The organism is Bradyrhizobium sp. USDA 4354, assembly GCF_054060315.1.
Genome location: NZ_JBSSDC010000001.1, coordinates 5231707 through 5343243, shown reverse-complemented (window position 1 = coordinate 5343243; position 111537 = coordinate 5231707). Strand labels below are relative to the sequence as shown.

Annotated in this window: 108 protein-coding genes, 3 pseudogenes and 1 riboswitch (1 of these 112 only partly in view); of the genes and pseudogenes, 38 read left to right on the top strand and 73 right to left on the bottom strand. The window is 64.3% G+C overall.

What is annotated here, in order from left to right:
• Positions 1-147 precede the first annotated feature (147 nt).
• Positions 148-366 carry a hypothetical protein gene (locus ACVIIV_RS24760; RefSeq protein WP_456746472.1) on the bottom strand — a complete coding sequence of 73 codons (219 nt, stop codon included), beginning with the start codon at positions 364-366 and terminating at the stop codon, positions 148-150.
• A gap of 326 nt (positions 367-692) precedes the next feature.
• Entirely contained in the window at positions 693-977 is a 285-nt protein-coding gene (locus ACVIIV_RS24755) for a hypothetical protein (protein ID WP_456746471.1), read from the bottom strand.
• 190 nt (positions 978-1167) lie between these two features.
• Here ACVIIV_RS24755 and ACVIIV_RS24750 point away from each other — a divergent pair, with 190 nt between their 5' ends.
• The 3 genes from ACVIIV_RS24750 (at position 1168) to ACVIIV_RS24740 (ending at position 2824) form a co-directional block, all read left to right on the top strand.
• Complete coding sequence (locus tag ACVIIV_RS24750; protein ID WP_456746470.1) at positions 1168-1755, top strand: formyltransferase family protein; 588 nt, start codon at positions 1168-1170, stop codon at positions 1753-1755.
• A 228-nt stretch (positions 1756-1983) separates the two neighbouring features.
• Entirely contained in the window at positions 1984-2334 is a 351-nt protein-coding gene (locus ACVIIV_RS24745) for a hypothetical protein (protein ID WP_456746469.1), read from the top strand.
• Positions 2279-2824, top strand: a complete 546-nt coding sequence (locus ACVIIV_RS24740) for a hypothetical protein (protein ID WP_456746468.1) — start codon at positions 2279-2281, stop codon at positions 2822-2824. The genes ACVIIV_RS24745 and ACVIIV_RS24740 overlap by 56 nt, the downstream gene beginning before the upstream one ends.
• A gap of 51 nt (positions 2825-2875) precedes the next feature.
• On the opposite strand, the gene ACVIIV_RS24735 is transcribed toward ACVIIV_RS24740, so the two are convergent.
• The gene (locus ACVIIV_RS24735; RefSeq protein WP_456746467.1) at positions 2876-3274 is read right to left on the bottom strand and encodes a RidA family protein; all 399 of its coding nucleotides are present in this window, start codon (positions 3272-3274) and stop codon (positions 2876-2878) included.
• A gap of 146 nt (positions 3275-3420) precedes the next feature.
• Here ACVIIV_RS24735 and ACVIIV_RS24730 point away from each other — a divergent pair, with 146 nt between their 5' ends.
• A complete protein-coding gene (locus ACVIIV_RS24730) occupies positions 3421-4296 on the top strand; it encodes a DMT family transporter (protein ID WP_456748815.1) in 876 nt (291 codons plus the stop codon).
• A 200-nt stretch (positions 4297-4496) separates the two neighbouring features.
• Entirely contained in the window at positions 4497-5927 is a 1431-nt protein-coding gene (locus ACVIIV_RS24725; RefSeq protein ID WP_456746466.1) for a caspase family protein, read from the top strand.
• Positions 5928-6101: 174 nt separating this feature from the next.
• Here ACVIIV_RS24725 and ACVIIV_RS24720 read toward each other — a convergent pair whose 3' ends face one another.
• Positions 6102-6341: a BrnA antitoxin family protein gene (locus tag ACVIIV_RS24720; protein WP_456746465.1), complete on the bottom strand. Its 240-nt coding sequence runs from the start codon at positions 6339-6341 to the stop codon at positions 6102-6104.
• Positions 6342-6344: 3 nt separating this feature from the next.
• Positions 6345-7322 (bottom strand): cysteine synthase A, encoded by a 978-nt coding sequence (gene cysK / locus ACVIIV_RS24715; protein ID WP_456746464.1) that lies wholly within the window; start codon positions 7320-7322, stop codon positions 6345-6347.
• A 222-nt stretch (positions 7323-7544) separates the two neighbouring features.
• On the opposite strand from cysK, the gene ACVIIV_RS24710 reads away from it, so the two are divergent.
• Positions 7545-7763 (top strand): hypothetical protein, encoded by a 219-nt coding sequence (locus tag ACVIIV_RS24710; protein ID WP_027575364.1) that lies wholly within the window; start codon positions 7545-7547, stop codon positions 7761-7763.
• A gap of 1 nt (position 7764) precedes the next feature.
• On the opposite strand, the gene tgt is transcribed toward ACVIIV_RS24710, so the two are convergent.
• Entirely contained in the window at positions 7765-8910 is a 1146-nt protein-coding gene (gene tgt, locus ACVIIV_RS24705; RefSeq protein WP_456746463.1) for a tRNA guanosine(34) transglycosylase Tgt, read from the bottom strand.
• A 193-nt stretch (positions 8911-9103) separates the two neighbouring features.
• Between tgt and ACVIIV_RS24700 the strand changes: the two genes are divergently transcribed.
• The 4 genes from ACVIIV_RS24700 (at position 9104) to ACVIIV_RS24685 (ending at position 13333) form a co-directional block, all read left to right on the top strand.
• The gene (locus tag ACVIIV_RS24700) at positions 9104-10312 is read left to right on the top strand and encodes a patatin-like phospholipase family protein (RefSeq protein ID WP_456746462.1); all 1209 of its coding nucleotides are present in this window, start codon (positions 9104-9106) and stop codon (positions 10310-10312) included.
• Positions 10313-10445: 133 nt separating this feature from the next.
• The gene (locus ACVIIV_RS24695) at positions 10446-11192 is read left to right on the top strand and encodes a TetR/AcrR family transcriptional regulator (protein ID WP_100230641.1); all 747 of its coding nucleotides are present in this window, start codon (positions 10446-10448) and stop codon (positions 11190-11192) included.
• Between the two features lie 251 nt (positions 11193-11443).
• Positions 11444-12046: a PepSY domain-containing protein gene (locus ACVIIV_RS24690; protein WP_456746461.1), complete on the top strand. Its 603-nt coding sequence runs from the start codon at positions 11444-11446 to the stop codon at positions 12044-12046.
• Positions 12047-12295: 249 nt separating this feature from the next.
• Positions 12296-13333, top strand: coding sequence for an aspartate-semialdehyde dehydrogenase (locus ACVIIV_RS24685; RefSeq protein WP_456746460.1), 1038 nt, complete (start codon positions 12296-12298; stop codon positions 13331-13333).
• A 153-nt stretch (positions 13334-13486) separates the two neighbouring features.
• On the opposite strand, the gene ACVIIV_RS24680 is transcribed toward ACVIIV_RS24685, so the two are convergent.
• The 8 genes from ACVIIV_RS24680 to ACVIIV_RS24645 all read right to left on the bottom strand — a co-directional run bounded on the left by ACVIIV_RS24680 (position 13487) and on the right by ACVIIV_RS24645 (position 17573).
• Positions 13487-13801 (bottom strand): PIN domain-containing protein, encoded by a 315-nt coding sequence (locus ACVIIV_RS24680; protein WP_456748814.1) that lies wholly within the window; start codon positions 13799-13801, stop codon positions 13487-13489.
• A 78-nt stretch (positions 13802-13879) separates the two neighbouring features.
• A complete protein-coding gene (locus tag ACVIIV_RS24675) occupies positions 13880-14158 on the bottom strand; it encodes a type II toxin-antitoxin system VapB family antitoxin (protein WP_456746459.1) in 279 nt (92 codons plus the stop codon).
• Between the two features lie 20 nt (positions 14159-14178).
• Positions 14179-15252 carry a tRNA preQ1(34) S-adenosylmethionine ribosyltransferase-isomerase QueA gene (gene queA / locus ACVIIV_RS24670; protein ID WP_456748813.1) on the bottom strand — a complete coding sequence of 358 codons (1074 nt, stop codon included), beginning with the start codon at positions 15250-15252 and terminating at the stop codon, positions 14179-14181.
• Positions 15253-15395: 143 nt separating this feature from the next.
• A complete protein-coding gene (locus tag ACVIIV_RS24665) occupies positions 15396-15860 on the bottom strand; it encodes a peptidylprolyl isomerase (RefSeq protein ID WP_122403170.1) in 465 nt (154 codons plus the stop codon).
• Positions 15857-16267, bottom strand: coding sequence for a hypothetical protein (locus ACVIIV_RS24660; protein WP_456746458.1), 411 nt, complete (start codon positions 16265-16267; stop codon positions 15857-15859). The genes ACVIIV_RS24665 and ACVIIV_RS24660 overlap by 4 nt, the downstream gene beginning before the upstream one ends.
• A 9-nt stretch (positions 16268-16276) precedes the next feature.
• Complete coding sequence (locus ACVIIV_RS24655) at positions 16277-16840, bottom strand: peptidylprolyl isomerase (RefSeq protein ID WP_456746457.1); 564 nt, start codon at positions 16838-16840, stop codon at positions 16277-16279.
• Between the two features lie 37 nt (positions 16841-16877).
• Entirely contained in the window at positions 16878-17375 is a 498-nt protein-coding gene (gene coaD, locus ACVIIV_RS24650; RefSeq protein WP_456746456.1) for a pantetheine-phosphate adenylyltransferase, read from the bottom strand.
• Positions 17376-17384: 9 nt separating this feature from the next.
• The gene (locus ACVIIV_RS24645) at positions 17385-17573 is read right to left on the bottom strand and encodes a hypothetical protein (RefSeq protein ID WP_456746455.1); all 189 of its coding nucleotides are present in this window, start codon (positions 17571-17573) and stop codon (positions 17385-17387) included.
• A gap of 71 nt (positions 17574-17644) precedes the next feature.
• Between ACVIIV_RS24645 and ACVIIV_RS24640 the strand changes: the two genes are divergently transcribed.
• Positions 17645-17902, top strand: coding sequence for a hypothetical protein (locus ACVIIV_RS24640; protein WP_456746454.1), 258 nt, complete (start codon positions 17645-17647; stop codon positions 17900-17902).
• Positions 17903-17984: 82 nt separating this feature from the next.
• On the opposite strand, the gene gyrA is transcribed toward ACVIIV_RS24640, so the two are convergent.
• On the bottom strand, positions 17985-20717 hold the full coding sequence (gene gyrA / locus ACVIIV_RS24635) for a DNA gyrase subunit A (RefSeq protein WP_456746453.1): 2733 nt from the start codon (positions 20715-20717) through the stop codon (positions 17985-17987).
• A gap of 492 nt (positions 20718-21209) precedes the next feature.
• Positions 21210-21704: a single-stranded DNA-binding protein gene (locus ACVIIV_RS24630; protein WP_027575349.1), complete on the bottom strand. Its 495-nt coding sequence runs from the start codon at positions 21702-21704 to the stop codon at positions 21210-21212.
• 441 nt (positions 21705-22145) lie between these two features.
• Between ACVIIV_RS24630 and ACVIIV_RS24625 the strand changes: the two genes are divergently transcribed.
• The 5 genes from ACVIIV_RS24625 to ACVIIV_RS24605 all read left to right on the top strand — a co-directional run bounded on the left by ACVIIV_RS24625 (position 22146) and on the right by ACVIIV_RS24605 (position 28394).
• Positions 22146-22913, top strand: a complete 768-nt coding sequence (locus ACVIIV_RS24625; RefSeq protein WP_456746452.1) for an outer membrane protein — start codon at positions 22146-22148, stop codon at positions 22911-22913.
• A 239-nt stretch (positions 22914-23152) separates the two neighbouring features.
• On the top strand, positions 23153-23821 hold the full coding sequence (locus tag ACVIIV_RS24620; RefSeq protein WP_456746451.1) for an outer membrane protein: 669 nt from the start codon (positions 23153-23155) through the stop codon (positions 23819-23821).
• Positions 23822-24032: 211 nt separating this feature from the next.
• Positions 24033-24779 carry an outer membrane protein gene (locus tag ACVIIV_RS24615; RefSeq protein ID WP_456746450.1) on the top strand — a complete coding sequence of 249 codons (747 nt, stop codon included), beginning with the start codon at positions 24033-24035 and terminating at the stop codon, positions 24777-24779.
• Between the two features lie 275 nt (positions 24780-25054).
• Positions 25055-28027, top strand: a complete 2973-nt coding sequence (gene uvrA / locus ACVIIV_RS24610) for an excinuclease ABC subunit UvrA (RefSeq protein ID WP_456746449.1) — start codon at positions 25055-25057, stop codon at positions 28025-28027.
• 37 nt (positions 28028-28064) lie between these two features.
• A complete protein-coding gene (locus ACVIIV_RS24605) occupies positions 28065-28394 on the top strand; it encodes a hypothetical protein (RefSeq protein WP_456746448.1) in 330 nt (109 codons plus the stop codon).
• A 79-nt stretch (positions 28395-28473) separates the two neighbouring features.
• Here ACVIIV_RS24605 and ACVIIV_RS24600 read toward each other — a convergent pair whose 3' ends face one another.
• Together ACVIIV_RS24600 and ACVIIV_RS24595 are read right to left on the bottom strand one after the other, a co-directional pair.
• Complete coding sequence (locus tag ACVIIV_RS24600; protein WP_456746447.1) at positions 28474-28611, bottom strand: DUF5615 family PIN-like protein; 138 nt, start codon at positions 28609-28611, stop codon at positions 28474-28476.
• A 114-nt stretch (positions 28612-28725) separates the two neighbouring features.
• Positions 28726-28953, bottom strand: coding sequence for a DUF433 domain-containing protein (locus ACVIIV_RS24595; RefSeq protein ID WP_456746446.1), 228 nt, complete (start codon positions 28951-28953; stop codon positions 28726-28728).
• A 92-nt stretch (positions 28954-29045) separates the two neighbouring features.
• On the opposite strand from ACVIIV_RS24595, the gene ACVIIV_RS24590 reads away from it, so the two are divergent.
• Positions 29046-29705: an HAD-IA family hydrolase gene (locus tag ACVIIV_RS24590; RefSeq protein ID WP_456746445.1), complete on the top strand. Its 660-nt coding sequence runs from the start codon at positions 29046-29048 to the stop codon at positions 29703-29705.
• Positions 29706-29898: 193 nt separating this feature from the next.
• Here ACVIIV_RS24590 and ACVIIV_RS24585 read toward each other — a convergent pair whose 3' ends face one another.
• The gene (locus tag ACVIIV_RS24585; protein WP_456746444.1) at positions 29899-30543 is read right to left on the bottom strand and encodes a TetR/AcrR family transcriptional regulator; all 645 of its coding nucleotides are present in this window, start codon (positions 30541-30543) and stop codon (positions 29899-29901) included.
• Between the two features lie 206 nt (positions 30544-30749).
• Here ACVIIV_RS24585 and ACVIIV_RS24580 point away from each other — a divergent pair, with 206 nt between their 5' ends.
• Together ACVIIV_RS24580 and ACVIIV_RS24575 are read left to right on the top strand one after the other, a co-directional pair.
• Complete coding sequence (locus tag ACVIIV_RS24580; protein ID WP_456746443.1) at positions 30750-31757, top strand: alpha/beta hydrolase family protein; 1008 nt, start codon at positions 30750-30752, stop codon at positions 31755-31757.
• A gap of 29 nt (positions 31758-31786) precedes the next feature.
• The gene (locus ACVIIV_RS24575; protein WP_456746442.1) at positions 31787-32632 is read left to right on the top strand and encodes a DUF3313 domain-containing protein; all 846 of its coding nucleotides are present in this window, start codon (positions 31787-31789) and stop codon (positions 32630-32632) included.
• A gap of 72 nt (positions 32633-32704) precedes the next feature.
• Here the strand turns inward: ACVIIV_RS24575 and ACVIIV_RS24570 are convergent, their stop codons facing one another.
• The 6 genes from ACVIIV_RS24570 to ACVIIV_RS24545 all read right to left on the bottom strand — a co-directional run bounded on the left by ACVIIV_RS24570 (position 32705) and on the right by ACVIIV_RS24545 (position 39257).
• A complete protein-coding gene (locus ACVIIV_RS24570) occupies positions 32705-33658 on the bottom strand; it encodes a YVTN family beta-propeller repeat protein (protein ID WP_456746441.1) in 954 nt (317 codons plus the stop codon).
• Positions 33659-33660: 2 nt separating this feature from the next.
• A complete protein-coding gene (locus ACVIIV_RS24565; protein WP_456746440.1) occupies positions 33661-34224 on the bottom strand; it encodes an SRPBCC family protein in 564 nt (187 codons plus the stop codon).
• 1050 nt (positions 34225-35274) lie between these two features.
• Complete coding sequence (locus tag ACVIIV_RS24560; protein ID WP_456746439.1) at positions 35275-36072, bottom strand: AAA family ATPase; 798 nt, start codon at positions 36070-36072, stop codon at positions 35275-35277.
• Positions 36073-36176: 104 nt separating this feature from the next.
• On the bottom strand, positions 36177-37037 hold the full coding sequence (locus ACVIIV_RS24555) for a PCC domain-containing protein (RefSeq protein WP_456746438.1): 861 nt from the start codon (positions 37035-37037) through the stop codon (positions 36177-36179).
• Between the two features lie 9 nt (positions 37038-37046).
• On the bottom strand, positions 37047-38654 hold the full coding sequence (locus tag ACVIIV_RS24550; RefSeq protein ID WP_456746437.1) for an acyl-CoA synthetase: 1608 nt from the start codon (positions 38652-38654) through the stop codon (positions 37047-37049).
• A 105-nt stretch (positions 38655-38759) separates the two neighbouring features.
• Complete coding sequence (locus ACVIIV_RS24545) at positions 38760-39257, bottom strand: hypothetical protein (RefSeq protein ID WP_456746436.1); 498 nt, start codon at positions 39255-39257, stop codon at positions 38760-38762.
• Between the two features lie 541 nt (positions 39258-39798).
• On the opposite strand from ACVIIV_RS24545, the gene ACVIIV_RS24540 reads away from it, so the two are divergent.
• Positions 39799-40074, top strand: coding sequence for a GNAT family N-acetyltransferase (locus ACVIIV_RS24540; protein WP_456746435.1), 276 nt, complete (start codon positions 39799-39801; stop codon positions 40072-40074).
• Between the two features lie 47 nt (positions 40075-40121).
• Here the strand turns inward: ACVIIV_RS24540 and ACVIIV_RS24535 are convergent, their stop codons facing one another.
• Complete coding sequence (locus ACVIIV_RS24535; protein WP_456746434.1) at positions 40122-40517, bottom strand: SPW repeat protein; 396 nt, start codon at positions 40515-40517, stop codon at positions 40122-40124.
• A 323-nt stretch (positions 40518-40840) separates the two neighbouring features.
• On the opposite strand from ACVIIV_RS24535, the gene ACVIIV_RS24530 reads away from it, so the two are divergent.
• A complete protein-coding gene (locus ACVIIV_RS24530) occupies positions 40841-41116 on the top strand; it encodes a GNAT family N-acetyltransferase (RefSeq protein ID WP_456746433.1) in 276 nt (91 codons plus the stop codon).
• A 52-nt stretch (positions 41117-41168) separates the two neighbouring features.
• On the opposite strand, the gene ACVIIV_RS24525 is transcribed toward ACVIIV_RS24530, so the two are convergent.
• Complete coding sequence (locus tag ACVIIV_RS24525; protein ID WP_456746432.1) at positions 41169-41567, bottom strand: DUF3597 domain-containing protein; 399 nt, start codon at positions 41565-41567, stop codon at positions 41169-41171.
• Positions 41568-41902: 335 nt separating this feature from the next.
• Between ACVIIV_RS24525 and ACVIIV_RS24520 the strand changes: the two genes are divergently transcribed.
• The 8 genes from ACVIIV_RS24520 to ACVIIV_RS24485 all read left to right on the top strand — a co-directional run bounded on the left by ACVIIV_RS24520 (position 41903) and on the right by ACVIIV_RS24485 (position 51921).
• Positions 41903-42811 carry a DUF2189 domain-containing protein gene (locus ACVIIV_RS24520; protein ID WP_456746431.1) on the top strand — a complete coding sequence of 303 codons (909 nt, stop codon included), beginning with the start codon at positions 41903-41905 and terminating at the stop codon, positions 42809-42811.
• A gap of 130 nt (positions 42812-42941) precedes the next feature.
• The gene (locus tag ACVIIV_RS24515; protein WP_456746430.1) at positions 42942-43766 is read left to right on the top strand and encodes a lytic murein transglycosylase; all 825 of its coding nucleotides are present in this window, start codon (positions 42942-42944) and stop codon (positions 43764-43766) included.
• A gap of 493 nt (positions 43767-44259) precedes the next feature.
• The gene (locus tag ACVIIV_RS24510; RefSeq protein WP_007590701.1) at positions 44260-44412 is read left to right on the top strand and encodes a DUF1127 domain-containing protein; all 153 of its coding nucleotides are present in this window, start codon (positions 44260-44262) and stop codon (positions 44410-44412) included.
• A gap of 125 nt (positions 44413-44537) precedes the next feature.
• Positions 44538-45965, top strand: a complete 1428-nt coding sequence (trmFO, locus tag ACVIIV_RS24505; RefSeq protein WP_456746429.1) for a methylenetetrahydrofolate--tRNA-(uracil(54)-C(5))-methyltransferase (FADH(2)-oxidizing) TrmFO — start codon at positions 44538-44540, stop codon at positions 45963-45965.
• A 7-nt stretch (positions 45966-45972) separates the two neighbouring features.
• Positions 45973-47067 (top strand): AMP-binding enzyme, encoded by a 1095-nt coding sequence (locus ACVIIV_RS24500; protein ID WP_456746428.1) that lies wholly within the window; start codon positions 45973-45975, stop codon positions 47065-47067.
• A 95-nt stretch (positions 47068-47162) separates the two neighbouring features.
• The gene (locus tag ACVIIV_RS24495; protein ID WP_456748812.1) at positions 47163-47729 is read left to right on the top strand and encodes a CAP domain-containing protein; all 567 of its coding nucleotides are present in this window, start codon (positions 47163-47165) and stop codon (positions 47727-47729) included.
• A gap of 590 nt (positions 47730-48319) precedes the next feature.
• Positions 48320-51535, top strand: coding sequence for a GAF domain-containing protein (locus ACVIIV_RS24490; RefSeq protein WP_456748811.1), 3216 nt, complete (start codon positions 48320-48322; stop codon positions 51533-51535).
• Entirely contained in the window at positions 51532-51921 is a 390-nt protein-coding gene (locus ACVIIV_RS24485; protein ID WP_456746427.1) for a response regulator, read from the top strand. The genes ACVIIV_RS24490 and ACVIIV_RS24485 overlap by 4 nt, the downstream gene beginning before the upstream one ends.
• A 40-nt stretch (positions 51922-51961) precedes the next feature.
• Here ACVIIV_RS24485 and ACVIIV_RS24480 read toward each other — a convergent pair whose 3' ends face one another.
• Positions 51962-52435 carry a VOC family protein gene (locus tag ACVIIV_RS24480; RefSeq protein WP_456746426.1) on the bottom strand — a complete coding sequence of 158 codons (474 nt, stop codon included), beginning with the start codon at positions 52433-52435 and terminating at the stop codon, positions 51962-51964.
• Between the two features lie 153 nt (positions 52436-52588).
• Between ACVIIV_RS24480 and ACVIIV_RS24475 the strand changes: the two genes are divergently transcribed.
• A complete protein-coding gene (locus ACVIIV_RS24475; protein ID WP_456746425.1) occupies positions 52589-53767 on the top strand; it encodes an aminotransferase class V-fold PLP-dependent enzyme in 1179 nt (392 codons plus the stop codon).
• 12 nt (positions 53768-53779) lie between these two features.
• Here ACVIIV_RS24475 and ACVIIV_RS24470 read toward each other — a convergent pair whose 3' ends face one another.
• Genes ACVIIV_RS24470 through yajC form a run of 6 tightly spaced genes read right to left on the bottom strand, consistent with a single transcriptional unit; the run spans position 53780 to position 59418 of the window.
• Entirely contained in the window at positions 53780-55021 is a 1242-nt protein-coding gene (locus ACVIIV_RS24470) for a threonine ammonia-lyase (protein WP_456746424.1), read from the bottom strand.
• 45 nt (positions 55022-55066) lie between these two features.
• Positions 55067-55930, bottom strand: a complete 864-nt coding sequence (locus tag ACVIIV_RS24465; RefSeq protein WP_456746423.1) for a phytoene/squalene synthase family protein — start codon at positions 55928-55930, stop codon at positions 55067-55069.
• Complete coding sequence (locus ACVIIV_RS24460; RefSeq protein WP_061881784.1) at positions 55927-56310, bottom strand: Mth938-like domain-containing protein; 384 nt, start codon at positions 56308-56310, stop codon at positions 55927-55929. The genes ACVIIV_RS24465 and ACVIIV_RS24460 overlap by 4 nt, the downstream gene beginning before the upstream one ends.
• A gap of 60 nt (positions 56311-56370) precedes the next feature.
• Complete coding sequence (gene secF / locus ACVIIV_RS24455) at positions 56371-57390, bottom strand: protein translocase subunit SecF (protein ID WP_456746422.1); 1020 nt, start codon at positions 57388-57390, stop codon at positions 56371-56373.
• A 10-nt stretch (positions 57391-57400) separates the two neighbouring features.
• Positions 57401-59002 (bottom strand): protein translocase subunit SecD, encoded by a 1602-nt coding sequence (gene secD / locus ACVIIV_RS24450; protein ID WP_456746421.1) that lies wholly within the window; start codon positions 59000-59002, stop codon positions 57401-57403.
• A gap of 47 nt (positions 59003-59049) precedes the next feature.
• Positions 59050-59418, bottom strand: a complete 369-nt coding sequence (gene yajC / locus ACVIIV_RS24445) for a preprotein translocase subunit YajC (protein WP_027576227.1) — start codon at positions 59416-59418, stop codon at positions 59050-59052.
• A 182-nt stretch (positions 59419-59600) separates the two neighbouring features.
• On the opposite strand from yajC, the gene ACVIIV_RS24440 reads away from it, so the two are divergent.
• On the top strand, positions 59601-60593 hold the full coding sequence (locus tag ACVIIV_RS24440; protein ID WP_456746420.1) for an ATP-binding protein: 993 nt from the start codon (positions 59601-59603) through the stop codon (positions 60591-60593).
• A gap of 182 nt (positions 60594-60775) precedes the next feature.
• On the opposite strand, the gene ACVIIV_RS24435 is transcribed toward ACVIIV_RS24440, so the two are convergent.
• Positions 60776-62152 (bottom strand): peptidoglycan DD-metalloendopeptidase family protein, encoded by a 1377-nt coding sequence (locus tag ACVIIV_RS24435; protein ID WP_456746419.1) that lies wholly within the window; start codon positions 62150-62152, stop codon positions 60776-60778.
• Between the two features lie 109 nt (positions 62153-62261).
• Positions 62262-62912: a protein-L-isoaspartate(D-aspartate) O-methyltransferase gene (locus tag ACVIIV_RS24430; RefSeq protein ID WP_456746418.1), complete on the bottom strand. Its 651-nt coding sequence runs from the start codon at positions 62910-62912 to the stop codon at positions 62262-62264.
• A 230-nt stretch (positions 62913-63142) separates the two neighbouring features.
• Here ACVIIV_RS24430 and ACVIIV_RS24425 point away from each other — a divergent pair, with 230 nt between their 5' ends.
• Positions 63143-63514, top strand: coding sequence for a response regulator (locus ACVIIV_RS24425; protein ID WP_100230808.1), 372 nt, complete (start codon positions 63143-63145; stop codon positions 63512-63514).
• A 2-nt stretch (positions 63515-63516) separates the two neighbouring features.
• Here ACVIIV_RS24425 and surE read toward each other — a convergent pair whose 3' ends face one another.
• The 12 genes from surE to ACVIIV_RS24365 all read right to left on the bottom strand — a co-directional run bounded on the left by surE (position 63517) and on the right by ACVIIV_RS24365 (position 75729).
• Entirely contained in the window at positions 63517-64284 is a 768-nt protein-coding gene (gene surE, locus ACVIIV_RS24420; protein WP_456746417.1) for a 5'/3'-nucleotidase SurE, read from the bottom strand.
• 202 nt (positions 64285-64486) lie between these two features.
• The gene (locus ACVIIV_RS24415) at positions 64487-64849 is read right to left on the bottom strand and encodes a hypothetical protein (protein ID WP_456746416.1); all 363 of its coding nucleotides are present in this window, start codon (positions 64847-64849) and stop codon (positions 64487-64489) included.
• Between the two features lie 119 nt (positions 64850-64968).
• Positions 64969-66300, bottom strand: a complete 1332-nt coding sequence (serS, locus tag ACVIIV_RS24410) for a serine--tRNA ligase (protein WP_456746415.1) — start codon at positions 66298-66300, stop codon at positions 64969-64971.
• Between the two features lie 212 nt (positions 66301-66512).
• On the bottom strand, positions 66513-67325 hold the full coding sequence (gene tatC, locus ACVIIV_RS24405) for a twin-arginine translocase subunit TatC (RefSeq protein WP_456746414.1): 813 nt from the start codon (positions 67323-67325) through the stop codon (positions 66513-66515).
• Positions 67322-67816: a Sec-independent protein translocase protein TatB gene (gene tatB / locus ACVIIV_RS24400; protein WP_456746413.1), complete on the bottom strand. Its 495-nt coding sequence runs from the start codon at positions 67814-67816 to the stop codon at positions 67322-67324. Before tatB ends, tatC begins: the two co-directional genes overlap by 4 nt.
• Before the next feature lie 87 nt (positions 67817-67903).
• A complete protein-coding gene (locus ACVIIV_RS24395; RefSeq protein WP_008547211.1) occupies positions 67904-68140 on the bottom strand; it encodes a twin-arginine translocase TatA/TatE family subunit in 237 nt (78 codons plus the stop codon).
• A gap of 165 nt (positions 68141-68305) precedes the next feature.
• Positions 68306-69070 (bottom strand): SMC-Scp complex subunit ScpB, encoded by a 765-nt coding sequence (gene scpB, locus ACVIIV_RS24390; protein ID WP_456746412.1) that lies wholly within the window; start codon positions 69068-69070, stop codon positions 68306-68308.
• A 21-nt stretch (positions 69071-69091) separates the two neighbouring features.
• Positions 69092-69931: a segregation and condensation protein A gene (locus ACVIIV_RS24385; protein ID WP_028179491.1), complete on the bottom strand. Its 840-nt coding sequence runs from the start codon at positions 69929-69931 to the stop codon at positions 69092-69094.
• On the bottom strand, positions 69928-70956 hold the full coding sequence (nagZ, locus tag ACVIIV_RS24380; RefSeq protein ID WP_456746411.1) for a beta-N-acetylhexosaminidase: 1029 nt from the start codon (positions 70954-70956) through the stop codon (positions 69928-69930). Before nagZ ends, ACVIIV_RS24385 begins: the two co-directional genes overlap by 4 nt.
• Before the next feature lie 46 nt (positions 70957-71002).
• Complete coding sequence (locus ACVIIV_RS24375; protein ID WP_456746410.1) at positions 71003-72580, bottom strand: SPOR domain-containing protein; 1578 nt, start codon at positions 72578-72580, stop codon at positions 71003-71005.
• A gap of 140 nt (positions 72581-72720) precedes the next feature.
• Positions 72721-74511 (bottom strand): arginine--tRNA ligase, encoded by a 1791-nt coding sequence (gene argS, locus ACVIIV_RS24370; RefSeq protein WP_456746409.1) that lies wholly within the window; start codon positions 74509-74511, stop codon positions 72721-72723.
• 9 nt (positions 74512-74520) lie between these two features.
• Positions 74521-75729, bottom strand: coding sequence for a deoxyguanosinetriphosphate triphosphohydrolase (locus ACVIIV_RS24365; protein ID WP_456746408.1), 1209 nt, complete (start codon positions 75727-75729; stop codon positions 74521-74523).
• Positions 75730-75839: 110 nt separating this feature from the next.
• On the opposite strand from ACVIIV_RS24365, the gene erpA reads away from it, so the two are divergent.
• Positions 75840-76169 (top strand): iron-sulfur cluster insertion protein ErpA, encoded by a 330-nt coding sequence (gene erpA, locus ACVIIV_RS24360; RefSeq protein WP_456746407.1) that lies wholly within the window; start codon positions 75840-75842, stop codon positions 76167-76169.
• 4 nt (positions 76170-76173) lie between these two features.
• Here erpA and ACVIIV_RS24355 read toward each other — a convergent pair whose 3' ends face one another.
• Positions 76174-78504, bottom strand: coding sequence for an ATP-binding protein (locus ACVIIV_RS24355; protein ID WP_456746406.1), 2331 nt, complete (start codon positions 78502-78504; stop codon positions 76174-76176).
• Positions 78505-78638: 134 nt separating this feature from the next.
• On the opposite strand from ACVIIV_RS24355, the gene xth reads away from it, so the two are divergent.
• A complete protein-coding gene (gene xth / locus ACVIIV_RS24350) occupies positions 78639-79436 on the top strand; it encodes an exodeoxyribonuclease III (RefSeq protein WP_456746405.1) in 798 nt (265 codons plus the stop codon).
• 15 nt (positions 79437-79451) lie between these two features.
• Here the strand turns inward: xth and ACVIIV_RS24345 are convergent, their stop codons facing one another.
• From ACVIIV_RS24345 to ACVIIV_RS24315, 7 genes and pseudogenes are all read right to left on the bottom strand, one after another.
• Positions 79452-80279, bottom strand: coding sequence for a tetratricopeptide repeat protein (locus ACVIIV_RS24345; protein WP_456746404.1), 828 nt, complete (start codon positions 80277-80279; stop codon positions 79452-79454).
• The gene (gene ilvD / locus ACVIIV_RS24340) at positions 80266-81987 is read right to left on the bottom strand and encodes a dihydroxy-acid dehydratase (protein WP_456746403.1); all 1722 of its coding nucleotides are present in this window, start codon (positions 81985-81987) and stop codon (positions 80266-80268) included. Before ilvD ends, ACVIIV_RS24345 begins: the two co-directional genes overlap by 14 nt.
• Before the next feature lie 1583 nt (positions 81988-83570).
• Positions 83571-84146 (bottom strand): hypothetical protein, encoded by a 576-nt coding sequence (locus tag ACVIIV_RS24335; protein WP_456746402.1) that lies wholly within the window; start codon positions 84144-84146, stop codon positions 83571-83573.
• Between the two features lie 73 nt (positions 84147-84219).
• Positions 84220-86453 (bottom strand): annotated as a pseudogene (locus ACVIIV_RS24330) (TonB-dependent receptor).
• A gap of 114 nt (positions 86454-86567) precedes the next feature.
• Positions 86568-86781, bottom strand: a riboswitch (cobalamin riboswitch).
• 103 nt (positions 86782-86884) lie between these two features.
• Positions 86885-87142 carry a hypothetical protein gene (locus ACVIIV_RS24325; protein ID WP_456746401.1) on the bottom strand — a complete coding sequence of 86 codons (258 nt, stop codon included), beginning with the start codon at positions 87140-87142 and terminating at the stop codon, positions 86885-86887.
• A 568-nt stretch (positions 87143-87710) separates the two neighbouring features.
• A complete protein-coding gene (locus ACVIIV_RS24320; RefSeq protein WP_167406608.1) occupies positions 87711-87887 on the bottom strand; it encodes a hypothetical protein in 177 nt (58 codons plus the stop codon).
• A gap of 123 nt (positions 87888-88010) precedes the next feature.
• Positions 88011-89747, bottom strand: coding sequence for an adenylate/guanylate cyclase domain-containing protein (locus ACVIIV_RS24315; RefSeq protein WP_456746400.1), 1737 nt, complete (start codon positions 89745-89747; stop codon positions 88011-88013).
• A 316-nt stretch (positions 89748-90063) separates the two neighbouring features.
• Between ACVIIV_RS24315 and ACVIIV_RS24310 the strand changes: the two genes are divergently transcribed.
• On the top strand, positions 90064-92253 hold the full coding sequence (locus tag ACVIIV_RS24310) for a lytic transglycosylase domain-containing protein (protein ID WP_456746399.1): 2190 nt from the start codon (positions 90064-90066) through the stop codon (positions 92251-92253).
• Between the two features lie 75 nt (positions 92254-92328).
• Here ACVIIV_RS24310 and ACVIIV_RS24305 read toward each other — a convergent pair whose 3' ends face one another.
• The 3 genes from ACVIIV_RS24305 to ACVIIV_RS24295 form a co-directional block, all read right to left on the bottom strand.
• Positions 92329-92691 (bottom strand): hypothetical protein, encoded by a 363-nt coding sequence (locus tag ACVIIV_RS24305; RefSeq protein WP_456746398.1) that lies wholly within the window; start codon positions 92689-92691, stop codon positions 92329-92331.
• Positions 92688-92876, bottom strand: coding sequence for a hypothetical protein (locus ACVIIV_RS24300; RefSeq protein WP_407119207.1), 189 nt, complete (start codon positions 92874-92876; stop codon positions 92688-92690). Before ACVIIV_RS24300 ends, ACVIIV_RS24305 begins: the two co-directional genes overlap by 4 nt.
• A gap of 443 nt (positions 92877-93319) precedes the next feature.
• Positions 93320-93529 (bottom strand): hypothetical protein, encoded by a 210-nt coding sequence (locus tag ACVIIV_RS24295; RefSeq protein WP_456746397.1) that lies wholly within the window; start codon positions 93527-93529, stop codon positions 93320-93322.
• 500 nt (positions 93530-94029) lie between these two features.
• On the opposite strand from ACVIIV_RS24295, the gene ACVIIV_RS24290 reads away from it, so the two are divergent.
• The 3 genes from ACVIIV_RS24290 (at position 94030) to ACVIIV_RS24280 (ending at position 97165) form a co-directional block, all read left to right on the top strand.
• Positions 94030-96015, top strand: a complete 1986-nt coding sequence (locus tag ACVIIV_RS24290) for a PAS domain-containing sensor histidine kinase (RefSeq protein WP_456746396.1) — start codon at positions 94030-94032, stop codon at positions 96013-96015.
• Complete coding sequence (locus ACVIIV_RS24285; RefSeq protein WP_456746395.1) at positions 96012-96683, top strand: response regulator transcription factor; 672 nt, start codon at positions 96012-96014, stop codon at positions 96681-96683. Before ACVIIV_RS24290 ends, ACVIIV_RS24285 begins: the two co-directional genes overlap by 4 nt.
• A 95-nt stretch (positions 96684-96778) precedes the next feature.
• Entirely contained in the window at positions 96779-97165 is a 387-nt protein-coding gene (locus ACVIIV_RS24280; RefSeq protein ID WP_456746394.1) for a response regulator transcription factor, read from the top strand.
• 149 nt (positions 97166-97314) lie between these two features.
• Here ACVIIV_RS24280 and ACVIIV_RS24275 read toward each other — a convergent pair whose 3' ends face one another.
• The 14 genes and pseudogenes from ACVIIV_RS24275 to ACVIIV_RS24210 all read right to left on the bottom strand — a co-directional run.
• Positions 97315-98286, bottom strand: a complete 972-nt coding sequence (locus ACVIIV_RS24275) for a tripartite tricarboxylate transporter substrate binding protein BugD (RefSeq protein WP_456746393.1) — start codon at positions 98284-98286, stop codon at positions 97315-97317.
• 173 nt (positions 98287-98459) lie between these two features.
• Positions 98460-99701 carry a threonine synthase gene (locus ACVIIV_RS24270; RefSeq protein WP_456746392.1) on the bottom strand — a complete coding sequence of 414 codons (1242 nt, stop codon included), beginning with the start codon at positions 99699-99701 and terminating at the stop codon, positions 98460-98462.
• 128 nt (positions 99702-99829) lie between these two features.
• Positions 99830-101252 (bottom strand): annotated as a pseudogene (gene lpdA, locus ACVIIV_RS24265) (dihydrolipoyl dehydrogenase).
• A gap of 17 nt (positions 101253-101269) precedes the next feature.
• Positions 101270-101503 (bottom strand): hypothetical protein, encoded by a 234-nt coding sequence (locus ACVIIV_RS24260; protein ID WP_456746391.1) that lies wholly within the window; start codon positions 101501-101503, stop codon positions 101270-101272.
• 22 nt (positions 101504-101525) lie between these two features.
• The gene (locus ACVIIV_RS24255; RefSeq protein ID WP_456746390.1) at positions 101526-102881 is read right to left on the bottom strand and encodes a pyruvate dehydrogenase complex dihydrolipoamide acetyltransferase; all 1356 of its coding nucleotides are present in this window, start codon (positions 102879-102881) and stop codon (positions 101526-101528) included.
• Between the two features lie 62 nt (positions 102882-102943).
• Positions 102944-103396 (bottom strand): nucleoside deaminase, encoded by a 453-nt coding sequence (locus tag ACVIIV_RS24250; protein ID WP_456746389.1) that lies wholly within the window; start codon positions 103394-103396, stop codon positions 102944-102946.
• Positions 103397-103398: 2 nt separating this feature from the next.
• Positions 103399-103701 (bottom strand): DUF5076 domain-containing protein, encoded by a 303-nt coding sequence (locus ACVIIV_RS24245; RefSeq protein ID WP_008547332.1) that lies wholly within the window; start codon positions 103699-103701, stop codon positions 103399-103401.
• Between the two features lie 3 nt (positions 103702-103704).
• Positions 103705-105087, bottom strand: a complete 1383-nt coding sequence (locus ACVIIV_RS24240; protein ID WP_456746388.1) for a pyruvate dehydrogenase complex E1 component subunit beta — start codon at positions 105085-105087, stop codon at positions 103705-103707.
• A 28-nt stretch (positions 105088-105115) separates the two neighbouring features.
• Positions 105116-106138, bottom strand: a complete 1023-nt coding sequence (pdhA, locus tag ACVIIV_RS24235; protein ID WP_456746387.1) for a pyruvate dehydrogenase (acetyl-transferring) E1 component subunit alpha — start codon at positions 106136-106138, stop codon at positions 105116-105118.
• Between the two features lie 268 nt (positions 106139-106406).
• Positions 106407-107924: an aldehyde dehydrogenase gene (adh, locus tag ACVIIV_RS24230; RefSeq protein ID WP_456746386.1), complete on the bottom strand. Its 1518-nt coding sequence runs from the start codon at positions 107922-107924 to the stop codon at positions 106407-106409.
• A 347-nt stretch (positions 107925-108271) separates the two neighbouring features.
• Positions 108272-109232, bottom strand: a pseudogene (locus ACVIIV_RS24225) (GAF domain-containing protein).
• A 215-nt stretch (positions 109233-109447) separates the two neighbouring features.
• Positions 109448-109765 (bottom strand): FtsB family cell division protein, encoded by a 318-nt coding sequence (locus tag ACVIIV_RS24220; RefSeq protein ID WP_008567889.1) that lies wholly within the window; start codon positions 109763-109765, stop codon positions 109448-109450.
• A 161-nt stretch (positions 109766-109926) separates the two neighbouring features.
• Entirely contained in the window at positions 109927-110478 is a 552-nt protein-coding gene (locus tag ACVIIV_RS24215; RefSeq protein WP_456746385.1) for an NADPH-dependent FMN reductase, read from the bottom strand.
• 207 nt (positions 110479-110685) lie between these two features.
• Positions 110686-111537, bottom strand: partial view of an MBL fold metallo-hydrolase gene (locus ACVIIV_RS24210; protein ID WP_456746384.1) — the 3' portion only. 147 nt of this gene lie beyond the right edge of the window; only the last 852 of its 999 coding nucleotides appear in the window; its start codon lies off the right edge, out of view; it ends in the stop codon at positions 110686-110688.

Below are 111537 nucleotides of genomic sequence, written 5' to 3'. Positions count from 1 at the left end.
GGGACAAGCCTATCAGGATTCCCGTCCCACGAAACGACCTGACGATTGAGACACGGCCGGCCTGAACCGTGCATGAACCGGGCTCGGACTGCGACGATGCGTCGGCCCCAAGTCCCGCGCAAAAGTCCCGCGCAACGACTCAGACCTCTAGATCGCCGTGGAATTCTCCGCCTTGAGCCGGCTGAGCCCCGCCTCGATGATCGCGATCTCCTCGTCGATCTGGCCGATCGGCAGGCTGAAATCATAGCCGGACCTGCTCTTCAGATCGACCGCGAGCCGCTGCCTGTGCATCATCAGCTCGTCGAGTCCACGGCGGTTCTTCAGACGCACATAGGCGTCGACGATCTGCTCGATTGCACTCGGCATGAAATCTGTCCCGGCGAAAAGGCCCGGCAGCGCGCCCAGGCCGGCGGACGTTTTCGTGTCGCGGTACGCAATACAAATCCGCGACGGAGTCGTCGATACGCCAAGCTGGTTGAGATCGTGTTACCGCCGGATGATTCGTGATGCATGGCATGAAAAGGCCGCCGGCGATCACGCCAGCGGCCAAAGCCGGGTTCGAAAACGGATGCGGGTTGAAATGTCGCCAGCCCCGGTGGGCAGACGCTATCAGCCGATCAGGGATACCTCTATTACAAACGCAACACAGGAACCGCTTATCGGCCGCTTGCCGTCCGACCGTGGCGCCAACGCTAGTCGATGACGCAAAAATAGGTGCGCGGCAATCGGCGATAGGCGCGGTAGCGGTAATACGGCCGGTAGGCGTAGCCGCGATAGAGCGCCGGCGGCTCCTCGCCGTAATAGGCGCGATGATAGAAATTGATCACCGGCCCCTGGGCGCAACGATAGGTGTCCCAGGTCGGCCCCACCAGCGGCGCGACCCCGGTCTCGGGCGGGACTGCTGGGTACGGGCCACCAGCATGGGCCGAAGTGGCCGCCATCAGTGTCGCGAAAACGAAAAACCGCACGCTGCGCATGCGCCCGCTCCCGAGCCGGTACGATGCCCGCATGGAAGCACCAGAGCGATCGACTGCGCAATCCCGCAGTTCATCGCAGCCGGCGCCCGGCGCATTGTTGATAACCCGCGCAAACGCCGCGCGGATGGTGACAGGGCGTACGGACGTGTTATCGGGGGGATGACGCAGTTGCGAGACGGATCGGACACCCATGCGCATTACCCTCGTCGGCTCCCGCCATTTCGGCGTGACCACCCTGAACATGCTGCGGGAGCACGGCGTCCCCGTCGTCCGCGTCGTGGTGGCCGATGCCGAGGATCGCCTCGCTGCGACCGCCAAGGCCGCTGGCATCGAGGTGGTGGTCCAGGCCAATCCAAAACTGGTGGTGGCGTCCGAGGTTGCCCCCGATACCGATCTGATCATCACGGCGCACAGCCACGCCCGCATCGGCAGGGACGCGCTCGCCTCCACCAAGTTCGGCGGGATCGGCTATCACCCCTCGCTGCTGCCGCGCCATCGCGGCAAGGCCGCGGTGGAATGGACCATCAAGGAAGGCGATCCGATCGCCGGCGGCACGATCTACCATCTCGCCGACCGCATGGACGCCGGCGCGATCGCCGCCCAGGACTGGTGCTTCGTCAAGAAGGGCGAGACAGCACGGGAGCTTTGGGAGCGCGCGCTGGCGCCGCTCGGGCTCAAGCTGCTGGCGGACGTGATCGACTACGTGAAGGTCCACAAGGCGCTGCCCGCCAAAACTCAGGACGAGCAGTTCGCGACCTCCGCGCCAAGCCTTTCCTGAGTCGGCCTTTCCTGAGCCAAGCCTTTTCTGAGCCGAGCCTTTCCTGAGTCGCCCTGACGTTTACCCTTAACGTGAAGGGGCCTTGATTCCGCTTCGAAAATTGGAGCCAAAAGCGCAAATAAACCATTGTTTCCACAGGAACAATTTTCGCTTTGGCATTGCAACAAATTTCCGTCACATTTCGTCCGAATAAGTGACAGCATATCAGACACATTCAAGGACGAATTCATGCGTTTTGGTCGCATTGCGGCGTTCTGTGCCGCCTCAGTTTTCGCCGGCACCCTCGCCGCCCCCGCCTTTGCCCAGAGCCCCTATGACGGCAACTGGCACGTCACCATCGTGACCAAGAGCGGTTCGTGCGAACCGACCGCGAGCTCGATGCTGACGGTTGCCGACGGCAAGATCACCGCGCCCGGCGCTAACGTTTCCGGCACCATCGGTAGCGGGGGACTTGTGAAAGTTTCGATCAATGGTGCATATGCCAACGGTCAACTCAACGGCAACGCCGGATCGGGGAAGTGGAATGGAGCATCTGCAGGCATACCGTGCAGCGGGCGGTGGGAAGCATCGCGCCAATAAACCAATCAAGGCTCGCGCCCCAGGCCGGCGGCTGCTGATGGCGGCCGCCGTTTTGTTTGCGGCGGGCCTCGCCAACTCTGAAAGCAAGGCCCAGGCCGGCCCGTTCGCCCCGATGGCGGGAAGCTGGAGTGGCGGCGGCACTGTCACGCTGGATGACGGCTCGACCGAACGCATCCGCTGCCGGGCCAAATACGCCCCGATCGGCCCCATGATGGAGATGTCGCTGACCTGTGCCAGCGACGCCTACAAGTTCAATCTCGCCGCCAGCGTGAAAGCCGAGGGTAGCGCCGTCACCGGCAGCTGGTCCGAGGCCAGCCGTAACATCTCCGGCTCGCTCCAGGGCCGCGGCAGTGGTGGAAACTTCGAGGTGGTCGTCTCTGCTGCCGGCTTCAACGCCAACCTCGCGCTACGGACGAGTGGCAACAAACAGACCGTCGCGATCCGTGCGGACAGCCAGTTCCGCGGCGCCAACATCTCGATGTCGAAGTAAGACACCAGGGTGACACGACAATCGATCCGGCGACGTCGCCGGATCGATTTTTCATGCGCCCGGCACGAACGCGGTGACCTCGATCTCGACCTTGGCCCGCTCATCCACGAGGCCGCCGATATAGAGCAGCGTCGAGGGCGGGAAATTGCGTCCGAGCGTTTCCTTCCAGGCCGCGCCAATGCCGGCACCGGCCGCTTCATATTCGCTGCGGCTCGTCAGGTACCAGGTCAGGCGGACGATGTGCTCGGGGCCGGCGCCGGCCTCGTCCAGGAGCTTGATGATCCGCTTCAGCGCGGTGGCGACCTGCGCGGCCATGTCGGGCGCGTAATTGCCGGCCTCGTCGCCGCCGGTTTGGCCGGCCAGAACCACCCAGCGGCCCGGGCCCTCGACCACGACGCCATGGGAAAAGCCGCGCGGTTTTTTCCACTCGGCCGGCTGCAAGATATGCATGAGCGAAGCTCTCCCGATCTCGTTGTTTGGAGATGCCTAGCACGACACCCTGCATCGCTGCATCCGCAGATTTGACCGTTGCAAACGCCGGCGATGTCGCCGATACCGACGGTCCCTTCGGATTTCACCCCTCCCCGTCCGCCGCAATGAGCACGACACCGTCCAAAACGATGGCTGCCCTGTGGATGGCCGGCTGGCTGTCACTGATGCTGGTCATGGCGGTTGCCGGGCGTGAGACCACGCGCGAGCTGAATGTTTTTCAGATCATGGAAGTGAGGTCGCTGGTCGGCTTCCTGTTGCTCTCGCCGATCATCTACCGTGCCGGCGGCTTGAAGATGGTCAAGACATCGCGCCTGCCGCAGCATGTCGGGCGCAATTTGGTGCACTATATTGCCCAGCTCGGCTGGTTCTTCGCCCTGACGCTGATCCCGATCGGTCAAGTCGTGGCGATCGAGTTCACAATGCCGATCTGGACGGCCATCCTCGCGGCGAGCTTCCTGTCCGAGCGGATGACTCCATGGAAGATCGCCGCCATCGTGCTCGGACTCGTCGGGGTGATCGTCATCGTCCGACCGGCGACCGGGGAGGTCAATCCGGGCCAGCTCATCGCGCTCGGGGCCGCCATGGGATTTGGCGTCTCGATGGCGCTGGTCAAATCGCTGACCCGCACTGAGAGCGCGCTCTCGATCCTGTTCTGGATGCTGGTGGTGCAGTCGGTCGCAGGCTTCGTTCCGACGCTCTTCGTCTGGACCTGGCCATCGCTCTATGTCTGGGCCTGGGTCGCCGTGATCGCCGTCTGCGGCACATTCTCACACTATTGCCTCGCCAGCGCGATGCGCTACGCCGACGCGACGATCGTGGTTCCGATGGACTTCCTGCGGGTTCCACTGACCGCGACTGCCGGCTGGCTGCTGTATTCCGAGCGGCTCGACGCCTGGACGGTGCTCGGCGCGGTGCTGATCCTTTGCGGCAATCTCCTCAATTTGAAACCAGCTTCGCCCGTTCCCGCCCGCGCGCAGTGAACCTCGCGCCGCCTCGGGCGACAAAACCAAGTGGCCGTGTGATTTGGATCACGTTGGAGAGGCTCTCCATCGTGCACATTCGGCCACACAGCAGCGGGTTGACGCAACGGACTGCCGTTTTGGTGGCGCGAAGTCGGGCACTTCGTGTAGGTTCGTTGCCAATTTGTTGCTGCCTGCAATTCGATTCTGGGGATTTCAGAATGCGCTATCTCACCCTCCTCGCTTCGCTGATGTGCATGGCGCTGTCGATCAGTGCCGCCAAGGCTGACCGCCGCGTCGCCTTTGTCGTGGGCAACGGCTCCTACAAGAACGTCGCGCAATTGCCGAACCCGCCGATCGACGCCAAGGCGATGGCGGCCACGCTGCGCAATGTCGGCTTCGAGGTGATCGAAGGCTCCAATCTCAGCCGCGACCAGATGACGGAGAAGCTGCTGGACTTCGGCCGCAAGGCGCAGGGCTCCGATATCGCGCTGTTCTACTATGCCGGCCACGGCATCGCCGTCAGCGGTACCAACTATCTGCTGCCCGTCGACGCCGACATCAAGTCGGAGATGGACGTCAAGCTGGGGGCCGCCATCAACATCGACCTGACGCTCGAGCAGACCATGGGCGATGCCAAGGTCAAGCTCGTCTTCCTCGATGCCTGCCGTGACAATCCGTTCGCCGCCAAGATCAAGTCGAACTCGGCGACCCGCAGCGTCAACGTCCAGAGCGGTCTCGCCGAGATGAAGTCCGGCGAAGGCACGCTGATCGCGTTCGCCACCGGGCCTGGCCAGACCGCGCTCGACGGCCAGGAGGGCAACAACAGCCCGTTCACCCGCGCACTGATCGACAACATCACCAAGCCCGGCGTCGAGATCCAGCAGGCGATGACCTCGGTCCGCGCCCAAGTCAATGAAGAGACGCGCAAAGGCCAGTTGCCATGGGGCCACACCAACCTGACGGGCTCCGTCTATCTCAATCAGGCCCCGACCTCCCACGTCGCCAACGCCGCCCCGACCGCTTCCGGCATCGTGCCGGCGGCGACCGGGAGCTCGGACGGTGTCGAGCTCGAATACTGGCGCTCGGTGAAGGAGTCCAACAAGCCGGAGGAGCTCAACGCCTATCTCTCCGCCTATCCGAACGGTCAGTTCAAGGCGCTGGCGCTGGCACGCCTCGCGGCGATCAAGAGCGGCCCCTCGACCGCGACCCGCACGCTCAATGCCGGCGTCGATCCCGCGACCTTCACCGACGAGGCCACCCAGCTCACCGAGGACCAGATCGGCCTCGACAAGACCGGGCGTCGCGACGTGCAGCGCCGCCTCACCGGCCTCGGCTTCGACACCAAGCAGACCGGCGTGTTCAGCGACGAGACCCGCGTGGTGATCAAGCGCTGGCAGGCCGCGCGCGGCTATCCGTCATCTGGCTACCTCAATAAGCACCAGCACAAGGCCCTGCTCTCGGAGATCGTGGCAGCCCCGGCAACTGCCAGCGACGGCAGCCAGAAGGCCCCCCGCCGTGCCGCCAGTGCCCCCGCACCCAGCAGTGCGCCGGCTCCGGCTCCCCAGCGCAGCAACCCCGGCGATGCTGCCGGTGCGGCCTTCGTCGGCGGTGTCGTCGGCGGCATGATGGGCGGCATGTTCCGCCGCTGAAACGCGATGCGGATCTCAGATGACAAAAGCCCGGCCCGCGCCGGGCTTTTTCGTTGGTGCGACCGAGTCGCAGCATACTCCGTCATTGCGAGGAGCCCTTGCGACGAAGCAATCCAGGCTGCCACCGCGGAAAGATTCTAGATTGCTTCGCTACGCTCGCAATGACGAGCTCGCCTACTTCCCCGCGGCTTTCCGCAGCGCCTCGTTGATGCGGTCCTGCCAGCCGGGACCGCCCTCCTGGAAGAATTCCAGCACATCCTGGTCGATGCGGAGCGTGACCTGCTCCTTGATGCCGGGAACGGCGTTCTGTTTGGGTGGCGTCGCGGCAACCTTCGCCGTCACCTTCTTGAATGCCGCCTCGGCCTCCGTTCTGGCATCGCCAAGCGTCCGCGGCCGCCTCGGTTGATCCGCCATGTCCTAGATTCCTTCGAACAGAGCCGTCGAAAGATACCGCTCTGAGAAGGACGGTACGATCGCCAGGATGGTCTTTCCCGCAGCTTCGGGGCGTTTGCCGATTTGCAGCGCGGCCGCGATCGCCGCGCCCGAGGAGATGCCGCCCGGAATGCCCTCATGCCGCGCCAGCGCGCGCGCGGTCTCGATCGCCGTCGTCGAGTTGATCTTCACGATCTCGTCGATCACGGAGCGGTCGAGGATGTCAGGGACGAAGCCGGCGCCGATGCCCTGGATCTTGTGCGGGGTATGCTGCCCCCCCGACAGCACCGGGCTCTCCTCCGGTTCGACCGCCACCACGCGCAGCGAGGTCTTGCGCGGCTTGAGCACCTGGCCGACGCCGGTGATCGTGCCGCCGGTGCCGACGCCGGCCACGAAGAAATCGATGTTGCCGCCGGTGTCGTTCCAGATCTCCTCGGCGGTGGTGCGGCGGTGCACCTCGGGATTGGCGAGGTTCTTGAACTGCTGCGGCATCACCGAGTTCGGCGTCGTCTTCAACAGCTCCTCGGCGGCAGCAATCGCGCCCTTCATGCCCTGGGCTGCCGGCGTCAGCACCAGCTCGGCGCCGAGGAAGGCCAGCATCTTGCGCCGCTCGATCGACATCGACTCCGGCATCACCAGCTTGAGCCGGTAGCCGCGCGAAGCCGCCACGAAGGCGAGCGCAATGCCGGTGTTGCCGGAGGTCGGCTCGATCAGCACGGTGTCGGGCTTGACGACGCCCGCCTTTTCCATGGCGATGATCATGGCCGCGCCGATGCGGTCCTTCACGCTTGCGGCAGGATTGAAATATTCAAGTTTTGCCAAAATGGTCGCGTTCACCTCGTGCATGCCGGGCAGCCGGCGGAGGCGCACGACAGGCGTGTTGCCGAAGGCATCGACGATCGAGTCGTAGATCCGGCCGCGGCCGGGTTGGTGCGCTGCACCCGTGGTGGACGATGCGTCCATGATGAACTCCCTGTGGCAATCTGCACTTTTGTCGCGACCATTCTCGCAGTTACAGACAGCTTGCGGCGACACACAAGCGACAATGCGGCACATGTTAAATACGCTGCATCGCAAAATCACGTGAGCGGCAAATATCAGAAAACCAACGCATTTGTGTTGCGACCTCGTCAACTGATTCTGCTTATGTTAGACTTACGTCTTAAAAGCAGGGAGGTCACCACGATGTCAGCAGTTGCTGAAGTGATGTCGACCGTCGCGACCAACCGCGATCCGCGTTGCAGCGAATTGCCCACCTGCCCTGTCTGCGCCGACTCCATGGTCGCCGCCGAAGCATCCGCCTACGTGTCGGACCACATGATCAGCTATCTCTGGACCTGCGACAATTGCGGCTACGGCTTCGTGACCAAGCACGCCGTCAAGCATCGCTTCACCTGCAACTGATCTAGCGTGGGGCGATGTCGCCCCTCGCCCAGTCCTCGCGCGTGCGCTGATAGAATTCGTCGAACTTTCCGTGTGCGATCGCGTCCCTGATGCCCTGCATCAGGAACTGGTAGTAGGCGACATTGATTTCGGACAGCAGCATCGCCCCCAGCGTCTCGCCCGCCTTGACGAGATGGTGCAGATAGGCGCGCGCGCAGTTGCGTGCCGACGGCCACGAGCTCTCCTCATCGAGCGGACGCGGATCGTCGGCGTGGCGCGCGTTGCGCAAATTCACCTGACCGAAGCGCGTGAACGCGACGCCGTGCCGGCCATTGCGGGTCGGCATCACGCAATCGAACATGTCGATGCCGCGCTTCACCGCTTCGAGGATGTCGTCCGGCGTGCCGACGCCCATGAGGTAGCGCGGCCGCTCTCGCGGCAGCAATGGCGCGGTCTCATCGATCATCGCCAGCATCACCGCCTGCGGCTCGCCGACGGCAAGCCCACCGATCGCATAGCCGTGGAAGCCGATCGCAACCAAGCCTTGCGCACTCGCATGACGAAGCTGCGGCACGTCGCCGCCCTGCACGATGCCGAACAGCATGTATCCGTCCGGGGCGCTCTCGAAGGCGCGCTTGCTTCTCTCGCCCCAGCGCAGCGACAATTGCATCGCGCGTTCGATGTCGGCCCGCTCGGCGGGCAGCCGCACGCATTCGTCCATCTGCATGGCGATGTCGGAGCCGAGCAGGCGCTGCACCTCGATCGAGCGCTCCGGCGACAGCTCGACCTTGGCGCCGTCGATGTGCGAGCGAAACGTGACGGCGTTCTCGCTGACTTTGCGCAGATCCGACAGCGACATCACCTGGAAGCCACCGGAATCCGTCAGCATCGGTCCGTTCCACCCGGTGAACCGCTGCAGGCCGCCGAGCGCCGCGATCCGCTCGGCGCTCGGACGCAGCATCAGGTGGTAGGTGTTGCCAAGCACGATGTCGGCGCCTGCATCGCGCACCTCGCGCCAGTGCATGCCCTTCATGGCTCCGGCGGTGCCGACCGGCATGAAGACCGGCGTCCGCACCACGCCGTGCGGCGTGGTCAGCCGTCCGGTGCGCGCGGCCCCATCGGTGGCGAGCAACTCAAAGTGATTGGGAAGGTCATTGTCGGAATTCATGGCGGTGCTTATTGCGTGTCGGAGCAGGCCGATCAACCCGCCAGGCCGCGCTCCGGCCCGTTTGTGCTTCAGACCGGGACACCAACCAGCGCGAGGATTGGTGCCAGCCTACTCTTGCCAAACAAAACGATACAGTGTAGTTTTATCTTGGGGGCTGGACGAGATGCCGCGGCGACTTTGCCGGCGGCGGTAGATGCGTGATCGCCAGCCACCGACAATGCCGCACCCTTCGTGTTCGACCGACGCATCCGTCTCCTCGCGTGACCGGATCAGGCAGAGAGGTGTCGGCCTGATCGAATTGCTGGTCCTGATGGGCAGCCTGGCGCTCGGCGCCTGCACCTCCCTGCCGCGCACACCCTACACGGCTGCTGAAGCCAATGCCTCGCGCGTGCTGGATATCGACGGCCTCCGGCGCTACGCCGACGAGCCGGTCACGAAGTTCAGCTTCGAGAAGGACACCAGCACCGCGACGAAAACCTATCTGGCGCTCTCCGGCGGCGGTGCCGACGGCGCCTACGGTGTCGGCGTGCTCAACGGCTGGACCGCGGCCAGAACCCGCCCCACCTTCTCGGTCGTCTCGGGCGTCAGCACCGGCGGTCTGATCGCGCCCTTTGCGTTTCTCGGCTCGCAATATGACGACACGCTGAAGGAGGTCTACACCAGCGGCATCGCGGAGAGCCTCCTGAACGATCCCAGCATCATGCGCGTGCTGTTCGGATCCGGCCTGTTCGGCAACACGCGGCTGCGCGAGCTGGTCGCACGCTATGTCGGTCCGGAGATCATGGCGCAGGTCGCGCGCGAGCACGCCAAAGGCCGGAAGCTGCTGGTGGTGACGACCGATCTCGACACCCAGCGCACCGCGATCTGGGACATGGGCAAGATCGCCGCGGTCGGAACGCCCGGGGCCCTAAAACTGTTTCGCGACGTGATGGCGGCCTCCGCCAGCATTCCGCTGGTGTTTCCGCCGATCATGATCGACGCCGAAGGCCAGGGCCGCAAATTTCAGGAGATGCATGTCGACGGCGGCGTGACGGCCCCGGTGCTGACTTTGCCGGAAGCCCTGTTGTTCCAGAGCGGCCGCCTGCCCGGCAGTGCGAAGATGGACATCTACATCCTCGTCAACAAGAAGATCGAACGCAACTTCGAGCTCGTCTCCAACGGCACGATCGACGTTGCCTCACGGAGCCTGTCGGCGATCACCCAATCGCAGACCCGTTCGATCATCTTCTCGACTTACGACTTCGCCAAGCGCAACCGGCTCGGCTTCCACCTCTCCTACATCGCGCGCGATTACCCTGCCCCGCCCTCGGAAGGGTTCGATACCGCCTATATGCGGGCGCTGTATCAGTACGGATACGAGAAGGCCGCATCCGGGCAGGCCTGGACCTCGACGCTCCCGTGAGCCGGCGCGACGGAACGAGGCCGTATCGAGACCGTTGACGATACGGCCAATTCGGCCAGATTCGCGATGACGCCCCGGTTGCTGCGCGTTATAGAGCAAGACGACCGTCAGAAACGCGCAGGAATCATTGGGCATGGGATTGACTGCGACCAGGACAAGACCGGCAGCGCCACGGCGCGAGGTGCCGAAATCGCGCGGCGGCCGGCCGACGAAGTCAGCCGCGATCGAGCGCGATCAGCGGCTGATCGAGGTCGCCACCCGCCTGTTCCTGGATCGCGGCTTCGATGCGACCTCACTCGACGCGGTCGCGGAAGCGGCCCGAGTGAGCAAGCCCACGGTCTATTCCCGCTATGGCGACAAGCGCGGTCTGTTTGCGGCCGTGCTGAGGCGCGAGATCGCGCGCTGGCTTGCGCCGCTCTCCGCCGCGGCGGAGACGCAGCTCTCCAGCGCCTCGAACATCTCGGTCGAGCAGCGGCTGGTCGAGATCGGACGCGAGATGCTGACATTCACCTGCGGTCCCGACGCCGTCGCCTTCAGCCGCATGATGACGTCGCAGGCCATCAACTTCCCCGACGTCGCCAAGCTCGGCAAGGAGGAAGGCTGGCTCAAGGCCGTCGCCACCACCGCGCGCTTCTTCGACCATCTGGTGGCGCAAGGTGCGCTCGACGTCGAAGACACCACCATTGCAGCCGAGGTGTTTCTCGACGTCGTCGTCGGTCACACCCACCGCATGGCGACGTTCGGAACGGCGCTGGAGCTGAAGGCCGCGGAAAAGCGCATGCGCGCGGCGATCAAGCTGTTCCTGGCCGGCGCGCTGGGGCCTGCCGACCGCGTCCAGGACGCCCCCAAGGTCACGCCTCGGCGCCGCTCCTCCCGCTGACAATTCCGTGAGCTCGCGAACTTTCCCCAGGGTGGACGGCGCGGCCTCATTGACCAAAATAAAACGATACGGTATGGTTTAGTTATAAGTCGGTACGGGTCGCTTTTTCACCAGCCCCAAAGAGGTCCGGACCGCTTCGATCGTCACGGCGGGTCCAGCCCGCCGCGGCGCTCCGCGGCCGGCCGATGCCCAAGGCCGGCCGCGAATTCTTTACGATCATCCGGCACACTCGCTGGCCGAGGGTTTCGAGCATGACGACAGCCAAACGATGGACCTCGCAACTGCTTGCGATCGCGTTGCCCGCACTGCTCATCGCCGCGCCGGCACGGGCAATCGTGACCGCGGGCACGCCGACCGCGCTTCACAGCGACACAGATGGTGATGCTGAAGCGGAGCGCCAGGCGGTCAGCCGCGAGATCGAACGATTCCGCAGTTCCTCGATCACGATCAGCCAGGCCATGGCGATCGCGGAAGCCCGCCATGCCGGCGCCACGACGGCGGATGTGAGCTTCGACGGCGCCGCGGGCGTGCCGGTCTACCGGGTCAAGACCCTGCACAACGACCGCATCTGGCGCCACACCATCAACGCTTCGACCGGCGAGCTGGTCGGCGGCGAAGCCGCCCTGCCCCTCACTGAGCTCGACCATGAGGACCGCAGCAACCTCGCTGCGTTAGGTGCGATCAGGCACCGCCTCGCCGATGCCGTACGGGTCGCCGAGCGCGCAGCCTCGGGCAAGGCCATCAGCGGCGGGCTGGTCCGCGAACGCGGCCGGCTCAATTTTGCGATCGTCGTGATCAGCGGCGACGACCTCAAGGAGGTCATCTTGGAGCCGCCGGGCGCCAAGACGAAATAGCGACCGCCAGATAGCGGCGGCCCCGCTCCCCGGCATCGACCGGGGCGAAAAGCCATTGACGGCCGCAAGACTCTCCCGCATAAGTCGCCGCCATGTTCACGACCACCAAACGCACGACCAAAACCACCACGGCCTCAGGGGCCCGGGGAGGCGTGCGCGCGTAGGTCGTCGACTTAAACGCATCAGCTCTACGGCAAGCCCCGCCCTCGATGGTCCGGGGCTTTTTTTGTTGTCTGAATTCTCAATGCAATGGAGGACAAAGTGAGTAACGATCCCGTCGTCGCGATTGTCGGCGTCACCGGTGCGGTCGGCGCCGAATTCATCGCCACCATGGACAAGCGTGGTTTCCGCGTCGGCAAGCTCAAGGCGCTGGCCAGCGCCCGCTCGGCCGGCAAGACGGTGTCGTTCCGCGGGCAAAGCGTCGTCATCGAGGAATTGACCGAGCGCGCCTTCGAGGGCGTCGACATCGCGCTGTTCTCCGCCGGCGGCAGCATCTCCAGGAAGTTCGCTCCGATCGCGGTCAAGGCCGGCGCCGTCGTGGTCGACAACTCCTCGGCCTTCCGCATGGACCCGAACGTGCCGCTGGTGATCCCGGAGATCAACGCGAACCGCATCCGCGACCACAAGGGCATCATCGCCAACCCGAACTGCGCCGCGATCACCGCGCTGGTGCCGCTCTGGCCGATCCACCAGAAGAACCGCATCAAGCGCGTGATCATCTCGACCTACCAGGCCGCCTCCGGCGCCGGCGCCGCCGCGATGGAGGAGCTCGTCGAGTCCACCCGCGCCAATCTCAACGGGCAGGTCTATACGCCCAGGGTGATGCCGCACCCCTACGCCTTCAACCTCTTCAACCACAACACGGCAATCGATCCCGAGACCGGCTACAACGACGAAGAGACCAAGGTCATCAAGGAGACCCGCAAGATCTTCGAGGACGACGCCATCGCCGTCGGCGTCACCTGCGTGCGCGTGCCGGTGCTGCGCGCCCATTGCGAGGCCATCACCTTCGAATGCGAGAAGCCGATCACCGAGGACCAGGTCCGTGCCATCATGGCCCAGGCGCCCGGCGTGAAGGTGATCGACGACCGCGCCAAGAACTACTTCCCGATGCCGATCGACGCCTCGGGCCAGGACGACGTCCTGGTCGGCCGCATCCGCAAGGATCTCAGCGACGCTAGCGGGCATTCGATCTCGATGTTCGTGGCCGCCGATCAGCTGCTCAAGGGTGCGGCGCTGAATGCGGTGCAGATCGCCGAACTCTTGCCGCAGCGCGTGATGGCGTAACAGCGAGATGTGTAGGGTGGGCAAAGGCGCGCAAGCGCCGTGCCCACCATTCCCTCCCGCATTCAAGAAAGACGGCGGGCATGCTTCCGCCTTCGCTCGTCGAGCTACGGCGGACAAGTCGCTTTGTCCACCTTACGGCGGCTTACCGCGCAGTCAGGTCAACGCCGCCACGATATCCGTCTTGGCGAAATCGGCTCCTTTGAAGAGCAGCGGTTCCGAACGCAGTTTGGCAAGAGCGTAGACCGTACAATCGACGATGTTGAGTTGTGCCGAATGTCCTCCACCCTTGCCAAACCGTTGAAACGCTTCGAACGCAGCTTTGGCCATCTCGGCGTCGAACGGCACGACGACAATTCCGGCGGTCTCCAGTAACTCGTCGAAAAACGCCACAGCTGCTGCCCCGAAGCGAGGAGAGAACGATCTTGGCTTCCAGGACCGCGACTGCCGACATCGACAGGGTGTCAGCATCCAGCATGGCCGTCCGGTAGCGTTGCCCATCCGGCTCATTGGTTACTGTCGCGATGATCGCAGACGTATCCAGTACCTTCAGGACGGTAGCCCGAAACGGTCGTAGCCCAGAATTTCGTCAGCAGATCGGGAATCCAGAACGGGCAAGCTAGCGGTCCGCTCGAAGAACGACGTCAAGGCGGCCCTTCTATCGGCGACCGGCGAGCCGACACGAGACAAGCGCTCCTCAATGGCGCGCTCCAGCGCCGTCTCGATGTCTTCCCCCGTCAGGCGGGCGAGGCGCTGGGCAAGCTCATCGACTTTCGCGGAACGGATGTTCATCGGCCACTCGATCCATACCAACGGCGTGAACAGCATAGCACACGAACGCCGCCGGGTCACTCCCGCGCCCGAAACAACAGGCACGCATCGCCATACGAATAGAACCGGTACCCGCTCGCGATCGCATGCGCGTAGGCCTGCTTCATCGTCTCCAGTCCCGAGAAGGCCGACACCAGCATGAACAGCGTCGACCTCGGCAAATGGAAATTGGTCATCAGGACATCGACGGCGCGGAAGCGATAGCCCGGGGTGATGAAGATCGAGGTCTCGGCCGCGAACGGCTGGATCGTGCCGTCTTCGCTCGCCGCGCTTTCCAGCAGCCGCAGTGACGTCGTGCCGACCGCGACGATGCGGCCGCCGTTCTTCCGCGCCGTGTTGAGCCGCTCCGCCGTCTCAGCCGAGATCGTGCCCCACTCGGCATGCATCTTGTGGCCCTCGGTGTCGTCGACCTTGACAGGCAGGAACGTCCCTGCCCCGACATGCAGGGTGATGCGGTTGAGGCCGACGTCGCGCGCGCGCAGCGCCTGCTCCAGTGCGGGCGTGAAATGCAGGCCTGCAGTGGGAGCCGCGACTGCACCTTCGTTGGCCGCGAACATGGTCTGGTAGTCCGCAAAATCCTGATCGTCAGGCGTGCGCTTGGAGGCGATGTAGGGCGGCAGCGGCGGGCTGCCGAGATCGGCGATGGCCTGGTCGAGCGCCGGGCCGTGGAACGAGAACGAGAGCGTCACCTCACCTTCCGTCCCCTTGGCCTCGACCTCGGCGTCGAGATGGCCGAGCAGGCAGACCTTGCCCTCATTGCCGAAGCGGATGCGGTCGCCGGCTGTGAGCTTCTTCGCCGGCTTCACAAGCGCCTGCCAGCGCGAGCCGTCGAGCCGCTTGATCAGCGTCGCCTCGATCTTCGGCTCGGTCTCGCGGCCGATGCGGCGGCCCCTCAGCTGCGCCGCGATCACCTTGGTATCGTTGACGACGAGCTGGTCGCCAGGCTTCAGCCATTGCGGCAGGTCGGAAACGACCTGGTCGCGCAGCATGCCGTCTTCCACGACCAGCATCCGCGCAGAGTCGCGCGGGCTCGCCGGGCGCAAGGCGACGCGCTCGGCGGGCAGGTCGAAATCGAAGAGATCGGTGCGCATGTCTGGCTCGGCGCCGCACAGTCCGACCCTCATGGTGAGGAGGCGCATGGCGCCGTCTCGAACCATGAAGGCCGAGCTGCAGCAGCGGGGCCTTCATCCTTCGAGACGCGCGTTCCGCGCTCCTCAGGATGAGGGGCAGCTGCCTACTCCTTGTCCGCTGCCATCCGCGCCTTGACGATCTTGTCCGGATTCATCACAGGCTCGCCGCGCTTGATCTTGTCGACGTTCTCCATGCCTTCGGTGACCTTGCCCCAGACCGTGTATTGGTTGTCGAGGAAGCGGGCGTCGTCGAAGCAGATGAAAAACTGGCTGTCGCCTGAATCGGGATTGGCGGCGCGGGCCATCGAGGCGGTGCCGCGCACATGCGGCTCCTTGTTGAACTCGGCCTTGAGCTTCTTGCCGGAGCCGCCGGTGCCGGTGCCGTGCGGGCAGCCGGTCTGCGCCATGAAACCCTCGATCACGCGGTGGAATACGATGCCGTCGTAGAAGCCCTCGCGCACCAGCTCCTTGATGCGCGCGACGTGGTTCGGCGCGAGATCGGGCCGCATCTCAATGGTGACGGGGCCCTGCGTGGTCTCGAGGATCAGGGTGTTTTCGGTGACGCTCATACTCGTCTCTCTTGCGTTGGGGGTGAAGTCTTCCGGTTGCGGAACTGGATCGCGAATGGACGCCCCGCAGCTGCGCCGGCCATTGCATCGGTAAATGGCACCGGCGTGCAGCGTTGCAACGCCTCCATCACCGCGATCCGGTATTGCAGCCGGTCATTGTCGGAGGCCTCCGCGGATTCATAGGTAATCCTTGGATGGCCCAGAATGTTTCCGGCCCGGTTAAAGCTCACGACGACGGTGATGTCGAGGGGGCGGGCCTTGGCGGGCGGCGGCGGTCTCCAGCAGGTACGCAAATGCCGGAAGATGTCCTGGATGGTGTTGACCTGTGCGTCCTCGGCCTTCGCGCCTGAGACACCGAGCAGCAGCACCGCGACAGCGAGCAGAAGCCTGTTGCCGCAGCGCGCCATCGCGTTGTCCTACTTGATGTCGGATGCGACCTGCACCTTCACCATCTTGTCGGGATCGGTGACGGAGCCGCCGGGCGAGCCGGCAGGCGCCTTCTTCAGCTTGTCGACGACGTCCATGCCCTGCACGACCTCGCCGATCACCGTGTACTGGCCATCGAGGCTGCCGCCGTCGGCGAACATGATGAAGAACTGCGAGTTGGCGCTGTCGACGCTGTCGCCGCGCCGGGCCATGCCGACGATGCCGCGGGCAAAATGCACCTTGGAGAATTCCTGCTTCAGGTTCGGATATTTCGAGCCGCCGGTGCCGTTGCCGTTCTGGCCGTCACCCGTCTGCGCCATGAAGCCGTCCATCACGCGGTGGAACGGCACGTTATTGTAGAAGCCCTCGCGCGCCAACTGCTTGATGCGCTCGGCATGCTGCGGCGCGATGTCGGTCCGGAGCTTGATGACGATGCGGCCCTTGGTGCTGTCGATGACGATGGCGTTGGCCTTGTCGAGGTTTGCCGGCAATTGCTGCGCCACCGCCGGCACCGCGAACAGAAGCGCGGCAAGAACTGCGAGAATTCGGATCATGACAACTCCGGTCGGGATTAAGAAAGGAAGCGGGCCGTTATCCCGTGAATTTGGCCTTGAGCTGTGCCGCGACCTGCGGCGGGACAAAGGCCGAGACATCCCCGCCCATGCCGGCGATCTGGCGCACCAAAGTGGCGGTGATCGGGCGGACCATGGGAGAGGCCGGCAGGAAGACCGTATGCACCTCGGGCGCCATGGCCTCGTTCATGCCGGCGAGTTGCATCTCGTAATCGAGGTCGCTGCCGTCGCGCAGCCCCCGGATCATGATGGTCGCACCGTGCTTGCGCGCCGCGGTCACCGACAGATCGTCAAACGTCGTCGCCTCGAGCACGCAGCCGGCCTGGGCCGCGATCGGACCGCAGACGTCATGGAGCATCTCCAGCCGCTCCTCGGTGGAGAACAGCGGCTTCTTGCCGGGGTGCACGCCGATCGCGACCACGAGCCTGTCGCACAGCGAGACGCTGTGCCGGACCACGTCCAGATGGCCGTTGGTGATGGGGTCGAAGGAACCTGGGTAGAAGGCAATGCGCGACATGGCTCCGTCCTACCGCGCCCGGCCCGGCCCGGCAAGCCGGGCAGGTTCCTTGTCCGTTTCCGGACGCTTCACCCGGAAAATGCCGCGCCGGACGTCGGCAATGGCCGTTTTGTTTCGTCCTCGGGGCAGCCACGAAACAAAACGGAGCACGAACGAAACCATTTCCCGCATCGGCGAAGACGTCCGGAAACTGGCCATGGTTACTAGTCCAGCCAACGAATGACGGGCCGCTCACGAGGCGCAGGCGGCCGCATCACAGGGGACTGTCAATGATCAAGACTCTTTCAGCGATCGCTCTGTCTGCGTGTGTTGCCGCAGCCCTCACCCTTCTGCCCGGCTTTGCTCCGACCGTCGAAGCCAGCGTGCCGCAGCCGCTCGCCAAAAGCGACCGGCTCGATATCCGCAGCATCGGAAAGGACTGCTCACAGCAGGCCTGGCCAAACTTCGAGGCTTCGTGCCTGCGTCGCGCCGGCACCAAGGCCAATGTCCGCGAGGCGCGCCTCGTCACCGCGGACCGCACCCCGTAGCCGGGCTCAGGCCATTTCGTGTCAGCTAAGCGGTTCGTAGCCCGGATCGAGCCCAGCGCAATTCGGGCTACCGGACTACACGCTACTCCCCATTCGCGCCGTTCCCGCTCTCTGCTTCCTCCGTGATGTGCTCGACCGAGACGACGTGCTCGTCCTCGGCAGTATCGAACACGATCACGCCCTGGGTCGAGCGGCCGGCGATGCGGATGCCTTCGACCGGGCAGCGGATCAGCTGGCCCTTGTCGGTGACCAGCATGATTTGGTCGGCCTCCTCCACGGGGAAGGACGCCACGAGGTTGCCGTTGCGGCTGTTGACGCTCATGGCGACGATGCCTTTGCCGCCGCGGCCGGTGGTGCGGTACTCGTAGGACGAGGTCCGCTTGCCGTATCCGTTGACGGAGACCGTCAGCACGACCTGCTCCTGCGCCGACATCTCGACATAGCGCTCCTGCGCGAGCTGGAAGCTGCCTGAGGTCTCCTCGGCCTCGGCATCCGCTGGTGCCTCTTCCGTGGCGGTCTCGCCGGCAACCGCGCGGCGCATCTTTAAGTAAGCCGAGCGCTCGTCCGAGGTGGTCTCGACGTGGCGCAGGATCGCCAGCGAAATCACCTTGTCACCCTCGCCGAGCGCGATGCCGCGCACACCCATCGAGGTGCGCCCGGTGAACACGCGCACGTCGGTGACCGGGAAGCGGATGCACTGGCCGCCGGCCGCGGTCAGCAGCACGTCGTCGCGCTCGGTGCAGATCTGCACGTCGACGATCGCCTCGTTGTCGTCGAGCTTCATGGCGATGATGCCGGAGCGGCGCACGTCGACGAAGTCGGACAGCTTGTTGCGCCGGACGTTGCCGCCCGTGGTCGCGAACATCACGTCGAGCTGGCCCCAGGTCGATTCATCCTCAGGCAGCGGCATGATGGTGGTGATGCGCTCGCCCTGCTCCAGCGGCAGGATGTTGATCATGGCTTTGCCGCGTGCGTTCGGCGCGGCCATCGGCAGCCGCCAGACCTTTTCCTTGTAGACCTGGCCGCGCGAGGAGAAGAACAGCACCGGGGTATGCGTGGAGGCCACGAACAGCCGGCTGACGAAATCCTCGTCGCGGGTCTGCATGCCGGCGCGGCCCTTGCCGCCGCGGCGCTGGGCGCGATAGGCCGACAGCGGCACGCGCTTGACGTAACCGGCGTGGGACACGGTGACGACCATGTCCTCGCGCTGGATCAGGTCCTCGTCCTCGACCTCGCCCTCCTGCTCCATGATCACGGTGCGGCGCGGAGTGGCGAACTCGGCCTTCACCTCGGCGAGCTCGGTCTTGATGATGTCGAGAATCCGGGCACGCGAGCGCAGGATGTCGAGATAATCACTGATCTCACCGGCGAGCTTGGACAGCTCCTCGCCGATCTCGTCGCGGCCGAGCGCGGTGAGGCGCGCCAGGCGTAGCTCCAGGATCGCCCTCGCCTGCTCCAGCGACAGGCGGATCGTGCCGTCTTCGTTGATGCGGTGGCGGGGATCGTCGATCAGCGTGATGATGTCCTCGACGTCGCGCGCGGCCCAGTCGCGCGTCATCAGGGTCTCGCGTGCGGCGGCCGGCGTCGGCGAGTGCCGGATCACCTTGATGATCTCGTCGATGTTTGCGACCGCGATGGCCAGGCCGACCTGCTCGTGCGCGCGCTCGCGCGCCTTGCGCAGCTTGTACTTGGTGCGGCGGGTGACGACCTGCTCGCGGAAGCCGACGAAGATCGTCAGCATGTCCTTCAGGTTCATGGTCTGCGGCCGGCCGGAATCGAGCGCGACGGCGTTGACGCCGAAGCTCGTCTGCAGCGGCGTGAACTTGTAGAGCTGGTTCAGGACGACGTCAGGCACGGCATCGCGCTTGAGTTCGACGACGACGCGGTAGCCGTCGCGATCGGACTCGTCACGCAGGTCGGAGATGCCCTCGATCTTCTTTTCCTTGTAGAGCTCGGCGATGCGCTCGACCATCGTCGCCTTGTTCACCTGATAGGGGATCTCGGTGATGACGATCGCCTCGCGCTCCTTGCGGATCGTTTCGAAGGTGACCTTGCCGCGCATCACGATGGAGCCGCGGCCGAGATGATAGGCGCTGCGGATGCCCTGGCGTCCGAGGATGATGCCGCCGGTCGGGAAATCCGGGCCCGGAATGATGGCGTTCAGCTCGTCGATCGTCAGCGCCGGATTGTCGATCAGCGCGGCGCAGGCATCGATCACCTCGCCGAGATTGTGCGGCGGGATGTTGGTGGCCATGCCGACCGCGATGCCGCCGGCGCCGTTGACCAGGAGGTTCGGGAACCGCGCGGGCAGCACCACAGGCTCCCTTTCGGAGCCGTCGTAATTGTCCTGGAAGTCGACCGTGTCGTCGTCGATGTCCTCGAGCAGCTTCAGCGCGATCTTGGTCAGGCGCGACTCGGTGTAGCGCATCGCCGCCGGGGGATCGCCGTCGACCGAGCCGAAATTGCCCTGTCCGTCGATCAAGGGCGCGCGCATCGAGAAGTCCTGCGCCATGCGCACTAGGGCGTCGTAGATCGCCTGGTCGCCATGGGGGTGGTACTTACCCATGACCTCGCCGACGGCACCGGCGGACTTCTTGTGCTTCTTGTCCGGGGTGTCGCCGCGATTGTTCATCGCGAACAGGATACGGCGGTGGACCGGCTTCAACCCGTCGCGCGCATCGGGCAGCGCACGCGCCACGATCACGCTCATGGCGTAATCGAGGTAAGACTTCTTCATCTCCTCGTAGATCGAGACGGGGCGAATGTCCGAGGGTTGCGCCGGCTGGTCGCCGGGCTTGTTGTCGTCGTCAGCCAAGGGGAAATCCGGTGAGGTTTTATCTGGGAATCATATAGCGCATCGGGGGGCGGATAACCACCCTTGCAGCCCCCTCGAAAAGCGCTTTTTCCGCTTATTTTTCCAATAACTTAAGGCGCCAGAGCAGCGCCCTGGACACCGCCGGAATCGGCCCCTCCGGAATCACCCGCAACGCCGGCCTGATCACGCGGGAAGCGGCTCCTGTCAGCCGACTTCGCGTGGCGCAATATGGACCTCAGCCCAAACTTGAAGCGGGCCCGGAAAATCCGACCCCCCCCGCCAATTGGCAGGATTTGCTGACTAGACCGGAAACCGATCACGTGTCCCGGACGCGGTGCGGCGTGCAACGCTGCTCCGCCGAGCCGGGACCCAGGAAGCCACACCGCTGCAACGTGGGCCCCGGCTCTGCAGCGCATCGCCGCACCGGACGATGCTCCGCATCGCCTGGGGAGCGCTGCGCTGCGTCCGGGGCACGTTGACCTTCGTGCCCGCTCAGAACGGGATATCGTCGTCCATGTCGCTGTTGCGGCCACCGCCGGCGGCCACGGGGCGGCGCGGTGCGCTGCTGACGGGACCGGAGGAGCCGAAATCGCCGCCCGGCTCGTCGCCGAAGCTGCCGCCTCCTCCGCCGCCACCGCGGCCGTCGAGCATGGTCAGAGTCGAGTTGAAGCCCTGGAGCACGACCTCGGTCGAATACTTCTCGACGCCGCTCTGGTCGGTCCATTTGCGCGTCTGCAGCGCACCCTCGATGTAAACCTTCGCGCCCTTCTTCAAGTACTGTTCGGCGACCTTGCAGAGCCCTTCATTGAAGATCACGACGCGGTGCCACTCGGTTTTTTCCTTGCGCTCGCCGGTGTTCTTGTCGCGCCAGGTCTCCGAGGTGGCGATGCTCAAATTCGCAATCGGCCGCCCGTCCTGGGTGCGGCGGATTTCAGGATCCTTGCCGAGATTTCCAACCAGAATGACCTTGTTGACGCTTCCCGCCATCGCCGCTCTCCACTCCGAATGCCACTGAATTTCAAAAGGGCGAACCCGCTGCCCGCGTTCCTCTGCGCCTTGTCGAGGCGACCCTATACGCTTGCGGGCACCGATCAGCCCGCCACCCCCGAGGTTATCCCCACATATAGCATCACCCTCGGCTTTGTTCCAGATTTGTTCTTCGCAGCGACACGCCAAAAACATTCGGCCGCACGCCGGTGGAAAAGACGGCCCCTCGGATGGAACCTTTTCGGGTTCCCGCGAACGACGAAAAACACTTAACATTCATCAAGTTGCTGCCACCTCTGTCGGTCGCCGAGTGTGGCATTTCGGAGACGGACTCTGCCCTTTCCTTAGGCTACGATTGCCTCGGAATTAGTTCATATGGGCGTCGCGCCTGATCAGCCGCTTCGGGCACTTCGAAAAGCGGGCGAAACTGGGGAGACTGCAATGAATAAGATTCTGTTTAGTGCAATCAGTGCAATGGCGTTGGGCCTGGCGGCTCCGGCAAGCGCGGCGGATCTCGCTGCGCGTCCTTACACCAAGGCTCCGGCGCCGATGGTCGCCGCCATCTACGACTGGAGCGGCTTCTACATCGGCATCAACGGCGGCGGCGGCACGAGCCACAAGTGCTGGGACTTCGATGCTGGCGGCGGCGTCCTGGTCGGTGAAGGCTGCCACAACGCGACGGGCGGCACGGTCGGTGGCCAGGTCGGCTATCGCTGGCAGTCGGCGAACTGGGTGTTCGGCCTCGAAGGCCAGGGCAACTGGGCGGACTTTTCCGGCGACAACATCAGCCCGCTGACCGGCCTACGCGATCGCTCGAAGATCAACGCTTTCGGCTTGTTGACCGGCCAGGTTGGCTACGCCTGGAACAACGTGCTGCTCTACGTGAAAGGCGGCGGCGCCGTCGTCGGTGATCGCTATCGGAGCTACGATCTGGCGACAGGCCTCGAATTCGATCGGGCCAACGAGACCCGTTGGGGTGCCACGGTCGGTGCGGGCATCGAATTCGGGTTCGCGCCGAACTGGTCGGTCGGCTTCGAGTACGATCATATCTTCCTCGGCGACCGCACGATCAACTTCACCGGATCGGGCAATTTCGGCATCGCCCCGCTCGGTGTTGTCACGCGTTCCGAGCGCATCAGCCAAGACGTCGATATCGGCCTCATCCGCGTGAACTATCGCTGGGGCGGCCCGATGATCGCGAGGTACTGATATCTCGCTGATATCCTTCGAAAATCAAAGGCCGGCCTAGCGCCGGCCTTTTTGTTTGGGCGCAAATTCGCTGGGGAATAATAAGTCAGCAACCATCACCTTTTGCGGCTGTTGTGGCTTTTCAGTGACACAACTTGCGGCTTTGGTGGTGTAAATGCAGCGTCAGTTGGGCCGTTGAGTCCGCTGCCCTTCCGTCACGGAAGGCAACAACAGAAACTGGGACTGGGATTAAGTTGAAAATGAAGAAGGTTTTGTTGGCTTCGGCCTGTTTGTTTGCTCTTGCGGCTCCCGCGTCGGCTGCTGATCTCGCGGCCCGCCCCTACACCAAGGCTCCTGTGGCTGTTGCCTCGGTCTACAACTGGACCGGCTTCTACCTCGGTATCGTCGGGGGTGGTGCTTGGCAGGACGCCTCCGACATCAAGATGAAGGGTGGTTTCGTCGGCGGCACCGCCGGCTACAACTGGCAGACCGGCAACGTCGTGTTCGGTATCGAGGCCGACGGTGCTTGGGCTGACGCCAGCGACACGGTCACCATTCTCGGCGTCTCCGTGAAGTCGAAGACCGACGCGATGGGTACCGTGCGCGGTCGCATCGGCTACGCCGTCAACAACGTCCTGTTCTACGGCACCGGCGGTTACGCTTGGGTCGACAACAAGATCACCGCCACCCTGGGCGCCGTCTCGATCTCCGATACCAAGTGGCACTCCGGCTGGACAGTTGGCGCCGGCGTCGAGGCGTTCTTCGCTCCGCAGTGGTCGGTCAAGGGCGAATACCTCTATCGCAGCCTCGGCGGCGAAACCTACTTCTCGGGTATCGGCGCTCCTCTCACGACCGGCACGCTCGAGTACCACACCGTGCAGGTCGGCGTGAACTATCACTTCGGCGCCCCGGTCGTCGCGAAGTACTGATCGCTACCGACGTTACACCGTCACGAAAGGCCGGCCTCGCGCCGGCCTTTTTGTTTTGGCTCGCCGGCCAACGTTTTCGGTGAGATGTGGCTGCCGGGTGACACAACCTTTGGCTTTATTGGTGTAAGGCAATGACATTACTTGGGTCATAGGTCCGCTGCTCTTCCGCTCTCCGGAAGACCAGAATGAGAAACGGAAGTGGGGAATGGATATGAAGAAGCTTTTGCTGGCTTCGGCCAGCTTGTTCGCACTCAGCGCGTTGGCACCGGCCTCGGCGGCCGATTTGGCGGCCCGCCCCTACACCAAGGCTCCGGTGGCGCCGATCGCAGTGTACAACTGGAGCGGTTTCTACCTCGGCATCAACGGCGGCGGTGCATCGAGCCGCAACTGCTGGGATGTTAACAATATCCTCGGCATTCCGGGTCCGGACACGGCTGAAGGCTGTCACAATGCGACCGGCGGCGTCGTCGGTGGCCAGGTCGGTTATCGTTGGCAGTCGGCGAACTGGGTCTTCGGTCTCGAAGCCCAAGGCGACTGGGCTAACCTGAAGGGCTCGAATACGAGCTTGTTTCTTGCGCCGCTGGTCAACCAGACCCGGATCGATGCGCTTGGCTTGTTCACCGGCCAGGTCGGCTATGCCTGGAACAACGTGCTCTGGTACGTGAAGGGTGGCGCGGCCGTGACGCACGCCAAATACGACGGTCTGGTGGGGGGCGTCGTCTTCGATAGCGCAACTGAGACGCGCTGGGGTGGCGCGGTCGGCACCGGCATCGAATTCGGCTTCGCACCGAACTGGTCCGTGGCGATCGAATACGACCATCTGTTCATGGGCAAGCGCAACAACTCGTTCACGATTCTCGGCGTCAACGACCGTATCGACCGTATCAAGCAGGACGTCGACATGGGCACCGTCCGCCTCAACTACACGTTCGGAGGCCCGGTCGTCGCGAAGTACTGATCTTCGCTGCCGACGTCACGTCGTCACGAAAGGCCGGCTTCGCGCCGGCCTTTTTGTCTTGGCGGACGCTTCGCGCTCGGTTCCGCACCGCCCCTGCTGCCAGATGCCGCCACCGCGCCAACATTCCGTTGACGATGCGCAACTCCCACTGGAAATCCTTCGCCGTTCTTCCTACGTTCGCTGCCATACCATTGGCGCCGATCCCGGTTCCGGGCGAAGCGCGCCTTTTGCATTGGCGCGATCGCGCGTCTTTGGATTCCTTGAGGACCAGCGGGATGGACGAAGTGATCAGGGCGAAGCGCCAACAACAGAACGCGGGCTCCAGCCTGCGCGCAATTACGATCCGTGGCGCGCGCGAGCACAACCTCAAGAACATCGACGTCGAGATCCCCCGCGACAAGCTGGTGGTGTTCACCGGCCTCTCCGGTTCCGGCAAATCCTCGCTCGCCTTCGACACCATCTATGCCGAGGGCCAGCGCCGCTACGTCGAATCGCTGTCGGCCTATGCGCGCCAGTTCCTCGAGATGATGCAGAAGCCTGACGTCGACCAGATCGACGGCTTGTCGCCGGCGATCTCGATCGAGCAGAAGACGACGTCGAAGAACCCGCGCTCCACCGTCGGCACCGTCACCGAGATCTACGACTACATGCGCCTGCTCTGGGCTCGCGTCGGCGTGCCCTATTCGCCGGCCACGGGCCTGCCGATCGAGAGCCAGACCGTGTCGCAGATGGTCGACCGTGTGCTGGCGCTCCCCGAAGGCACCCGCCTCTATCTGCTCGCGCCGGTCGTTCGCGGCCGCAAGGGCGAGTACAGGAAAGAGCTCGCCGAATGGCTCAAGAAGGGTTTTCAGCGCGTCAAGATCGACGGCACGTTCTACGAGCTTGCGGAAGCTCCGACGCTGGACAAGAAGTTCCCGCACGACATCGACGTCGTGGTCGACCGCATCGTGGTCCGCACCGACATCGGCCAGCGCCTCGCCGAGAGCTTTGAGACCGCGCTGAAGCTCGCTGAAGGCCTCGCCGTCGTCGAGTTCGCCGACGCGCCGGCGGCGCCCGTCGAGGAAAAGAAGAAGACCGCCAAGATCCACGACAAGAGCGGGCCCGAGCGCATCCTGTTCTCGGAGAAGTTCGCCTGCCCCGTGTCCGGCTTCACCATCCCCGAGATCGAGCCGCGCCTGTTCTCGTTCAACAATCCCTATGGCGCCTGCCCGGCCTGCGGCGGCCTCGGCGTCGAGCAGCATGTCGACGAAGACCTCGTCATCCCCGAGAAGGATCTGACGCTACGCAAGGGCGCGATCGCGCCCTGGGCCAAATCGTCATCGCCCTATTACGTGCAGACGCTGACCGCGCTCGGCAAGCACTACAAGTTCACGCTCGACACCAAGTGGAAGGACCTGCCGAAGAAGACGCAGAATGCACTTCTCTACGGCTCCGGCGAGGACGAGATCAAGTTCTCCTACGAGGACGGGGTGCGCTCCTACGACACCAAGAAACCGTTCGAGGGCGTCATCACCAACATCAACCGCCGCTACCGCGAGACGGAGAGCGAGTGGGCCCGCGAGGAGCTGGCGAAATATTTCCACGACGTGCCCTGCGAGGGTTGCCGCGGCTTTCGCCTCAAGCCCGAGGCGCTCTGCGTCAAGGTCGGGGCTAAGCATATCGGCGAGATCTCGGAGCTGTCGGTCAAGAAGGCCGGCGAGTGGTTCGAGACCGTGCCCGAGGCGCTGAACAAGCAGCAGAACGAGATCGCCGGCCGCATCCTGAAAGAGATCCGGGAGCGCCTCACCTTCCTGCTCGACGTCGGCCTCAACTATCTCACGCTGTCCCGCTCCTCCGGCACGCTGTCCGGCGGCGAGAGCCAGCGCATCCGCCTGGCCTCGCAGATCGGCTCGGGCCTGACGGGCGTGCTCTATGTGCTGGACGAGCCCTCGATCGGCCTGCACCAGCGCGACAACGCCCGCCTGCTCGATACGCTGAAGCGGCTGCGCGACCTCGGCAACACCGTGGTCGTGGTCGAGCATGACGAGGACGCCATCCGCCTTGCCGACTACGTGCTCGACATCGGTCCGGGCGCCGGCATGCATGGCGGCAACATCGTCGCCGAGGGCACGCCCGCCGAGATCATGCGCAACCCGAAATCGCTGACGGGCAAGTACCTCACCGGCGAGCTCGAGGTCGAGGTGCCGGAGCGGCGTCCGCCGAACCATCGCCGCACCATCAAGGTGGTGAACGCGCGCGGCAATAACCTCAAGAACGTCACGGCGGAGATTCCGCTCGGCCTGTTCACCTGCGTCACCGGCGTCTCCGGCGGCGGCAAGTCGACGCTTTTGATCGACACGCTCTACCGCGCCATCGCCCGCAAGCTAAACAACGCCAGCGAAGGCGCCGCGCCGCACGACCGTATCGAGGGCCTCGAGCACATCGACAAGATCATCGACATCGACCAGTCGCCGATCGGCCGCACCCCGCGCTCGAATCCTGCGACCTACACCGGCGCCTTCACGCCGATCCGCGAATGGTTCGCCGGCCTGCCGGAAGCGAAAGCACGTGGCTACGAGCCCGGCCGCTTCTCCTTCAACGTCAAGGGCGGCCGCTGCGAGGCCTGCCAGGGCGACGGCGTCATCAAGATCGAGATGCACTTCCTGCCCGACGTCTACGTCACCTGCGACGTCTGCAAGGGCAAGCGCTACAACCGCGAGACGCTGGAGGTCCTGTTCAAGGGCAAGAGCATCGCCGACGTGCTCGACATGACCGTCGAGGAAGCCGCCGAGTTCTTCAAGGCGGTGCCGCGCGTGCGCGAGACCTTCCAGACCCTGCACCGCGTGGGCCTCGATTACATCCATGTCGGCCAGCAGGCGACGACCCTGTCAGGCGGCGAAGCCCAGCGCGTCAAACTTGCAAAAGAGCTGTCCAAGCGCGCCACCGGCCGCACGCTCTACATCCTGGACGAGCCCACCACCGGCCTGCACTTCCACGACGTCAAGAAGCTGCTGGAAGTGCTGCACGAGCTGGTCGCGCAGGGCAACACGGTCGTCGTCATCGAGCACAATCTCGAAGTCATCAAGACCGCCGACTGGGTCATCGACCTCGGCCCCGAGGGCGGCGACGGCGGCGGCGAGATCGTCGCCTGGGGCCCGCCGGAGGACATCGCGAAAGCGCCGCGGAGCTATACGGGCAAGTTTCTGGAGCCGGTTCTGAAGAAGGCACGGAAGCCGAAGCGGCGGAGCACGAGCGAGGCGGCGGAGTAGCGTCGGTTGCCTTGAGCGGCCGGAAGGAGTGATCTCCATGGCGAGCCGAACCTATACGCTATTTCGGAACGCCATCCTCGCCGAACAACAGGTGACTTGCGTCTACGAGGGCCGCCATCGCGAGCTCTGCCCGCATATCATCGGCACCAGCAAGTCCGGCGAGGAGGCCGTGCTAGCCTGGCAACTTGCCGGCGAGAGCAGCGGATCGCTGCCGCAATGGCGCTGCCTGAAGCTGGCAAATGTCAGAGGTGCCCGGGCGCGGGACGGCCGCTGGCATGAAGGTGGCTCGCATCGAACAACTCAGACTTGCGTCAGCAACATTGATCTCGACATCAACGTTGACGTCCGCGGGTTGCGGTCCCGCTAGCTGCCGACGAATTCAATCACCGCCTCGCCCCGCGCGACGGCTTCGGCAATTTGCGGCATGGCGCCTAGAAACTGGCGGATCAGCGCGCGATTGTCGATGTGCCCACGCGCACCCACAGCACAATCGGTCCCTGTCTCTTTGCAACGCGGAGAAGCGAAAAGTCGCGATCCTTGGTGACGAGAACGGCCGATCGAGAAATGGCTTCGTTCCAGATCACCCGCCGATCGCGTTTGCCATCCCGAACTCGGCCACATGAGCCGCGTCGTATCCAACTCGACGCATGGCTTCGGCTGGTGCCGGAGGAAGCTGAGCGTCGATCAAGTATGGCAAGCTATTTGGCCGCTATGATCGGGTGGTCGACCTGACGGGCGGCATAGGCAAGCACCGCGTCGATGTCGGCCTCTTCCAGATATGGATAATCTTCGAGGATCCTCTCCCGCGACTGTCCCGCGGACGGTAGGCCCAGGACGTCAGCAACTGTGATGCGCAGATCACGAACACACGGGCGTCCATGCATACGCTGCGGATCGACCGTAATCCTTGCCAGTAGCTCCGACATCTGTCACCTCTGGATGCTAATATCTCCGAACGCATCTGTCAGCGCGTCGTCGGCTGGACCCGATGCGCAGGTCCGCCCGGTACCCCTCCCACATGCCCTACGCCCTCGCCATCTTCGACCTCGACGGCACCCTCGCCGACAGCTTCCCGTGGTTCCTGCGCACCATCAACGATGTCGCCGATCGCTTCAGTTTTCGCCGCGTCGCGCATGAGGAGATCGAGGGGCTGCGGCATGCGTCGAGCCGCGAGATCCTCGCCCGGCTCGAGGTGCCCTTGTGGAAGCTGCCGGCGATCGCGCGGCATGCGCGGCGGTTGAAGGCGGAGGCAGCTAGCGAGATTTCGCTGTTCGCCGGCGTCGAGGCCATGCTGCGAACGCTGGCTGAGAACGGCGTGCAGCTCGCGCTGGTAACGTCCGACAGCGAGGTCAATGCACGCGAGAAGCTCGGCGAGTCCGCCGCACTGTTTTCGCATTTCGATTGCTCTGCATCACTGTTCGGCAAGGCCGCAAAATTCCGCCGGGTCATCCGCCGCGCCCGCGTCGAGCCGGTCCAGGTGATTTCGATCGGCGACGAGGTGCGTGATCTCGAGGCGGCGCGGGCCGTGGGGATCGCCTGCGCCGCGGTGTGCTGGGGCTACGCGGCGCCGGCGGCGCTGCGGGCGCATAAGCCGGACCATGTGTTTGAGCGGATGGATGAGATTGTTTCGACGCTGTGTCCCGGTGCCGTAGCCAGGAGAGCGACACGTCCGCCGTAGCTCAAAGAGCGAAGGCGGAAGCGACATCCGGGAACGTCGGTGGATGAGGACGGCTTGTCCCGCATGTCGCGGAGCCTGTCATCGGGTGGCGCTTTGCGCCGACCCAGTGGCTCATGCGGGCTACGCGCTGCCGCGCGGCGGTTCGTGCTTCTCCAGCGACAGCGCGATCCGGGCCACTCGGCCCGGCGCTGACTCACTCGCCGGAGCGGCCGGCAGCCTTGCGCGGGGGCGCCCCTCCGATTTCCTGGTCCAAGCACGCAAAAGCCTCTCTCACGTGGATGGCCAAGGGTCGCTTGCCCTGGTCGCGATTCCAATTGTCGATCGCGAGACGCAGTGCTCCGACCGACATCATGGCGACCATGCGCAGCGCAGCCTGCCGGTGGGGCTGCGGCCACATCTGGCAGAGCGCCTCGAATACGGCTTCTTCCTTCTCCACATATTTTGCCTGCTGTCGAACGCGAAGCGACTCGTTCGCAGACATCAGGCGCTCGATCACCTTGGTTTGCTTGTAATCGACCTGAAAGCGGGCTGTCAGCTCCAACAAGGCGTTCTTCACGGCGTCGAGGGGCGACTGCTTGGTCGTTTGCTCCAGCACGGCGGCCCGCAAAGTCTCGCTGAAACCACCATCCTGCCACGCCAGGAGGATCTCTTCCTTGGACTTGAAATAGTAGAAGAACGTCCGTCGCGAGATCCCCGCCGCCTCCGCGATCGCGTCGAGCGTTGTGGCCTCGTAGCCCTTGGTCAGAAACAATTTCAGGCCTTGCTCGGCGATCCGATGCAGCGTTTCGCGCCGCTTCCGTTCGCGCAGGCCTTCCTCCTTTCGGGACGAGCTTTTCATGGCCTGTTCTGCCATGAAATCGACCAGCTTGCAAAATTACACTAAGTGCAATATAAAATTACACTCGGTGCGACTTTATCCCAGGTGCATTCATGGTGAACAGGTTGGGCGGCGACACTTCCTCTTGTCATGTTCAATCTGCCCACACGAGTGGCGCCGGCGACGCAATCGGGCCGGAAAACATGACGCGACGGCGCCTCGGTGCCATGCTGCTCGCGGTCGCGGTCACAGCCGCACTCGCCGCACATCCAGCGCAAGCGCAGTCCGCTCCTCCCGCTTTCATCGACTTCGACTGGGTCGATCCCGCGCGTTCGCGGCCTATTCCGGCGCGCTTGCACTGGCCCACGGATGTTGCGCCAGGATCGCGCGTACCGCTTATCGTGTTCTCCCATGGCCTCGGTGGCTCTCGCAGGGGCTACAGCTATCTGGGGCGATATTGGTCGGCCCGTGGCATTGCCAGCTTGCATGTTCAGCATACGGGCAGCGATTCGTCGCTCTGGGCGGGCAATCCCCTCGCCGTCGTGGACCGCTTGCAGCGAGCGGCTCATGAGAGCGAGGCGTTGGCGCGAGCCTGGGACCTGCACTTCGCCCTCGATCGTATGCTGTCGAGCCCCTATGGCGCCCAGGTCGACCGCCGTCGCATCGTAGCGGCCGGGCATTCATATGGGGCGAACACGGCGCTTCTTGCAGTTGGCGCCCGGGTGATGCGCGAAGGGAGATGGGTCGAGGCTCGCGACCCGCGCTTTGCGGCCGCGATCGTCATCTCGGCCCCACCGTTCTATGGCGAGTCCGATCTTGCCTCGGTGCTGAGCAAGATTGCGGTGCCAAACCTGCACGTGACGGCGACGAACGACGTCATCCAAATCCCCGGATACTACTCGCCCGCTGCCGACCGACTAGAGGTCTTCAACGCCATTGCCACACCGCGCAAGCTGCTTGCCGTGTTCGAAGGCGGCTCGCACAGCATCTTCACCGATCGCTCCTTCACGGGTGGTCCGGCACTAAACCCGAAAGTGAAGGCCGCGACGGCGGAGCTCACTCTGGCCTTTCTCGACCTGGTCTTCGATGGCAACGGGGCAACGCTGGCGCGCTGGAACGCCACGTGGCAGCCGATGCTGGCATCGGCGCCGGCGGCCGCACCTTCTCCCCTGCCCGTCGCGCATTCCCAGCGCATGGTCCAAGGAGCGGCGATCGGTCTCGTCCCCTCGCCATGAGATGGTTTGTCATAGCGGTCTTGAGCTTGATGGCCGCTGGTTGCGCGACCGCCCCGCTGGAACGGGCCGGGTCGCTGGCCTCCTACGACAATCTCACGCCGTCCGATGGTCTTCTGACCAAGTCGCAGCTTCGGATCAGCAAGGCTGATGTTCTCGCTGCGAAGACCGCTCGCATCGAGCCGACCGCATTCACGGCAGGCGCGGCAAGCCAGCCGTTCTCGCAGCAGCAGCGCAGGCTGATCAAGAATGCAGTCAATAGAGCGATGTGTTTTGCGCTAAGCGAGCGCTTCCGGATCGTAGCCCCCACGGAAACCGCGGACTTGAATGTTCGCGCAGTCATCACCCACATTGCGCCGACCGATGCGGCGGCAGCCGGCGTCTCCAAGGTCGCGAGCGTTGTACCGTCCATCGTTGCTCCCGGTGTGCCCATCCCTGTACCGCGGCTTCCGATCGGACTGGGGAGCCTGTCCGTAGAGGCCGAAGCCCGTGACCGCAGCGGCAATCAAAAAGCTGCCATGATCTGGGCGCGCGGAGCCAATTCCTTCACCAGCGCTGCGCGCGCATCGAGCGACGGGGATGCCTATGATCTTGCCGGCGCTTTCGGAGACGATTTCGGCAAGATGCTTGTTACCGCCGAGAGCCCGTTCGGGAAGGTCTCGGCGCCGCCATCCATCGGCAGGCTGCAGGCCTCTCTCGGTGGCGCGCCCAAGGAGGCGATCTGCGAAACGTTTGGGCGAGCGCCGGGACTGATTGGAATGGCCGGAGAGAGGATTGGGCTGCCGCCGGATTGGACCGACCGGGGTGCGCCGGCGAACGCAGTCTCGGAAGCGGCGGCTACCGATCAGGCCGGCCCCCCGCAAACTGATCAGCGCTGACGGGCGTTACTGAATGAGCGATCGGCAGCAGCTTCATGCAGCGTCGTTTGGAAAGCCGCGGGTTTTCACGAACTACTCCGTCCTGCGCAAGAACACCCCGAACGCCCGCGGGCCCTCGCCGGTCTTGATCTCGCCGATCACCTTCAGCTCCGCCGCATCGATGATGCTTAGCGTGTTGCTCTCCCAGCACGCGACGATCACGCGCTTGCCGTCGGCGGTCGCCGCGATGCCTTCGGGATAATCGCCGACATTGATGCGCTTGATCGGCTTCAGGCTCGCAAGATCGAACACGCTGACGGTGCCGCCATACTGGTCGGTGACGAAGCCGCGCCCCTGTGTCAGCGCCACCGCATAGGGGCGCATCCCGACCGGTACGCGGCCGATCTCTTTGCCTTCCGCGATGTCGATCACGGAGACGTCGTCGGAGCCGACATTGGCGGTGTAGGCACGCCTGCCATCGGCGTCGATGGTGACGCCGAACGGACGCGTGCCAACCTTGATCATTGTCTTGCGCTGGCGCGTCGCGGTGTCCACCACCGAGACGCTGTCGTCGTCACGGTCCGCCGACAGCAGCAGCCTGCCATCCGGCGTGACGGCCAGGCCCGACGGCGAGGCGCCGACCGCGATGCTGGCGGTGACGCTGCGGCTCGCCGCGTCGATCACACGCACCGCGGCGGCATACCAGTCGGCGACATAGACCGTCTTGCCATCGGGCGCCACCGCAATGCCGAGCGGCCCGCCGCCGACCTCGATGCGGCCGGCGATCTGCCGCGCTGCGGCGTCCACCACGGTCACCGCCTTGGCGTCGGGGCTCGTCACATAGGCAAAGCGGCCGTCCGCGCTGACGGCGACGCCGGCCGGCTTGCCGCCGATCGGAATGGTCGCAACCCCGCGCGCTGTGGCGAGGTCCACGACCATCACATCATCGCTGAGCTGGTCGGTGACAAACGCCTCTTCGGCGGACGCGCTGCCAAGGCTGAGATGGCAAAGGCTGGCGGCGAGCGCCGCCAGGACCAGCGCTCGCACGATCAGCTGCCGCTCTCGATCTTCTTCTTGAGCGCCTCGAGCCCGGTCTTGTACAGCCCGCTCACCGCCTTCACCGCGGCCTCGTCGCTCAGCTCCGGCGGCGGATCGTTGTTGGGATAGCCGCGATAGAACGCGCCGGCCCATTCCAGCTTCGCCTTGCCGTCCGGCGCAGGCGAAACCGTCAAGGTCGAGGAATAATTGGTCACCGGCAGCACCTTCACGTCGACCTTGGTGATGCGATACGAATAGCTCTGCATGTCGGGCTCGTATTTGTAGAGCTCCTCCTCGACCGTCGCGCCGCCTGTCAGGGTCAGCGTCCGCGTTGCGCCGATCTCGTTGCCCTTTTGGCCTTCGGTCTTGGTGACGGGCGGGAGCCAGCTCATGTCCTGGAAGCTGGAGATCGCGGCCCAGACCTTGGCCGGCGGCGCGCTGATCTCGATCGATTCCCGGACCTTCTGCCGGGTCGGCCCATGGGCCCGGACCGGCTCGAAAGCCGCCGCCAGAGCCATTCCCACAACCGCCAGCGCCGCCACCCCGGCGATCGCCGTTCCCGTCGTCATCCTCATGTCGTTTCCTCGTTCCTCAATCTGCGCGACTTTGGGCGCGCTGAGGTCATCGTAGCGCATTTTTGGACCATGGGGAGACCTGTTCGTGGCACGGCTGTGGCGGGGCCGTTGCAGGTCATTCACACCATCCCTTGCGTTGCCCGACGGGCAAGACACGCGAGATCGCGGTCAACATAGCGCAGCCAAAATAATTCGCTTTACTAGAATTCGGAATTATCGCATGTTTCGGCCACCCCAACCCGGGCCGAGGGGCGCGTCGCGATCGTCACGAACGCGGGATGGGACGTGGTGGACGCAGGCAGCGTCGCGCGCAGGTGGTTTGCAGGGCGGGTCACTCCGTGAGGAGGCGACGCGCGCACACGACGGGCGCAGCCTGCGTACGGCAAAATCGTGTGGTCCTGGCGCCCGGGGTCTGTGCGCCAAGGCTTGCGGTGATGCGTCGTGCCCGACCGGGTGCGCGCATCAGCCATCCGCAAGGCGACGGGGGCAATAGTGCATCGCTCCCCGGGGAGAGCACGACATAAGCCGTAAAACCACTGCGCAGGGAAGGCCGGATGTTTGGTTTCACCTGTATGCCGCTGTGCAGCTTTTCTAAAGCACACGCTTCGCACAGTGGACCGCGGGTGCCAGCCGGCACCCGGCCTTCCCTGCGCCCTCGGCACTTTTGAGGGCGGCAACTGCCGCAAAGCTCGGGCACGACGTGCCGCGAGAAGGTGAAGCTGTGCGTATGAAGCGGGTAGCAATGCGAGATAAATTCGGGCTCTCGTGCCCCGGACGCAGCGCAGCGCTCTCAAGGCGATGCGAAGCATCGTCCGGGAGCGGTGCGCGGCTGAGCCGGGGCCCATGCAGCAGCAAAATGTGCGGCTTCTGTTGGGTCCCGGCTCTGCGCCGCAACGCTCACGCGTTGCAGCTTGTCCGGGACACGACAGGTGAGCGCGATGTTGCCCTCCACTCCGTCATTGCGAGCGTAGCGAAGCAATCCAGACTGTCGCCGTGGAAAAGATTCTGGATTGCTTCGCTACGCTCGCAATGACGAGGAAGTGCCATTACCTACTCCCCCAGCGTCGCCTCCACGAAGCCGCGCGGATCATCACAAAACTCGCGCATCACCCGGTAATGATCGGTCTGCTCCACCGTAACAGGCTCAAGGCCGTATTTCCCGAGCCGCAGCAGCTGCGCATTCGGATAGGCCATCAGCAACGGCGCGTGGGTCGCCATGATCACTTGGCAATTACCGGAGAGATCCATGCGATGCAGGAGCTTGAGGAAGTCCATCTGCCGTGCCGGCGACAGCGCGGATTCGGGCTCATCGAAGATGTAAATGCCTTGCTTCTGGCAGCGCTCCTCGAAGAAAACCAGAAAGCCCTCGCCGTGGGAAAAGGAGAGATAGTCCGGCGCTTCCTGAACGCTCGCACCAAACACGCCTTCCATGGCGTGCGCAGCATCCACGGCCGAGCGGTCCAGATAGCGCGCGATGGAAAAGAATGTCTCGGCACGAAAGAACCAGCCGTCGGTCACCTTTGGCACCCAGGCAGCCCGCAATGCAGAGGACAGTTCATCGCCGCTGATCTCGATGCCGCCGCCGTCGATCTCCTGAAAACCTTTGCGGCCGCCAGTGCTGGCAAAACCGGCCAGCCCCGCGATACCCTCGAGAATCGTCGACTTGCCGGTCCCGTTCTCGCCGACAATGATCGTGACCGCGGCGTCGAAGCTCTGGTCGAACTCATCCCTGAACGCGGGAAGACAGAACGGATAAGCCTCCCAGTCCTCGACGCACGAGCGATCGAGCCAGACGCGCCTGAGATAAGGCGCACGCAACGTGGTCTTACGGCGTCGTGTCCGGCCCATGGTCTAGCCTGCCCCGCTCTGTCTCCAAATCCGCCATAGAACATATCCGGAACGTACACCGGATGGAAGTGTCATTCAAACGACGTCGCAGCCCCGGTGGAGCCCTAATCCACCACCTCCAGCATCAGCTCCATGGTCATCAGCACGGGATTGTCGCCGCGGATCAAGCGTCCTTCGGCAACGCCACCGGTATAGTCGATCAGGGCAACATCGAGTGCAGCTTCCAGCGCGCCGGAAGTGCCGGGCGCGATCGTCCCTGCCGTTACCGCGAGCTCGGTCGCGAACGGCTCGATGACGCCGCCATGGGTGAAGCGCGCGCCGATCGTCGAGCCGACGCCGCCGTGAATTTTTGCGCGGGCAATTCCATGCGCGCGACAAAACGCTTCGAGGCATTCGGAAAAATCCTGGTTCGGCCGCAGCCGCAACGCGAAGGCGCGGCTCGTCGTGCGCGCGCCGGTGCGCGCGGCCGCCACCGGCCCGAACAGCTTGAAATTGGTCTCGCCATCGGGCTCGGCGGTGAACATCGCACCATCGACGCCGAACGCCTCGACCTCGAACGGTTCGGCGACGATGGTCTCATCCGGCAGCATGTGGCCGCCGCTCGTCTTGCCGTCGGCCTCGGTCCAGAGCCCGTGGCAATGAAAGAATGGCGCGTCGTCGCGCATGCCGAGCGTCATGCTGCCGAGCCTCAAGCGCGTCACGCCGCTGGGCCGGTAAGTGTCGCTGTAGAACGCCGCGTTCTCGCCGGTCTTCGACAGTGCCGGCATGACATAGGCGAACGGCCCGAGCGCGCCGCGGCGAAAATTCAGCACGCCGCCGGCAAAACCTTCCGCGGCAAAGCCGCGCCGCGCAGCTTCCAGCAGCGGCAGACCGGCTTGAAGCGTGAAGGCGAAAGCGCGTCCCCTCGCCTCCACCCATTGAATGCGTTCTGGGACTGGCGCGCCCGGCTGCTTGATGCTCCGCATCTCGTACGCTCAGCCCGCCTGCTTCTTATCGAGATCGAGCAACCCGCGCGCTTCCAGCTCATCACGCACCATGCGCTTCGGCACCTTGCCGTAGCCGGACTTCGGCAGCGCCTCCCAGAAGAAGAAGCGCTTCGGCATCTTGTAGCGCGGCACTTTTGGCGACAGGAACGCCGCCATCTCGGCTTCGCTCACCGGCTTCGCGCCTTCGCGGGCGACGCAGACGGCGACGCCGACCTCACCCCAGGTCGCATCGGGCACGCCGAGCACCGCGACCTCGCCGATCGCGGGATGGGTCAGGATCTTCTCCTCGATCTCGCGCGGATAGATGTTGGAGCCACCGGAGATGTACATGTCCGAGGCGCGCCCGGTGATGTAGACGAAGCCCTCCTCATCCATGTGGCCGAGATCGCCGGTGCGGAACCAGCCGTTGCGGAACGCCTTCGCATTGGCCTCGGGATTATCGTAATAGCCGGCGAACACGGCTGGCCCGATCACGCAGATCTCGCCGCTCTGGTTGGCTTTGAGCTCGCGGCCCTCGTCGTCCTGGATCGAGACCTGCATGCCGGTGCGCTCGAAGCCGCAGGTGCCGATCTTCGCATGCGGGCCGTCCTCGGGATCGTGCAGCGCCGCCGGCAGCACGGTGATGTTGCCGGTGACCTCGCCAAGGCCAAAATACTGCACGATCACGTTGCCGAGCTTCTTCAGCGCGGCCTTCTGGTCCTCGCGATACATCGGCGCGCCGGCATAGATGACCTGGCGCAGCGAGGAGTGATCGTATTTATCGGCAGCGGGGTGCTCGACCATCATCTTCAGGATCGTCGGCACCGTGAAGAGGTTGCTGACGCGATGCGCCTCGATCAGACGAAACGCCTCGTTGATGTCGAATTTCTCGGTCGGCAGCAGCACGGTGCGCGCGCCGCGCGCGGTCTGCATCAGCTGATGCACGCCGGCGCCATGCGACAATGGTGCCACCACCAGCGAGGCATCCTGCTCGGTCGTGCCGGGGGTCAGATCGGCGAGATGATTGGTGACGACGAATCCCATCTGGCCGTGGGTCAGCACCGCCGCCTTGGAGCGGCCGGTGGTGCCGGAGGTGAAGAAGAACCAGCAGGGATCGTCGTGCTCGACGGCGACATTCTCCACGGCAGCGCCGGCATGCGAGGCGATGGCGTCAGCCACCGAGCGCTCGCCGAACGCGGCCTTGCCTTCGATGCTCCAGATGAATTCCAGTGCGCCGCCCTTTACCGCCGCGGCGTGCTCGGGAAAATCCACATGGCACAGGAACGCCTTGGCGCCGGAGGCTTGCGCGAGATAGCTGACCTCGTCCGGCATCAGGCGGAAATTGGTGGGGACCCAGACCGCGCCCAGCCGGAACGCGGCGAACATCGAAACGAACATCTCATCGCCATTCTTGGAATGGACGAGAATGCGGTCGCCCTTCGCAATGCCGCGCGCGGCGAGCGCCGCGGCCAGCGCCGAGACCTGCGCATCGACCTCGCGCCACGTCCAGGACTTGTCACCCCAGACGAAGCCGGGGCGCGCTCCATGCCGCCGCGCATTCTGGGTCAGCATATAAGCGAGATTCATGACGCGGCGGGACATGCGCAGGGGCTGCATCGGGCTTCCTCTTCGACGACGGGCGGCACGCGAGCCGCCCGCTCATTGCAGCCCATTTATCGCCAACGCCGGCACCCCTGCAAGGCCAGCTGCCGCGGACCTGCCCTACGGCTGCTTGAACGCAAACGGCGCCGCCGTGATGGCCTTCGTCTTCCAGCAGGCTTGCGGACCAAAGCCGCCGCAGAAGCTGCCGTGCAGATCGAAGCGGACGGTGCGCGCGGCGCCGCGCTTCACCGGCGGGGCCATGATCTTGTAGCGGAGGACATAGCCGTCAAACACCTCGCGCACGCTGCCATCCGGCAGCGTCACCAGGATCTTCAGGACGCAGCCGCCGGTTCCGCAATAGGTCGTCTCGCGATCGCCGCATTTGGTGTCCTGGAAATCGACGATGTAGTCCTCGCGACCATCGCCGGTCAGATCGATCTTGCGCACGGTGTTTGGCGCGAAGGTCACCTCGCCACCCTCCTGGCTATCGCATTCCTCATTGGCGTAGCGCACCGCCTTCTGCACGCCGGGTGGATAGTTGGCCGAATTGAATGGTTTTGCGTCGTCGGCACGCGCGCCGGTCACGAGCAAGGTGAGCAAGAGGATCAGATATCGCATTGGCGTTGGTCGCAACCACAATCGCAATCGTTCAGGGAATTTTAAACATGATCGGCGCAACCTCGCTCAGTTCTCGCGTACAGAGTGCCGCATCATGGTCAAAGCGCCCGCCCTCCTCCTGTTGTCGCTGGCGCTCGCCGGATGTGCCATGGCGCCACAGACGCATCTGGCTTCCGATCCCGCCTTCAAGCCTGCGCGCTATTGCCTGGGATGGCGCCGGCGAGGATCCCAATCGGCCGCACGCTGCCTCACAACCAACACGGACCGCTGCCCGCTCCGAGCGCAGCAGATCGCAAGCCGGGCTTCAGCCCTCTTCCAAGGAATGGTGGCAGGCGCAGGACGACACCGAGGCCGAACAGGACGCCAGGGTCAACCGCTCCCTGGTCATCTGCCAGGGCTGCCTCCGCCCGCAGCCTCAGGCCGAAGATTCCAGGCTCGCCAAAGCGACCGATTAAACCGGGCGGCCTCAGATCAGAAACCCACCGACCGGACCGTGCGTTAGAACCTCCTGTGCAAGGCTGGCAGCTGCAGGGGCGACAATATGAGCGACGTCATCAACAACAGAGCCCATCATCGCTACGAACTTGCGGTGGAAGGTCATCTTGCGACCGAGCATTACAAGCTCGAGGGCAACGTGATCACCTTCGAGCATACGGACGTGCCGAAGGAGCTTGGCGGCAAGGGCATCGGCTCGAAGCTGGTGCAAGGCGCGCTCGACCAAGTCCGCGCCGACGGATTGAAGCTGATCCCGCAATGCCCCTTCGTGAAGGCGTGGATCGACAAGCACCCGGACTATGCGGATCTCGTGACACGATGAATGGACGGGCCCGCCCGTGGCCAGCGGGCCTGTCGATATCTACCGGCCTATTGTCCGTGCTTGAGCAGGTCCTGATCATTCATATCCCAGTCCTGCCACAGCTGGAGTATGCCGAGCAGCACCACCACCGCACCGAGGCCCGTGTGATAGATGCGGAGAAAGCCCTCACCGGAATAGCCGATCGCGTATGGCGAGGCGATGAGCCACAGCCCGACCAGGATCGTCGTCACCTCTTGCCAGCGCTGCAAGGCGACATATTCGAGCTGGCTGAGGCCAAACACGATCAGACCGATCGCGACCGTGTTCAGGATGGCCGTCTGGTGTCCGGAGATCCCCTGATCCTGGAATGGAAACCACGGCGAAGCCACGATCACCGCGCCAAGCAGCATCCCGCACCAGTCTTCCCACGTTCGATGAGTATTCAAGAAACCAGAGTCCGACATCGTACCCTCCTCCTACAAGAGAGGCATACGTCTGCGGCTGGCGATCATGACACTCCGAATGTCTAGCGACCCTGCCGGCCGCATTCGGGCGTATGTCCTCTCTAGGACGTGGGAACCCAAGCTCGGCTTGCAAGAGCGGTATCGAGGATTCTTTGCGGTCGCCGCACCATGCTCGCAAAGCGCGATGTCCATACTGCACTGCGGTGACAGCGGCACGCATTTGCATATATCTCCTCTGCGCCAATCTCCCTTGATCTCACCTTGGCAAGAGCCGAGTCAGCCTCCTAGATCGGGAGGCAATCTGCATTTCGGAAGGATCCCGCATGGCGGTTTCGGTACGCGACAACAAGGATAGGAGCCGCTTCGAGCTCGATGTCGGCAGCGACATCGCTTTCGCTAATTACCGGCTGACGCCGTCCGCCGTGATCATCACCCACACGGAGACACCGCGCGCCCTGCGCGGCCGCGGCATCGGCTCCGAGCTGGTCAAGGGCGCCCTGGACCTGATCCGGCGCGACGGCAGGAAGGTGATCGCTGGCTGCGGCTTCGTCGCCGACTATCTCGACAGGCACCCGGAGGAAGCGGATTTGGTCGCCTGATAGGAAAAGGGCCCGCGAGACCGCGGGCCCCTGCGGCACGACCCAGGGCGGATCAGTGCTTGATCTCCGGCGGCAGCTTGCCGCCGTTGGCGGCGAGCTTGGACATCACCTGCTTGTGCAGCCAGACATTCATGCTGGCCGAGTCGTTCATGTCGCCGCTGTAGCCCAGCTCCTTGGCGAGATCCTTGCGCGCAGCAAGGCTGGAATCGATGTCGAGCGCCTTCATGAGGTCGACGATCGAGGTACGCCATTCCAGCTTCTCGCCCTTATGTGCGGCTGCCGCCTTGTCGACGATCGCCGCCACGTCGACCGCGGCCATGGGCGTAGCGGCCGGCGCCGAAGCGCCTGGCGACCCTGCGGGCGCGCCGGGCGAAGTCGCGCCACCGGCGGGCGCGGCGGAGGCCGGCTGGCTGCCGAAGATCGCGCTCATGATTTTCCCGAAAATGCTCATGTCTGCTCCCCGAAAAGGAATCCGTTGGAAGGGCCTTGAGTGTCACTTATAGACGAAGTTACTGCGTCGCGCCCGCGAAGTTCGCGAACGACCAGCAGCATCAGCTTATCTGAGGCGAAATGACGACAGAATGACGTCGTTGTGGTTGCGCCGCGGCATCGAATTTCACCAACGGGTAAGGGACAGGACTCGGACTCGGGAGTATGCTTGCCATTCAGCTCGCGATGCCATCCGGAATTCGCCTCTGGTCGGGATAGCGAGATTTCAGAGAATGGCGGCCGCTTGCGCCGTTTGCTGGCGCCGGACTCGGCCGCCTGGCAAGGGAGCTAGCGACCATGGCCACACTCTACCAGGGCAATGTCCCCACGATGGCCCAGCCCTCGGATGCGGCTGGACCGGTGATCCGAACCATCCAATTGTCCGATCTGCACGACGCGCTCAGGCGCGGCTGGGAAGACTTCAAGGCCGTTCCGAGCCACGCCATCATCCTTTGCGTGATCTACCCGGTGCTCGGCCTCGTGCTCGCCCGCGTGGTAATGGGCTATTCGGTGCTGCCGCTGTTGTTTCCGCTGGCTGCCGGCTTCGCGCTGATCGGGCCCTTCGCAGCGCTCGGGCTCTATGAGCTCTCCAGCCGGCGCGAGCGCTATGAACCGGCCAGCGCCTGGGATGCCATGGAGGTGCTGCGCTCGCCTTCGTTCGGTGCGATGCTCGGCCTCGGCACGTTGCTGCTCGCCTTGTTCGTCACTTGGGTTGCGACCGCGCAGGCGATCTATATCGCGGCGTTCGGTTACGAGGGCGTCACCGGATTCTCGGACTTCATGATGCGCGTGCTCACGACGCAGCAAGGCTGGTGGTTGATCGTGGTCGGCTGCGGCACCGGCTTCCTGTTCGCACTCGCCGCGCTTTGCATCAGCGTCGTGTCGTTCCCCTTGATGCTCGACCGTCATGCCGGCGCGTTCGAGTCGATGGTGACTTCGCTGCGCGTTGTCGCAAGAAATCCAGTGCCGATGGCGGCCTGGGGCCTGACCGTGGCGATACTGCTCGCGCTCGGCACGATACCGGCCTTCCTCGGCCTCGCCGTGGTGATCCCCCTGCTTGGGCACGCCACGTGGCACCTCTACCGCAAGGTGATCATGTCGGAGCCCGGGGCACGTCCGGTGCCGCCTCCGCCGCATCGTCCGCGCAAGCCGGCCGCCGACTTCCCGGCCAACCTCTTCCCTTGGCGAAACCGGACGGACGTCTGACGATATCGTGACATGCGATCCTGCCCTGGCCCGGGCAGGATCGCGACCTGTTGCGCGCCTTGCTTTGGCCGCGGTTCCGACCGAGATTGCCCCCGCCGGTCAGATCGCTTCACGGAATTCATTTACCCGAATGACCCCGACGATTTCTCGTCTCGCTCTCGCAGCCTTCGCCCTCTCCGTGTCAATCCTGTCCGCCCAGCCAGCGCTTGCCGCGGCTGCCTGCGGCTCGGGCAATTTCGACGCCTGGCTTGCGGATTTCAGAACCGACGCCGCGGCGAAAGGCATCTCGCAGCAGGCCATCGCTGCCGGGCTTGCCGGCGTGACGCTCGATCAGAGCGTGCTCAACCGCGACCGCTCGCAAAAGGTCTTCAGCCAGACCTTCGAGGAGTTTTCCGGCCGCATGGTGCCGCCACGCATGCAGCGCGGCTCCAACATGATGAAGCAATACGGCTCCGTGCTGTCGCGCATCGAGCAGGCCTATGGCGTGCCCGGCGAGGTCTTGGTCGCGATCTGGGGTCTGGAGACCGATTTCGGCGTCAACACCGGCAAGTTCGCAACGATCCGCTCGCTGGCAACGCTTGCTTACGACTGCCGCCGCTCCGAGCAGTTTCGCGCCGAGCTGTTGGATGCGCTGCGCATCGTCCAGCGCGGCGATCTTGCGCCTGCCGACATGAAAGGCGCCTGGGCCGGCGAACTCGGCCAGACTCAGTTCATGCCGTCGTCCTGGATGAAATACGCCGTCGATTTCGACGGCAATGGCAAGCGCGATCTCCTGCATAACGCGCCCGACGTGCTCGCCTCCACGGCCAACTATCTCGCCGGCTATGGCTGGCAGCGAGGCAAGGATTGGCAGCCAGGCGGTCCGAATTTTACGGTGCTCCAGCAGTGGAACAGGAGCGAGGTCTATTCCAAGACCGTCGCCTATTTTGCCGCTCAGCTGGCTCGCGCCCCCTAGGCCCGCTGGGCGGATCACCCGGCAACCAGCCTCTCCGGAGGCGGTGACGTAACTGTCTATGTAGCTCGCTGCGATTGGGCTGACTGACCGTCAAAGGTCACGCCAGACATGAGCGGCCACTTTTGCTTAAGACTGAATATTTATTCATTTATAGGATTCCTCTCCCCATGCGAATCACGCAGGCAAGACTTGAGTTTAGATGCTGATAGATCCCATGTCGGATGCACCCATCGGCAATATATCTCGATGGTGATCGACACCGCTCGATTTGAGTTAACACCGTGATTCCACGGATCTTTATCCGCTGGATCCGCCGGATTTGCCCACACATCGAGACCGACTGCCAAAGGGTTAAGCGTGTCTTACCTATGCTATGCACTCAGCGCCTAGCTGCATCGCAACATAGGAACTTTCGCAGTGCACCACTCTCACCTATATTCACTTCAACGATGAGGCCCGGGCAAGGGCTGAATCGAACTACAGGAGACTACCAATGCTGCTCTCGCTCATCCGCATGATCCAGGCCTTCCGGGACTATCAGCGCAATGTTGCCGAGCTGTCCCAGCTCAGCGATCGCGAACTGGCCGACATCGGCCTCGATCGCTCGGACATCCCGCGCGTTGCCGCCGGCCAGTACCAGGGCTGATACCGTTCAGCCCTCCACCGGACGAACCGATAGCGCCCGCCTTGTGCGGGCGTTGTCGTATCTGATGGCAGAAAACTCGATCTCGGCGATTCCACTCTCCGCCGAAAAGCGCTACCTGTCCGCCCATGACAGGACCCCAATCCAACATCGTGCACGTGATCGGCGCCGGCCTCGCCGGTTCCGAAGCCGCCTGGCAGGTCGCAAAAGCCGGCGTGCCCGTGGTGCTGCATGAGATGCGGCCGAACCGCATGACTGAGGCGCACCGCACCGACGGGCTCGCCGAGCTCGTCTGCTCGAATTCGTTCCGCTCGGACGACGCCGCCAACAATGCCGTCGGCCTCTTGCACGCGGAGATGCGCCGGCTCGACTCGCTGATCATGCGCGCGGCCGATGCCAACCAGGTGCCCGCCGGCGGCGCACTCGCAGTCGACCGCGACGGCTTCTCTGCGGCCGTCACCAAGGCGCTGAATGACCATCCCCTGATCGAGATCGCACGTGGCGAGGTCGACGGCCTTCCGCCCGCGGACTGGAGCAACGTGATCGTTGCAACCGGCCCCCTCACCTCTGCGCCGCTTGCTGACGCCATCCGCGAATTGACCGACGAGAACGCGCTCTCCTTCTTCGACGCGATCGCGCCGATCGTGCATCGCGAGTCCATCGACATGTCGGTGGCCTGGTTCCAATCGCGCTACGACAAGGTCGGTCCCGGCGGCAACGGCGCCGACTACATCAACTGCCCCATGACCAAGGAGCAGTATGACGGCTTCGTCGCCGCGCTGATGTCAGGCGAGAAGACCGAATTCAAGGAATGGGAGACCAATACGCCCTATTTCGACGGCTGCCTGCCGATCGAAGTGATGGCGGAGCGCGGTCCCGAGACACTGCGCCACGGCCCGATGAAGCCGGTCGGTCTCACCAATCCGCACGATCCCGCCACGAAGGCCTATGCGATCGTGCAGCTGCGCCAGGACAACAAGCTCGGCACCCTCTACAACATTGTCGGCTTCCAGACGAAGCTGAAATACGGCGAGCAGCAGCGCATCTTCCGCACCATCCCCGGGCTGGAGAAGGCCGAGTTCGCCCGCCTCGGCGGCCTGCATCGCAACACCTTCCTCAACTCGCCAAAGCTGCTCGATGGGCAGTTGCGCCTGCGCGCACAGCCGCGGCTGCGCTTCGCCGGCCAGATGACCGGCTGCGAGGGCTATGTGGAGTCCGCCAGCGTCGGCTTGATCGCCGGTCTCTATGCGGCCGCGGACGCGCGCGGCGAGACGCTTGTCAGCCCGCCGGGCACGACCGCGCTCGGATCGCTGCTCGGCCACATCACCGGCGGCCATATCGAGATCATCGAGCCGGGCACGCGCTCGTTCCAGCCGATGAACATCAATTTCGGCCTGTTCCCGCCGCTCGCGACGGTGCCGACCAAGAAGCCCGACGGCACGCGGTTACGCGGCAACGAGAAAACAGTAGCCAAGAAGCAGGCGCTGAGCGCACGAGCGCTCGCTGATCTCGATCGCTGGATCGCCGATCACCTGCGCATTGCCGCCGCCGCGTGAGTTTTCGATGAGCCTCCCCAAAGACGACGCCGCAGAGCTGTCGGCGCGCTGGACCGAAGGCGTGCTGCTCAAGCGCGACGTGTTCTCGACTGTCGAGCGCGGCCGCTTCCGCGGCGAGAGCGGCGAGATCGACGCGGTGCTGCGCCGGCTCGACGAGGTGCCATGGTGGTCGTTCCTCCTGGCGCGCCATCTGTTCGCCCGCGAGAAGCACGCGCTGGTGCGCGCCAAAGGCCTCAACGTCGGTCCCGAGCTGCTGTGGGCCGGACGCCGCGCTCTGGTGCGCGGCTTCGTCGACGGCGTCGCGCTGCATCTGGCCAAGCCGCATGACGATCTCTCCTATTTCCGCTCTGCCAAAGCCGTGCTGCGCCGGCTGCGCCGTGCCGGCATCTGCCACAACGATCTCGCCAAGGAGCAGAACTGGCTGGTCGGCCGCGACGGCCGGGCCTACGTGACCGATTTCCAGCTCGCCGCACGCTTTAACCGCCGCGGCCGGCTCTATCGCATCCTTGCCTATGAGGACCTGCGGCATCTGCTCAAGCACAAGCGCTCCTACGCACCGGAGGCGCTGACGCCACGGGAGCGAAAGATCCTGGCGAGGAAGTCGTTCGCCGCGAGCCTATGGCTTGCCACCGGCAAGAAGGTCTATCGCGCCATCACCCGCGGCCTGTTCAATTTCACCGACCGCGAGGGCGGTGGTCGCCGGCTCGTCAACGACGCTCCGGTGCTGACCGAACTGATCCGCCGGAATCCCGCCGTGCGCGACGCCGCCATCGTCGCCTTTGCCGACCGCCGCTCCGGCGTCGGGCTTTATGCCTTCGTCGAAGCCGATCAGGCCGCGCTCGAAGGCCAGCTCCGCAGCGAGCTTGTCGCCGCCAAGGGGCCGAAGCCGCCCGAGCACATCCAGGTCGTGCACGCCCTGCCACGAAACACCAGCGGCAAGCCGCGGACCGAGGTCCTGCAACTGGTCGCCATGAACCAGCTCGACCTGATCGAGCCGATGATGAAGAACGAACAGGACCGCGCCTTCCTCAAGGACATCCTGGAGCAGCGCAAGAACCTGCGCGACCGCTTCAACTTCGAGGCGAAGCTGCCAACGAGCTAACGCGGGATCTGCGCCTTGAAGCTTCCACATTGGCGGTCGAGAAGCGCTTGGACAACGCAGGGTTGGCAGAGATCATGGGCGCTCGGGTGACGATGATGCATCGTGTGGTTGGCGGGATAATCGCTGGCCTTGTGCTGCTGGCGGGCGATCCCGCGCTGGCCGACTCGCCGGCAGAGCTGATCTCGAGCTTCCGCCTCAAGCATGGTGAGGCCCGCGTCGTCCGCGACGCCACCCTCGACCGCATCGCCATGGATCAGGCCCGCGCGATGGCGGTGAAGGATGACCTCAGCCACGATGCACTCGGTCCGTTCAACCGCCGTGTCGCACCCGCTGGCGCGGGCCGCGCCGCCGAGAACATCGCTTACGGCTACGACAGTTTCGAGAAGACGTTGGGCCAATGGATCGACTCGTCCGGGCACCGCAAGAACCTCTTGCTGCGCAACGCCTCCCGTGTCGGCATTGCGAGCGCCAAGAACGCCAGCGGCAAACGCACCTATTGGGCCATGGTGATCGCTGGCGACTACGAGCCGAAGGGCAAGGGTAAGGGTAAGGGTAAGAAAAAGGACGGTGAGCCGCTGGTTGCTGTGAAGCGCGAGGCGGCGCCTGCCAGCAAGCCGAAGCCGAGCAACTGTCACATCAAGCTGCTCAGCCTCTGCATCTGAGGCGAACTCCGCGCTCGCGCACCGTCTTGATTGCCGACATTCCAGCAGGCCCGCCCTGCAATCGCCGCGGAGACGTGCGGAGCCTGTCGGCGCAACTTGCAATAGGGCTGGCCGAACGCGTTCCGAAGTGAAATAATCCAGTCGAAACTGCCGCATATTTTGACCCAATGCTGCAACGCATTCGGCGATATGGATTAGGTTTCCGATGCCCGCGCTCTCCCAGGACGTGGTGGCAGATTTGAAGCAGGAGAACGCCCGGCTATTGGCCGAGTTGCGCGCCGCGCACGATCGGGAGAACGCGACTGCCGACGTCCTGAAAGTGATCGCGACGTCTTCCTCTGACGTGCAGCCGGTGTTCGACGCAATCGCCACCAGCGCCAACCGGTTGATTGGGGGCTTTTCCACCACAGTATTCCGTTTCGTCGACGGAATTGCGCACCTTGCCGCGTTCACCCGCACCAATGCTGTCGCAGATGCACATCTAACGCAGATGTTTCCGCGGCCCATTGCGGACTTTCCAAGCTTCCAACTCGCCTCGTTCGAGAAAGGTTGTCCCCGTCCCCGACACCGAGGCCGCCTCCGAACTGCAGATCCGAGACGTCGCCAGATTGCGCGGTTTCCGCGCGATGCTATTCGCACCGATCATGAAGGGCGGAACAGCAATCGGCATGATCAGCGTCACGCGTCCCCAGCCGGGCAACTTTGCCGAGCACGACAAGCAGCTGCTGCGGACCTTTGCGGAGCAAGCCGTCATCGCCATAGACAATGCGAAGCTGTTCGGCGATGTACAGCAGCGTACAAACGACTTGACTGAATCGCTTCAGCAGCAGACCGCGGTCGGAGACGTTCTCAAAACGATCAACCGCTCGACCTTCGATCTGCAGCCGGTGCTCGATACACTCGTTCAGACCGCGGCGCGCTTGTGCAACGCCGAGATGGCTTTCATCATGCGGCGCGAAGGCGATCTCTACCGCGCCGGAGCAGCGGTTGGTTACTCCGCAGAGTACATCGAGTTCATCAAGAACCACCCCATCGCCCCGGGGCGCGGCACGATCACGGGGCGGGCGGTGATGGAAAAGCGTCCGGTCCAGATCTTCGATGTCGCCTCCGACCCAGAGTATACGCTGCAGGAGGCGACGAGCCTCGGCGGCCAGCATACAGCGCTTTGTGTACCGCTGCTGCGCCAGAATGAACCGATTGGGACAATTGTGCTCGCGCGCCAACGCACGGAGCACTTCACCGAGAAGCAAATCGAGCTCGTCACCACCTTCGCCGACCAGGCAGTCATCGCGATCGAAAATGTGCGCCTGTTTGATGAACTTCGCCAACGGACCAATGACTTGAGCGAGTCATTGCAGCAGCAGACAGCGACTGCAGACGTGCTGAAGGTCATCAGCCGTTCCGCCTTCGACCTTCAGAAGGTGCTCGATACGCTGACGGAATCCGCAGCGCGCCTATGTAATGCGGATATGGCGGCCATTGCGCGCAAAGACGAGCGCGGCTTCTATCATGCCACCGGCTACAATTTTCGTGTGGATTGGGTCAAGGTCGCCGACGTCCACCGGCTTCAGCCCGGCAGAGGCAGTCTGATCGGCCGGGTTCTCCTCGAACAGCGGTCCGTTCAAATCCCCGATGTGCTGGCTGATCCCGAATATGCCTACATGGACATGCAGAAGGCCGCAGGCTATCGCACGCTGCTCGGCGTGCCGATGATGCGCGAAGACGAGCCGATCGGAGTGTTGTTCCTGGGCCGCACAATGGTTCAATCCTTTTCCGAGAAACAGGTCGAGCTGGTTTCGACGTTTGCCGATCAGGCGGTCATTGCCATCGAGAACGTGCGTCTCTTCGAGGAAGTGCAAGCCACGAGCCGTGACTTGCAGGACGCACTGACATACCAAACCGGCAGCGCCAGCATTTTGAAAGTCATCGCGTCCTCGCCGACCGAGATCGATCCGGTCTTGACTGCGATTGTCGAAAGCGCCTGTGAGCTCTGCGAAAGCTCCGATGCGGTACTTCGCCTGAGAAGGGACGACCAACTTCAACTGGTTGCACATCACGGCCCGATAGTGCCCTCCCGCGCAACGTGGCCCATCAATCGCAAGTGGACAGCCGGTCGCTCGATTCTCGACCGGTCTCCGATCCAGGTGGGGGACATCACCTCGCCGGAAGGCGATGAATTTCCTGATGGAAGAGAACTCAGGCGCGATGACGGCGTGCGGACCATCCTCAGTGTACCGCTGTTGCGCGAAGGCGAAGGAATTGGCGCCATCACCCTTCGACGCACCGAGGTCAATCCGTTCAACGCCAAGCAGATTGCGCTGCTTCAGACCTTCGCCGATCAGGCCGTGATCGCGATCGGCAATGTCCGGCTGTTCGAAGAGGTACGGGAGCGCACGCGCGAACTGACGGAATCGCTCGAGCAGCAGACCGCGACTGCGGAAGTTTTGGCGACGATCAGCTCGTCCGCCGGCGAGTTGGAGCCGGTCTTTGACAAGATGCTTGAGAAAGCGACCCGCGTCTGCGGAGCTCGATTTGGCACCATGAACCTCTATGAGGAAGGCGGCTTCCGCACGGTTGCACTCTACAACGCGCCGCAGGCCTATGTTGATACCCGCCTGTACCAGAGCATTCGCCCGCATCCCGGCAGCGGTCTCGGCACGGTGGAGAAGACTCATCAGCCCGTGCACATCGAGGACATCCGGAGCCAGCCGCCTTACATTGAAGGCAATCCCAACGTCCGCGCGCTCGCCAACCTTGCCGGAGCAAGAACCCTTGTCATCGTGCCCATGCTCAAGGAAGACGAGCTCATCGGGACCATCACGATTTTCCGTCAGGAAGTGAAGCCATTCACTTCGAAGCAAATCGCGTTGGTTGCCAATTTCGCGAATCAGGCCGTCATCGCGATCGAGAACGCTCGTCTGTTGAATGAATTGCGAAAACGCACAAAGGAGCTCTCGCAGTCTCTCGAAGAGCTGCGCGCGACACAGGATCGTCTGATCCAGACCGAAAAGCTCGCCTCACTTGGCCAGCTAACCGCAGGCATCGCCCATGAAATCAAGAACCCGCTCAATTTCGTCAACAACTTCTCATCGCTCTCGTCGGAATTGATCGGCGAGCTGAACGAGAAGCTGCGTGCGACCGAGTTGGACGAGGCGGTCAGGCAGGAGATCGACGAACTCACGCAGGTGCTCCAGGCCAACCTCGCAAGGATCGTGCAGCACGGCGCACGCGCCGATTCCATCGTGAAGAATATGCTGCAGCATTCGCGACAGGGTTCTGGCGAGCGCCGCGCCGCCGACATCAACGGGATCGTCGAGGAAGGCCTCAATCTGGCCTATCACGGCGCGCGCGCGGAAAGGCCGGATTTTCACATTACGCTTGAGCGAAAGCTTGATCCCTGTGCGGGGATTGTCGGCGTGTACCCGCAGGAAATCACACGGGTCTTGCTCAATCTGATCTCAAACGGCTTCTATGCGGCCATGAAACGCAAGGAGGTCGCCGGCGATGGGTTCGAGCCCGTTCTTAGTGCGACAACAAAGGGTCTCGACCGCGCCGTGGAAATCCGCATTCGCGACAATGGCACCGGAATCCCGGCCGAGGTGAGGGAGAATATATTCAGTCCATTCTTCACGACCAAGCCGGTCGGCGAAGGAACCGGGCTCGGCCTGTCGATATGTCACGACATTATCGTGAAACAGCACGGCGGCAGCATCGATTTCGAGACCGAGCCAGGCGCCTTTACGGAATTCATCATCACGCTGCCACGCACTGCGGCCAGCACAACGCAGTCCGGAGACAAGGGGTGAGCGTGTACATTTTGGTGGTTGACGACGAGCCGGACGTCGAGGTGCTGTTTCGCCAGCAATTCCGACGCGATCTGCGCGCCGGCCGTTTTCTGATGGAATTTGCATCTTCGGCGCCGATGGCGCTAAAGCGCGCCATGGAGTTCCGGGATGCGACGCTCATACTGATCCTTTCAGACATCAACATGCCCGGCATGAGCGGGCTCGAGATGTTGCCGATTGTGCGTGCGGCTCGGCCCGACGTCCCTGTGATCATGATTACGGCTTACGGTGATATCGAAACCAAGCGCAGAGCGCTGGACAGTGGCGCGACTGATCTGTTGACCAAACCGATTGACTTTGCGGCGCTGCGCCAGGAGATCGAGGCGAGGCTCGGTCGCACGGCATGAGCGTCAGGCGTGCGCAGCTCGGTGCGCCTGCAGGTCCACGTCAGCCCCGCCGCGCTGCCTCGATTGCGGCGACGTCTATTTTCGTCATCTCCATCATCGCTTCGAACGCGCGTTTGGCCTCAAGGCCACCGGCCGCCAGCGCCTCCGTCAGCACGCGCGGCGTGATCTGCCACGATACGCCCCATCTGTCCTTGCACCAGCCGCACGCGCTCGCCTGTCCGCCATTGCCCACGATGGCGTTCCAGTACCGGTCGGTCTCCGCCTGGTCATCGGTGGCGATCTGGAACGAGAAGGCCTCATTGTGCCTGAAAATGGGACCGCCGTTGAGGCCGAGACAGGCGACGCCCGCCACCGTGAACTCGACGGTGAGCACATCGCCCGCCTTGCCAGTCGGGTAGTCGCCTGGCGCGCGGTGGACGGCGGTCACCGCGCTGTCGGGAAACGTCTCCGCATAGAAGCGGGCAGCCGCTTCAGCATCCTTGTCGTACCAGAGGCAAATCGTGTTCTTGGCCATCAGAATCCCCTTCAGTCGTTCCGTACCAAATCACGCTCCCTGTGAGCATAGGCATCCGGCTCTGCATCCTCCAGCCGCAACATCCGGTTGCCCGATCTTGCTCGCATGCGTCATTGTGTCTAACTCTGGAAACCCGACGGCAGAGGTTTTCACGTGATCGACATCGACCAAATACGAGCCGACACACCGGCCGCCGCTCGGCTCGCCTATCTCCATAACGCCGGCGCTGCTCTCATGCCAACGGCCGTTGCCGCGGCGATGAAACAGCATATCGATCTTGAGAGCGAGATAGGGGGCTATGCGGCCGCCGACCATGAGTCCGATCGACTTCAAGCGGTCTATGGCTCGGTCGCGCGCCTGCTGAATGCCGCCCCCGACGAGATCGCGCTCGTGGAGAACGCGACGGTTGCCTGGCAGATGGCGTTCTACGCGCTTTCGTTCCGCAAGGGCGACCGCATCCTGACAGCCGAGGCGGAATACGCCGCCAATTATGTCGCGTTTCTTCAGGTCGCGAAACGAACCGGCGCAACGATCGACGTCGTGCCGAGCGATGCCAGCGGCGAGCTCGATGTGCACGCACTCGAACGCATGATCGATGAGCGGGTAAAACTCATCGCCGTCACCTGGGTTCCGACCAATGGCGGGCTGGTCAATCCCGCCGCAGCAATCGGCAAGATCGCGCGGGCGCATGGCATTCCCTACCTGCTCGACGCGTGCCAGGCGGTCGGACAGATGGCGGTCGACGTCGACGCCATCGGCTGTGACATGCTGTCGGCGACTGGGCGCAAGTTCCTGCGCGGCCCGCGCGGCACGGGCTTTCTCTACGTCCGCCGCGCGCTGCTGCGACAGCTCGAACCGCCCATGATCGACCATTTCGCGGCGCCTTGGGCCTCGCGCGATGAATATCGGCTCCGCGACGATGCGCGCCGCTTTGAGACCTGGGAGAACAATTACGCGGCCCGGCTCGGGCTCGGCGCCGCCGTCGATTATGCGCTTGATATCGGCATGGGTCCCATCGAGCACCGCTGCCGCCTGCTCGCGGGCCGCCTTCGCAGCGGCCTCGCCTCCATTCGCGGCATCACCATTCGCGACCTCGGCCGCACGCCGGGCGCCATCGTCAGCTTCACGATGGATGGATACGACGCCGACGCCGTTGTCAGCAGCGCCGCTGATTCGGGCATCACCATCGGCGCTTCGGATCCGTCGAGCACCCGTATCGACGCCGAACTCCGCGCGCTGCCGCCGCTCGTGCGGGCCTCCCCGCACTACTACAACACGGAAGCGGAGATCGACCGGCTGATCGGTCACCTCGCGGGTTTGGCGCCGCGATAGTGTAGCGCACGCTCAAGTGCAGCGCGCGCTCAGACCAGATGCGCTGAGCCTCGCCATGACCTCGTCGAGATGCGCGCTATCGCGGGTCTCGATGACCAGCTGCAGCAGCGTCGCCTTGGCCGGCAGATCGGAGAAGGTCCGCTGGTGCGAGACCTCGATGATGTTGGCGCCGGCCTCGGCCAGCAGCGCCGCCACGGCTGCGAGTTGCCCCGGCCTATCAGGGATATCGAGCGAGAGCTGAGTCAGCCGCCCTTCGCGCGCCAGCTCGCGCGTGAGGACGGAGGCGATCAGCCGCGTGTCGATGTTGCCGCCGCTCAGGACCAGGCCGACCTTCTGGCCGGCAAAGCGGGATGGATCGGACATCAACGCGGCCAGGCCGGCAGCGCCGGCACCCTCGACGACGGTCTTCTCGATCGAGATCAGGGTCGCGACCGCGCGCTCGAGCTCGGCTTCGTTAACGAGCGCAATGTCGTCGACGAGGCGGCGGACGATTTCGGTGGTGATCTTGCCCGGCGATTTCACCGCGATGCCCTCGGCGAGCGTGTCGCCGCGCGCCGGCAGATTGCCGTCATGGATGGCGTTGTACATCGAGGGATAGAGCCAGGCCTCGACGCCCAATATCCGCAGCGACGGCTTGATCGACTTCGCGGCAATGGCAATGCCGCTGATCAAACCGCCGCCGCCGATCGGGACGACCAGCGTATCGAGCTCCGGCACCGCCTTGAGCATTTCCAGCCCGATCGTGCCCTGCCCGGCGATGACGAGCGGATCGTCGTAAGGATGGACGAAGATCATGCCGTGCGCTTCACCGTGGCTGCGCGCAAAGGCGGCCGCCTCTTCCAGCGTCGCGCCCGTGACCACCACCTCAGCGCCGTGATGCCTGGTGTTCTCGATCTTCACCATGGGCGTCCCGATCGGCATGACGATGGTGGCGGGAATGCCGAGCCGCCTGGCGTGGTAGGCGACGCCCTGCGCGTGGTTGCCCGCGGACATCGCGATCACGCCTCGCGCGCGCTCTTCCGGCGTCAGCGCGGTGAGCCTATTGAGCGCGCCGCGCTCCTTGAACGAGGAGGTGAACTGGAGGTTCTCGAATTTGAGCCAGATGTCGCAGCCGCAGATATTGCTCAGCGTGCGGCTATGGCTACAGGGCGTCTCGACGACGGCCCCCCGGATCGTCTCGGTGGCGGCATGAATGTCACTCGGTGCGACCGGAAAGCCGCTGAGATCGGACGTGGTTTGGGACAAGTCAGCCATAGGCCAGCATAGAGCATTTGGCCGGCCCAGGCGATAAGCCAGCCTCTATTTGGTAAATTCACGCGATCGCGAGGCGCGCCACAGTGTCCAGAGCGTGCGCAGCCGCGACGACGGCTGCAGCGTAAACGGGTTTCGTCCCGGACGCGACAGGCGCTTGAGATCGGCCCGCGCCTGGCTCAGCGGCAGAAACGCCGGCCGCACCGACGGCGTCACCTGCGCCAGCAGCGACGAAGCCGCCGTCATATGCTGCCGGGCTTCAGCCGCAAGCTGCTCCAGCACTGCATGGAGATTGGATGTCTCCTTGCCGGCGAAGACATCTTCCATGCTGCAATTGTGCCTCTCCATCACCTGCTGCGGCAGGAACAACTGCCGATGCGCGGCATGGCGCGGCAAGTTGGCGATGACCTGCACGATGCCCTGCGCCAGCCCGGCATGGCGGGCGATATGCTCGACCGCCTCCGACGTCGGTCCCAAAACCCGAGCCGCCAGACCGAACAGCGCCGACGAGGTCGCCGCCAGATACCCCTCCAGTGCGGCCATGGTCGGCATCGGGTCGTTGTAGAGATCGAACTGGTGCTCCTCGGCAAGCAGCGACAGCGGCTCGACCGGCAGGTCGAAATCCCTGACAGCGCGCAGCAGTTCGGCTGCCACGGGATTGCCCTCGGCGCTGCCATGGACATGGCCTGACAGCATATCTGTCCACCATTGCAGGCGGATCTCACCGGGCAAGGGCTGGCTCACCTGGTCGCGGACGCGGACGATCTCGACGTTGAAGGCATACAGCGCCAACAACGCACGGCGCTCGGCGGCTGGCACGAACAGGGTCGCGGCGTAACGCGGAAAGTCGTGGCTGCGCACGAGATCGGCGCAGTAGGCAACGGAGTCGGGCGCCGGCGCCGGACTGCTCATGGTACGGCGATCAGCGCAGCGGCAACCCGCCGCCGTTCGCCGATCATGATGTTGTAGGTCCTCACGGCGGGGCCGGTCTGCATCGTGTCCAGCACCACCCTCACCGCCTTGAGCGCCTGACGCAGCTCCGGCGGCGGCAGCCACAGCCCGGTTCCGGTGCCGACCAGGAGCGTGTCGATGCTGTTGGCGGCCGTGAAGACCCGATCCAGCGAATAGCGGTCGATCTTCTGAGGGTCCGTCACGTCCCAGGCCCAGATCGCGTCGGGCAGGCAGAGCAGCGACCCCCGATGCGACATGCCGGCAAAGGCGAAACCGCCCTTGCCATAGGCATCGATCGGCGCCGAGCGCGGGAAATGCGGAGCGTTGGGATCGCCGGCCATCAGCTTCGTCCGAAAAGGCTTACTGCCCTCGCAAACTCCTGCGAGGGCATGAGGTTCGGATCATGCCTTGCTTTTCTTCGCCGGCGTAGCCGTATCGGGCGCATCTTCGCGATGCTCGCCGACGCCGAGGTAGATCAGGATCGGGGCCGCAATGAAGATGGAGGTGTAGGTGCCGACCAGCACCACGCCGAACATCATCACCGCGGTGAAGCTGTGGATGGCGTGGCCGCCGAACAACAGCAGCGCGAGCAGTGCCAGCGTCACCGTGACGTGGGTGATGATCGAGCGCGACAGCGTCGAGTTGATGGACTCATTGAGCAGCTGCGGCATCGGCATCTTCTTGTAGCGCCGCAGCATTTCGCGGATGCGATCGTAGATGACGACGGTGTCGTTGAGCGAATAGCCGAGAATCGTCAGCAGCGCCGCGATGCTCGTCAGGTCGAAATCGACCTGGCTGATCGACATGAAGCCGATCGTCAGCACGATGTCGTGCACGTTGGCGATCATGGCGCCCAGCGCGAACTGCCATTCGAACCGGAACCAGAGATAGATCAGGATCCCAACGATCGCGAGCATCAGGCCGAGCATGCCGTAGGCCAGGAGCTCGCCGGCCACGCGCGGACCGAGCACCTCGGTGCGCTGAATGTCGACGCTGTCGCCGAGCGCACCGCGAAGCTTCTGCAGGGCTGCCTGCTGTGCGGCGTCGCCACCCGGCTGCTCCGCAACACGGATCAGGACGTTCTCGGGGCCGCCGAACTGCTGCAACTGAATTTCGCCGAGACCGAGGGCGTCGAGCGTGGTGCGCATCGCCGCGATGTCGGCGGTGCCGGACTTCGCCTTCACTTCCAGCAACGTGCCACCCTTGAAGTCGATGCCGAGGTTCAGGCCATGGGTGAAGAACAGCGTGATCGCGACGATCGACAGCGCCGCCGAGATCGGGAAGCTGATGCGGCGGAATCGCGTGAAGTCGAAATGCGTATTGTCCGGAACAATGCGCAGCGACGGCAGCAGGCCGAGGGCCGCCACCACGGTGAGAATGGCAATGAGGACGCCGAGCCCGATAAGAACGGTGTGAGTCACGATCAGGCTCCTAGATCGGCACGCTCTGCGGCCGCTTCCACCGCACCCACCAGGCGACGATCAGCCGGGTCAGGGTGAAGGCGGTGAACACCGTGGTGATGATGCCGATGCCGAGCGTCACGGCAAAGCCGCGCACCGGGCCGGTGCCGATGTAGAACAGCACTGCAGCGGCAATGAATGTGGTGATGTTGGAATCGAGAATGGTCGCCAGCGCCCGCTTGAAGCCGGCGTCGATCGCCGAGATCGCGTTGCGTCCGCCCCGCAATTCCTCGCGGATGCGCTCGTAAATCAGCACGTTGGAGTCGACCGCGATGCCGACGGTGAGCACGATCCCGGCGATACCGGGCAGCGTCAGTGTGGCGTTGAGCAGCGACAACAGGCCGAAGATCATGGCGACGTTGATGGCCACTGCGATATTGGCGAACACGCCAAAGAGCCGGTAGGTCACGAGCATGAACACGATGACAAGGATCGAGCCGACATAGGCCGCAAGCTCGCCCTTCTCGATCGAATCCTGGCCGAGGCCCGGACCGACGGTGCGCTCCTCAACCACCGTGAGTGGCGCCGGCAGCGCGCCGGCGCGCAGGAGGATCGCGAGATCGTTGGCCGATTGCACCGTGAAATTGCCGGAGATCTGGCCCTGGCCACCAGTGATGGGCTCGCGGATCACGGGCGCCGAGATCACCTTGTTGTCCAGCACGATTGCGAAGGGCAGTCCGACATTCTCGGTCGTGGCCTGCGAGAACTTGCGCGCGCCCGAGGTGTTGAACTTGAAGCTGACCACCGGCTCGCCCGTGCGCTGGTCGAAGCTCGCCTGGGCGTCGGTCAGGTCGCCGCCGGCGACCAGCACCTGCTTCTTGACCACGTAGGGCGTGGGCGGCGGCGATGCGCTCATGAGCAGCTCGGATTCCGGCGGCAACCTGCCCTGCTGCGCCTGATCCGGCGGCACGGAGGTGTCGACCATGCGGAATTCCATCTTCGCGGTCTTGCCCAGCAGCTCCTTCAGGCGCGTCGGGTCCTGGAGACCGGGGACCTGCACCAGGATGCGGTCGTTGCCCTGGCGCTGGATGACGGGCTCGACGGTGCCGAGCTCGTTGACGCGGCGCTCGACGATCTGGATCGACTGCTCGATGGTCTTGCGCATGCGGTCGAGCATCGCGGCCTGCGGGATGCTGAGGCGGATCACGCCGCCGGCATCAGCCACCTCGAGGTCGCGTTGACCGCTGGATCCCATCAGGCCGCCCAGCGGCTGGGACAGCTCGCGCAGCTTGGCAAGCGCCGGCTGCACGTCGGTTTCCTTGGTGATGCGAACCTCGACCGCATCGTTGCGCACGGTGACGCCGCCGGTGAAGCCGATCTTGGCATCGCGCAGGGTCCGGCGAACGTCGTCGCGGATCTGGTCCAGCCGCTCCTTCTTCACATAGGCAGAGTCGACCTCAAGCAGCAGATAGGAGCCGCCCTGGAGGTCGAGGCCGAGCACGAGCCGGCGTTGCGCCCAGGCGGGCCAGGTCTTGACCTGCGCCTCGGGGAAGAAGTTGGGGACCGCGCAGAGGCACACGATCAGCGCCGTCAGGATAATCCCGAGCGCCTTCCACCGCGTGAAATACAACATCGACTGGACCTGTCAGATCAGGAGACTTGAGACTCGCGGTGAAGCGCTCACTTCGCCGCGGTGTCGTCCTTGGCGCTTTCCTTCGAGCTTTCTTTCGCCGGCTCGCCCTTGGCACGCACGCCCGAGATCATCTGGCGCATCTGCCGCACGCGGACGCCGTCTGAAATCTCGAACTCGATCTGGTCGTCGTCGACGACCTTGGTGACCTTGCCGACGAGGCCGCCCGAGGTCACGACGGTGTCGCCGCGGCGGATGTTCTTCACAAGCTCGGCGTGGTCGCGCACCTTCTTCTGCTGCGGACGCAGAATCAGGAAGTACATGATCACGAAGATGAGGGCGAACGGCAGCAGCGACATCAACATGCTGTTGGTGTCGCCGGCGCCCGCGGCCTGGGCATACGCAGGGGTAATCAGCATTCGGACGATCCTCGTGAGAACGGGGGAAAGCCGGTCAGGCCCTCAAAGGCGACCGGTTCGGTCAAATTCGCGCGGACTATAGCGGCCATTGCCCCAATTGCAACGCTGCCAGACCGCCCTTTTAGGCCACCTTGCGGCGGGCCGTGAGGCCCGATAAGGCTGCGTTCTCAGGAACTTCGGACATGCCCAAAAAACCCAACAAAAGCCCGGCCGGCAAAGGCCCCCACACCCCTGCCAGCAAGCCCGCCCGCGTCGCGGCAAAACGCCCCACGGCAGCCTTCAAAGCAATCGCCAAGACAGCCCCGGACCTCTCCCAGGAGCGCATCGTCCGCGCGCTGGAGACGATTGCGGCGCACCTCTCCGCCCAGGGCAAGCTGGCGGTCGAGGCCGAGTCGTTCGAACGGGCGGATGCCTATGTCTGGCACCCCGACGGGCGCCTTGCCGCCGTGCCGAGGGTCAGCCGCGTCGAGCTGTTCCTGCTGAAGGGCGTCGACCGGATGCGCGACATCCTGATGGAGAACACCGAGCGCTTCGCCAATGGCCTGCCGGCCAATAACGCCTTGCTCTGGGGTGCGCGCGGCATGGGCAAGTCGTCGCTGGTGAAGGCAGCGCATGCCAGCATCAACGCGGAGCGCAAACTGGCCGACAGGCTGAAGCTGATCGAGATCCACCGCGAGGACATCGAAAGCCTGCCCGCGCTGATGGAGCAGCTGCGGGCCTCCTCGTTCCGCTTCATCGTGTTCTGCGACGACCTCTCCTTCGACGGCAACGATGCGTCCTACAAGTCGCTCAAGGCGGTGCTCGAAGGCGGCATCGAAGGCCGGCCCGAGAACGTCATCCTCTACGCCACCTCCAACCGCCGCCATCTGCTGGCGCGCGAGATGATCGAGAACGAGCGGTCGACCGCGATCAATCCGGGCGAAGCGGTCGAGGAGAAGGTTTCGCTGTCGGATCGCTTCGGCCTCTGGCTTGGCTTTCACCGCTGCAGCCAGGACGAATATCTCGCCATGGTGCGCGGCTATTGCAGCCATTTCGGCATCGAGATCGACGACGAAGCGCTGGAGCGCGAGGCGCTAGAATGGTCGACCACGCGCGGCTCCCGCTCGGGCCGCGTCGCCTGGCAGTTCGTGCAGGAGCTGGCGGGACGGCTCGGCGTGAAGCTGACGATGAAGTAGCGGGAGCTGCAGCCACACCCCACAACTGTCATTCCCCGCGCAGGCGAGGAATCCAGTACGCCGCGGCTTATCGGCTCAACAGCCGTCTCTGGAATACTGGATCGCCCGGTCAAGCTTGGTCAAGCCGGGCGATGACAGTGTGCATGTGGTGATGACGTGGCCCTGCTCAGCGGGCCCGCGCCTCACGCCCCGTTCAGGAATTGAAGCGGGTCAACCGGGCTCGATCCCTTGCGGATCTCGAAGTGGAGCTGCGGCGACGCCACCTCCCCGGATTGACCCGACTTGGCAATGACCTGGCCGCGCTTGATGGTATCGCCGCGCTTCACCAACAGCTCACTCGCATGGGCATATGCGGTGACGTAGCCGTTGGAGTGCCGAACCAGGACCAGATTGCCGTAACCCTTGAGCTCGTTGCCGGAATAGGCAACGACGCCGTCTTCAGCCGCCTTGACCGGCGTCCCCTCGGGCACCGCGAGATTGATGCCGTCATTGGACTTGCCATTGGTCTTGGCGCCGTAGCTCGTGACCACCTTGCCGCGGACCGGCCAGCGGAAGGTCGGCAGCGCGCCAGTGGCCTCCGCGGCCTTCGCCGGCGTCTCGGCGGGCTTCTCTTCGACATTGGCCGTGGCCTGAGCCAGGCGCGCGCTCTGCACGGGCGCGGCGGCAGCGGCCATCTTGGTGGCGGGCGCCGGAGCAGCCGCCACGGGCTGGAGCGTTCCGGCCACCGGAGCAGCCGCGACCGGAGCCGCAGCAACCGGCGCCGCGACGGCCGCGGTCTTGGCGCCGGGCACGGTCAGCTTGGTGCCGAGCTTGAGTTTTGCAGACGGATCGAGGCCGTTGGCACGGGCGAGCTCAGCCGCCGAGATATGGTTCTTGCGCGCGATGCTGGCGAGCGTGTCGCCGGCATTGACGAAGTGGGTGCTCGACGGTGCCGCAAGCGGCTTCGCCGCAGGCGCCGCCGCGACCGGAGCCATCGCCGGCGCGGGCGCGGCGGCCGTCGCCGGATGCGGGATGATCAGCTGCTGGCCGGGCGAGAGCGCCCGCGGGCCCTTGTAGCCGTTGGCGGCAAGGATCGCCTGCGGCGTGACGTGATAGCGCTTGGCGAGCACGTCGAGCGTATCGCTGGTGCCGACGATGATCTTGGTCCCGCCGGCCGGCTGGGCGGCCGCAACCGAGCGCGGCGGCACGGTGGCCGTGGTGTCGAGATGCGGCTGCGCCGGAGGCGCATAGGAGCTGACGCCGCGTCCGCCACCGGACACTCCGCCACCTCCCGTTACCGGATAGGATTGCGGCGCGGACACTGCCGGCGGTGGCAAAGGCTGCGACTGATAATAGCCGGGCTGCGTCTGCGGCCGCGCATATTGCGGCAGCTCACGCTGCGGCGGCGGTGCCTGCTGCACCGAACCGGTCTGCTCAGACGCGAAGGGATTGGAGAAGTTCGTCTGGGATAGCCGCGACGACATGTCGGCGCTGCACCCTGCGAAGCTGAAGGAGATCAGCGCCAGCACCGCGACCTGCGGCACGCGGCGCGAGTAAAGCAACTCGGCGACAGCGGACATGGTTACTCACTCGTACGCAACAGAACTGGTGTTTTAAGTAAACACGCGCCGAGTAAATAACGGCTTAACCCTCCCAATAAGATGTTGGCGGCACAGCCAATCCGGGATTCTACAGCTCCCGCGCCACCCCGGGCAGCGCCGGCACGAAGCGGACCTCGACGAGTTCCTTGCGCTCGATCCCGGTTTCGCTGCGGGTCAGGCGGGTGAGCGTCTGCACGCCCTGATGCGGACCGACGGGCGCGATCAGGATGCCCCCGACCTCCAGCCGCTCGACCAGATTCTCCGGAATCCGCTCCATCGCGGCGGTGACGATGATGCGATCGAACGGACCGATATTGGCAGGCAGATTGAGGCCGTCGCCGAGCATCACCTCGACATTGTGACAATCGAGCTTTTCGAGCCGGACGCGTGCCGTGTCGGCGAGCTTGCGATAGCGCTCGACGGTCAGCACCTGGCCGGCGAGCCGCGACAGCACGGCAGCCTGGTAGCCGGAGCCAGTGCCGATCTCGAGCACCCGGTGCTGCTTCTGGAGCTGGAGCTGCTCGGTCATGTAGGCGACGACGAAGGGCTGGCTGATGGTCTGCCCGCACGCGATCGGCAGCGCGCTGTCGCGATAGGCACCGTCGCGATCGGCCTCGTCGACGAAAAGCTCGCGCGGCACCTCCTCCATGGTCCGCAGCACGGCCTGATCGCTGATGCCCCGACGCCTCAGCGTCAGCTGAAACATCATCTTCTCCGGCGGGTGCTGATGGGACGTCATTGCTGCTGCTATTGCTGATCTCGTCTGGCGGATCGCCGTACTGCACCGCAAGAACCCGAGACGAGAATCTTGTTCCGGCTCAGGAACTCATGATAGCCTTTCGGCGCAGCATTTGACCACAATCCGCTATCAACGCGCTAAGCCATTTGCAGGTTTGGGTTCGCCGAAACGCGCATTGCGTCGCTTATCTTTATCTGCGAACGTTCGCGAGAATGGGCAAGGACTCACCTATGACTGCGACAGGGCTTTCGGGCCGCTCTGTTTTCCTCGTCGAGGACGAGGTCATGATCAGAATGATGGTCGCGGACATGCTGGAGGAGCTCGGTTACAAGGTTGCCGCCGAGGCGGGCGACATCACCGAGGCCATGCGGCTTGCGCAATCCACCGAGTTCGACCTCGCCATTCTGGACGTCAACGTCAACGGCAAGGTCATCTCGCCGGTCGCCGATGTCATCAGGGCGAAGGGCTGCCCGTTCATCTTCGCCACCGGATACGGCTCCTCCGGACTGCCCGAACAGTACCGCGACCGGCCGGCGCTTCAAAAGCCGTTTCAGCTCGACGCGCTCGGCAAGACCATCGAAGCCGCGCTTCGCGGCGGCTAGTCCTATTTCAGCGTGAGGCTCAGCTCTTCCGAAAATGCTTCGTCGGTGCGGTCGAGCCTGAGCGGGGTGACCGAGACGTAGCGCTCGCGCAGCGCCGCGAGATCGGTGCCGTCGGCGGGCGTGTCGAGCATCGCGGTGCGTTCGAAGCCGATCCAGAAATAGGGATTGCCGCGGCCGTCCCTGCGCTCGTCGATCCTGAGAAAGCCGAGATTGCGCTTGCCTTGCCGCGTGACGCGGATGCCCAGCACATCATCCGGCGCGCAGGACGGGAAGTTGATGTTGATGACGGTGTCCTTCGGAACGCCGGCGGCGATCACCTTGCGCAGGATGTCGGGTCCGAATTTGCGCGCGGTGTCCCACGGCGGCCGTTCGCGGGTCTCGACACTGAACTCCTGCGACAATGCGAATGACGGCAGCCCCAGGATGGTGCCCTCCAACGCACCAGCAATGGTGCCGGAATAGACGACGTCCTCGGCGACGTTGCGGCCCTTGTTGACGCCGGACAGCACGACATCGGGCAGCTTGGCACCCAGGATATGGCGAGCGCCCATGATGACGCAGTCCGTCGGCGTGCCGCGCACGGCAAAGTGCCGCGGGCCGACCTCGCGCAGGCGCAGGGGATCGTTCAGCGACAGCGAATGCGACACGCCGGACTGGTCGAGCTCGGGCGCGACCACCCAGACATCGTCGGACAAGGCCCGCGCGATCTCCTCCACGACCTTGAGGCCAGGGGCGTGGATGCCGTCGTCATTGGTGCAGAGGATGCGCATGCGAGAGGTTCGATTCCTGAAAACGGGTCTGAGCCGTCTTATCCGGCCAGGGCCGATGAGGCAAACCGGACGATTGCGGTCCAGCGGCAGGTTCCCGGCCTGGTAAGCACGCTGAGATTGGGATGAACCATCATCGCGCCTTAGGTTATTGTTTGAGCATGATCTTTTCGGAAAACCGCTTTACACTTTTCCGGATCATGCTCTAGCGGCGAATGCGCCATTGCGGCAGGAAGCGCGCCAGGCGGCCTTCTGCACGCAGCCGCATCGCCGGCACGACCGGATTCGCGACGGGAGCCTCGATCACGCCGAGCGCCTCCAGCTGCGCGACGAACGGGTCTGCGCCCGGCGCCTGCGGAAAGCGCTCGCGCGCCACCGTCAGCGCCTTGTCGAAATCCGCAGCGTTGACGCCGGGCTTGGCCCGCCGGCTCTGCACGAGATCGTCGTCCCAGAGCCGCGCGATCTCGATGTCGAGCACGCCCCGGAGGCGCTGATCGACGGCCTGAATCCCCGCACCCGTCACCGCCCATTGTCGGCCGACCCAGAAGATGTCGCGGTGCAAGGCCATGAACGGTGGGGTTCGCGTTGAGGGGCCGGCAGGATAGCCGGCCGCCCGATCTTCGCAATGCGATTCTCGTCATGCGCGTTTTCGGACGCGAACCGGTGCCCACTTCGCGGGAAAACGCTTTAGTCGCGCCCGATCACCTTCAGCCCGCCCATATAGGGCTGGAGCACGTCCGGGACCGCGATCGAGCCATCCTCCTGCTGATAGGTCTCCATCACGGCGATCAGCGCGCGGCCGACCGCGGTGCCGGAGCCGTTCAGCGTGTGCACGAAGCGCGGCTTGCCGTCAGGCCCGCGCGAGCGCGCATCCATGCGCCGCGCCTGGAAGTCGCCGCAGACCGAGCAGCTCGATATCTCGCGGAACATGCCGCCGTCGCCCTGCCCCGGCATCCAGACCTCGATGTCGTAGGTTTTTTGCGACGAGAAGCCCATATCCCCTGCGCAGAGCGTCATCACGCGATAATGCAGGTCGAGCTTCTGCAGCACCTGCTCGGCGCAGGACAACATCCGCTCGAGCTCGTCTTTGCTCGACTCCGGCGTGGTGATGGAGACCAGCTCGACCTTGGTGAACTGGTGCTGGCGGATCATGCCGCGCGTATCGCGGCCCGCGGCGCCTGCCTCAGCGCGGAAGCACGGCGTCAGCGCGGTGAGGCGCATCGGCAATTGCTTCTCGTCGAGGATGGACTCGCGCGCGAGATTGGTGAGCGAGACTTCAGCCGTGGGGATCAGGCCGAGGCGCTCGGTCTTCAGCCGCTCATGGTCGGGCGAGGCGAGCAGTTCGCCCTTGATTGCCCAGAACTGATCATCTTCGAATTTCGGTAATTGTCCGGTGCCGAACATCACCTCGTTGCGCACCAGCAGCGGCGGGTTGATCTCGGTGTAACCGTGCTCATTGGTGTGCACGTCCAGCATGAACTGGCCGATCGCACGTTCAAGCCTCGCAAGCCCCTTCTTCAGCACGACGAAGCGCGCGCCGGAGAGTTTTGCCGCCGCCTCGAAATCCATGTAGCCGAGCGCGGTACCGAGATCGTCGTGCAGCTTCGGTGCGAATGCGTAGTTGCGCTTGTTGCCGAACACGTGGCGCTGGACGTTGCCGTGCTCATCGACGCCGTCGGGCACGTCGTCGAACGGAATGTTCGGGATCGCGGACAGCTCTTTCGTCAGCTCCTCGTCGGCGGCTTTCGCGGCGGCTTCGAGCTCCGGCATCGTGGTCTTGAGCTCGGCGACTTCAGCCATCAGCTTCGCCGCACGCGCCTCGTCCTTGGCCTTCTTGGCATCGCCGATTTCCTTCGAAGCTGCATTGCGCCGTGCCTGCGCCTGCTCCGAAGCCAGGATCGCCGCACGCCGCTTCTCGTCGATCGCCAGCAGCGCGGCCGACATCGGCTTCAGGCCGCGCCGGGCAAGGCCGGCGTCGAAGGCTTGCGGATTGTCGCGGATCGATTTGATGTCGTGCATGGCCGGGGTCCTGGATCAGCGCGTAAACATACAACGGCAAACGTTGTACGTCAGCGCGTTCCCCCTAGCACAGCTGTCATCATCCGCGAAGGCGGATGATCCAGTATTCCAGAGACGACAGCGATTCTCCGAGGGGCCGCGGCGTACTGGATTCCCCGCTCCAGTGCGCAATTGCGCACAAGGCGGGGAATGACACCGAGTGTGTGGCGCCCCTACTCCGCCGGCTTTGCCGGCGTCGACACGTCGGTGCCGGTGGCCTGCGACGAAGCTGCCGCCTTCTTCTCCACCATCGCCACCGCGATGATCGAGCCCTCGTAGAGCGCCATCAAGGGAATCGCCAGGGAGCACTGGCTGAGCACGTCGGGCGGCGTCAGCACGGCAGCGATGACGAAGGCCATGACGATGAAATAGCGCCGCTTCTCGCGCAGCATCTTCGAGGTCACGATGCCAATGCGGCCGAGCAGCGTCAGGATCACCGGTAGCTGGAAGGCGATGCCGAAGGCGAAGATCAGCGACATCATCAGCGACAGATATTCGCCGACCTTGGGCAGGAGCTGGATCTGCGCGGTCTCGTCGCCGCCGGCCTGCTGCATGCCGAGCGAGAACCGCACCAGCATCGGCAGCACGACGAAATAGACCAGCGCCGCGCCCAGCACGAAGAAGAACGGGGTCGCGACCAGATACGGCAGGAAGGCCTGCTTCTCGTGCCTGTAGAGCCCGGGGGCGACGAACTTGTAGATCTGCGTCGCCACGATCGGGAACGAGATGAAGCCGGCGCCGAACAGCGCGAGCTTGAGCTGGGTGATGAAATATTCCAGCAGCGCCGTGTAGATGAACTTGGAATTCTCGGGCCCCGCGATCCACACGAACGGCCAGACCAGCACGTTGTAGATCTGCTTGGCGAAGAAGAAGCAGAAGATGAAGGCAACGCCAAAGCCGAGCAGCGCCTTGATCAGCCGCGAGCGCAGCTCGATCAGATGGTCCATCAGCGGGGCTTTGCTGGCTTCGATGTCGGCGTCGGTCATGACGCTTTGGCGTCCTTGATCGGTTCGGATGGCGCGGTGTCCTGCGCGACCTTTGCCTGCTCGACCTCACGCGTGATCGCGAGCGGCTCGTCCGCAGCCGCATGCGCCTCGGCTTCCACAAAGGTCGCGGGCGTCGGCGCTTCCGGAGTAGTCGGGGCAACAGGGGGTTCGACAGCAGTGGCGGCGGGCGTCTCTGCCGGCTTGTCCAGCGCATCGACGCGGAGCGCGTCGCTGACGTCCTTCTGGAGCGAGGTCAACGGATTGAACCCTGTGGCGGCTTCCTTGACCTCGTCGAAGCTCTTCTTGAGGTCGGCCATCTCGGCCTCGCGCATCGCTTCCTGGAACTGACCCTGGAATTCGGCGGCCATCCTGCGGGCCTTGGCCATCCACTGCCCGACCATGCGCAACACGCCCGGCAGCTCCTTCGGGCCGATGGCGATCAGGGCCACGACCCCGATGAGGACCAGTTCACTCCACCCGATGTCGAACATGAGGTCTTCCGTTCACGCCAGCCGGAGCCGGCCCAATCCTCGCGCGCAGGATCGGGGCCGGTACCCGTGTCTCGCGTGCTCTCTGGCTCAGACGGCCTTGCTGCCGACGTCGGACCGTGCCGCGGTCGGCGCGGCGTTGTTGTGCTCGATGGACTTCGCCGGCTCCTGCTTTTCAGCGGGCTTGTCGTCGTCCTGCATGCCCTTCTTGAACGCCTTGATGCCCTGCGCCACGTCGCCCATCAGATCCGAAATCTTGCCGCGGCCGAACAGCAGCAGGACCACTGCGATCACCAAGATCCAGTGCCAAATGCTGAGTGAACCCATCCTGCAACCCTCCAAACGCGCATGGCCGGGGACCCGGCCGATCTTCACCGAAACCTAGGCTTGGCAGGGCTCAAAAACAAGGACCAAGGCAGCGCCAATTCGCTGTCGGCGCTACGCAATCTTGCTAGTGTTAACCGGTCACAGCGCCCCGTAAACGAACGGGCGTCACTCCTCGGTGCCGCCTTCGCTGCCACCGTCGCCGGCGCCCTCATTGCCGCCTTCAGACGTCTCAGGCTCGACCGCGGGCGCCAAGGCAAGATCGAGGTCCTCGCCCGGTTCCAACGGATCTTCGTCCTCGCGCAGTGCCGGGTCGTCGGACGGCGTCGGCACGCTAAATCCGGTGGGCAGGCGCGAATCCAAGAGGCCCGTGCCTTTCAGCTCTTCCAGGCCCGGCAGGTCGCCGAGCTGTTCCAAGGTGAATTGCGACAGGAACTCCTCGGTGGTTCCGAAGGTCAAGGGACGACCGGGCGTCTTGCGTCGGCCGCGCGGCTTGATCCAGCCGGTCTCCAGCAGGACGTCGAGCGTGCCCTTTGAAGTGACGACACCGCGGATCTCCTCGATCTCGGCCCGCGTCACCGGCTGGTGATAGGCGATGATCGCCAGCACCTCGATCGCGGCGCGCGACAGGCGGCGTGTCTCGGTGCTCTCCCGCGTCATCAGCCAGGCCAGATCGCCGGCGGTGCGGAACGTCCATTTGTTGGCGACGCGGACGAGGTTGACGCCGCGCGAGGCATAGTCGGCCTGCAATTGCTCGAGCGCAGCCTTGACGTCGACGCCTTCGGGCATGCGCTTGGCCAGCGTCGCGGTGTCCAGCGGTTCACTCGAAGCGAACAGCAGCGCTTCCAGCAGCCGCAATTCTTCGGGACGTGCCTGGGATTCGTTCTCCATCGGCTCGGCCTCTTCTACCCGCACTTCAGCCAGGCTTGCCATGGCAGATTCTCCTTCTTGCACTTAAGCGACCGGCGCATCAGGCGCAGGAGCTGCGTCCGGGACCGGTTTTGGGCGCCCCTTCCGGAAATAGATCGGCGCAAACGCCTCTTTCTGGTTCAGCTCGAGCTGGCCTTCGCGCACCAGTTCGAGCGCGGCGGCAAAGCTCGAGGCGAACACCGTCGCGCGCTGCGTCGGATCGGCAACGTGGCGTATCAGGAAGTCGTCGAGCACGCCCCAGTCATCCTGTTCGTTGAGGCTACCGACCAGCCGCTCCAGTGTGGCGCGCGCTTCTGCAAGCGACCACACCGTGCGCTTGGCCAGGTGCACGCTCGCCAGCACGCGCGATTGGCGCTGCGCGGCATAGGCCGTGAGCAGGTCGTACAGCGTCGCGGTGTATTTCGGATGCTTGATCTCGGCGATCTGCTCGGGCTCGCCGCGCGGGAAGATGTCGCGCTGCAATTGCGGCCTGTTCATCAGCCGGTTGGCGGCTTCGCGAATGGCTTCCAGCCGGCGCAGGCGGTTGGCGAGCGCAGTCGCCATCTGCTCCGCGCTCGGGCCCTCCGCACTCGGCGGCTCCGGCAGCAGCAGGCGCGACTTCAGGAAGGCAAGCCAGGCCGCCATGACGAGGTAGTCAGCCGCAAGCTCCAGACGAATCTTTCGCGCGGCCTCGATGAAGTGGAGATACTGGTCGGCCAGCGCCAGGATCGAAATCTTGGCGAGGTCGACCTTCTGCTGCCGCGCCAGTGCGAGCAAGAGGTCGAGCGGGCCCTCATAGCCCTCGACGTCCACCACCAACGCCGGCTCACCCTCGGCGAGCTCTGCGGGCCGCCCGGTTTCGAACGATAGGATTTCTGCGGTCATGCCGATGCCGTGTTTGCCCGTGCGATCAATGCGTCCAGTTCGGCGCGTGCGGCCACGCGGTCGAATGGCTGCGGCTGCTTGCGTGCGGCCAGCGCGGCGTTCGCCCGCTCCAGTGCCCTGCCGGACAGTTCAGGTGTCTGGCCGGCGACGTCACGCATCTCCTCGATGTTGCCGTTGCAATGCAGGGCCACGTCGCAGCCGGCCGCGAAGATGGAGCGGGTCCGCTCGGCGATATTCCCCGACAGCGCGTTCATCGACACGTCATCACTCATTAACAAACCCTGGAACCCGATTGCGCCGCGAATCACGTCAGCAATCATTGTCGCAGAAGTCGTCGCAGGATGGGCGGGGTCGACCGCGCTAAACACAACATGTGCAGTCATCGCCATCGGCAGATCCGCGAGCGGCTTGAACGCAGCGAAATCGGTCCGCTCCAGCTCGTCCCGGGGCGTGTCGACGGTCGGCAGCTTGAAGTGGGTGTCGGCGGTTGCCCGTCCATGACCGGGAATGTGCTTGAGAACCGGCAGGACGCCGCCCTGCTCTAGGCCCTCGGTAACCGCGCGGGCAATCGCCGCGACCTTGCCCGGCTCCGTGCCGTAGGCCCGGTTGCCGATGACCGCGTCAGCGCCCGGCACCGGCACGTCAGCCAGGGGCAGGCAATCCACGGTAATGCCGAGATCGGCGAGATCGGCCGCAATCAAGCGGGCGCTCAGACGCGCCGCGGTGAGCCCGAGCGCCGAATCAGCGTCGTACAAATTCGCGAACACGGCCCCCGGCGGATAGACCGGCCAGTGCGGCGGGCCCAGCCGCTGCACCCGCCCGCCCTCCTGATCGATCAGGACCGGGGCGTCGGGAGCATCGGCAACCGCCCGCAATTCCGCAGCCAGTGCAGCAACTTGCGCCGGTGCCGCGACATTGCGCTTGAATAGGATGAAGCCCCATGGGCGTTCCGCACGGATAAACTCCCGCTCGGCGGCGGTCAGTTCCGTTCCGGATACGCCGGTAATGAAGGCCCGCGTGCTCATAACGGCCGATTAACCCTGCCCCGCGAGGGGGTCAAGGAAACGGCCGTTAATTCCTCTGGACGAAGCAGGCCGACAGGCCTGCGGACTTCAGGCTGTTGCAAGCCTGCGTCGCCTCCTCGGCCGAAGCGTAGGGACCTGCAAAGGCGCGGTAGACGATCCCCTTGCCCTTATCGCTCAGATCGACCCGCTTGATCACAGGCGAGCGGGAGCCGAGCACGCTGCCGTACTTGCTCTGAAGCACCCGGTAGGACGCGGCGGCGCTGTCCTCACTTTGCTGCGAGGAGACCTGCACGATGTAACCGCCGCCGCTACTGCTGGGCGCGATTTGCGTCGGGTTGGTGGCAGCCATCCGCTGCGGCGGCTCGGCCGCCGGAACCGATTGCGGCGCCAACGACATCGGCTGATTGACGCTGGCATTGGCCGAGGTCGGCGGATTGCGCGGCGCGTTTGGTGCAGCCGGCGCGGCGGGCGCAGCAACAGGCTTCGGCGCCGCGGGCGTCGGCTTGGCAGCGGCCGATTGCGGCACGGCGCTGTCAGTCTGGTCGCCCTTCACGGCCACGGTCCTGATCGGACGCGGTGAATTGTTCGGCAGCGTGCCGTTGCTCGGGCTCGGACCCGCGCTCGGCGGCGGCACTGCAGACGGCGATACGCTGGCCACCGATGGCGGGTTCGCATTCTGGTTCAGCGGCGGGAACACGACGCGTGGGCCACCCGTCTTGGCGTTGACGTCGACGGGCGCCTCCTCGCGCGGCACGATCTTTTCAGTGCCGTCACCGCTGACCATACGGTCCGGCACCTTGGCCGCGGAGTCCGTCGGCACTGGCACGATCTTGGTCGGCGTGTTGTCGGCCTTGATGATCGGCGGCTCGCCGCTGCGGGGTGAGCCCACATAGGTCTTGTAGGCGAAAGCCGCGCCGGTGCCGACCACGGCAAGCGCCAGGATCGCCGCAACCGTCATCATGCCGCCGCGCTGCTTCTTCGGCTCCTCGACTTCGGCCTCGGGATAGTCGCTTTGGTACGCGTAAGGGTCGTCCGGATAGGCCGGTTCGCGCTGATAGTCCTGCTCGCCCGCCTCCAGCCGTCCGTAAAGCGCATCGTCGTAGCGCGACGGATCTGGCTGCGTGTACGGCTCCTGATAGGCCTGCTCCTGATAAGCTTGGCCATGCTGCTGGTAGGACCGATCCTGAAAACCTTGATCCTGATAGGCCTGCGGCTGCTGAACATCAGGCTCGGGCACGGCAGGATTGGGCACGGCAGGCTTGGCTGAATAGCGATGCAACGGATGAACCGGGCTGACCGAGACGGGATAGTCAGGCTCCGGCGCGGGTGCCGGCTGCGGCTGCACGTTGGCGCGCCGCATCCATGAGGGCGGCCCGGGCGGCGGCAGCGCCTGCTCGGCATAGTCCTGCCGATCATCGTCCTGGCGGTAATCGTCTTCATGATAGCTCTGGGCGGGCCCTGCCGGCGTGCGGGCAGTCGAACGCCCCTGCGCTGCGAACGGATCGGTCTGTCCGATCAGACGGGCGAGCTCGGCCAAGGGATCATTTTCCGCCTTCCCATGCTGATCGTCACCGCGACCATAGTCATCGGAAGGAAACGGTCTGTCCTGATATCGTTCGGCCATCGTGATGATGCGTCCCTTCGGGAAAGCCGCGCGCCCCTCGACCAAGGCACGGCTTTCGACCCACAAGGCTTTCAACCAAGTCTAAGCGATCCGGCTTCTGCCGGTTACCCCCGAATTCCCCTTAAGTAGTTCGCCCCAAACTACCGCATCTCGTCCGGGGCATGGACGCCGAGGATGGCGAGGCCCGATGCCAGGACCGAGACGACGCCCTGGACCATTGCCAATCGCGCCTTTGTAAGATCTGCATCATTATTGATAATGAAGCGTAAATAGGGCAAATCGCGCCCCTTCGTCCAAAGTGCGTGAAATTCGCTCGCTAAGTCATAGAGATAGAAGGCAATTCGGTGCGGCTCATGGGCCGCGGCGGCGGCTTCCAGCATGCGCGGATAAATTGCGAGACGCTTGAGAAGATCGAGCTCGACGGGATCCGACAGCCGTTCCACCGCCGACTCAGCGAGCCAAGCAATGCGTTTGCCGGTATCCTCTGGCAGCTCCGGAAACACTTCGGCCCGCGCGTTGCGGAAGATCGAGTGGCCGCGGGCATGGCCATATTGAACGTAGAACACCGGGTTGTCGCGCGATTGTTCCATGACCTTGGCGAGGTCGAAGTCGAGCACCGCGTCGTTCTTCCGGTACAGCATCATGAAGCGGACGGCGTCCTGACCGACCTCATCCACCACCTCACGCAAGGTCACGAAGTCCCCGCTCCGCTTCGACATTTTGACCGGCTCGCCATTGCGCAGCAGCTTCACGAGCTGAACGATCTTGACGTCGAGCGATCCCTTGCCCGAGGTCGTCGCCTTCACCGCCGCCTGCATCCGCTTGATGTAGCCGCCATGATCGGCGCCCCAGACGTCGATCATCTCGGCGAAGCCGCGGTCGAACTTGTTCTTGTGGTAGGCGATATCGGAGGCGAAGTAGGTGTAGGAATTGTCCGACTTGATCAGCGGGCGATCGACGTCGTCGCCGTAAGCCGTCGCCTTGAACAGCAGTTGCTCGCGGTCTTCCCAATCCTCGACCGGCGCGCCCTTCGGCGGCGGCAGGCGGCCCTCGTAGATGTCGCCCTTGGCGCGCAGGAAGTCGATGGTCTCGGCAACCTTGTTGTTGCCACCCTCGATCAGCGAGCGCTCCGAGAAAAACACGTCGTGGCGGATGTTGAGGGCGGCGAGATCGTCCTTGATCTCGTCCATCATCATCGCGATCGCCTTGGCGCGCACGGTCGGCAGCCACTCAGCCTCGGTTCTGGCGAGCAGCTTGTCGCCGTGCTCCTGCGCCAGCGCCTGCCCCACCGGCTTCAGATAGTCGCCGGGATACAGCCCTTCCGGAATGGCGCCGATATCCTCGCCGAGCGCCTCGCGATATCTCAGGAACGCCGAGCGCGCGAGCACGTCGACCTGGGCACCGGCGTCGTTGATGTAATATTCGCGCGTGACGTCGTGGCCGGCGAACTGGAGCAGGCTGGCCAGCGCGTCGCCGAACACGGCGCCGCGGCAATGGCCGACATGCATCGGTCCGGTCGGATTGGCCGAGACGTATTCGACATTGACCTTGGAGGCGCCGCGGACGCGGCCGTAATCGGGACCCTCGCGCAGCACGGTCCGCAGCGCCTCGGCCCAGGCGGCCGGTTTCAGCGTCAGATTGATGAAGCCGGGACCTGCGACGTCGACCTTGGCGATCAACGCATCCGTGCGCAGCCGCTCGGCGATCTGCTCGGCGAGATCGCGCGGCTTTGCCTTTGCCTCTTTCGCCAGCACCATCGCGGCGTTGGTCGCCATGTCGCCATGGGAGGCATCGCGCGGCGGCTCGACCACCACGCGCGAGAAATCGATGCCCTCCGGCCAATTGGCGTCCGCAGCGAGCGCGCGGCAAGCGGCGTGCACGCGCGCGAGCACGTCGGCGAACAGATGCAGGGATGAAGATGTGTCGGGCATGGCCGCCGCCTAACGCAAATCCGGGGTCGAGTCAAAGAGCCGCTGGTGCTCGGTCAGGGCGAAACGGTCGGTCATTCCGGCAATGAAATTGCCGATCCGGCGTGCCCGGTCGCCCTCATTGTCCGCCTCTGCGCCCAGCAGCCATTCCGGCGGCAGCTCGCCAGGGGATTTCAGGTATTTTGCGAACAGGTCGAACAGGATCTGCTCAGCTCTCCCCATCACTCGCATCACCCGCTCGTGGCGGTACATGTGCTGGTACAAGAAGGTCTTGATGGCCGCCTCTTCCTCCGCGACCTCGGCGGGGAAAGCGATCAGCGCCCGGCTCTGCCGGCGTACGTCCTGGGCCGACTGCGGCTTGACGGCAGCCAGGTTCTTCTGCGTCTCCGCAAACACCGCACCGATCAGATGCGAGATCAGCTCGCGCACCAGCTCGGCGCCGCGCCGGACGTCTTCGAGATCGGGATAATGCGCCGCAGTCTCGGCGATGATCTCCGCGGTCAGCGGCATCGCCTTGAGATCGTCGAGCTGGAACAGGCCGGCGCGCAGGCCGTCATCGATGTCGTGGGCGTCATAGGCGATGTCGTCGGCGATCGCGGCGACCTGCGCCTCCAGCGAGGCAAAGCTCCACAATTCGAGGTCATAGGTCTTGACGTAGTCGGCGATCCCGACGGGAACGCCGTGCTCGCGATAGCGCCCGACGGGGGCGCCGCTGCGGTCAGTGAGCGGACCGTTGTGCTTGACGATGCCCTCCAGCGATTCCCAGGTCAGATTGAGCCCGTCGAACTCCGGATAGCGGTGCTCGAGCGAAGCCACGACGCGGAGCGTCTGGGCATTGTGGTCGAAGCCGCCAAATTCCTTCAGGCAGGCGTCCAACGCCCGCTCGCCGGCATGCCCGAACGGGGGATGGCCGAGATCGTGGGCGAGCGCCAGCGTTTCGGTGAGGTCCTCGTCCAGCCCGAGCTGCCGGGCCAGCGCACGGGCGATCTGCGCCACCTCCAGCGAATGGGTCAGCCGGGTGCGGTAGTGGTCGCCCTCGTGGAACACGAACACCTGGGTCTTGTACTTCAACCGGCGGAACGCGGTGGAATGGATCACCCGGTCGCAATCCCGCCGGAACGGGCTGCGGGTCCGGCTCGGGGGCTCGGCGACCAGCCGGCCGCGGCTGCGATCGGGGTCGCAGGCATAGGGCGCGCGGGGGGCTGCCATTCCGACGGACACGGCGAATTTAGTCCCTATCCATTTGATTCTGCGTATGGTGGCACTTAACTATGTCAGGCGCGGGATACCAAATGAATTGGGTATGACTGCGGGACTATCGGAGACCAGTGATGACGACTGCCGTGACCATCAGCGACCGGGCCGCACGCCGGATTGGGGAGATCCTCAAGGGCGAAGGTACTGGCGCGATGCTGCGCATCTCCGTCGAAGGCGGCGGCTGCTCCGGCTTCCAGTACAAGTTCGACATTGACCGTGCCCGCACCGACGACGATCTCGTGATCGAGCAGGAGAACGCAGTGGTGCTGGTCGACTCCGCCTCGCAGCCGTTCCTTGCGGGCTCGCAGGTTGATTTCGTCGACGATCTGATCGGCGCCTCGTTCCGCGTCAACAATCCCAACGCGACCGCGTCCTGTGGCTGCGGCACCAGCTTCTCGGTCTGACCGGCTAGGCGCCCGTTATCTGCCTTTCCTCGTCGGTCCACTCCACGTCGCCCGGCATCAGCTCCGGCTGGAGCGGCGCGTCCTCCGACATGAGGTGGCCGTCCAGCGCGCGCAAGAGTGCCGCGATCAGCGCCGGCTTGCGCAGCGGCTTGGCGAGAAAGTCCGACATGCCCGCTTCGCGGCAGATCTTGATGTCCTCGGGGAAGGCATTGGCTGTGAGCGCGATGATCGGCAGGGTTTCGAAGCACCCGCCTTGCGCGCGGATCGCGCGGGTGGCGGCAAGCCCGTCCATGTCGGGCATACGCACGTCCATCAGCACCACATCGTAGTTGCCTTCGGAGGCCGCCGCGACGGCTTCGGCGCCGTCGGTGACGACGCGCAGCTCAACGTCGAAGGCCCCCAACATCTTGCTCACGACCATGCGGTTGACCGCATCGTCCTCCGCGATCAGCACCTTCAGCGGCCGGTCGAGGCCGGCGATACGGGCCTTGAGCTCGTCGGCCTCGTCGTGGCCGGCCAACTGATCGGACACCTGTGCCTGGCTCCAGGGCAGCACCAGGGTGAAGCGGAAGGTCGAGCCCTCGCCCGGGGTCGAGGTGACGCCGATGGTGCCGCCCATCTGCTCGATGATGCGCCTGCTGATCGCAAGGCCGAGGCCAGTGCCGCCGAAGCGGCGGCTGATCGAAGCATCGGCCTGGGCGAAGTCGCTGAACAGCAGGCCAAGCTTCTCGGGCGCAATGCCGATGCCGCTGTCGGTCACCGACCATTCGACGGTCGCCAGCAGATCGCGGCGCGCCTGGCAAACGACTGATATCGTCACCTCGCCTTCGTCGGTGAACTTCACCGCATTGGACGCGAGGTTGAGCAGCACCTGGCGAATGCGCGCGACGTCGCCGCGCAGCGTCGGCGGCAGGTTCGGATCGAGCTCGAGCTTGACCGCGAGCTCCTTGCCCTTGGCACTCGCCCGCACCACGGTCGCAACCGTCTCGACCAGCGCCTGCGGGGCGAAGTCGATCACCTCGAACTGGAAGCGGCCAGCCTCGAGCTTGGATAGGTCGAGAATGTCGTTGAGGATGCGCTGGAGATTGTCGCCGGACTCGCGGATCGTGGTGACGGCTTCGCGCTGCTCCGGATCAAGCTTGGTTTCGAGCAGCATGCTGGCAAGCCCGAGCACGCCGTTCATCGGCGTGCGGATCTCGTGACTCATCACCGCCAGGAAGTCCGACTTGGCGCGGCTCTCGGCCTCGGCCTTTTCCGCGCGCCAACGTTCGGTCACGTCGCGCCCGAAGCCGCGATAGCCGAGGAAGTGACCGTCACGATCATAGGCCGGCTTCGCCGTCAGCGACCACAGCCGCGCCTCGCCGCCGGCGACGACCTTGAGATTCATCTCATGCAGCGGCTCGGCCTGCTCCATCAGGCCGACGATGTTGTAGGCTGCGCTCTTGTCCTCGGGGCACAGCATGTCGAGCACGTCGGCGAACTGCGATCCCTTCAGCAGCGGAAGCGGCAGTTGCGCGACGTCCGCGAAGCGTTGGGGCACGTCGACCAGATGCCCCTCGGCATCGGTCTGCCACAGCCAGTCGCTGGCGTTCTCCTGAAAGTCTTTCAGTAGCAGCGAGATGATCTCGGTCTGGCGCTCGAGCTCGAGCTGGGCCTTGAGATTGCCGAGGAACAGATTGCCCTGGGAGACGATGTTGCGCGCCATGAAAAACGCGAACAGCAGCAGGAACACCGCGGTCACGAGATACGGTCCGGTGCCGCACAAGAGCAGCGCGCCGGCGCAGGCGATCGTCATGGTGGCGAGATAGACGAGTCCCGCACGCGGGAAGGTCGAGAGCGTGAAGGCGCCGCCCGACATCATGCCGACCATCAGGCAGGCCAGGATGAGCTGGCCGGTCGGCTCGATGCGGCTGAACAAGGCGAGCGGCAGCGTGCTCCAGATCGCGGCAAGGAAAAACGCCTGCCGCAGCATCTGCCGCGCCGCGCGGGGCGAGGCCTCTTGCGGCGGGTTCTGATGCGACTGCTGCCACGCGCGCACCGCGAGCGAGGCGGTGGCCGCCAGTGTCAGGCCCCAGATCGCGAGGAAGTCGTTCCAGCCCCTGCCCCAGAACAGGATCAGCACGATGGCGACGTTCAGGATCATCACCGCCATCGTCACCGGGATCAGCCGGGTCACGGCATCGATCTGCTTGGCGCGGATGCGGCGGATCTCGCGCTCGCTGAGATCGGCAGTCAGGCCATCCTCGATCTCGAAGCCGCCGAGCCAATACAGGAACGCGCCGATCAGGCCGTCACGCGGTTGAGTTCGCTTCATCGACTTGTCCGGCCAACCCATCCGTGGAACCTTTTGACGATCAATGGCCCGCCGCCTGCTTAGACCGGGTTAATTTTGTGGGAGATTTTGCGGCGTCCTTGACGGGCACGTTTGCAGTTTGTTCTAACCATGGCCCCTGCCCGGAGCCCGCCGACATGCCCATCAGAGTAGCCACCTGGAACGTGAACTCGGTCCGGCAGCGGATCGATCTGCTCCTGACCTGGCTGAGGGAGTGCCAGCCCGACATCGTCTGCCTGCAGGAGATCAAATGCATCGACGAGGCCTTTCCGCGGCTGGAGATCGAGGCGCTGGGCTACAACGTGGTGACCCACGGGCAGAAGACGTTCAACGGCGTCGCCCTGCTCTCGAAGCTCCGCTTCGACGAGACCAAGTCGGGGCTCGCCGGCGACGACGAGGATGCCCATGCCCGCTTCCTCGAGGGCGTAGTGACGCTCAAGTCTGGCGTGCTGCGCATCGCCTGCCTTTACCTGCCCAATGGCAATCCGGTCGGGACCGACAAATATCCCTACAAGCTCAAATGGATGTCGCGGCTTCTTGAGTATTCGAAAGAGCGCCTCAAGGCCGAGGAGCCGCTGATCCTCGCAGGCGACTTCAACGTCATCCCGCATGCCCGCGACGTGCACAATCCGGCCGCCTGGACCGAGGACGCCCTGTTCAAGACCGAGACGCGGGAGAGCTTTCAGTCCCTGCTCGGCCTCGGACTCACCGATGCCTTGCGGGCGGTGACCGACGAGCCGGGCCTCTACACCTTCTGGGATTACCAGGCCGGCGCCTGGCAGAAGAACCAGGGCCTGCGCATCGACCATCTCCTGCTGTCGCCACAGGCCAGTGACAAGCTCGCCAATGTCGGGATCGACAGCTATGTGCGCGGCTGGGAGAAGCCCTCGGACCACGTGCCGGTGTGGGCGGATCTGGATCTCGAGGCGGCCTGAAGCCGCCTCAGCCGATCACTCCCGACGGCCCTGCACCCACTGCTCCAGCATTTGCAGGCACATGGCGCGGTCGTCGTCGGAGGCCTTGGCGAAGGCGCGGTTGTAGCTTTCCTTGATCCAGACCTCGTCGGCGCCGGCGCTGTCGCGCGCCAGGGTCAGCCACATCAGACCGCGCGCGGCCTGCCGCGGCAGGCGATCGCCGTTGAACAGCATCTGGCCGAGCAGCGCCTGAGCCTGGTGCTGGCCCTTCTGGGCGGCGAGGCCGAGCCAGCGCGCACCGTAGCGGAAGTCCTCGCGCGAGGCGTCCGGTGTCTTCAGGTACAGGCGAGCGAGGTCGTACTGCGCGTCCGCGTTGCCGAAATAGGATGCGGCATAGGAGAACATCTCCCGCGCACGGTCCGGATCGGCCTTGATCTTCGAATTCGGAATGCCGGCCAGATAGTAGCGGCCGAGCGCGACGAAGGCGTTGGCCACGATCTGCGCCTGGGGCGCCGACGGGCTGTCCTCGGCATGCGCGTTGGCGATCCGGCTGAAATATTCGAAGGCACGCAAATCGTCCTGGGCGACGCCGTCGCCATTGGCGTACATGCGGCCGAGCTTCCACTGCGCGATGGGGTGGCCACCTTCGGCGGCATATTGCAGCGCACTGAGCGAGGTTTCCTGAGGCACAGCCGCCGGCGCGACCTTGCCGCGCACGGTCGCCGCGGCCCCCGGCAAGGTGGTCACGACCGGGATGGTCGCGTCCTTCGGGTTGACCGGGGCGCCGTCGAAGGCAAGCGCCGGCGCGGCCAGCGCAGCCGCCCCCAACACAAACGCAACTATGGCACGCTTAGATGTCCGCATAGCACTGTTTCTCGTGCGCGCCGCCCGGATGGGTCACTGCCCCCCCGACCGCTGGTCCAACCTGCTGAGCATATTTCCAGAGCGCACCCGACGTATGATTGGTCGCGCGGGCGCTCCATTTGGTTTTGCGCTGGGCGAGCTCGGCGTCGCTCAATTTTACGTTAAGGGTACCGGCGACCGCGTCGATCTCGATGATGTCGCCGTCCTCGAGCAGCCCAATCGGGCCGCCGACCGCCGCCTCCGGCCCGACATGGCCGATGCAGAAGCCGCGGGTGGCGCCGGAGAAGCGGCCGTCGGTGATGAGCGCGATCTTGCCGCCCATGCCCTGGCCGGTCAGCGCCGCTGTGGTCTGGAGCATTTCCCGCATGCCGGGGCCGCCCTTCGGCCCCTCGTAGCGGATCACGATGACTTCGCCTTCGCGGTAGGTGCGGTTCTGGACCGCCTCGAAAGCATCCTCCTCACGGTCGAAGCACCTGGCCGGACCGGTAAACCTGAGGTTGGACATTCCCGCGACTTTCACGATCGCACCTTCTGGCGCCAAATTGCCCTTCAGACCGACCACACCGCCCGTGACGGTGATGGGTTTGTCTGCCGGGTGCACCACGTCCTGGTGCGGATTCCACTTCACGCTCTTGAGGTTTTCGGCGATCGTGCGGCCCGTGACGGTAAGGCAATCACCGTGCAGGAAGCCGTTGTCGAGCAGCGTCTTCATCAGAAGCGGTATGCCACCTACTTCAAACATGTCTTTGGCGACATAACGGCCGCCCGGCTTCAAATCCGCGACATATGGTGTCTTTTTGAAGATTTCGGCGACGTCGAACAGGTCGAACTTGATGCCGACCTCGTGCGCGATCGCCGGCAGGTGCAGCGCAGCATTGGTCGAGCCGCCGGACGCCGCGACCACGGCAGCCGCATTCTCCAGCGCCTTGCGGGTGACGATGTCGCGCGGCCGGATGTTTTGGGCGATCAGGTCCATCACCTTCTCGCCCGCGGTCATGCAGAAGGCGTCGCGGATTTCGTAAGGCGCCGGGGCACCGGCCGAGTACGGCAGCGCGAGGCCGATGGCCTCGGAGACGGTCGCCATGGTGTTGGCGGTGAACTGCGCGCCGCAGGCACCCGCGGAGGGGCAGGCCACGCGTTCGATCTCGTCGAGATCCTCGTCCGACATGGCGCCGACCGAGTGCTTGCCGACGGCCTCGAACATGTCCTGCACGGTGACCTGCTGCCCGCGGAAGTTGCCGGGCAGGATCGAGCCGCCGTAGATGAAGATCGAGGGCACGTTGAGGCGGACCATCGCCATCATCATGCCCGGCAGCGACTTGTCGCAGCCGGCAAGGCCGACGAGCGCGTCATAGGCGTGGCCGCGCACGGTCAGCTCGACCGAGTCGGCGATGCATTCCCGTGACGGCAGCGAGGAGCGCATGCCGTCATGGCCCATGGCGATGCCGTCGGTGACGGTGATGGTGCAGAATTCGCGCGGCGTGCCGCCGGCCGATGCCACGCCCTTCTTCACCGCCTGGGCCTGGCGCATCAGGGCGATGTTGCAGGGAGCGGCCTCGTTCCAGCACGAGGCGACGCCGACGAAGGGCTGGTGGATCTGCTCGGTGGTCAGACCCATGGCGTAGAAGTAGGAGCGATGCGGCGCGCGCGCAGGGCCTTCCGTCACGTGACGGCTCGGCAGCCTCTGCTTGTCGGTCTTAGCGCCCATCGCAACCAGTTTCCGCGGCCAACCCTTTCAGACCCGAAAAATCAGAGCCAAGATTTGAATCGACCTTGGGATTTTCTCGTCGCCTTCGAAGACCGCCGCTGCCCTTTAAAACAACATTAGAGCGATTTTATTCATGTTCGGGTGTGGCCAAAAAGCGGCGGCGATGCGAACCGCCGGTGATGAGGGTTAAATCCGGGCCGACTGTTGCACGGACAGCACAATCGTTACCGGGAAGACACGGGTGAATTTACGCTGATACCTTTGCGGAGAACGATGTCCGCAACTTAAGATTTTGTATTGGGTAGATCACTTCGGGACTTGTATCGATGACACGGCTGAGTCGGGGTGCTCCGCTCACCAAGGACAGCGTCGCCTTTTCGGCTCAATTGCGCAGGCTCGTGTCCCGGACAAGCTGCAACGCGGTGAGCGTTGCGGCGCTGAGCCGGGACCCAGGGCGGCACGGCCCATGCGGAGAGATGGGCCCCGGCTCTGCAGCGCATCGTCGAAGTGACGCTGCGCCGCGTCCGGGGCACGAGAGAAGCGTGTGGTACACGCTCTCTCCTCCTCGTCATTGCGAGCGCAGCGAAGCAATCCAGAGTCTCTCCGCGGTGGGATTCTGGATTGCTTCGCTGGGCTCGCAATGACGGAGTATGAGGCAGCAGCGTCGCTCTCCTCTCTTGCGTTTCGAATCGCAGACGCACCTTCGCAGCCTCGCGGCTGAATTTGCCCGAGCTTTGCTTGATCTCGCCGCCCTCTTGTCCAAGAGGGCGCAGGGAAGGCCGGGTGCCGGCGGCACCCGCGGTCCGCTGCGCAAAAGGCACACGCAGAAAACCGCACAGCAGCATACAGGTGAAGCCCAACACACGGCCTTCCCTGCGCGATGGTCGGACGGCTTATGCCGCGCTCTCCCGGGAGCCGAGTTCCTTCTGGCCTCCCTCGTCCTTGCGAAAGTCGCCGGCACCGCGCCGGTTGACGCAGCTGCCGCCTTCGCAAGGGCTTGACCGTAGCAACGACGGCCAGGACCACACGGTTTTGCCGTACGCACGGTTCGTTGGCGCCACAGGGTTCGACAGCGTTGTGCACGTTGCCGCCGAAATACTGGCACGACGAACCTGACAGCGCCGTTCGTCCCGCACGATGCCTAAGAGCTCACGGAGAGCAATCCGCCCTGCCCCTGGCCACTCGCGCCCGACGCTGCTGCGTCCACCGCAAGCCCGGCTCGCGACAAAGACGACCTCATGATCGCCCCTCAAGATGAGCCGGGATGGGGCGATACATACGACAAATCCGAATTTCGGTAAAGTGGAATATTTTTGCGCGGGCAGGTTGACAGTCCGGCGACACAGGCTCCGTCGCGCCAATTCCGTCATCCTGAGGTGCGAGACATGGGACGCAACGCGTCCCATGGAGAGCCTCGAAGGATAACGGCCCCGATGCAGCCGGGCCGTCGCCCTTCGAGGCTCGCCGAAGAGGCGAGCGCCTCAGGGTGACGGTGACAGAACTGGACTGCACCGTTGATGCCGGGCGAGCCGTCCCGGATTACGCTGGCGCTCCATCCGGGCTACGAGACGACGAGAGGCCGCTCAGGCCGACACCGCGCTCTTGCGCCCGAACGGATCGACCAGGCGGACGATCTCACAGGCTGAGACAAGGCCGGCGAGCCAGGCGGCACTGGTCAGCCCGATGCGCGTGACGACGGCGGCGGTGAAGGCGCCCTCCCCGCCGAGGAATGGCGTTGCGGCCAGCAACGCGATCTCATAGACCGCATAGGCGGCGATGAGCGTGAGCGCCAAAACCAGCGGCGTGCGTGGCAGCATGCGGATCACGGCCGACGACGCTGCGGTCGCAGCGAGCGCGGCCGCGCCGATGACAAAGCCCCAGGCGATGGTCCTGCCATCGATGGGATAATGCAGCACGCCGAAACCGATGCTCTGGTTCACGAGCCAGGCTCCCGTGACGACGAGCAGCGCCCGACGTAGCGGCAGCATCGCAGCCGCGAGAACCGCGAAGGCCGCGAACGGCGTCGCACAAGCGAACGCAAGACTTGCGAGCGCGCATGACACAGTCAACAGCACAAAGCAGAACATCGGTGCAAGGCGCGGCGCCACCGGATGAAGCCGGAAACCGTCGGCATGAGACGGCAGGATGCTGAGAGCCATAGGTGATCTCCTTCTTTTCGAATTCTAGTTCATTTGGGGTCGAGTGACAGCCCTGTTGACGTCAAAGCCTCGATCAGAATTTGGCGCCGGCCTTGAGCAGATAGGTGCGACCGGGCAGCGGATAGGCGCTGAAGCGTCCATCCGTGAAGGTGCTTGCGATGGCATAGTCGTAGTAGAGCGCGTTTAGCAGATTGTTGACGCTGAACGACCAGAAGTACCGCTCATATTGACCGCTGAGCTTGACGTCGATCGTGCCATTCGCAGGGATAGGCCTCTGGGTTCCGGCCTGGTCATTGTCCATGCGACGCTCGCTCCAGAAACGCGCGGTGGCATCAAACACCAGATAGTTCTGCCAGATGTTCCAGGTGAGGCCCGCACTCGCGGTGTAGCGCGACACCAGCGGCACGTCGTTGCCCGCCCAGATGCCTTCGCGGAAGACAGCCCGGGTATAGGCCATGCCGGAACGCACCAGCAGTGCATCGTTGATGCGATAGGCGACACTGGTCTCCGAGCCGTAACGGCGGGTCGGATCGAGATTGGTGTTGTAGAACAGGATCGGATTGAAATGGATCTCGCTGGCGAGGTCCATCAGATAGAGACTGCTTTGCATCTGCAGTCCGCCCCCCCCCCTCTGATGCGCAGCCCGCCCTCGATGTCCTGCGAGGTCTGGGTCTTGAGCTGAAACGTCTGCGGAAGCGGATTGAACAACGGGTCGAATGAAGGGCCTGACGACACCCGCTCGTCGACGTCAGGCGTGCGGAAGGCGCGCGCCACCCGGCCGAACAGCGCGACGCTATCGCTGAGACGATGCTCGGCACCGAGGTGCAGCGCAAATTGAGTCTCATCGCTTCTCAGCGGAAGCGCACCGATGTCGGCATTGAACGGAGCCGCCGGATCAAAATTGTCCCGGGCCGAGAGATTGACGTTCTGCACCCGTGCGCCGTAGGAGATGTCGGTCGTCGGCGCGACACCCAGCGTGTGCTGGACATAGCCCGCCACCGTCCGCTGCCTGAGGTCGTAATTGTGCCAGGGGGCGAGGCCCTGGCCGGCGCCGCGGTTCTGCTGAAAGCCCGCATCGTAATAGTCGATGCCGGTCAAGAGCTGCGACGGCATCCCGAGCAGAAGGCTCTTCACGCTGAGGCGCGGCGTGATCGACCATGTCGTCAGATCGGCCTCGACATAGGTCGACGTGAAGAAAGCCGGAACCGGCGTCGGGCTCGAGAAGAACGCGCTCTGCTGTTTCTTGTCGCGCAGGCCGCCGTCGACGATGAGATCGACGCCGTTGACCAGGGTCTTGGTGAAGCCCGCCGTCGCGCTGAAACCCTGCTGGTTGGCGTAATTGAAAGGCGTGCTGGTCCCGCGCCGGCTGGTCGCGAGCTCGTCGACGCCGATCGACGGATCGACCGTGCGGCCGCCCGGCAGTCGCAACTCCTGATTGTCACCGGTGACGGTCAGGAAAGCAGTCAGGCCCGGCGTCGTATAGTTCAGATTGCCGACGCCGTTCGCCTGGGAGTATCGATTGTTGTCGCGATAGCCATCGGTCCTGACGGCATTGCCGTAGAACGAGGTCGACCATGGACCGGAATTGAGCAAGGTCGAGACGTTACCCAGCCTGGTGTTGAACGAGCCGAAGCCGGCCTCGATGCGCGCTGTCGCGGGCGGGCCGCCGACACCGTTTTTGGTGACGATGTTGATCACGCCGCCGACCGCATTGTCACCATAGAGCACAGCACCGGAATTGCCGCGGGTGACCTCGATACGTTCGATCGAATTGAGCGGGACGGTGGAGAGATCCACCTGCGCCATATCGATGTCGTTCAGCCGCCGTCCGTTGACCAGCACCAAGGTGTTGGCAGTGGCGAACGCGCCGAAGCCGCGCAGGTCGACATTGGTCTTGGCACCGATCTGGCCGCCATAGAACGTCGTGATCTGGGCGCCCGGCACCTGCACCGCGATGATCTCGGCCAGCGTCTGCGAGGGCGCATGCGCGATGTCCGCCGCCGTGATGACGGTCGTGGCCGCGCCGACGATGCCGCCATTGTTGGCGACCACCTCGCTGCCGGAGCCGGACGAGCCTGTCCCGCTCGGTGCTCCGTTCGGCGTCGCCCGGCGCCTCCCCGCGTCGCCATCGCCGGTCGCCCTGGCCCGCGTACGGTTCTGATCGTCAGGCTTGGTCACTTCGACCGGCGGCAACTGCTCGGCGACGGCCTGCTGTGCGCGGGCGATGGAGAGATCGAGCGAATGGAAGGAAACGGCCGCAACCATGCCGGCGCAGCAGCGCCTGGCGGCAGTGACAATACGGGACACAATGATAACCTCGGCATGACGTCAGTGGCACGTCACAGCGAACGAGGCTTTACGGCGGAGCGATCGATTGCTCCGGTGAAGCTAATGTCTGTACTCCCCGACCGACATCTTCGCGTGTGACCACGGCTGACGGCAGGTCTCCTGGCTCGCGGGTCGTTACCTCTACGTCGCCTTCCCAGGACCGAGATTCCCAGTGGCACAGGACGAGAGATTCACCGCTTACAGTTGCGGGGGCAGCCATGGCATTGAGAAGATCCCGGCGTTGGGAAATCTCGCACCACGTTCCCTTTTGATCTCCGTAAGGAGAACCGTCACCGTTCAATCTACGAGTCGTCCGGACCGGGAGTCAATCGACCGGCGGCCGTTGTCACCTCCGCAAGCTGGCATCGACGTACCGGCCAATGCCGGTCCATGGGAGGGCGGCCGGCCGCTCAGGTCCGCCCTCGCAAACGTTGGGCCTGGGCCCAGGCGACAGCGACATCGTGCGGCGGGACATCGACGTGCTTGATGGGCGTCAATTCGCCGGAGGCGGAGACGATCGCGGTCTCTTCGCGGCGGCAGCGCGTGCAGACGAAGCGGACCTCGTGCGGGGACGCAGACCAGCTCGTCCGCTTCACATTGGCCGCCATCGGCCAGGCATCGCAATGCGAGCACGACACCAGAAATCGACCGGGATCGAGCATACCCATTCCATCGGACTCCGCGTCCCGCCCGCCCCCTTCAATGATTAATCCATGTGAATCGTTCCGGTGCCGGAGCACCGCCAGCCTTTGACCCTGGGCCGCTATCGGTTCCCGGTATCCGCAAGCCGTCAGGTCTCGTGGGCGATCGCGTTGCGACCTCACCGACCTCGTCGCGCGGTTGCGATCCCTGCAAGGCAGAAGGCGGTCCCCGCTCAGCGAGCTCCCTTGAGGGTGCAGGAGGTCGTGCAGGTGACGGTTGTGCCGCGGTCGCACGCTTTGCAGGCGTTGACACACTGGTTCATGTCGCGTGGATTGTAGCTGTAGTTTCGCATCGGACAGACTGGCGTCGTCGAGCCGGTGATGTCCTGCTGATCACAGGCCGCCGTCATGAGCGCGAATATGATCACTCCAACGAGGCGCATGGGATTGCCCTGTCAGGCATGGCAAATGACACTCGCGAGGCACGCTGCATTGCAACGAACCCCGGCCTTCCCACCACGAGCCATCGCCGATCAGACGACGCCCGCATGCTTCTAGGATGCGCGCCAAACGTTAAGAACGGATTGCAGACGGCTCAGGCCGCAGCCCTGGTCGCGATCGCATGCCGCATATCTGCCGCCAGCTGGCGGTACTGCTCGGCGAGCCTCAAATAGAACTCGCGCTTGGTGCTGTCGGTGGCGAGCTTGGCAATCAGCTCGCATTCGGCGGTGAGCGTCTCGAACCGTTCGAGCCTGTCCTCGAGATGTGTCATCGGCGTGTCCCCATTAGACGCCTCAGGGACGTCAAACCTAGGCCCGGGAAATAGGTCACGGCGAACATCGTTATGGAGTAGCATCGTTTTTTCTCGGTCCGGCATACCGGACCGCAGCCACGGCTATTTCTGCTCCAGCCGCCAGGCGCCATCCCAATTGGCATCCGGCGGATGGGGCGCGAACTGGGTGATGCGCCCGAGCATCGCGCGCGAGGGGCCGTCGCCAGGCACCGCCTCGAGCGCCGCGTTGAAGGCTGCACGGGCCTCGTCGAAGCGCCGGGCGCGATAGGCGGCGAGACCTTCGGCATAGTGCGTGCGCAGGCTCACTTGTGCATCGGTGAGTGCGCCTGGTCTCGCCATCACCTCGAAGATCGCCTGCGGCGCGCTTTGCCCCGCAACCGCCAGACGATCGATCTCGCGCAATTCGAGGCGCGATCCAATTGCATCCGCAGTCGGCTGCGAGATCAGGATGCGGGTGCCGTAGACCTTGTTGACGGCCTCGAGCCGCGAGGCGAGATTCACGGCGTCGCCCATCACGGTAAAGCTCATCATCAGCTCGGAACCGATGCTGCCGGTCAGGACCTCGCCGGTGGCAATGCCGATGCGCAGGTCGCACGGCGCCGGCATGGCGCGGATGCCGAGCAGATCGGGCAGCTGCTTCTGCAGCGCGGGCACCTGGTCGGCCATCTCGATGGCGGCAAGGCCGGCGAGCAGCGCCGGCTCGTCCCCCTCGATGAAGGGCGGCCCCCAATAGGACATGATGGCGTCGCCGATATATTTGTCGATGACGCCGCGATTGCTTCTGATGGGAACGGACATCACGGTGAAATAGTGGTTCATCACCTTGACGAGGCCGCGCGGGGTCATGCCCTCGCTCATCGAGGTGAAGCCGCTCATGTCGCAGAACATGATGGTCATCACCCGGCGCTCACCGTCGATGCCGACCTCCGGCCGTTCGATCAGGCCCTGCACAACCTTCGGGTCGATGTAGCGACCGAACGTCTCGCGGATACGCTCGTTGCGGCGCAACTGCTCGATCATGCGGTTGAAGGCCGCGGCAAGCTCGCCGATTTCATCCTGCGTGGAGACGGTGATGGGCTTGTCGAACCGGCCCGCCTCGACCTCGCGGGTGCCGGCCAGCAGCAGCCGTACCGGGCGCGTGATCCCGCTACTCACCAGCAGCGCAAAGGCAAATCCGACGATCGCTGCGAGCAAGGTCACGATGCCCGAGATGATGATCGCCTGATGCTGGCGGCTGATGACCTGCGCCGTCGAGAAGAAGACCTGCGTCAGCATGTCGGCGCGAATCGTATCGATCTTCCGGTTGAACTGATTGCGCACTACGTCGATGTGCTCCAGCGTGCCGCGGGCCTCTGACATCTGCTTCGCCTCGACCTGCTTGAGCAGCTTCTCATGGCCCTCGCTCAGGTCACGGCGCAGCTCGCTGACGGCGGTCTCGATCCGGCTATCGATCCGCCCCAGTGCGGCATTGTCGGAATACGTCCTGGGATCGTCGATGATCGCGTTGATCAGCTTGCGCGCGGCCTCGGCCTCATCCTCGATCTTGCGGTCCGATGCCTCGAAGTCGCGAAGGCGCGCCGTATAGGTCTCCTGGTCGGACGGCGCCTCCATCCTGGTCATGACCATCCGCCGCAACGCCAGTCCCCGCTCCAGCGAACGGATGTTGGCACGCGCCAGATGGCTATAGGCCGGGATGTAACGGTTGGTGAGCTCGTCCAGGAGGATGCCGACCTGGCTCGACATCACCATCGACAGGATCGAGGTGACCAGCATCAGGACGATCAATCCGAGGGCGATGCCGACGATCTTGCGCCGGATCGACTGGTTGAAAATCGGCATAGGTCCGGAGGCAAAGTCTGAAAGGATTTAGCGAGGGAACTCATACACGGATTCAGCTGTGGGAACACGCGCAATCTGGCCGCTCTGACGTCCTGAACCGTGCACACCCGTCGCGCGGGCCCCAATCGTTAACAAAGATTAAAGACGCTACCTTCCGCCATTTTGGAAGTTCCCGAGTTCCAATCCGTATTTTGCCGCATTGTTGCGACAGCTTGAGGATGCGACACGATGCCGATGCATCGTTCGATGCTTTGATTCGCAAGCCGCATGTCGTCGCGGACCTTGGTTTGTAGTGGTTTCGCAGGGGGACCATCCAATGAACCAGTGCCTACGCTCGCTCGCGTGTGTCGTTGCCGTGGCCGCAATTGCCTTCCTTCCCACCGAGCTGGCGGCGAAGAGCAGCCACAAATCGTCCGCGCCGAAGAAGACGCATGAGGCGAAAGCCGGCAAGCACCGCCATGCCTCCGCCGGCAAAACGCGACACGGCAAGCACGCCGAGGCCAGGCGCAAGTCGAAAAAGACGATCGACGAGCCCGCGGACAAGCCGGCACCGCCGCCGCTGACCGGCGATCTCGCCGCGCTGAAGGACGCCATCGATCTCGCGCGCAAGGGCAAGACCGATGACGCGGGCGCGGCGCGCGACCGCATCGCTGACCCCGCCGGACAGAAGCTCGCCGACTGGTTCATGCTGCGCCATTCCGAGAGCACTGCGAATTTCAAGCGCTACGCCGCCTTCCTCGCTGCCAATCCGCACTGGCCGAGCAGCGCGCTGTTGCGCCGGCGCGCGGAGGCGCGGCTATGGCAGGAGAAGAGCGAGGCGGCCACGGTGCACAAATTCACCATGGACCGGCCGACCAGCGCCAAGGGCAAGTTCGCGCTCGCCCGCGTGCTGCTCACTGAAGGCGAGGCCGACAGGGCTGCGCGGCTCGTGCGCGAAGCCTGGCGCACAGAGGAATTGTCCGAGCGCAGTGAGGAGGACGCTTACGAGGCGTTCCGTGATCTCCTTACGGCGGACGATCATCGGGCCCGCATGGACAAGCGCCTCGGCGCCAAGGACTATGCCGGCGCAAGACGCGCGGCCAGGAGGCTCGGCGAGGATGCGGTCGCGATCGTCAAGGCCTGCGCCGCGGTCACCGGCAAGGCGAGCAAGGCCAAGGACTATCTCGATGACGTCTCCGCCGACGCGCGCCGCGACCTCGGCTACGTGCTGTGCCGCGCGCAATGGCATCTCCAGAAGGACCGCATCGACGACGCTGCCGAGGTGATCCTCGCTGCCGCACCCGACACCATGGCCGCCCAGGACACCGATGCCTGGTGGCGCGAGCGTCGCCTGCTCGCGCGCAAGCTGCTCGACCAGGGCAAGTCCAGGACGGCCTATGATGTGGTGCGCACGGCCGCGGTGCCGGAAAAAGAAGTCTATCGCGTCGACTACCACTTCATGTGCGGCTGGATCGCGCTGCGCTTTCTCGACGACCCCAAGACGGCGATGATGCACTTCGCCGCGATCGACGAAGGCTCGGCCAATCCGATCGCGCTGTCGCGGGCCCATTACTGGCGCGGCCGCGCCGCCGAAGCCATGGGCGCAACGGCCGATGCGAGCATGAGCTATCGGGCGGCGGCACGCTATCAGACCGCCTATTACGGCCAGCTCGCCCGCGCAAAGCTCGGCCTCGACCGGATCGAGCTGCGCCCGCCCTCGCCTGTGCTGGCCTCGGCCGACACGCAGCTAGCGGACGAGCGCGTGCGCGCGGCCGACATGCTCTACGGCATCGGCGAGCGCGACATGGTGTTCTATTACGCTGAGGATTTCGCCAAGGAGAGCACCGACGTCGCGGCGCTCGAAGCGCTCGGCGAGCTCGCCGGCCGGCGCAACGATGCGCGCGTGATGCTGGAGATCGGCAAGACGGCGCTGGCGCGCGGGCTCGCGCTCGACCATTACGCCTTCCCCACCATCGGCATTCCCGAGCACAGGCAGGTCGCGCCCGCGATCGAGACCAGCGTGATCTATTCGGTGGCGCGCACCGAAAGCTCGTTCGACCAGCGCGACAAGTCGCCGGCCAACGCGGTCGGGCTGATGCAGGTGACGCCGGAAGCCGGCCGCGACACCGCCAAACGCTTCGGCCTGACTTACGACTGGGACAAGATGGTCTCCGATCCCGTCTACAACACGCAGATGGGCGCGGCCGAGCTCAGTGCGCTCTTGTCGGAATACCGCGGCAACCAGATCATGACTTTCGCCGGCTACAATGCCGGCCGCGGCCGCGTGCGCGAATGGGTGCAGGCGCGCGGCGATCCCAGGAATCCCAATGTCGATCCGGTCGACTGGGTCGAGCGCATTCCGCTGTCGGAGACCCGCAACTACGTCCAGCGCGTGATCGAGAACGTGCTGGTCTACCGCGCAAGGTTCGAGGGCAGCGGCATGGTCGCCGGTAAAAGCGACCAGCGCGTGGTCACGCACGAAGCCGGTGCAACGGCACCCGTGGCGGCCGCAGCACCCGTTCCCTAGTCGACGCCGCCGGGGCTGGACGCGGCGTCTGCAAGGTTGCGTCGCTGCGGCTTCCACGCGAGTGCAGTCGCGCAGCTAGCTGTCACCTCCTTCCATCGTGATCAGATCGCGACCGTCCAAATATGCGCCGGTCAAGACTCTCGCGAAGGTCCAGGCGTGGATCGTGCAGCTCCAGCACCAGACGGCGCTCAGGACCGCCAATGTCTCGATCATGCCGCCAGCGGCGAGCTCGACGTTCGCGGCGGCCGGCTCTGCCCGCCCAGACATCGGCCATTGCATCAACAACGTGACGAACTCGCCGCGGCGGTAGCAATCGTAGTCACAGTAACGGCGCTGTGTCCGCGCATGCCGGACATAGCCGGAGCGGAGCGACCGCGAGCATGTGCTGCACGTGGCCGCGTGCGACGGGGGCTCGTGATTGACCACCACGAACTTCATGAAACCGCCCTCACGCCATCTTTCGCGAGGGCCTCGCAGAACAGCGCGTAGCACTGATGGTCGCAGTAAGGCAGACGGGTCGCGATCTCGCGGAGATAGCTGCCGCTGATCGGCTCGCAGCACTGCATGCACCAGGTCTTCCGGAACGGGGTCCGGCCGTTGACCAGCACGAACGCGAATCTCATGTGGCACCTCCCAAAGCGAAGCAGTAAACGCTGTCGAGCGGAGACAGTGCGGGCGGTGGAGCGCAAAGATGGTTTCGGCCGTCCGGATTATCCCTGTTTCGCTCCACCTTTTGTGGTGGAATCAGAATGTATCTCCCGTCCTCCCGGCGCCGTGCATAGATCTGGCCGTCGATGTACTTGATATCGGTCGGATAGCAGTCGGCGCTGTTGCAACAACTGAGGCTCGGATTGTCCGGCATGTGCCAGGTCGAATAGAATTTTTCGTGCAGCGCCTGGTCCTGGGGTGGGTGCTGGCGATGAACGGCACCGTGTCCCGTCTCCTGTGCCTGGACCGTCGCAATGGAGCCGAGGAGAACCATCGAGCACAAGAGCTTGCATGAGCGGTTCAACGCAGGGGCTCCCGGATCAGACCTTCGGAACGATGTCAGCCCTCTAGCCCGGCCTCACGCGACCTGAACCTGGAACAACCACCGGCGATCACGTTCGCGGCGTGTGCGGAAGCGATCGACGCACTTTCTGGAGCAGAGCGCGGTGCGCCAGGAATAGTGGCGGATCAGGCCAAACTTGCCGCCGCACACTGCACAGCCGTTGATTGAAGAGCAACGTTCGGACTCCGACAGGCGACGCTCAAGAAGTACCGATGTATCGCACATTGCTGTCTCCCTCTGTTGCTTGCGCTTTTGTCAGTTCGACCTCACACGGGTCGTGAATTGCCGCGATCGCAGCTGCCTGTCGGTGAGAGGCTTCGGCCTGCAGGTCTGAGACCGGCCACCCGTACGACCGCTGCGATTGGCTGGTCGACACTCCCGATGATCACGAGGCTAGTCCGCCGGGCACGAAGCGCTCAACTGTACGGAGGTAAATGGCCGACATGACTAGGATTGGAGAAGCTATACCTAGGTTTGTCCCGTACTTGCCCGGATGGCCTCTCGCACCGGCTCACGTTCAACGAGACGGCGCACGGCGCGCGGGCTGCACGGCCGCCGCGAAAAATTGCCTCGCGCATCCGGCTTGATGCGCCGCAATGGACAAGGGCGAGCAGTCAATCCCAAGGCGAACGTCGTCACCGCCCATCCGACTTTGGCTGGAATTGCTCCTCCGGCGGCAACGTGCTCTACTTGCGTTCACGCAGAGAGCGCCGGGAGCGTCTGCGATGAAGCCGGGCCGGGCCGTAGCGTTGGGGAAGTCAGCCGCGCAATTCCTCGTCGGCTGCGTCAGGCACACTGTCACTGCCAAGCCGCGCGTTGAGCCCGGTGATGCCGGTCTGCTGGAGGCGGTCAAGCAGTGGCAGCAAGTCTTCGAGCACAACCCGGTCATGTACTTCATGGTCGACCCGGCCGGAACCGTCATCAACGTGAACACGTTTGGCGCCGCGCAGCTGGGCTATACGCCCGCGGAGTTGATCGGCCGATCGGTGCTGGATGTCTTCTTCGAGGAAGATCGCGCTACTGTCCGCGCGTGTGTCGCGCTGTGCCTTGAGACCGTTGATCAGTCACACACCTGGGAAATCCGGAAGGTTCGCAAGGACGGCTCGATGCTATGGGTGCGAGAGAACGCCAAGACCATGCTGCGGGCCAATGGCGGACCAATCGTATTGGTCGCCTGCGAGAACATCACCGAGCGCAAGGAAGCGGAGAATGCGCTGCGACAGAGCGAGGCTTATCTCGCCCAGGCGCAGGAATTGAGCCACACCGGCAGCTTCGGCTGGAAGGCCGCAACCCGCGAGATCACGTGGTCCAAGGAGACCTATCGCATCTTCCAGTGCGAAGAGGGAACCAAGCCAAAGATCTCGTTCATGCTGCAGCGGATCCATCCGGACGACCGGCTCGCGGTGCAACAGACTACGGGTCGGGCCGCCCAAGAGGGAAAGGATTACGATCACGAATACCGGCTCGTGATGCCCGACGGCTCCATCAAGTACGTCCGAGCGGTGGCCCGGGCGACGCGAGATTCCAGCGGTCGCGTGGAGTTCGTTGGATCGGTATCCGACATCACGGCGACCAAAAAGGCAGAACACAGGCTGCGTGACAGCGAGCAGCGCTTTCGCGACTATGCCGAAACCGCCTCTGATTGGTTCTGGGAGACGGGGCCAGACCATCGCGTCACCCACATATCGGAACACTCCGATACCATGACCGCCCCCGCCGGCCTGATCGGACTCACGCGTTGGGACATCGCTCCGGACGCAGATCTCGAACCTGAAAAATGGCGACAACATCGGGCGGCGCTCGACGCCCACGTCCCGTTCCGCGACCTGGTGTATCGCAGCAAAGACCGCAACGGACAGCCGATCTACGTCCGGACCAGCGGCAAGCCGTTCTTCGACGCCGACGGCACTTTCCTGGGCTATCGCGGCGTCTGCACAGACGTAACCGCGGCGATCCGGGCCAATCAAGCCGAAGACGCGCTGCGCAAGGCCCAGGCCGAGCTCGCCCATGTCACCCGTGTCACGACACTGGGTGAGCTGACCGCTTCCATTGCCCACGAAATCAATCAGCCGCTCGCCGCAGTGATCGCAAACGCCGACGCCTGTCTCGCCTGGCTGCAGCGCAGTCCGCCCGACCTCAAGGCAGCGCGCCGCTCCGTGGAGTGGATCATCGAGGACGGCAAGCGCGCCAGCGACGTGATCCGTCATGTTCGGGCGCTCGCCAAGCGTTCCGATATCGAGATGGCTCCACTCGACATCAGCGTGGTCGTGCGCGAGGCTGTGGCGCTCGTACAGCGCGAGATGGCCAGCCACGCCGTGTCGGTTCGAATGGAACTATCGTCGGTACTACCCAGGATCTTTGGGGATCGCATTCAATTGCAGCAGGTCCTGATCAACCTGATCAAGAACGGGATCGAGGCCATGGAAGGCATCCATGACCGCCCGCGCGAGCTGGCGATCCGTGCAGCGGCCGACGACAATGGCGCGGTGCTGGTGAGCGTATCCGACTGCGGCATCGGCATCGACGAACAGGCAATGGACCGCCTGTTCATGCCGTTCTTTACCACGAAGTCCAGCGGTATGGGCATGGGCCTGTCGATCTGCCGCTCCATTATCGAAGCCCATTGCGGACGACTTTCCGCCAGGCCGAACCAGGAGCACGGCGCGACTTTTCAGATCACCCTTCCGCTCCATCGCGAGGGCGCATCGTGACCGAGCGCGCGCAGCCTTCGCCGCCCAGGGAGGATGGCGATCAGCCGATCGTCTTCATCGTCGACGACGACGCATCCATGCGCCGTGCGCTCACCAATCTGTTCGAATCGGTCGGCCTCAAGGTCGAAGCGTTCGGCTCGGCGCCGCAACTGCTGCAGGCCAAGCCGCCCGACGTCCCCAGTTGCCTCGTGCTCGACATCCGCCTCCCGGGAGTTAGCGGTCTCGACCTGCAGGCCGATCTTGCCAAGGCAAATATCCACACGCCTATCATCTTCATTACGGGTCATGGCGATATTCCCATGACGGTTCGGGCCATGAAGAGCGGCGCGATCGACTTCCTGACCAAGCCGGTTCGCGACCAGGACATTCTGGACGCAGTCCAGGCCGCGATCGAGCGAGACCGCAAGCGCCGCGACCTCAACAGGACGGTCTCGAGCGTCAGATCACGCTTCGAGTCGCTGTCCTCGCGGGAGCGAGACGTATTGTCACTGGTGACGTCCGGCCTGATGAACAAACAAGTGGCCGCCCAGCTCGGATTGGCGGAGATCACCGTTAAAATCTACCGCGGCCAGATCATGCGGAAAATGGGCGCGAAGTCGCTGGCCGATCTGGTGAGAATGAGCGAGGCGCTCGGGATTGGATCGAACAAGTCCGACGCACAAACCTAAGTATGAGTTTCCAATCGTGACTGGCAGGTCCACCTTACCCCTTTATGTGTAGCCGTGGCGACGGCAAGCGTAATTCCCGGCGAGGAGCGGACGTCTTGTCAGCGGCTTCGGTCATTTCGGTGCTTGACGACGACCCTTACGTTCGGGCCGCGATCAACAATCTCTTGGAATCGCGCGGATACATCGTCCACACATTCGCCTCGGCCGAGGAGTTCTTGAGGTCGACCGATTCGAATGACACCTCGTGCGTGATCGCCGACGTGCAGATGCCGCAGATGACCGGAATCGATCTGTTGACGCAGATGCGGGCGCAGGGTTCGGCTAAGCCGTTCATATTCATCACAGCTTTCCCGGATGAGAGCGTACGCGTGCGTGCGCTAAATGCCGGCGCAATCTGTTTTCTCGGTAAGCCGTTCGCCGCCTCGGATCTGATGCAATGCCTGAACCGTGCGCTGGCAGCAGGTCACGAAACCGCGCAGTGAGCGCCCGGCGGCCAGCAAACGCAGCGGTGACAGCGAGCAGGACAAATCCCGCTTCTCGCGAAGGCTTCCCGCGAGATGGCGCGTTCGCGGCCTGCTCGGAATGAGCCGCAGAACCGTGGCGACACACCGCGAGGCTTGCGCCGCCGGGTTCAATCCACCTTGATGTTCGCCGCCTTGATCATCGGCCACCATTTGGCGATCTCGGCCTTCTGGCGAGTGCCAAGCGCTTCGGGCGTGAGCTGATCCTTGGGCGTCATCTCCAGGCCTTGGCTTTCGAGCTGCTTCCTCACCGCGGGATCGTTCAGCGCCTCCACGGCCGCGGCGTTGAGCTTGGTCACGATCTCTTTCGGCGTTCCCTTCGGCACCCACATGCCGGACCACAGTGTCATGTTGAAGCCCTTGAGGCCCGCCTCCTCCGCGGTCGGGATCTCGGGTGCCGAGGCCAGGCGCTTGCTATCGGTGATGGCGTAGGCGCGGATGGTGCCGGCGCGGACCTGGTTGATGGAATTGGAGGTCTGGTCGAGGATGAGGTCGATCTGGCCGGCGATGAGATCGTTCAGCGCGGGCGCGGTGCCGCGATACGGCACGTATTGCAGCTTGATGCCGGAGACGTTCTCGAAATAGACGCCCGCGATGTGACTGCCGGAGCCCGCGCCGGCCGTGCCTGCGGTCGGCGGCGACGGTCGCGACTTGAGCCACTCGATCAGCTCCTTCAGCGAGGTCGCGGGCACCGCGTTCTTGCTGACCACGATCATCGGGTTGCTCGGCAGCAGCACCACCGGCTCGAGATCGGCGACGAGGTCGAATTTGAGCTTGTAGACGGCACCGTTGGCCACGTGGGTGCCGAGATGGCCGAACGAGATGGTGTAGCCGTCCGGCGGCGATTGCACGGCGCGGCCGACGCCGATCGAGCCGCCCGCGCCGGTGACGTTCTCGATCACCACGGGCTGGCCGAGCGAGGTGCGCATCCGGTCGGCGAGCACGCGCGCCATTGCATCCGAAGGCCCGCCGGCCGAGAACGGCACGATGATGGTGATGGGACGGGTGGGATAGTCATCGGCGCGCGCAGCGCCGGTCACAGCGAGAATAGCAAACAGCGCAGCCCAGACGGCCTTCGTCATTGTCTTCTCCCCAGCGATATCTTTTGTTTGTTCACCTCTCCCCGCTTGCGGGGAGAGGTCGAAAGCGAAGCTTTCGGGTGAGGGCGAGTCTCCTCGAGTCCAACTGTCACCGCCCCCGCGGAGACTCCCCCTCACCCCAACCCTCTCCCCGCAAGCGGGGCGAGGGAGAAAGTCTAGAACTGCGAATAATCGACCGGCTTGTGGCGGTCGAGTGTGCGGGTCACCGGCGGCAGCGGATATTTTAGGCCGGTCGCGCAGTTGAACAGCATCACGCGGTCGGTCTTGCTGACGCGGCCGTCGGCGAGGCTCTGCTTGTAGGCGGCGTAGGTGGCGGCGCCCTCCGGGCAGAGCAAGAGCCCCTCCTCGCGCGCGACCTCGTTCAGCGCCGCCGAGATGTTGTCGTCGTCGACCGCGATGGCAAAGCCCTTGCTCTCGCGCACCGCACGCAGAATCAGGAAATCGCCGATTGCCTGCGGCACGCGGATACCTGAGGCGATGGTGTGGGCATCCTCCCAGCGCGTCGCATGCTCGGTCCCGGCCTCGTAAGCGCGCACCATCGGCGCGCAGCCGGAGGCCTGTACCGCGACCATGCGCGGGCGCTTCGAACCGATGAAGCCGATCTTCTCGAGCTCGTCGAACGCCTTCCACATGCCGATCAGGCCGGTGCCGCCACCGGTCGGATAGAAGATCACGTCGGGCACGTCCCAGCCGAGCTGCTCGGCAAGCTCGAGGCCCATCGTCTTCTTGCCCTCGATGCGGTACGGCTCCTTCAAGGTCGAGGTGTCGAACCAGCCGACCTTGGCCTTGCCCTCACCAACGATCTTGCCGCAATCGTCGATATAGCCGTTGACGCGGTAGACGGTCGCGCCCTGCAGCTCGATCTCGCTGACATTCACCTCGGGCGTATCGGCCGGGCAGAAGATCGTGGTCTTGATGCCGCAGGACGTTGCATAGGCCGCGAGCGCAGCGCCGGCATTGCCGTTGGTCGGCATCGCCATGTGCTTGATGCCGAGCGCCTTGCCCATCGACACCGCCATCACCAGGCCGCGCGCCTTGAACGAGCCGGTCGGCAGCCGCCCCTCGTCCTTCACGATGATCTCGCCGCCGCCGAGCTTTGCGCCGAGCTTCGGCAGCCGGATCAGCGGCGTGGTCACCTCACCGAGCGAGACGATGTCCTTGCATTTGCGTACCGGCAGCAGCTCGCGGTAGCGCCACATGTCGCCGGGACGTTGGCTAAGCGCGTCCTTGGTCAGCGCCTTCTTCACGCCAGCGAGGTCGTAGCGAACGAGCAGCGGCTTACCTGCTTTTGAGAGATTGTGAACCTGGTCGGCGGCGTAGTGATCGCCTTCCATTGCGCATTCCAGATGCGTGACGAAGGTCGGGCGTTCGATGGTGAGATTGTCGTTGTCGTGCATGGGGTGATTTCCTTCTTATTCTGCAAACAGGTCTCTCTGCTCGTCATTGCGAGCGAAGCGAAGCAATCCAGAATCTTTCCGCAGCGGCAGTCTGGATTGCTTCGCTTCGCTCGCAATGACGGCGGCGGCTAGATATTCAGCACCCGTCCGTACGCATCCAGCACGGCTTCCTTCATCATCTCCGACAGTGTCGGATGCGGGAAGACCGTGTGCATCAGCTCTTCTTCCGTGGTCTCCAGGTTCATGGCGACGACATAGCCCTGGATCAGCTCGGTGACCTCCGCGCCGACCATGTGGGCGCCGAGGAGCTGGCCGGTCTTCTTGTCGAAGATGACTTTGACCAGACCCTGATCCTCGCCGAGCGCGATGGCCTTGCCGTTGCCGACGAAGGGGAAGCGGCCGACGCGGATCTCGCGGCCACTCTCCTTCGCCTTGGCTTCGGTGAGACCCACGGACGCGACCTGCGGATGGCAATAGGTGCAGCCCGGGATCATGTTCTTGTCCATGGGGTGCGGATTGAGGCCCTTGATCGCCTCGACGCAGATCACACCCTCATGCTCGGCCTTGTGCGCGAGCATCGGGGGACCGGCGACGTCACCGATGGCGTAGATGCCGGGAATGTTGGTCTTGCCGTAGCCGTCGACCACGATGATGCCGCGGTCGGTCTTCACCCCTAACTTTTCGAGGCCGAGATTCTCGATATTGCCGACGACGCCGACCGCCGAGATCACGCGCTCGAACTCGGTGGTGACAGGCTTGCCCTTGCCGTCATCGATGGTGGCGACGACGCTGTCGGCCTTCTTCTCGAGTTTTGTGACTTTGGTCGAGGACATGATTTTCATGCCCATCTTCTCAAAGCGTTTCCGCGCAAGCCCTGCGATTTCCACGTCCTCCACGGGGAGGATCTGCGGCAGCACCTCGACCACGGTGACGTCGGAGCCCAAGGTATGGAAGAAGGACGCGAACTCGATGCCGATGGCGCCGGAGCCGACCACCAGCAGCGACTTCGGAATCCGGTCCGGCACCATCGCCTCGAAATAAGTCCAGACCAACTTCTTGTCGGGCTCGAGCCCCGCGCAGCACGCGCGGCCGCGCGCCGGTCGCAACGATGATGTGTTTTGCCTGATAGGTCCCCTCGCCCAGCGCGCCCTTGGGGCCCTCGACGTCGGACTTCTTCACGGTGACCTTGCCGGGTGCGTCGATCGATGCGGCGCCCCAGATCACGCTCACCTTGTTCTTCTTCATCAGGAAGCCGACGCCGTCGTTCAGCCGCTTGGAGACGCCGCGTGAGCGCTGCACCACGGCCTTCGGATCGAACGAGACCTTCTCCGCCGAGAGGCCGTAATCCTTGGCGTGCTGCATGTAGTGATAGATCTCGGCCGAGCGTAAGAGCGCCTTGGTTGGGATGCAGCCCCAGTTCAGGCAGATGCCGCCGAGATAGGATTTTTCGACGATCGCGGTCTTGAAGCCGAGCTGCGCGGCACGGATCGCGGTGACATAGCCGCCGGGACCAGAGCCGATGATGATGACGTCGAAGGATGTGTCGGCCATGGCGGCTCCCGTTCAACTCAAGAGGCGCCGCGGGCGCGGCGCTTGACCAGAAAAGATCTCACCAGCCATTCGAGCACCACCGCCAGGACTAGGACGGCCAGCACAGTGAGCACAATTGGCTGGGCGATGTTCCGTGCCAGCTGCTCGCCGGCAAAGAACGCAGAGTGAAGAAAATCGAACCCGATCGGATTGAGCGCGACGACGGCTCCGAGCAGCAGCGATATCCATGGCCAGCGGGTCCGGACATGCAAGCTTGCCCCCTCTGCCGCCGCGTCAGACCATCATCATGACGGGATTTTCGATCAGCTGCTTGAACGCACCGATCAGCTCGGCGCCGAGCGCTCCGTCGATGGCGCGGTGATCGCAGGACAGGGTCACGCTCATGATATTCGCGATCTCGATCTTGCCGCCGCGCACCACGGGGCGCTCCTCGCTGGTGCCGACCGCGAGGATCGTCGCATGCGGCGGATTGATCACGGCGGTGAAGTGGCTGATGCCGTACATCCCGAGGTTGGAGACGGCGGTGGTGCCGCCCTGGTACTCCTCGGGCTTCAATTTGCGGGAACGGGCGCGCGCGGCAAAGTCCTTCATCTCGTTGGAGATGGTGGACAGCGTCTTGGTCTCCGCTTTCCGGATGATCGGCGTGATCAGGCCGCCGGGCATCGCGACGGCCACACCGACGTCGGAATGGTGATGCTTGACCATGCCGCTTTCGGTCCAGCTGACGTTGCAGTTCGGGATCTTCTGCAGCGCGACCGCCATCGCCTTGATGACGAAGTCGTTGACGGAGATCTTGTAGAGCGGCTTCTTTTCCTTGTCCTTCGGCGCGGCGGCGTTGATCTCCTCGCGCGCGGCGAGCAGCTTGCCGATGTCGCAGTCGATGGTGAGGTAGAAGTGAGGGACGTTCTGGATCGATGCGGTCAGGCGCTGCGCGATGGTGCGGCGCATGCCGTCATGCGGGACGATGTCGTAGGAGCCGGGCTCGAACAGCGACAGGATCTGCTTGTCCGACATGGTCGGCGCGATCGCGGGCGCACCTGACGGCGCCGCGGCGGGCGCCTTGAGGCCCTTGCCGGACTTGGCCTGCTCGACGTCGCGCGCGACCACGCGGCCATGCGGGCCGGTGCCGGTAACCATGCCGACATCGATGCCGGCTTCCTTGGCGAGACGGCGCGCCAACGGCGATGAGAACACGCGGCCGCCATGACCGTTGGCCTGCGCGGCCGGAGCTGCGGGCTGCGGCGCCGGAGCAGCAGCGGGCGGCGGCGCGGCCTTGGGCGCAGCAGGCGCTGGCGCGGGCGCCGGGGCAGCAGCGGGTGCTTCAGCAGCTTTCGGAGGCGCGGCCGAAGCGCTGGGCTTGGCGCTACCTGCAGCCTTCACATCCTCGCCCTCTCCGGCGAGCACGGCGATCACGTCGTTGACCGGAACGTCCTGCGTGCCCTCGGGCACCAGGATCTTGGCGATCGTGCCCTCGTCGATCGCCTCGACCTCCATGGTTGCCTTGTCGGTCTCGATCTCGGCGATGACGTCGCCGGACTTGACCTTGTCGCCTTCCTTCTTCAGCCACTTGGCGAGGTTGCCCTTCTCCATCGTCGGCGAGAGAGCGGGCATCAGGATGTTGATGGGCATGCTGACCTCAAGAAGAACTTTGCAAAACGTCGTCTTCGAAGGCGAAGACGAACAGACCAGGTTTAGTTGCCGATGTCGCCCTGCCACAGGCGCTCATTGGCTGGGATGGAACGCCAATTCTTCATCATGGTGATGGAGCGGTCGTCGGCAAGATCTATCCAGGGGATGCCGAACTTGTCGAGGATGTCCTTGGAGCCGGGGAAGGTGACGGACTCGCCGATCACCACCAGCTTGACCTTGAACAGCGCGAGCGCGCCAGCGCACATCGAGCATGGCGACAGCGTGGTGTACATGACGGTGTCGTGGAATTTGATCGCACCGGCTTCGCGCAGGCAGCTCATCTCGCCGTGCAGGATCACGTTATTCTCCTGCACGCGGTTGTTGTGGCCGCGGGCGATGATCTTGTCGTCGCGCGTCAGCACCGCGCCGATCGGCAGGCCGCCTTGCGCGATCGAGGCTTCCGCCTCTCGGATCGCCTCAAGCATGAAATCGTAGTGATAGGATTCGATCGTCACGGTCAGTGCCCCTTCCCGCGCGGCGTCGTGGTGCCGGTGTCGGTGGGACGCTCGATCTCCGCCTGGAACATGTCGAGGATCCGGTTCAGCGCGTCCTCCTCGGTGTATTCGCTCTCGCGCGCATAGGCGCGCGCGGCGTGGCGGGCGAGATCGACGAGCAGGAGGCCCCACATGTCGGGCTCCTCGAAGGCGCGCTGGAACGCCATCGACAGCCCGCCATCCAGTACGAACACGCGCAGTATCTCGACCGCGTCGTCGCGGGTCATGACGTCGGGCGGCAGTGGCTGCTCCTTCGGGCCCGCCATGGTCTACCTGTAGCAGACGGCTTTGGCGGCCTCGACGACTTCTGCCGCCGAGGGCAGCGCGAGCTTCTCCAGGTTGGCGGCATAGGGCATCGGCACATCCTTGCCGGAGACGCGCGCAACCGGCGCGTCCAAATAATCGAAGGCGTTCTCCATGATGCGCGCGGCGATCTCGGCGCCGACGCCGCTCTGGGCCCAGCCCTCTTCCACCGTGACGGCGCGGCCGGTCTTCTTGACCGAGTTGATAATGGTCTCGGTGTCCATCGGGCGCAGCGTGCGCAGGTCGATCACCTCAGCCTCGATGCCATCCTTGGCGAGCTCGTCGGCGGCCTTGAGCGCGTAGGTCATGCCGTTCGACCAGGAGACGATCGTGACGTGGCTGCCGGAGCGCACGATGCGGGCCTTGCCGATCGGAATGATAAAATCGTCGAGCTTGGGCACCTCGCCGGTGTGGCCGTAGAGCACCTCGTTCTCGAGGAAGATCACCGGATTGGGATCGCGGATCGCGGCCTTCAAAAGACCCTTGGCGTCAGCCGCCGAATACGGCGCAACCACCTTGAGGCCCGGAATATGCGAGTACCAGGCCGAGTAATCCTGGCTGTGCTGGGCGGCGACGCGCGCGGCCGCGCCATTGGGCCCACGGAACACGATCGAGCAGCCCATCTGACCGCCGGACATGTAGAGCGTCTTGGCCGCGGAGTTGATGATCTGGTCGATCGCCTGCATCGCGAAGTTGAAGGTCATGAACTCGACGACCGGCTTCAATCCAGTCATCGCGGCGCCGACGCCGACGCCGGCAAAGCCGTGCTCGGTGATCGGGGTGTCGATGACCCGCTTGGCGCCGAATTCCTGGAGCAGGCCCTGGGTCACCTTGTAGGCGCCCTGATACTCGGCGACCTCTTCGCCCATCACGAAGACGTCGGCGTCACGGCGCATCTCTTCGGCCATGGCATCCCGCAGCGCTTCGCGGATGGTCTGCGTCACCATCTCGGTGCCGGCGGGCACTTCCGGATCCGGCTCGGCAACGGCCTGCGGAGCAGGCGCGGCCTTCGGCGCGGGCGACTCGGCCTTTGCTGCCGCCGGCGGCGCGGACTCCGCAGCCTTCGCGGCCGCTGCGGGCGCTTTCGCAAGATCAGCGGCGCTCTCACCATCGGCGAGGATGGTCGCAATCGGCGTGTTCACCGCGACGTCGGCGGTGCCCTCGGGGATCAGGATCTTGCCGAGCGTCCCCTCATCGGTCGCCTCGACCTCCATGGTCGCCTTGTCGGTCTCGATCTCGGCGATCACGTCGCCCGACTTGATCGTCTCGCCCTCTTTCTTCAGCCATTTGGCGAGGTTGCCCTTCTCCATCGTGGGCGACAACGCGGGCATCAGCACTTGAATTGGCATATCTTCTCCAAAGAAAGCTTGCGCGCGTTCAGCGGTAAACGTCGGTCCAGAGCTCGGCGGCATCCGGCTCGGGATCATGCTGGGCGAAATCGGCGGACGCATTGACGATGTCGCGCACCTCGGCGTCGATCGCCTTCAAATCCTGCTCGCTGACCTTCGCGGCCAAGAGGCGGTTGCGCACCTGCTCGATCGGGTCCTGGTCGTGGCGGACCTTCTCGACCTCCTCGCGTGTGCGATATTTTGCAGGGTCGGACATCGAGTGGCCACGATAGCGGTAGGTCTGCATCTCCAGGATGTACGGACCCTTGCCGGCGCGGCACCAGGCCGCCGCTTCCTCGCCCGCAGCCTTGACGGCGCGGACATCCATGCCGTCGACCTGCTTGCCCGGAATGTTGAATGACGCGCCGCGCTTGGAAAAATCCTGCTGGGCCGAGGCGCGCGAGACCGAGGTGCCCATGGCGTAGCGGTTGTTCTCGATGACGTAGATCACCGGCAGCTTCCAGAGCTCCGCCATGTTGAAGCTCTCATAGACCTGGCCCTGGTTGGCCGCGCCGTCGCCGAAATAGGTGACGCTGACGTTATCGTTCCCGCGATAGTGATTGGCGAAAGCGAGACCGGTGCCGAGCGAGACCTGCGCGCCGACGATGCCGTGGCCGCCGTAAAAGTGCTTCTCCTTGCTGAACATGTGCATGGAGCCGCCCTTGCCCTTGGAATAGCCGCCGTGGCGGCCCGTGAGCTCGGCCATGACGCCGTTGGCGTCCATGCCGGTGGCGAGCATGTGGCCGTGATCGCGATAGCCGGTGATGACCTGATCGCCCTCTTTCAAGGCCATCTGCATGCCGACCACCACCGCCTCCTGGCCGATATAGAGGTGGCAGAAGCCGCCGATCGCGCCCATGCCGTAGAGCTGGCCGGCCTTTTCCTCGAACCGCCGGATCAGGAGCATGTCGCGGAGCGCCTTGAGCTCCTGCTCTCTGGTAAATTCCGGGGGCGAGCCGCCGTTGGTCTTGTCTTGTGGAGTGCTTGCGGCGGCTTTCTTGGGTGCGGCCATAGGAATTCCGGGTCAGAGAAAACTTTCGTCCTCTCTAACCCAAGTCAAACGCCCTTGGAAAGCACTGCGGCGGCATGCCACGATTTTCATTATGCCGCACTGCAACGTGGTCGAAATATTGCAAAATGTTTGGCGCTGATCGGGCAACAAATCTACGTGGCAGGCGCGCACCCGGATTCGTGACCGGATCAAGAACTATCGAGCATGCTGATCCCGGCAGCGAAATGGGCGGCGCCTGACATGGCGCCGCCCTGCCCCGCGCCGTCGATCAGAAGAAGCCGAGCTTCTTGGGGCTATAGCTGACCAGGAGGTTCTTGGTCTGCTGATAGTGATCGAGCATCATCTTGTGGGTCTCGCGACCGACGCCCGACTGCTTGTAGCCGCCGAAGGCCGCATGCGCGGGATAGGCATGGTAGCAGTTGGTCCAGACCCGGCCGGCCTGGATCGCCCGGCCGAAGCGGTAGCAGCGATTGGCATCGCGGCTCCAGACGCCGGCACCTAAGCCGTAGAGCGTGTCATTGGCGATCGCGAGCGCCTCCTCGTCGCTCTTGAAAGTCGTGACCGAGACGACGGGGCCGAAAATCTCCTCCTGGAAGATTCGCATCTTGTTGTGGCCCTCGAACACGGTCGGCTGGACGTAGAAGCCGCCGGCGAGATCGCCGCCGAGCTCGGCGCGTCCGCCACCGGCGAGCACCTTGGCGCCCTCCTGCTTGCCGATGTCGATATAGGAGAGGATCTTGGACAGCTGCTCGCTGGATGCCTGGGCGCCGATCATAGTGGTGGGATCGCGCGGATCGCCCTGCTTGATCGCGGTGACGCGCTTCAGCGCCCGCTCCATGAAGCGGTCATAGATATCGGCGTGGACCAGCGCCCGGCTCGGACAGGTGCAGACCTCGCCCTGGTTCAGCGCGAACATGACGAAGCCTTCGATCGCCTTGTCGAAGAAATCGTCATCTTCCGCGGTGACGTCCTTGAAGAAGATGTTGGGCGACTTGCCGCCGAGCTCCAGCGTGACCGGAATGAGGTTCTGGCTGGCATATTGCATGATCAGCCGGCCCGTCGTGGTCTCGCCGGTGAAGGCGATCTTGGCGATGCGCGGGCTCGACGCCAGCGGCTTGCCGGCCTCGAGGCCGAAGCCGTTGACGATGTTGAGAACGCCGGGCGGCAGGATGTCGGCGATGATCTCGGCCCAGACCATGATCGAGGCCGGGGTCTGCTCGGCGGGCTTGAGCACCACGCAATTACCGGCGGCCAGCGCAGGCGCAAGCTTCCAGCAGGCCATCAGCAGCGGGAAGTTCCAGGGAATGATCTGGCCGACCACGCCGAGCGGCTCGTGGAAATGATAGGCGATGGTGTCGTGGTCGATCTCGCCGATCGAGCCTTCCTGGGCGCGCACCACGCCGGCGAAATAGCGGAAATGATCGATCGCGAGCGGCAGGTCGGCGGCGCGGGTCTCGCGGATCGGCTTGCCGTTGTCCCAGGTCTCGGCGATCGCGAGGCGCTCGAGATTGTCCTCCATGCGGTCCGCGATCTTGTTCAGGATCGCGGCACGCTCGGCGACGCTGGTGCGGCCCCAGGCCCCCTTGGCGGCATGCGCGGCGTCGAGCGCCGCCTCGACATCCTGCGCGTCGGACCGCGCGATCTTGCAGACGACCTGGCCGGTCACCGGCGAGGCATTGTCGAAATATTTGCCGGAGATCGGCGCCACGAACTTGCCGCCGATGAAATTGTCATAGCGTTCGGCAAAGGGAACTTTGGTGACGCTGAGGAATTCCACCTTGTTCATTGATCACTCCCGATGTTTGCTGTTTGCGCAATTCGTCGCATGGTCGCGACTTGCACCGACGATGATGCGGGAGGCGTTTTCTGTCAGCCCGGGCGGCAGCGATGGTAGGGCGGACCTGTCGCAGTTCTGCGACACACTCTCGTGTCCCGGACGCGCTGCAACGCCATCGTGCGTCGAAGACGCGCGCAAACGCGCTGATGGCGTTGCTGCGCAGAGCCGGGACCCAGAAGGCCGCACGGAAAAATGCTGAGACATGGGCCCCGGCTCAGCAGCGCACCCCGTCGCAGGAGCGACGCGCTGCGCTGCGTCCGGGGCACGAGATCGGAGTTTCGATTAAGCAGCGCAGCTCAGTGGTTCAGCTCGAACCGCTTCAGTTTCCGGTGCAACGTGGCGCGGCTGACGCCGAGGGCCTTGGCGGCCGCGGAGACGTTGCCGCTGGCGCGGAGCAGCGCGCGCTGCAACACCGCGCGCTGGCCGCCGGCAAGGTGATCGTGCGCGGTATCACCGCCGAGAAGATCGGCCGCGGGCATCGGCCGCAAGGCCCGGCCGGGCGAGATTCCGAGCGCCACCCGGGCGGAGCGGGTCGCGCCGATCACGAGATCGTCCGCATCGACCGCAACGAGGCCGCCGCAACTTCCGTCCGCAGCTTGCGTCAGCACGATGCGGGCATGGGCAAAGGCCTTTCGAAACAGGTCGGCCTCGATACGCCTGGCCGCCTCGCCTGCCGCGAGCGCGATCAGGCTGGCGAAGGCATCGGTACGATCGGCGCGGCAGGAGGAGACGTCGAGCACGCCTGCGAGCGCCGCTTCGTGATCGTAGATCGGAACGGCGGTGCAGCTCAGAAGCGTATTGCCGGGCAAAGAAATGCTGGTCGCGATCGATCGTCAATGGACGCTGCTCGACGAGGCAGGTGCCGATGCCGTTGGTGCCCTCATGCTCCTCGCTCCAGAGCGCGCCGGTCCACAGGCCCCAGGATTGGAACGTCGCATCGTCCGCCGCCGCGCCGCGGCGATCGACCGGCACGCCCTCGCGGTCGGCGAGCAGCACGCAGCAGCCCGCGGCGCCGACGGCCTGATAAAGCCGGTCCATCGCGCCTTGCGCGGCGGCCAGAAGCGGCGCGATGCGCTCGCGCGCCTGGTGCAGCTCGGCTTCGGTCAGCCGCATTGGGGTGGCGCGGCCGCCGGGATCGAGATGATGTAATCGGGAGGAACGGCGCCACGAAGCCACGAGCGCGGACCGAGCCGCCTGGCCTGACGCAATGGCGGCCTCGACGCGGGCCGCGTGATGCCGGGGTATTGACCCATTCATCACTGTTTCCTCCGGATAGCAGTCTAGAACGTGCCGGTGCTGCCCGGTTGATCTGCGTCAACTTCAGCGGGCGCCACACAACCGATGAGCCCGCCGCGGTGCCCCCGTCAAGGCGGCCAACCGGTTCCAGGCTTACGACCTTCGGAGGAGCGAAAGACACGGAGGTCGGATTTCGGCGGCCGCTTTCGTGTCGGTTTCGAAAGCTGCGAAAAACGCTACTTCGCGGGGATCATCCGAACGAGATCATGCGGATTGACATAGTCGAGCTGGTAGCGCGCCCTCTCATCCAGCATGTCGGGATCGATCCGCGACGTGCGCAGCAGGGAGACGCGCTGCTCGCTCCTGGCGCGCTCGCGCTTGAGCTGGGCCAGCTCGCTGGTCAGCGCGATGATCTCCTGGTCGAGCTCCTGGCGCGCGTTGAGGCCGTATTTGCCGGTATAGGCGTTGACACCGAAATAGCCGACGATCGCCGCCGCCATCGCGTAGAGGGCAAGACCGGTCAGGATCGATTTCAGGCGGGCGCGGGAGACCATTCTGGGAAGATGGGACAGGTTGGTTAAGGGAGTGCTAATTCAGTATCAGAAGTCATTCCGGGGCGGCTCGAAGAGCCGAACCCGGAATCTCGAGATTCTCAGGTGCGCAATTGCGCACCATAGTTCGATGCTCCGCATCGCCCCGGAATGACGCCGCCCTCTTACCCCTGGTGCTTCGCCACATGCGCGGCGAAAGCGTCGATGTACTGCTGCAGCACCGTCTTGAGGGAGTCCTTGGTCAGGTTGCCGTCCGCGTCGAAGGCATCGCCGACGCCGTTGAGGTAGATTTCCGGCTGCTGGAGCAGCGGACCGGAAATGCCCGGCAGGATGTTCTGCAGATGCTTGGCCGCACTGACGCCGCCAAGCGGCCCCGGCGAGTTGGAGATGATGCCGACCGGCTTGCCGAGAAACGAGCTCTTGCCATAGGGCCGCGAGGCGACGTCGATGGCGTTCTTGAGAGCGCCCGGGATCGAGCGGTTGTATTCGGGTGTGACGAACAGGACGCCGTTCGACTTCTGGAGTTTCTCGCGGAAGGCGAGCCAGTCCGCGGGCGGCGCGGCCTCGAGGTCCTGGTTGAAGAACGAGATGCCCGCCGGCGTGATCACCTCGAGCTTGAGCGAGCCAGGCGCGAGCTTGGCGAGCGCATTGGCGATCCTGAGCGAGAAGCTGTCCTTGCGCAGGCTGCCGGCGATCGTGACGATGTTGTAGGCCATGGATTGTCCTTGAGGGCTTGAGCGGGAATGCCGCGAAGGCACTTAAGCTATCCAGACCATTAGATGCAAGTGCATGAACTGGCTCGTTTTGGAAACGCTGTGTTTCGCGAAAGTGGCCGGTAGCCCGGACGTGGCGGCCTTGGAAGCGATCCAAAACAATCAGGCCGCCAAGCGGCGGCCTGATGTTCTCGGCACTCTGCAAGCCGATCAGATCGTCGGATTCCACGCCGACGGGATCAGGCGATATTTGGCGCCGTCCTTCGCGACATGGCCGATCGAGGGGAAGGTGAAGTGGAAGCCGATGACGGTCGCCTTCTCCGCTGCCGCCAAATCGTAGAACTTGTGGCGCGTCGCCTGCGCCATCGCGGCATCATTGTCGAACATCACGTGCCAGTCCGGATTGCGCAGGAAGAATTCCGGGATGTTGGTGACGTCGGACTGGATCAGCACCTTGGCATCGCCGGAGGCGACCGCGAACGAGGTGTGCCCCGGCGTGTGGCCGGGTGTCGCGATCGAGGTGATGCCAGGCGCGACCTCCTTGCCCCACTCGTACTTCGTCACCTTGGACTCGAGGCCGGCGAAGGTCTTCTTCACATTGGCGAAGTAGTTCTTCATCATCGGGTTGGACTCGGCCTTGGCGGCATTGTCCTCGCTGGTCCAGAACTCCCAGTCCTTGCCCGGCACCATGATCTCTGCATTCGGGAAGGCCAGCGCGCCATCGGCGAGACGGATGCCGTTGGTATGGTCGGGATGCAGATGCGACAGCAGCACGACGTCGATGTTCTTCGGGTCGACGCCGGCGGCAGCAAGGTTTTGCAAGGTGCGGCCGACCGCACCCTTGCTCGCCTCGAAATTCGCAATGCCGTTGCCGGTGTCGATCAGCACGAGCTTGGAGCCGGTGTTGATGAGCTGCGGGTTGAACGGCACCGTGACCATGCCCTTCGGCATGTAAGCCGCCTCGCCTGCGGCCAGAGCCTCGTCCTTCGGAATGTTGGCGACGAACTTGTCCGGCATCGGGAAGGTGCGCGCGCCGTCATTGATCGAGGTGCACTCGAAGCG

Excerpts from the sequence above, each read along its gene's own strand:
- ACVIIV_RS24760 (WP_456746472.1), bottom strand. The coding sequence starts at position 366 with ATGCCGAGTGCAATCGAGCAGATCGTCGACGCCTATGTGCGTCTGAAG.
- ACVIIV_RS24755 (WP_456746471.1), bottom strand. The coding sequence starts at position 977 with ATGCGCAGCGTGCGGTTTTTCGTTTTCGCGACACTGATGGCGGCCACT.
- ACVIIV_RS24750 (WP_456746470.1), top strand. The coding sequence starts at position 1,168 with ATGCGCATTACCCTCGTCGGCTCCCGCCATTTCGGCGTGACCACCCTG.
- ACVIIV_RS24745 (WP_456746469.1), top strand. The coding sequence starts at position 1,984 with ATGCGTTTTGGTCGCATTGCGGCGTTCTGTGCCGCCTCAGTTTTCGCC.
- ACVIIV_RS24740 (WP_456746468.1), top strand. The coding sequence starts at position 2,279 with ATGGAGCATCTGCAGGCATACCGTGCAGCGGGCGGTGGGAAGCATCGC.
- ACVIIV_RS24735 (WP_456746467.1), bottom strand. The coding sequence starts at position 3,274 with ATGCATATCTTGCAGCCGGCCGAGTGGAAAAAACCGCGCGGCTTTTCC.
- ACVIIV_RS24730 (WP_456748815.1), top strand. The coding sequence starts at position 3,421 with ATGAGCACGACACCGTCCAAAACGATGGCTGCCCTGTGGATGGCCGGC.
- ACVIIV_RS24725 (WP_456746466.1), top strand. The coding sequence starts at position 4,497 with ATGCGCTATCTCACCCTCCTCGCTTCGCTGATGTGCATGGCGCTGTCG.
- ACVIIV_RS24720 (WP_456746465.1), bottom strand. The coding sequence starts at position 6,341 with ATGGCGGATCAACCGAGGCGGCCGCGGACGCTTGGCGATGCCAGAACG.
- cysK (WP_456746464.1), bottom strand. The coding sequence starts at position 7,322 with ATGGACGCATCGTCCACCACGGGTGCAGCGCACCAACCCGGCCGCGGC.
- ACVIIV_RS24710 (WP_027575364.1), top strand. The coding sequence starts at position 7,545 with ATGTCAGCAGTTGCTGAAGTGATGTCGACCGTCGCGACCAACCGCGAT.
- tgt (WP_456746463.1), bottom strand. The coding sequence starts at position 8,910 with ATGAATTCCGACAATGACCTTCCCAATCACTTTGAGTTGCTCGCCACC.
- ACVIIV_RS24700 (WP_456746462.1), top strand. The coding sequence starts at position 9,104 with ATGCGTGATCGCCAGCCACCGACAATGCCGCACCCTTCGTGTTCGACC.
- ACVIIV_RS24695 (WP_100230641.1), top strand. The coding sequence starts at position 10,446 with ATGGGATTGACTGCGACCAGGACAAGACCGGCAGCGCCACGGCGCGAG.
- ACVIIV_RS24690 (WP_456746461.1), top strand. The coding sequence starts at position 11,444 with ATGACGACAGCCAAACGATGGACCTCGCAACTGCTTGCGATCGCGTTG.
- ACVIIV_RS24685 (WP_456746460.1), top strand. The coding sequence starts at position 12,296 with ATGGAGGACAAAGTGAGTAACGATCCCGTCGTCGCGATTGTCGGCGTC.
- ACVIIV_RS24680 (WP_456748814.1), bottom strand. The coding sequence starts at position 13,801 with ATGCTGACACCCTGTCGATGTCGGCAGTCGCGGTCCTGGAAGCCAAGA.
- ACVIIV_RS24675 (WP_456746459.1), bottom strand. The coding sequence starts at position 14,158 with ATGCTGTTCACGCCGTTGGTATGGATCGAGTGGCCGATGAACATCCGT.
- queA (WP_456748813.1), bottom strand. The coding sequence starts at position 15,252 with ATGCGCACCGATCTCTTCGATTTCGACCTGCCCGCCGAGCGCGTCGCC.
- ACVIIV_RS24665 (WP_122403170.1), bottom strand. The coding sequence starts at position 15,860 with ATGAGCGTCACCGAAAACACCCTGATCCTCGAGACCACGCAGGGCCCC.
- ACVIIV_RS24660 (WP_456746458.1), bottom strand. The coding sequence starts at position 16,267 with ATGGCGCGCTGCGGCAACAGGCTTCTGCTCGCTGTCGCGGTGCTGCTG.
- ACVIIV_RS24655 (WP_456746457.1), bottom strand. The coding sequence starts at position 16,840 with ATGATCCGAATTCTCGCAGTTCTTGCCGCGCTTCTGTTCGCGGTGCCG.
- coaD (WP_456746456.1), bottom strand. The coding sequence starts at position 17,375 with ATGTCGCGCATTGCCTTCTACCCAGGTTCCTTCGACCCCATCACCAAC.
- ACVIIV_RS24645 (WP_456746455.1), bottom strand. The coding sequence starts at position 17,573 with ATGGCCAGTTTCCGGACGTCTTCGCCGATGCGGGAAATGGTTTCGTTC.
- ACVIIV_RS24640 (WP_456746454.1), top strand. The coding sequence starts at position 17,645 with ATGATCAAGACTCTTTCAGCGATCGCTCTGTCTGCGTGTGTTGCCGCA.
- ACVIIV_RS24630 (WP_027575349.1), bottom strand. The coding sequence starts at position 21,704 with ATGGCGGGAAGCGTCAACAAGGTCATTCTGGTTGGAAATCTCGGCAAG.
- ACVIIV_RS24625 (WP_456746452.1), top strand. The coding sequence starts at position 22,146 with ATGAATAAGATTCTGTTTAGTGCAATCAGTGCAATGGCGTTGGGCCTG.
- ACVIIV_RS24620 (WP_456746451.1), top strand. The coding sequence starts at position 23,153 with ATGAAGAAGGTTTTGTTGGCTTCGGCCTGTTTGTTTGCTCTTGCGGCT.
- ACVIIV_RS24615 (WP_456746450.1), top strand. The coding sequence starts at position 24,033 with ATGAAGAAGCTTTTGCTGGCTTCGGCCAGCTTGTTCGCACTCAGCGCG.
- uvrA (WP_456746449.1), top strand. The coding sequence starts at position 25,055 with ATGGACGAAGTGATCAGGGCGAAGCGCCAACAACAGAACGCGGGCTCC.
- ACVIIV_RS24605 (WP_456746448.1), top strand. The coding sequence starts at position 28,065 with ATGGCGAGCCGAACCTATACGCTATTTCGGAACGCCATCCTCGCCGAA.
- ACVIIV_RS24595 (WP_456746446.1), bottom strand. The coding sequence starts at position 28,953 with ATGTCGGAGCTACTGGCAAGGATTACGGTCGATCCGCAGCGTATGCAT.
- ACVIIV_RS24590 (WP_456746445.1), top strand. The coding sequence starts at position 29,046 with ATGCCCTACGCCCTCGCCATCTTCGACCTCGACGGCACCCTCGCCGAC.
- ACVIIV_RS24585 (WP_456746444.1), bottom strand. The coding sequence starts at position 30,543 with ATGAAAAGCTCGTCCCGAAAGGAGGAAGGCCTGCGCGAACGGAAGCGG.
- ACVIIV_RS24580 (WP_456746443.1), top strand. The coding sequence starts at position 30,750 with ATGCTGCTCGCGGTCGCGGTCACAGCCGCACTCGCCGCACATCCAGCG.
- ACVIIV_RS24575 (WP_456746442.1), top strand. The coding sequence starts at position 31,787 with ATGGCCGCTGGTTGCGCGACCGCCCCGCTGGAACGGGCCGGGTCGCTG.
- ACVIIV_RS24565 (WP_456746440.1), bottom strand. The coding sequence starts at position 34,224 with ATGAGGATGACGACGGGAACGGCGATCGCCGGGGTGGCGGCGCTGGCG.
- ACVIIV_RS24560 (WP_456746439.1), bottom strand. The coding sequence starts at position 36,072 with ATGGGCCGGACACGACGCCGTAAGACCACGTTGCGTGCGCCTTATCTC.
- ACVIIV_RS24555 (WP_456746438.1), bottom strand. The coding sequence starts at position 37,037 with ATGCGGAGCATCAAGCAGCCGGGCGCGCCAGTCCCAGAACGCATTCAA.
- ACVIIV_RS24550 (WP_456746437.1), bottom strand. The coding sequence starts at position 38,654 with ATGCAGCCCCTGCGCATGTCCCGCCGCGTCATGAATCTCGCTTATATG.
- ACVIIV_RS24545 (WP_456746436.1), bottom strand. The coding sequence starts at position 39,257 with ATGCGATATCTGATCCTCTTGCTCACCTTGCTCGTGACCGGCGCGCGT.
- ACVIIV_RS24540 (WP_456746435.1), top strand. The coding sequence starts at position 39,799 with ATGAGCGACGTCATCAACAACAGAGCCCATCATCGCTACGAACTTGCG.
- ACVIIV_RS24535 (WP_456746434.1), bottom strand. The coding sequence starts at position 40,517 with ATGTCGGACTCTGGTTTCTTGAATACTCATCGAACGTGGGAAGACTGG.
- ACVIIV_RS24530 (WP_456746433.1), top strand. The coding sequence starts at position 40,841 with ATGGCGGTTTCGGTACGCGACAACAAGGATAGGAGCCGCTTCGAGCTC.
- ACVIIV_RS24525 (WP_456746432.1), bottom strand. The coding sequence starts at position 41,567 with ATGAGCATTTTCGGGAAAATCATGAGCGCGATCTTCGGCAGCCAGCCG.
- ACVIIV_RS24520 (WP_456746431.1), top strand. The coding sequence starts at position 41,903 with ATGGCCACACTCTACCAGGGCAATGTCCCCACGATGGCCCAGCCCTCG.
- ACVIIV_RS24515 (WP_456746430.1), top strand. The coding sequence starts at position 42,942 with ATGACCCCGACGATTTCTCGTCTCGCTCTCGCAGCCTTCGCCCTCTCC.
- ACVIIV_RS24510 (WP_007590701.1), top strand. The coding sequence starts at position 44,260 with ATGCTGCTCTCGCTCATCCGCATGATCCAGGCCTTCCGGGACTATCAG.
- trmFO (WP_456746429.1), top strand. The coding sequence starts at position 44,538 with ATGACAGGACCCCAATCCAACATCGTGCACGTGATCGGCGCCGGCCTC.
- ACVIIV_RS24500 (WP_456746428.1), top strand. The coding sequence starts at position 45,973 with ATGAGCCTCCCCAAAGACGACGCCGCAGAGCTGTCGGCGCGCTGGACC.
- ACVIIV_RS24495 (WP_456748812.1), top strand. The coding sequence starts at position 47,163 with ATGCATCGTGTGGTTGGCGGGATAATCGCTGGCCTTGTGCTGCTGGCG.
- ACVIIV_RS24480 (WP_456746426.1), bottom strand. The coding sequence starts at position 52,435 with ATGGCCAAGAACACGATTTGCCTCTGGTACGACAAGGATGCTGAAGCG.
- ACVIIV_RS24470 (WP_456746424.1), bottom strand. The coding sequence starts at position 55,021 with ATGGCTGACTTGTCCCAAACCACGTCCGATCTCAGCGGCTTTCCGGTC.
- ACVIIV_RS24465 (WP_456746423.1), bottom strand. The coding sequence starts at position 55,930 with ATGAGCAGTCCGGCGCCGGCGCCCGACTCCGTTGCCTACTGCGCCGAT.
- ACVIIV_RS24460 (WP_061881784.1), bottom strand. The coding sequence starts at position 56,310 with ATGGCCGGCGATCCCAACGCTCCGCATTTCCCGCGCTCGGCGCCGATC.
- secD (WP_456746421.1), bottom strand. The coding sequence starts at position 59,002 with ATGTTGTATTTCACGCGGTGGAAGGCGCTCGGGATTATCCTGACGGCG.
- yajC (WP_027576227.1), bottom strand. The coding sequence starts at position 59,418 with ATGCTGATTACCCCTGCGTATGCCCAGGCCGCGGGCGCCGGCGACACC.
- ACVIIV_RS24440 (WP_456746420.1), top strand. The coding sequence starts at position 59,601 with ATGCCCAAAAAACCCAACAAAAGCCCGGCCGGCAAAGGCCCCCACACC.
- ACVIIV_RS24435 (WP_456746419.1), bottom strand. The coding sequence starts at position 62,152 with ATGTCCGCTGTCGCCGAGTTGCTTTACTCGCGCCGCGTGCCGCAGGTC.
- ACVIIV_RS24430 (WP_456746418.1), bottom strand. The coding sequence starts at position 62,912 with ATGACGTCCCATCAGCACCCGCCGGAGAAGATGATGTTTCAGCTGACG.
- ACVIIV_RS24425 (WP_100230808.1), top strand. The coding sequence starts at position 63,143 with ATGACTGCGACAGGGCTTTCGGGCCGCTCTGTTTTCCTCGTCGAGGAC.
- surE (WP_456746417.1), bottom strand. The coding sequence starts at position 64,284 with ATGCGCATCCTCTGCACCAATGACGACGGCATCCACGCCCCTGGCCTC.
- ACVIIV_RS24415 (WP_456746416.1), bottom strand. The coding sequence starts at position 64,849 with ATGGCCTTGCACCGCGACATCTTCTGGGTCGGCCGACAATGGGCGGTG.
- serS (WP_456746415.1), bottom strand. The coding sequence starts at position 66,300 with ATGCACGACATCAAATCGATCCGCGACAATCCGCAAGCCTTCGACGCC.
- tatC (WP_456746414.1), bottom strand. The coding sequence starts at position 67,325 with ATGACCGACGCCGACATCGAAGCCAGCAAAGCCCCGCTGATGGACCAT.
- tatB (WP_456746413.1), bottom strand. The coding sequence starts at position 67,816 with ATGTTCGACATCGGGTGGAGTGAACTGGTCCTCATCGGGGTCGTGGCC.
- ACVIIV_RS24395 (WP_008547211.1), bottom strand. The coding sequence starts at position 68,140 with ATGGGTTCACTCAGCATTTGGCACTGGATCTTGGTGATCGCAGTGGTC.
- scpB (WP_456746412.1), bottom strand. The coding sequence starts at position 69,070 with ATGGCAAGCCTGGCTGAAGTGCGGGTAGAAGAGGCCGAGCCGATGGAG.
- ACVIIV_RS24385 (WP_028179491.1), bottom strand. The coding sequence starts at position 69,931 with ATGACCGCAGAAATCCTATCGTTCGAAACCGGGCGGCCCGCAGAGCTC.
- nagZ (WP_456746411.1), bottom strand. The coding sequence starts at position 70,956 with ATGAGCACGCGGGCCTTCATTACCGGCGTATCCGGAACGGAACTGACC.
- ACVIIV_RS24375 (WP_456746410.1), bottom strand. The coding sequence starts at position 72,580 with ATGGCCGAACGATATCAGGACAGACCGTTTCCTTCCGATGACTATGGT.
- argS (WP_456746409.1), bottom strand. The coding sequence starts at position 74,511 with ATGCCCGACACATCTTCATCCCTGCATCTGTTCGCCGACGTGCTCGCG.
- erpA (WP_456746407.1), top strand. The coding sequence starts at position 75,840 with ATGACGACTGCCGTGACCATCAGCGACCGGGCCGCACGCCGGATTGGG.
- ACVIIV_RS24355 (WP_456746406.1), bottom strand. The coding sequence starts at position 78,504 with ATGGGTTGGCCGGACAAGTCGATGAAGCGAACTCAACCGCGTGACGGC.
- xth (WP_456746405.1), top strand. The coding sequence starts at position 78,639 with ATGCCCATCAGAGTAGCCACCTGGAACGTGAACTCGGTCCGGCAGCGG.
- ACVIIV_RS24345 (WP_456746404.1), bottom strand. The coding sequence starts at position 80,279 with ATGCGGACATCTAAGCGTGCCATAGTTGCGTTTGTGTTGGGGGCGGCT.
- ilvD (WP_456746403.1), bottom strand. The coding sequence starts at position 81,987 with ATGGGCGCTAAGACCGACAAGCAGAGGCTGCCGAGCCGTCACGTGACG.
- ACVIIV_RS24335 (WP_456746402.1), bottom strand. The coding sequence starts at position 84,146 with ATGGCTCTCAGCATCCTGCCGTCTCATGCCGACGGTTTCCGGCTTCAT.
- ACVIIV_RS24325 (WP_456746401.1), bottom strand. The coding sequence starts at position 87,142 with ATGGGTATGCTCGATCCCGGTCGATTTCTGGTGTCGTGCTCGCATTGC.
- ACVIIV_RS24320 (WP_167406608.1), bottom strand. The coding sequence starts at position 87,887 with ATGACACATCTCGAGGACAGGCTCGAACGGTTCGAGACGCTCACCGCC.
- ACVIIV_RS24315 (WP_456746400.1), bottom strand. The coding sequence starts at position 89,747 with ATGCCGATTTTCAACCAGTCGATCCGGCGCAAGATCGTCGGCATCGCC.
- ACVIIV_RS24310 (WP_456746399.1), top strand. The coding sequence starts at position 90,064 with ATGAACCAGTGCCTACGCTCGCTCGCGTGTGTCGTTGCCGTGGCCGCA.
- ACVIIV_RS24305 (WP_456746398.1), bottom strand. The coding sequence starts at position 92,691 with ATGAAGTTCGTGGTGGTCAATCACGAGCCCCCGTCGCACGCGGCCACG.
- ACVIIV_RS24300 (WP_407119207.1), bottom strand. The coding sequence starts at position 92,876 with ATGAGATTCGCGTTCGTGCTGGTCAACGGCCGGACCCCGTTCCGGAAG.
- ACVIIV_RS24295 (WP_456746397.1), bottom strand. The coding sequence starts at position 93,529 with ATGTGCGATACATCGGTACTTCTTGAGCGTCGCCTGTCGGAGTCCGAA.
- ACVIIV_RS24290 (WP_456746396.1), top strand. The coding sequence starts at position 94,030 with ATGAAGCCGGGCCGGGCCGTAGCGTTGGGGAAGTCAGCCGCGCAATTC.
- ACVIIV_RS24275 (WP_456746393.1), bottom strand. The coding sequence starts at position 98,286 with ATGACGAAGGCCGTCTGGGCTGCGCTGTTTGCTATTCTCGCTGTGACC.
- ACVIIV_RS24270 (WP_456746392.1), bottom strand. The coding sequence starts at position 99,701 with ATGCACGACAACGACAATCTCACCATCGAACGCCCGACCTTCGTCACG.
- ACVIIV_RS24255 (WP_456746390.1), bottom strand. The coding sequence starts at position 102,881 with ATGCCCATCAACATCCTGATGCCCGCTCTCTCGCCGACGATGGAGAAG.
- ACVIIV_RS24245 (WP_008547332.1), bottom strand. The coding sequence starts at position 103,701 with ATGGCGGGCCCGAAGGAGCAGCCACTGCCGCCCGACGTCATGACCCGC.
- ACVIIV_RS24240 (WP_456746388.1), bottom strand. The coding sequence starts at position 105,087 with ATGCCAATTCAAGTGCTGATGCCCGCGTTGTCGCCCACGATGGAGAAG.
- pdhA (WP_456746387.1), bottom strand. The coding sequence starts at position 106,138 with ATGGCCGCACCCAAGAAAGCCGCCGCAAGCACTCCACAAGACAAGACC.
- adh (WP_456746386.1), bottom strand. The coding sequence starts at position 107,924 with ATGAACAAGGTGGAATTCCTCAGCGTCACCAAAGTTCCCTTTGCCGAA.
- ACVIIV_RS24220 (WP_008567889.1), bottom strand. The coding sequence starts at position 109,765 with ATGGTCTCCCGCGCCCGCCTGAAATCGATCCTGACCGGTCTTGCCCTC.
- ACVIIV_RS24215 (WP_456746385.1), bottom strand. The coding sequence starts at position 110,478 with ATGGCCTACAACATCGTCACGATCGCCGGCAGCCTGCGCAAGGACAGC.